This window comes from Exiguobacterium sp. s122 (genome assembly GCF_018618475.1).
Taxonomy (GTDB): domain Bacteria; phylum Bacillota; class Bacilli; order Exiguobacteriales; family Exiguobacteriaceae; genus Exiguobacterium; species Exiguobacterium himgiriensis.
In genome coordinates, this window is the sequence record NZ_JACSMD010000001.1 from 166,524 (window position 1) to 281,254 (window position 114,731).

Genomic DNA, 114,731 nt, shown 5'->3' on the forward strand with positions numbered 1-114,731 from the left:
CGCGCTCGGGGTAAACGTTAACTTTGGACCTGTCCTAGACGTCAATAACAACCCGGCTAACCCGGTCATCGGCGTCCGCTCGTTCTCGAGCGATCCGGAACTCGTCGGTGAGCTCGGCTCGGCAATGACACAAGGGATTCAAGACCAAGGGGTCGCCGCGACGGCGAAGCACTTCCCGGGACACGGCGACACAGCGGTCGATTCACACTATGGTCTCCCGATTGTCGACAAGTCGCTTGAAGACTTACGCGGTTTAGAGTTGCTCCCGTTCAAACGGGCGATCACCGAAGGCATCGACATGATCATGACGGCACACATCGGGATGCCGCAAATCGAGGACGAAGTCGTCGAATCGGCGCGCGGCACGTTCCCGCTCCCGGCGACGCTTTCAGACGATGTCATCACCGGTGTCTTGCGTGACGAGATGGGCTATGACGGCATTGTTATTACGGACGCATTGAACATGCAGGCAATCTCGGACAACTTCACAGAAGCTGAAGCTGTCATCAAGACGTTTGAGGCAGGCGTCGATATCGCGCTCATGCCAACGATTTTGCGGACGAACGCGGACGTCGTGAAATTGGAACGTATCTTTGATGAAGTGAAAGCGGCGGTCGAGAGTGGACGTCTCGACGAAGCGAAAATCGATGCCGCGGTCGAGCGGATTTTAAAGCTTAAAGCGGAACGCGGCATTTGGGAAGAGTCGGTCGACACGACGACGCTTGAGGCGAAGCTCGCCGAGGCGAACGCGGTCGTCGGTAGTGCCGAACATAAAGCGAAAGAACGCGAAATCGCAGAAGCGGCTGTCACGCTCGTGAAAAATGATAACAAGACGCTGCCGTTCAAACCGAAAAAAGGGGACACGGTCCTTGTGATCTCGCCAGCGAAAGATCAGACGGACAGTATGGTAAGAACGATCAAGTCACTTGAGAAAAATGCGGGTAACATGAAAGATGTGGTCGTCACGACAGCGAACTATACGGCGTCGACACCTCGTCTAGCGAACAATCCGAGTTTGAAGCAAAAAGTTGAGGCGGCTGACTACATCATCGTTGGATCGAACGTGAACAACAGCGCGAAGCTCGGACCAAATGCAGCGGACAATTACGTGCCGGCGGAAGTGTTCCGTTACGCGAACGAGACCGGAAAGAAGTCGGTACTCTTAAGCTTACGGAATCCGTATGATGTTGCCGTCCAACCGGACGCACCAGCCCAGCTCCTCATTTATGGTTTCAAAGGGGACCCGAACGGACCGGACTCAGAGGCAGGGAACTTGAAGTCGGCTGGGCCGAACCTCCCGGCTGGAATCCGTGCCATCTTCGGTGAAGTGAAACCAGGCGGTAAGCTTCCGGTCGACGTACCGAAGTTCGAGAATGGGACGTTCCAAAACGAGCTTCACCTTGAATTCGGTGATGGTTTTACGAACTGGAATAAATAAAAAGACAGCGAGTACCCAAATGGGTGCTCGCTGTTTTCAATTGTTCAATGGTTACGCCTCAAAATATGCGACGACGAGTAAGCCGGGACCGGTGTGCGCCCCGATGGCAGAGCCGACGATTGTCTTCGTCACGTGACGTGGTGTGACGTGTTCGCGAAGCATCGCTTCGAATTGGTCCGCTTTAGCCGGGTCGTCCCCGTGGCCAATAAAGACGTCTCCACCTTCGGCGATCGGTTTTGATTCGGTCATCCATTCCGTGATGCGGCGAAGAACTTTCTTATGACCGCGTACCTTCTCGATTGGGACGAGTTTCCCATCTTCGACCGTAAGGAGCGGAAGGATGGTGAGCAAGTCACCGATGAACGCGCTCGCTTTCGAGACTCGGCCACCGCGCATTAAATATTCGAGCGATTCGACCGTGAACAAATGCCGAATCTTTCCGACGAGCGACGCGGCATAGGCGACGGTCTCTTCATATGTATGCTCTTGACCATACTCGGCGACGGTTCTGACGAACAAGCCCTGTCCGACCGAGGCAGCACGAGTATCAAGAATATGGAACGTGCTATCCGGGTATTCTTCTTTTAACGCATTCCCGACCATGACGGCCGTCTGATACGTGCCCGACAGCTCGCCCGAAAAGGCGAGATAGAGGAACGGGACTTCTGATTCGAGCAATTGCCGGAAACAATGCTCGAGACGTGCGGCCTCGATTTGAAACGTCTTCGGCGTCTTCCCGCCACGCATCGCCCCATATACGTCTTTCGGTTGAATCGTCTCGCCGTCTAGAAATTCTTCATTGTCGATGATGACACCGAGTGGTAATAGTTCTAACCCGTATTCAACGATTTGATCTTGAGTCAAATCGGCGCCGGTATCGGTGATGATTTTAAACATGTGCTCACTCCTCTAATAATTGATGTTCGATATCCCGAATCGGTTCATTTCGTTTCCACATCCGGTCAAGTTGTGCGGCAAGCGTATCTTGTTCCACGATGTCGAGCGTTCCAGGTCGAAGTTCGCTAAAACCACCGAGCACGTCATACGCCCGTTGCAACACATCTTCGACGGTCAACGGAATACCGAGAAGGTCCTCGAGCGAGGCCATCGTTTCAGGGATGATGGCCGGATACGTGTGTCGCGTCGCTTCGCCTTGAATCGCGGCTTCGTAAAAGTCGCGGATGAGCGCGGCACGTGCGCTCCCGCTCTTTCGGACGCTCAAATAAATTTGAACGGCGACGCCACCCCGGACACGGCGCTGCGAGATGCCGGCGAACTTCTTGCCGTCAATCGACAAGTCAAAGCTTCCGGGACAATAGGATCCGACAATTTCACCGGCGACGATGACATCGGTCACGTCACGGAACATATGCTGAATGAGCGACGTCATTGCCTCATAACCACTATCGATTTGAATCCCATCGTTCTCGGGTAAAATAAGAGATAAGTTCAATACATCTTCGTCAAGAACGACGGCAAGTCCTCCTGAATTTCGAACGACGGGACGATAGCCACGCTCGTGAAGGAGACGAATCCCGTCTTTCAAGTGGGGGAGGCGCGCGTCTTGGATTCCGAGGACGACCGTGTTCGAATGGACCCAAGCGCGAAGCACCGCACCTTGAACTTTCGTCGAGGCACAAAGCGTATCGTCGGTCGCGAATGACTGCTCGGCTTGGAACATCGGACCGAGCGACGATTGATCGATGACGCGGTAGGTCGGTTGGCGTAAAAGTGGATGGATCATATACATTAATTCCTTTTCAAAAGATAGTTTTCTCTTCATTATAGCATGGAGGGAACGACACGCTGAAAGGCGAAATACATACTATTGAAACGTAGGGGGCAACGTCATGTACACATCACGAGGTCAATTATCTGGGTCGAAAGTGTTTAAAGACCCGGTTCATCGCTATATTTACGTTTATGATCATCTCATCTGGGAGTTAATCAATACGAAAGAGTTTCAACGGTTACGTCGCATCAAGCAGCTCGGCACGTCATTTTTGACCTTCCACGGTGCCGAACACACACGTTTCCACCATTCGCTCGGTGTTTATGAGATTGCGCGTCAGCTCATCGATCAGTTCCACCAGTATCCGGAATGGGACGACCGGAATCGAGAGCTGTTGCTCGCGGCGGCACTCCTGCACGATGTCGGTCACGGCCCGTTCTCGCATGCGTTTGAACACGTCTTCTCCGTCCGACACGAAGTGTGGACCGAGCGCATCATCTTAGGCGATACGGAAGTGAACACGGTGTTATCGGAGATGGGGGTCGGCTTCCCGGAAGAAGTCGCGGCCATCATCAACAAGACGCATCCGAACCGGTTGCTCGTCAACATGCTCAGTTCACAGCTCGATGTCGACCGGATGGACTATTTGCTCCGCGACGCGCACTTTGCCGGGGTCAGTTATGGCAAGTTTGACTTGGAGCGGATGCTTCGTGTCCTTCGTCCGGATGAAGACCAAGTCGTCGTCAAACAGTCGGGGATGCATACGATTGAGGACTATATCATGCGCCGCTATCAGATGTACTGGCAAGTCTATTTGCACCCGGCGACGCGCTCGAGCGACCTACTCTTAAAAGCCGTCCTCGAGCGGGCGCAAGAGTTGTACGAATCGGGCTACACGTTCAATATGGAGCCGCGTCATTTTCTCCCGATCTTCAACCGAGAAGACATGACGCTCGCTCATTATTTGAAGCTCGACGAGACGGTCGTTTATTTCTATTTCCAAGAGTGGATGGAAGAAGACGACGCGATTTTAGCGGATCTCGCGAGCCGGTTCGTCAATCGTCGCCTGTTAAAGTATAAGAACTTCCCGGAAGCGAGCCGGGTCCGCTATATGGACCGTCTTAGACAGACGATGGAAACGATCGGCCTACCGACGCGTTATTATTTGCTCGAAGACCAATTAAGTCGACTGCCATATGATTTATATAAAGGTCATGGCAACTACGAAGGGATTCTTCTGCAGATGAACGATGGGGATCGCCGTGAGATTTCGGAAGTGTCGATGCTCGTCCAATCGATTCTCAACTCGCGTCAGTCGGATGAGAAGATTTATTATCCGGAGGATGTGCTTTTGAACTTAAAAGATCATGCTTCAGAAAAGTCGTGGATGCTGTCAACGTTACGAGGAGACTGATCGCTGAAAAGGAAGTGACACGATGGGGATCGCGACTTTAGTCGGAGGGATTGGGATTTTCCTGCTCGGGATGATGCTCTTGACAGACACGCTGAAAAGTCTCGCCGGGGAGCGGTTGCGACGCCGGCTCAACCAGTTTGCGGAAGGACCGGTGGCCGGTGCCCTACTCGGAGCGACGATGACGACGCTGTTTCAATCCTCGACCGTGACGACGCTCATGACAATCGGGTTCGTCAGTGCCGGGCTGTTGACGTTCGTGCAAGCACTTACCCTCGTCATCGGGGCGAACGCGGGGAGTGCGACGACCGGATGGATTGTGGCACTCCTCGGGTACAATTTGGATATCCGTCAACTGTTTTTACCGCTCATCGGGGTCGGCATGGCGTTACGTTTCATCAATCGCCGGGTACGGCGAATCGGCATGCTGCTCGTTGGGGTTGGACTCATTTTTGTCGGGATTGGCACGCTCCAAGAATCGATGCGTGACGTCGTGACGTTCTCCCTTAACGAGTGGAACGCGGATACACCGCTGCATCAGTTGGCTTTACTTGGAACCGGGCTCTTGATGACAGCGGTTTTGCAATCGTCGACAATCGGTCTCGTCTTGACGATGACGGCGCTCGCGACCGATACAGTGTCACTCACGCAAGCTTGTCTGCTCGTCCTCGGGCAAAGCGCCGGAACGAGCCTGGTCGTCGCCATCGGTTCGATTGGCGGGTGGAAGTCGGCGAGACGAATCGTGCTTGCTCACGTGCTGATTCATGGGTCGATTTTAATCATCGGTTGGCTGACGTTTCCGCTCTTATTCGGAGTCGTCAACGGCGTGGCCGACCGATTGAATTGGAATGAGCTGTTGCGGCTCGCCTTGTTCCATACGTCGTTTCACTTGCTCGGCGTGTTGACGTTTTTGCCGTTTCACGAGCCGTTCAGCCGTCGCTTATTGGCGTGGATCCCAAGTCGGGCTGAGAAACTGACCCGGTTTTTAGATCCGAATATGTCACGCATCCCGGCCGTCGCTCTCGAGGCGGCGAGACGTTCCTTGATTGAGATTGAACGGTATCTCGGAAACGAAACGCGTTTGCTGCTCGAGGAGGGACGAAAGCGCGAGGATGAATTGCAACTCGTCGAAAAGACGCTCGGGGACGTCCGTGTGTTTTTAAGCACGATACAACTTGAAGAATCAAAAGGAAACAACGATTACGGACGACACTTATCACTTCTCCATACGATTGATCATCTCGAGCGCTGGCTGTTCGTCATGCGAGAAGTCGAACCGGACGATGTATTACGGGATACCGATTTTTTGGTCGCACGTCAACTCGTGTTGCATGAGATCGAACTCGTCGACGGGCTGAATCACCATACACCGCCGGAAGAGTCGAGCGAGTGGAAGCGTGCCTCGAAACAACTTGCCGAATATCGAAAAGCGCATCGAGCGGAGTTGCTCGAAGAAGCCGCCACAAACCAACTCGAGATGGAGTCCTCGATTCGAAAAGTACAATCGCTCCTTTGGCTCGACCAAATTGGCTATCACGTCTGGCGCGCTACCCGCCATTTGATTAAACCGACCGTATCGAGTGAGCGTTTCGAAGTGAACTTGGAAGACTAAACAACACCCGGTCGTCATGTGACAACCGGGTGTTTGTATTACTTCTTGTCCGCGTGCATGACGCCGGCATGTCCGTAATGGGTCGCATCCATCTCTTCGATAAAGACGGTGATGTTCTCTTTCGGTGCATTCGTCGTCTCAGAGACGGCATCCGTCACTTTCTCGATTAAGGCACGTTTTTGCTCGACCGAGCGGCCAGGTAGCATTTTCACAGTTACGTAAGGCATGTCGATTCCTCCTTTTTCTCGTACGCTTTTATTTTAGAGAATCCGAGCGCGAGAAGAAAGGATAAATCAGTGAAAGGCCGCCTCGACGATGTGCGACTCGCTCGATTTTGATAGATTCTTGTGTACGACACGTTCCGGTTTCGTCCGGAGCTCGTCTCGGAACGAGTTGGCCAGTTCGGCCTCGCCAATCACAACGAGCCCTTCCCAATCGTGCGCACCTTTCATCTGTTCGACCGTTTGGGCAAGGTCGCGGTAGAAGCGGTTCAAGTTTTCGGCGAGGCGACGATCAAACTTGTCGACTTGCGAGCTACTCGAAGCCAAGCGATCACTCGAAGCCGTTCCTTCGAACCGGACCCACTCTTCAGTCTCTGGGTCGAACGCAAAGGAGAAAGCGGCATCGATATGGCCGAGTGACGTGTCGAGGACGGTCACGTGGTCGAGGTTCGTCAAGATGACACCTGTCGACGGATACTTCGCTTGAAGCGCCTCGAGCGGCTCGAGTACCGGTTTCGTTTCCCAATGGAACGCCGTCTCGACGTCATGTTGCAAGTAGTAAGTTTCGAACAGATTGTTCTCTTCTGAGGCAAAGATGATGAGGCTGCGGGCGAGGTCGTTCCGGTTCTTGCCGAGCTCGTCTTCGACTTGTTTGCGCAGTTTCTTGAAGCTCTTCAGCTGGACTTCATCTCCGGACGCCTCCAAATATTCCCCGATGCGTTTCAATCCGTTCTTCAAGTGGATGTTCCAGTCGCCTTGCTGGTTCGGCCCTGTATTCAAATAAACCGACAAGACACACTTATCCTTGCACTCGACATCACGTAAACGTTTCAAATCACTCGCTAATCCCATAATCATTCCTCCTTGAAGTGTGTTTCTCTTAGTCTGTTACCGACTTGCCCCTCCCGTAAACGCCACACACGATGGGAAATCGTGAAAAATCAGGTGCGAAACGTTCGGAAACGGGGTAATTAAAAAGACAGACTAGACGTAGGAGGAACCGTATATGAAATGGAAGGGTAGACAGGCGAGTCGAAACGTCGAGGACCGACGGGGACAGCGAGTCGGCGGGAAAGGCATCGCCGGGATTGGAGGCGGCTTCGGTCTCATCTTGGTCATCGTGTTCACGCTCTTAAACGGGGGGAACCCGGCTGATATCGTCAATAACATCGGCTTAAATGAACCGCAATCATCTGAAACGTATCAAGGATCGGCCCGTGAAGAAGAGATGGCTGATTTTGTATCTGTCGTGTTACGAGACACGGAAGAAGTATGGACCGACATCTTCGCCGAGAATGGGCTGACGTATCGAGAGCCGACGCTCGTCTTGTTCACCGGGCAAGTCGAGTCAGCCTGTGGAATCGCCGGGTCCGCTGTCGGACCGTTCTATTGTCCGGGTGACCAAAAACTTTATATTGATTTAAGTTTTTATGATGAATTGAGCCAACGTTTTAACGCACCAGGCGATTTTGCGATGGCGTACGTCGTTGCGCATGAGGTCGGTCACCATGTGCAGACGCTTCTTGGGACGACGAATGAAATCATGCCGCTCCGCAATCAGATGAGCGAGACCGAATTCAATAAATATTTAGTCCGATTTGAGCTCCAAGCGGATTATTATGCCGGTGTCTGGGCCCATCATGCTCAAGGGATGGGGTATCTCGAAGCAGGAGATTATGAAGAGGCGATGAACGCGGCCCACCAAATCGGGGACGATACACTCCAAAAGCAAGCGCGGGGCTATGTCACACCAGACTCGTTCACACATGGGACGTCCGAGCAGCGGAAACGTTGGTTTGAAAAAGGATTTCAAAACGGTACAATCCAAGGTGGCGACACGTTCAACACGAACAATCTATAAGCGAGAGGTCGGGCGTATGCTCGGCCTTTTTCTGATTGTTGATGGCTTGTATCGAAAGAATCCGCTATCATTAGAACAAGACACCAGTAGCAGGAAGGGGATGACCGAATGGAATCCTTACTTAAGAAAATCGAACTCGCCTTAAGCGAGATGACGTCTGTCGAGAAGAAAATCGCGGACTATATTTTGACGCACTCCACACTCGTCCCGAACATGACGACGAAAGAACTCGCACAAAAAACCGACGTATCAGAAGCAAGCATCGTCCGTTTCGCGCGTGTCGTCGGCATCGATAGCTTCAAAGCGTTCAAGCTCGCGCTCGTGAAAGATCTCGCCATCACCGAGACGACATTGACCGATTTCAACGTGCTCCAACAGAAAGATACGCCGTACGATTCGTTCCAAAAAGTTATCCACGTCAACAAGATGGCCATCGAGGCATGTGCCGAGGCGATGGATAAACGTGAGCTCGAACATGCGATCGACACGTTTGCCCGTGCGAACCGAGTCGTCTTTTATGGGGTCGGCGGCTCGTCGACAGCGGCATATGACGCGCAGTATAAATTCACGAAACTCGGCTACGCCGCTCAGACGTCGCAAGACTTTCATTACATGTTGTCGCTCATCCCGCATCTTGGACCGAGCGATGTCTTTGTCGCCATCAGTACGTCAGGACGGACGAAAGACGTGCTCGAACTCGTCCGGTTCGCAAAAAAACAAGGCGTCCCTGTCGTCGCCATCACCGATCTCGACAAGTCGCCACTCTACCGCGAAGCGGATGTCCGTCTCTGCACCCCGAACGTCGAACGCGACTTTCGAATCGCGAGCATCGCCTCACGGATGACACAACTGACCATCATCGACACGCTTTATATGGGACTGCTCCATCGAAAGGGAGAAGGACTCATCGATAAATACGCGGAAGCGCGCGACGAGATGGTGAAATTACGACGTTGACCATCATCCCGTATACCGCTGCTGATCGCGATCGTCTCGAGGTGTTTTTACGTCGGCAACGAACGTTCGCTGCGTTGAATAGACAGACGATGGATGCGTTTTGCGAGGAGAACATAGCGGACTTTGAAGCGGACGGGACGGCCAGCTTCCTTGTCGAAGTGGACGGGGAACTTCTTGCCATCGTCGACTTGCTCAGGCGCCACCCACGAGACGGCTCGCTCTGGGTCGGTCTGTTCGTCGTCGATGAACGCCTCCACGGTGACGGGACCGCCCAAACCATCTATGAACAGCTCGAACGTGATGAGATGCGTCCTTATCATTCGATGTTTCGACTTGGCGTTCTCCCGCACAACGAACGAGCATATCGCTTTTGGCAACGGCAAGGCTATACGTACGAGAAAGATGCTGTAACGGCACGAGGCGACCGTGTCCACGTTCTGCTTAAAACCGTGCATCCATGAACCCGACTACTAGAGAGTCGGGTTTTTGAATTTATAAAAAAAGATAATGAAATTTTATTTCCTTATTTTTTTAAATAAGTTTGACTTTAAATTTCAGATTAGTACAATGAAACTATAGAGAAGAAAGGATGGTGGCGATGCTACATCAATTGGCTACTGAAAGACGGAATGAAAAGACGATGCACTTGGATGAGATGACAGTCGAGACCCTATTGGCGGTTATGAATGAGGAAGATCAACGGGTGCCGCACGTCATCAAGGAAGAAGTGGCTGTCATTGCCCAAGTGGCAGAACGGGCCATCGCTTCGTTCAAACAAGGCGGACGTTTGATTTATCTTGGCGCCGGGACGAGCGGTCGACTCGGGATTTTAGATGCGGCCGAATGTGTGCCGACGTTCGGTGTGTCACCGGATATGGTCGTCGGACTGATTGCTGGAGGCGAACGCGCGCTCATCAAGGCGGTCGAAGGGGCAGAGGACAGCAAGGATTTGGCGGTCAATGATTTGAAAGCGCTTCACTTGAGCGAACGCGACACGGTCGTCGGAATTGCTGCGAGCGGACGAACGCCTTACGTTATCGGTGGACTCGATTACGCCCGTGAAGTTGGGGCGACGACAGCGGCGTTGTCTTGTAACAAAGGCTCTAAAATTAGCGAACACGCCGAGTTTAAAATCGAGGTTGAAACGGGTCCGGAAGTGTTGACTGGGTCGACACGATTGAAGGCGGGGACAGCACAGAAGCTTGTTTTAAACATGATTTCGACGGCGTCGATGATTGGCATCGGCAAAGTGTATCAAAACTTGATGGTCGACGTGCAACCGACGAATGAGAAGTTAGAAATTCGGGCCAAACGGATGATTGCGGAAGCGACAGGGGTCGACGAACAGACGGCCGCGCGTTATTTCGAATCGTCCGACGGCCATGTCAAGACGGCCATCGTCATGATTTTAGCCGACGTCCCGCATGCGGAGGCGGTCGAACGACTTGAGCGCGCGAACGGATTCGTCCGCGACGCGCTATAAGGGGGAACACGAGATGAAAAAAGAAGAGGTCTTGGCACACGCCATACTCGAGCACGTCGGAGGGAAAGACAACATCCGCCAGCTCGCCCATTGTATGACACGGGTCCGCTTATCGTTGAAAGACCCGGCAAAAGCAGATTTGGCTGCATTAAAACAAGTAGATGGCGTCATGGGAGTCATTGACGATGAGACGCTTCAAATTGTTGTTGGACCGGGGACGGTCAATCGAGTCGCGGATCACTTGAGCCGTGAGACGGGACTTGCCATCGGAGAAGAGTCGGTCGATGCCAACTTGACGCCCGAAGAGCGAGCCGCGATTGAACGTCAAAAAGTGAAAGAAAAACAGAAGTCGCCGTTCAAGCGTTTCTTGCGTCGCTTAGGAAACATTTTCATCCCGCTCATTCCGGGTCTTGTCGCTTCTGGAATCATTAACGGGACGGCGAACTTCGCGAAAAACGCAGGTGTCGATCCGACCGAGACATGGATGCAAATCTTGCTCCTCCTCGGAAGCACGGTGTTCGCCTACCTCGCTATCCTCGTCGGGTGGAACACGGCGAAAGAATTCGGGGGGACACCAGTACTCGGTGCGATTGCCGGTGGAATTCTCTTTAACCCTATGCTCGCTGACATCACAATTTACGGCGAACCGCTTGTCGTCGGACGGGGTGGATTGTTTGGGGTTATCTTTGCCGCATGGCTCATGACGTATATCGAGAAACACGTCCGTCGCTTCATGCCGACGGCGGTCGATATCATCTTTACACCGTTACTCACGGTCCTCGTTGTTGGCTTCACAGCGCTCTATGCGATCATGCCGGTCGCGGGCGTGTTGTCAGACGGGATCATGCGTGGATTGAACGCCGTACTTGAAATCGGTGGACCGCTCGCTGGAGCCGTTCTCGCTGGTTTCTTCCTCCCGCTCGTCATGGTCGGGTTGCATCACGGTTTGACGCCGATTCACTTGGAACTCCTTAATACAGTCGGAAACACCGCGCTTTTGCCAATCCTTGCGATGGCTGGAGCCGGACAAGTCGGTGCCGCCCTCGCGATTTTCGTGAAGACGCGCAACCAACGTCTTCGTAACATCATTAAAGGGGCGATTCCAGTCGGATTCCTTGGAATCGGCGAGCCGCTTCTTTACGGGGTCACGCTTCCGCTAGGTCGTCCGTTCTTGACGGCATGTATGGGTGCCGCGGTCGGCGGTGCGTTCCAAGCGACGATGAAGACGGCTGCACTCGGGATTGGCGTATCGGGTCTCTCGCTCACGCCGCTCATCGACAACGGCATGTACTTGACGTATATTGGAGGTCTCGTCATCTCGTATACGGCAGGCTTCATCTTCACGTATCTCTTCGGCTTCAAAGAAGAGATGGCAGACGGGATTTGACAATCGAGGTGGCTCTTTCGAGTCACCTTTTTGCATAGGAGGAAGACACATGAGAGGACTATCGGTTTACTTGAGTCAGCCATTGACGGCCACGTTCGAGATGTGGCTCGCCGAGATGCGACGAAGTGGGTTCACGTCACTGTTCACGTCGCTGCACATTCCGGAAGACGACGCGTCCGTTTATACGGATCGACTTCGACATCTCGGACAACTCGCTAAAACGCTCGACATGGAATTGTTCGCGGACATCGCACCGACATCGCTCGTAGCACTCGGCAAGACATGGGACGATGCGCATACGCTCGTCGATTGGGGGGTGACGGGACTTCGCGTCGATTATGGCGTGACGCCGAAGCAAGTCGCCGACTTGTCACAACGGATGACGGTAGCGCTGAACGCGAGCACATTGGCTGAAGCAGAACTCGCCGAAATGATGCGTCACGGTCTCGATGTGAATCGAGTCGAGGCGTGGCACAACTTTTATCCAAGACCGGAGACGGGGCTTGAGCGGTCGTGGTTCGAAGCGAAAAACGTATGGCTGAAACGACAAGGCATCCGTGTCCAAGCCTTCATCCCAGGAGATGGGACGCTCCGGGGACCCCTGTTTGAACGGCTTCCGACGCTCGAGGAGCACCGAGCGGTATCGTCGTTCGCTTGTTTTCTCGACCTCGAACGAGACGTCGACCGGATTTTAATTGGGGATCCAGCCGTGTCCGATGCGACACGAGAACAGTTCATGGCGTATGACGACGGGATCGTCTTGTTGCGGGCAGAAAAGGTACAAGTGCTCGAACCGATGCTCTATGACGTGCATACGAACCGGATGGACCCGGCCCGTGACGTCGTGCGCTCGGTCGAGTCACGCGCCTACGGCCGTCTCGGGCATCGTCTCATCGAGCCGATCGACGCCGCGCCGCGTCCGTTCGGGACGATCACAATCGACAACACGAACTACGGTCGATATGCCGGCGAGATGCAAGTGACGAGACGCGATTTGGACGCAGACGACCGCGTGAACGTCATCGGCCGCGTCGTCGCTGAAGACCGTCCACTCATTCGTTTCATCGGACCGGGCACCCGGTTTCGCCTCAGTTGGGACTAAGGTTCGGGATTGCCACATTCCTGCTTCTTTGTGTAAAGTAAAGAGGGAGGGACGCAACTTATGAAAGACATCAACTTCAACATCATCGCTGACGATTCGACGGACGGCCATGGCGGTTTTGGCGTCGGCTCGCTCAGTTTAAACAATATGTCGCCGGTCATCATCGACGTCGAGGCGGGTACGGCTGTCATCGATATGGGTGCGATGCATGCCAAATCAGCCATCGAGAAGCGCATCAAGTTTTTAACCGACCGGGAAGCCGTACCGAACGGCAAACCGTTTTGGATTGTCTGGGTGACCGTCGGCCGGAAGCCGGACGGGTTCTACTATGGTGGTGTCGCCGCGTGTGATATGACGGTTGACCTCGAGGCGCGACGCGGCTACAAGCTATTGCCGTATCACGTCAACCAGATGGACAAGTCGCTCAAAGGCCGCATCTTAATCGACATGATGGATGCCCCGTCCCGGGACGTGTTAGCCCGCTTCTTAAAACAGCACCGTCCTGAAATTTGGGAACAGTCGACAGAGCTTCAAGATGAATTGACTCGCTTAGCTGCCGAGTGAAAAGATTGGACCGCGTGCGGTCTCCAATCTTTTTTGTTTGGCATAACGCGAAGTCGGGAATATACGCCTGTTATGACATTGTGATATGGGCGTAATTGTATGAAAATTCAGTATTATGCTATACTATACACACTGTGTGAAAAAGAAAGGGTGACACGATGAGTGAAACGAAGAAAATTCTAATTGGTCTTGTACTGGGGGTCGTCGTCGGACTTGGGCTCGCTAGCCTGTCTGGCAACGTCTATGATGTCGTCAATACGTACATACTCTCTCCGGTCGGGACAGTGTTTTTGAACTTGATTAAAATGTTGGTCGTGCCGATTGTCTTCTTCTCGATCATTCTCGGCGTCATGGGTCTTGGGGACCCGAAAGAGCTCGGGCGTGTCGGATCGAAAGCACTCCTCTTCTTCTTGACGACGACGGCGCTCGCGATCATGCTCGCAATGGGCGTCGCATCAATCATCCAACCGGGTGAGCGTGGCGAATTCGCGACGGCGAACTTGGAATTTGAGACGGCGGCGACAGAGGAGTCGTCGAATATCGTCCAGACGTTCGTCAACATGATTCCGACGAACCCGATTCAATCGCTCGCCGAAGGCAACATGCTTCAAATTATCGTCTTCGCAGCCTTGATTGGTTTCGCGATGATCGCTCTCGGGGACCGTGCTAAATCGTGGCGCCGGTTCGTCAAGCAAGGCGATCGCATCATGATGCATCTCATTCATTTAGTTATGAAGCTCGCGCCGTACGGGGCCTTCGCTTTGATTGCTTCGGCAATCGGGGGAATCGGCTTTGATGCCGTTCGCGCGATGGCGTGGTATATGTTCGCCGTCGTCTTAACGCTCTTCTTGCATGCGACAATCGTCTATGGTGGTGCGCTCCTCTTCCTCGGGAAGATGAGTCCGGTGTTCTTCTTCAAGAACTTCTATGAAGCGATCACACTCGCCTTCTCGACGTCGTCGTCGAACGCGACACTCCCGGTATCGATGGAGCTCGCTCAGACGAAACTTGGCGTGCCGCGTTCCATCTCGTCATTCGTGCAACCGCTCGGTGCGACAGTGAACATGGACGGGACGGCCATCATGCAAGGGGTCGCGACAATCTTCATCGCACAAGTATTCGCGGCTGATTTGACGCTGGCTCAATTGTTGACCGTCGTCATCACGGCAGTTCTCGCCTCAATTGGGACGGCTGGGGTTCCGGGTGTCGGGCTCATCATGCTCGCGCTCGTCTTGCAATCGGTCAACTTGCCAGTTGAAGGGATTGCCCTCATCATCGGGGTCGACCGGATTCTCGATATGCTCCGTACATCGGTCAACATCACAGGTGACGCGACATGTGCGGTCGTCGTATCGAAACTTGAAGAAAAACACCTCCCGCCTGTCGACGAAGACGCGTGGGACGAAGTCGAAGCGAAGTAACAGGAAAGGCTGCCCCGCGAGGACGGGACAGCCTTTTCGTTTGAAAGGAAGTGTGTGCGATGGAATGGGCGCTTCTCCCACTCCCGCTGTTTGTCATCATCAGCATTGCGTTAAATATATTGATTGCAGTCGCCGGCGTTTTGCCGAGCGCGTTTTTGACGGCGTTGAACGTCCAGTTACTCGGATTCGGTCCGGGCGTTGTCGTCTCAATCATCGGCGAGGCCGTCGGTGCCGTCGCCAGTTTCATCCTGTACAGAAAAGCACTCCAAACGTATACATCACCGACAGGCACACGGTTCAAACGGTTAAGGGAAGCGGATGGAAGCGAGGCATGGTTCCTCGTGCTCAGCATGCGACTCATGCCGTTCGTGCCGTCAGGACTCGTCACGTTATCGGCTGCGTTTAGTCGAATGACGCTACCATCGTTTGTCGTCGCGAGTACACTCGGCAAAGTGCCGGCCCTCTTCATTGAAGCGCTCGCCGTGACGGCGATCTTATACGTCGCGACCGGGTGGCAACTCGCCTTGATTGCCGTCATCGCCATCATCTACTTCGTCTGGCGGCGTTACAGTAACGGTGAGAAGATGTGACAGAACGCTTCGACGAACCGTTTCCCGTTCGTCTTCTTCCTGAGAATCGACCAGTCGATGAGGATTGATTCTTTAAAGTCTTGGATGAATGCGTCATGTAATTCTTGGACGGATGACGTCTCGAACTGGGCAATCGTCATCTCGTGATTCAAATACATGCTCCGAAAATCTAAGTTAGCCGTCCCGACGAGTGCGATTTTGCCATCGATGAGGACGGTTTTTGCATGGATGAAATGACGATTGTATTTATAAATGCGGACGTTTCGTTTCAGCAATTGTTCGAAGTAATATTCGGTCGCGTGAAAACTGAACCACTCATCGCCTTTCCCCGGGACGACGATTCGGACATCGATGCCGCTCTTACTTGTCACTTCAAGCAGAGCGAGTAGTTCAGGCGGTGGAATCAAATACGGGGTCGTGATCCATATCGATTCCTTCGCCTGCATCATGAATTGCATGAGACCGTCGCGAATCGTGACGTCTTTTCCGGGCGAGGTGACGAGTAGTTGCGTCGCGCCGTTCGTCTCTTTCGGTTCATCGATGAAATACTGGGGCAGGTGTTCGTCATTGGCGAACAAATCCCACGTTTCTTGGTCTTCTTCGACACCTGCATAGAGCCAGTTCTCGACGAAGAGCCGTTGTAGTTCTCGAACGAGCGGACCTTCCACACGAAGATGCGTGTCACGCCAAAATCCAAGCTTTTCTTCCTTCCCGAGATATTCATCACCGACGTTTAGCCCGCCTGTGTACGCAATTTTTCCGTCAATCACAATCAGCTTTTGATGGTTGCGGAAGTTCGCGTTAAAGACGAGTAGCGGATGCACGACTGGGTCGAACGCTTGAACAAACACGCGGGACTCGCGTAGCGGTTCGACGAATTCCTCGTTAATCTCTTGACTCCCTAGCCCGTCATATAGGAAGCGAACCGTCACATTCTCGTTGGCCCGCTTAATCAAAGCGTCACGAATCTTCATTGAAATCTCATCGGTTCGGAAGAGGTAATACTGGATGTGAATATGGTGCGTCGCTTGTTCGATGTCGCGGATCACGGCTTCGTACTTCGCATCGCCGTTGACGAGCAACTTCGTCGATGTCTGCCCGTCGGCACCGGTCGCCCCGAGCTTCTCGAGTGTACGCGTCAGTGGAAAACGGTCAGAGATGGCGTTTGTCGTCTCAATTCGCTCGTTCTCGATCGCTTGGCGGAACATGCGAATTTCAGATGACGTCCGTTTAACGCGGCGGTGCCGACGTGGCGTTCGCCCAAACATGACCCAGGCGAGGGCGCCGAGGAACGGGATGAACAAGACGGCGAGTAGCCAGGACAGCTTCGCTTGCGGTTGGACTTGGTCAAATAAGATTTGCCAGCCGACGATGAGCGGGGCGGCGATGGCGAGGATGAACAAGAAAGGAATCAATCCATCAATCGAGTACAGCAAGGCAAGAAGGAGAATACCGAACAAGATCATGGTGATGAATTGCAGGACACGTCGTTTCAACAGGTACACCTTCTTTCGATTCGGTTGTTATCACTGAATTCATTCCACCGTTTACACATTGTTAATCTAAAATCACGTTTTGTGATGTAGACGACGGGAATGAACCATACTGTACGACTAAAACGCTAAAGGGGTGTTTGATGATGAAACGTAAAGGAACATTAGCCGCTTCATTACTCGCGACAGGGATTATCCTCGGAGCTTGTGGGGGAGCCGAGGAACCGATGGACAATAACGATACGGAAATGCAGAACGACATGGAAAATGATGATATGGAAGAAAACGACGACTAAAAAAATGGCCTCGAGCAACTTGCTCGGGGCCGTTCCTCTTATAAGGCGTATGGGGCTGGTTTTCCGAAATAATACCCTTGTGCCAAATCGAACCCGAGCTCTCGACAGACGTCGACTTCTTCGGCACGTTCGATTCCTTCGGCGAGTAGCGTGATTCCCATCGTCCGTGTCATGTGACGGACATTTTTCAAAAATGCTCGCTTTTCAGCATCTTGGTCGCAAAACGAGATGTATGACCGATCGATTTTGACGTAATCCGGCTCGAGCCGCTTCAACATATCGAGTGTCGAAAAACCGGCACCAACATCGTCAAGGGCGACTTTCATCCCGCGTTTCTTATATGTAGAGAACACGTGTTGAAGGTGGGCCACATCTGTTACTTTTTCCGTCTCGACGACTTCGAAAATAAACCGATCGGGACTGAGTTCGTAGCGGTCGATCACTTCGAACGTGTGCTGCAGACAGTAGTCTGGGTTATAGATTGTCGACGGCAAGAAGTTGATGAACGTCTTCTCATGAGGCAAGACGGCGTGATACGTCGCTTTGATGGCCTCAGCGCGCGCCCGTTGATCGAGCTTTGAGTGTAGTCCGAATCGGTTAGCAGCCTGAAACAGTTGTCCTGGAGAAATATCGTTTCGACTGCGAAGAAGCGCCTCGTAGCCAAAACGTTCTCCGGTGTCGAGGTGTACGATTGGTTGCAAGTGACTCTCGAATTCACCGTATTGAATGAGCTCGATCGTATCACGGTTGGCGATTTGATCTAATAAACTTCCGGCGGTGACGAGCGCCGTTTGACGATTCGTCACGGGATCGATGCAATAAACATCGGTTTGGACGTCCGCGAGCTGACTCGTCAACTCATCGAGTGAGCCATACGGACGCGGCTGTTCATTGACAACAACGAGTCCGCGTTCAAAAAATGGGATGGTCGTGGCGCATGCCACGCAAGGTGACCACATAACGATTCCTCCTTTCGGTTGTAAAAAACTCCTATATATAATGTATCGGTCATAACTCACGGAAAACTCACACATCGCGAGTCATTTATAAAAAAATCGTGCAAAATGGGTACAGGTTTTGTATACTTCCTATCGTATGAATAAGAAGCGCCTCAAAACGCCACTCGCATACGAACAACTTTTTAATCAGAAAGGGGTTCTATCGATGGACCAAAAATTAAAATTATGGTTTACGGAGCACCAAACAGAAGATTACGGAATCACGTTCCGTGTAAACCACGTTTATGAGAGCGAACAAACGGAGTTTCAACGACTAGAGATGGTCGAAACGGACGAGTTCGGAACAATGTTGTTGCTTGACGGTATGGTCATGACGACGGATAAGGACGAATTCGTCTATCACGAAATGGTGGCGCACGTCCCACTTTTCACACACCCGAATCCGAAGCATGTGCTTGTGGTCGGTGGCGGAGACGGCGGCGTCATCCGCGAGATTATGAAACACCCAACAGTCGAAAAAGCAGTTCTCGTCGACATCGATGGGAAAGTCATTGAATATTCGAAGAAGTACTTGCCAAACATCGCCGGTGAGCTCGACAACCCACGTGTCGAAGTCATCGTCGGCGACGGTTTCATGCATATCGCTGAGTCAGAGAACAAGTACGATGTCATCATGGTCGACTCGACAGAGCCGGTCGGTCCAGCGGCAAACTTGTTCACGAAAGGATTCTATGCCGGAATCTCGAAAGCGCTCAAGGAAGATGGCATTTTCGTCGCGCAGACGGACAACCCATGGTTCACACCAGAGCTTATCCAAACGGTCCAACGCGACGTGAAAGAGATTTTCCCAATCACGAAGCTGTACACGGCGAACGTACCGACGTACCCGAGCGGTATGTGGACATTCACAATCGGTTCGAAGCAATACGACCCGGAAGCCGTATCGGCGGATCGTTTCCACGACATTGAGACGAAATACTATACGCCGAAGCTTCACAACGCGGCGTTCGTCTTGCCAAAATTCGTGGAGGACTTGACGAAATGATTAAACGTTTTGACGAAGCCTATTCAGGCAAAGTGTTCATCGCGAGCCTTCCGGAAGTAGCGGACGCGAAGACGGTGTTGTATGGGATGCCGATGGACTGGACGGTCAGTTTCCGCCCAGGCTCACGTTTCGGACCGAACCGTATTCGTGAAGTGTCAATCGGTCTTGAAGAATATAGCCCGTATCTCGATGGCGATTTAACAGAAGCGGCGGTCTATGACGCCGGCGACATCCCGCTCCCATTCGGAAACGCACAGAAGTCGCTCGACATGATTGAGTCGTTCGTCAAAGACGTCATCGACGCAGGTAAGTTCCCGCTCGGCATGGGCGGCGAGCATCTCGTCACGTGGCCGGTCATCAAGGCGATGCATGACAAATATGGCGACGATTTCGTCATCTTGCACTTCGATGCGCACACGGACCTTCGTGACGAATACGAAGGCGAGCCACTCTCGCACTCGACACCGCTCAAAAAAGCAGCCAACCTGATTGGCCCATCGAACTGTTACTCGTTCGGCATTCGTTCTGGGATGAAAGAAGAGTTTGAGTGGGTGAAAGAAGTCGGCTACAACATGTACAAGTATGAAGTCATCGAGCCGCTCAAACGCGTCTTGCCGACGCTCGCCGGGAAGAAAGTGTACGTCACCATCGACATCGACGTCCTCGACCCATCAGCAGCACCAGGCACAGGTACCCAAGAGATTGGTGGCATCACGACGAAAGAGTTGCTCGAAGCCGTGCACGCGATTGCGAACGCCGACCTCGACATCATTGGCGCTGACCTCGTCGAAGTGTCACCGGCATACGACCAGTCGGACATGACGGCGATTGCCGCCGCGAAGATCCTTCGCGAGATGATGATTGGATTTGTGAAGTAATCATGCCGAAAAAAGGTCAGCTGGAGATGGAACTGAGCGCCCGCATCACCCAATGGGAGAAAGAGTATCTCGGACGCGGTTCGTTGACGTGTAAGGCAGACCTGCTCCGCGACTTGGCCATCGTGACGCTCCAAGGCGTCTTGACCCCGGCTGAGTATGACCTCGCTACGAAATCGGCGGGACGCGAGCAATTGAAGAAGTACCGCAACAATCTCGTCGAGTCGGGTCGTCCGCAACTCGAGACGATTGTAGCAGACGTTCTCGGACGACGCATCACCTCACTTCATACGGATATCAGCACGAAGACGGGGGAACGCCTCATCGTCTTTCGGCTCGATGCCGCGTGGGACAGTGGGATTGACAACGCGTGACGACGTTTATACACTAGAAAGCAGATACGTGTCAGGATTGGTGAAGCGAGCTTCGGAGCGCTTTATCGTCGTCTTGACCCGGAGCTGAACAAATAAAAAACCGACAGTTGTCGGCTAGACGGAGCGAACACGTTCGAGCCGTCGGCACGCAGCGCACACCGTTTTTTTCGGTGTGCGCTTTTTGTCGCCTAGGAGGAGAAACATGGAACTATTGACGTTTTTATTGACGAGCGCACCGGTATTAATGTTTGTGACCGGCGTTGTGGCCGCGCTCGGGAAGTCGAACTTAAAAATCCCAGAGTCGCTCGGCATCACGCTCAACTTGTATTTATTGCTCGCAATCGGCCTAAAAGGCGGAATGGGGCTTGCCTCGGTCTCATTTGACGATTTGGCGCTCCCGCTCGCGGTGACGCTCGTACTCGGGATGGTGTTACCGCTCGTCGCGTTCGGACTCGGTGGCCTGTTCAAATTTAGTTTTCATGAACGTATCGCGATGGCGGCGACGTTTGGCTCGGTCTCGCTCGTGACGTATGTCGCCGCAGCGTCTCAACTCGAACGGCTCGGCATTGGCTTTGAACCGTTCATGACGACGCTCGTCGTCGTCTTAGAAATTCCAGGTCTCGTCGTCGCGCTCTTGTTGTACAATCAGACACGCGTCTTTGGGATTACGGCGCCACCAAGCCAATCGTTCACGGTCATTCGAGACAGTATGCTATCAAAAAGCATCCTACTTCTCATCGCCGGGCTCATCGTCGGACTCGTGACGCCAGACACGTCGGCGCTCACACCGTTCTTTATCGATTTATTCCCGGGGGTGCTTCTCTTATTCTTGCTCAGCCTTGGCGTCAAAGTCGGGCAACAGTTGAAGACTGTCCCGTCTTATGGGATCAAGTTTTTAGTCATCGGGATGACGTTCCCACTGATTGGCGCGGCGATTGGTTATGCCGGTGCTATGTTTGCCGGGTTGTCAGACGGTGGAACGATTCTTCTTATGACGCTCGCAGCGAGCGGGTCGTACATCGCCGCCCCGGCGATGCTTCAGGCGTCCGTACCTGAAGCGGAACTGTCCTTTTATTTGACGCTCGCCCTCGCCGTCACGTTCCCGTTCAACTTGCTCGTCGGAATTCCGCTCTTCATCACAATTGTCACATAAATAAACGCCGTCTCGGCTTCGAGACGGCGTTTATTTATTGTGTCACGGCTTGTTCTTGCATGCATTTCAATGCAGCAGTCCAACTACCGAATAAGGCATTGATTGTCGACGTGCTCGGCACGTTTCGCCCCTCTGCCCATTTCCGGTAATGGAGAATGCTGAAATGATTCAATTCATTTTTAGCAAGTCGAAGCGCCTCGATGACGTCTTCTTCGTCCCATTTCCGTTTTGGTGGAGCGATGTCCAGTACAAACAAGGCATAGCTCCAAGAACCATACTTCCGGGCAATTGTCGCCACGGTCGGATAACCTTTTTCTTGTGCCCAGACGGCATAATGTTGCGACGTGAGCCGTTCAAGCTCGGTTGACGCCTCGATGAGGGCCTGAATAATTCGCTCTTCATTGTTTTTAGAGGCTGTCGTTTGTAATTTCGCTTCACGTAATGCGTTGGACCAAGAGCCGAAACGACTACTGATGAGTGTAAGCGAAGGAGAACGTGTCACTTTGGACCATTGGCGATATGTTTGGCTCGTAAATAATGGTAGCTCTTCAGCGGCTTGATTGAGTGCGCGCAGGATGTCTTCATCCGAATAATAATGGAATGACATTTGAATTTGAGCTGCAACAAGTGCCTCGCGCCAAGATCCAAATTGATGAATGACAGTCGACAGAGAAGGTACGTTTTTATGTTGTGACCAAAGACTGTAGCGTTTTGAATCAAGTTCTGGATAGTCCTGGGCAGCTAACTGCAAAGATTGCACGATTTGTGGGCGTGTCCATTTTTTCATCTTGGTGTCTCTCCTTTTGTGAAGACGTCATGAGCGTCTCAGAAGAATTCGTGGTGTGAATGAACGTGTGTGAGTGGTTTTACCAAATAAGTTCAAGTAATAGACACTACTTAGGTTCACGTGCCTCCTTTCATCCGTTAAATCCCTTTACAGAAGTAAATGTAAGCAATAACCAATTAGTGATTATGTACATAGTGTTTCCCTTTTGCCAAACAAATATTCATCATGTGAAGGAAATGACGAGAATTATTTTGTTAACTCCTTTATCCCGGCTATTTCGTTGATTAGAAAAAGCTCGTGTTCTCCTTAAGTTTGTTAGATTGAGTCGGGTAGTTTACTACCATCACCATGCATTATGCTCCGACCTCAACACACCACGACACGACAACTTAGACTTTGGAGGTGCACATCATAATGGCTACATTGGTCAGCGTATATCAGAAAAACCAGAAAAACTTACGTTTTCTTTTGCTTGACGTGTTCATTGTCACATTCGTTCTTTACGCGACGATGCGCTTTTTAATTCCTAATCCAACAATTGACACGAATGGATTATGGGCAAGCATTGCCGTCAAAGTTGGAAGCTTTGGCGCGCTCGGTTTTATTCTGAAAATCCATAAAATTGATTGGCGTTATGCCTCGGTTCGTGAAGTGGAGCGGTTGATGATCGCTTTACTCGGGAGTGACATCGTGCTATACGCCTACAGTTACTTTCAATTCGGAAATGGGGTAGGACTCGGGATTACGATTCAAGGTCTGCTCGCTCTTAACGTCATCGTAGCAACGCGAATCATGGCGCGAACTCATGTGTTACATCCATTCAAATCATCGAATGACCATCCAGGCCGAAAAGCAGTGATTATCGGCGCCGGGCATTCTGGACAAATGATTGTCCGTGAGTTGAAAGAGTATCGGACGAATGTCTTAAACGTTGTCGGATTGCTCGATGACGACTCCAAAATACAATCCCTTTATGTTCATGGCGTTCCAATCATTGGGACGACCGATGAGTTAGAACGAGTAGTGAACGAACAGTGCATTGAAGTAGTCATTTTAGCAATTCCTAGTTTGTCCTATACACGTCGGCTTGCTCTATTAAAACGAATTGAAAAGACAGGTGCTGAATCCCATGCGTTGCCGATTCTTTCAGAGCTTGCGACCGGAAACGTATCGATTAGCGAAATTCGTGAAGTGAAAATTGAAGAGCTGTTAGGTCGAGAGCCGGTCCAACTCGATATCTCAGGTATTTCTCGACATGTTGAAGGCGCGAAAGTGTTAATCACGGGGGCAGGAGGATCGATTGGCTCTGAGATTTGTCGCCAATTGATTAAATTCGAACCCGCCGAAATGATTTTACTTGGACACGGGGAGAACAGCATCTATTTGATTGAACGGGAGCTGAAGGGACTCTGTACGCATACGGTGATTCACGCTGTGATTGGTGATGTGCAGGATGAACGTCGGATGGAAGAAATTTTTGCGACCTATCAGCCTGAGATGGTATATCATGCGGCTGCTCATAAACATGTTCCTTTAATGGAAGACAATCCACTCGAGGCGGTAAAAAACAACATTCACGGCACAAAAAATATGGTGGATGTCGCTGCAAGACATCAGGTTAATCGATTTGTCATGATTTCCACAGATAAAGCTGTCAATCCAACAAACGTGATGGGGGCGACAAAACGGATCGCCGAAATGATCGTTCAAGAAAAAGCTAGATCGACGGATACGATTTTCTCGGTCGTCCGATTCGGAAACGTTCTAGGAAGTCGAGGATCCGTTGTCCCTCTCTTTAAAGAGCAAATTAAACGAGGGGGACCGGTCACGGTCACAGACGCGGAGATGACCCGATACTTCATGACTATCCCTGAAGCAAGTCGATTGGTCATTCAAGCGAGCGTCTTAGCAAGAGGGGGAGAAGTATTCGTCCTCGACATGGGTGAACCGGTCAAAATCATCGATTTAGCGAAGAAAATGATTGAGTTAAGTGGTTTTAGTCTCGACCATATCGACATTGAAGTTACGGGTATTCGGCCAGGTGAAAAGCTTTATGAAGAATTGCTTGCCACGAATGAACTCGGACCCGACGCCAACGTCTTTGACAAAATTTTTGTCGGACGGACACGACCGTTCACGTCAGTCACCCCGATTCTTATCCTTCTCGAGAAGCTTCAGTACCAACGCGAGGCATTGATTTACACGCTGCTTTATATCGCCAACAGTGAAGACATCGATCGGGATGTGGAGCGCTTGTATCAAGGTGAGTTTAAGTGGGCAGCTTCGCCATCGAAAAAAATGCGACTTGTGGATGGGAACTGAGCCGGAATGGAATCGACAGGAGGAGTTTTTGTGAAAGAGCGAGTCGTCATAGTTGGTGTGTCTGGTTTCGAGGGATTTCATCTGGCACGTCATTTTTTGAAGGAAGGTCATGAAGTGATCGGGCTTGATGAACAAGGAGCTGGTCACACATCGCTAGCGAAACATCGTCTTTATGTTTTGTCCCATCCGAAGTTTCGTCTCGTGCAAACAAAAAGGTTAAATGGCCAATTGCTAAAACGAGTCGCAAGTACGTACGCCTTTCAATGCGTGATTTTATGTCCGTCCGATGATCACGGAAGTGAATTTCGCTACCATCTAGTTCAAAAGTGGCTCCGTACTGACACAACCCTTCGAGACGTTACGTTTATCACACTAAACGTTCATGGAGACGATGATTCACAAGTCGTTCAAGTGAAAACGAACGAATTGTCAGGTCCTTGGGAAGATGAAACGGGGCTATTCACTCGCTTAATCAAAGTGATCGTGTTAGGGCGACCGCCTGTCGGAATGTATGCAAATACCCATATTCAATTTTTATACGTAGATGACGTCGTAAAGACAATGTATGAAATCATGCAAATGGCACAGTTTGAAAATGTCTATGGGCGCTATGACATTGAGCCAACTGAAATGCTCACTTCTCAAACTGCCATCTTAGACGTTGCGCGCTTATTAAAGCGACCACCACTTGTCTTACCCGATGGGGAAATGAAGACCTCGCTGGTTATGCCGTCCATTGAAACGGCAATCGCGCCCCCCGCGTCTACCACCTCATTTTATGAAGGACTTGAAGTCTATTTGGACTGGTACACAACGTATCAAAAAGTGTTGGAGGAGGGGATTCGATGAAAATTTTATTATCCCGACCGCATATGTCTGGTCATGAGATGAAATATGTAGAAGAAGCGTTTGCTTCAAACTGGGTGGCACCTCTCGGTCCTAACGTCGACGCATTTGAAAAAGAAGTAGGGACGTATGTTGATCATGACTTCCAATTAGCGACGAGTTCCGGTACGGCAGCGCTCCATCTCGCTCTTTTACTATTAGGAATCGAGCGGGATGACACGGTGTTTTGTCAATCACTCACGTTTGTGGCCTCTGTCAATCCGATTCGTTATGTAGGGGCCGTCCCTGTCTTTATTGACTCGGAAGAAGAGACATGGAACATGTCACCTAGCGCGCTTCGAAAAGCGATGGTTCAAGCTGCAACAAAGGGAAAACTGCCGAAGGCTGTCATCGTCGTTCATCTATATGGTGTCGTCGCAAAAATAGGTGAGATTCGACAAATTTGTCAAGAGTACGGGGTTCCGCTCGTTGAAGATGCAGCGGAGTCGCTTGGCGCCACGTGGAAAGGACAAATGACCGGCACGATTGGAGATTTAGGATTTTATTCATTTAATGGCAATAAAATCATCACTACTTCGGGAGGGGGGATGTTACTTGTTCGCTCTTCAAAAGAGCGACAACACGGATTGAAGTTAGCGACTCAGGCGAGAGAAAACGCGCTCCATTACGAGCACGAGGAGGTTGGTTACAACTATCGTTTGAGTAACGTGTCAGCTGGAATTGGTAGAGGACAACTTGAAGTGATTGAAAGTCGTGTCCAAGCGAGGAGGCGAGTATTTGCTCGGTACGAGCGATTATTACGTCCCTTAGGAGTCACTTATCAACAAGAAATTCCTTATTCTCGAGCGAATCGATGGTTGACGGCTCTACAATTAAATCGTTCTGAATTTGTAACGTCACGCGAAGATCTCATTACTCGTCTTGCCATGAACGGAATCGAATCACGTCCCGTTTGGAAGCCAATGCACTTACAACCCGTGTATCGTGATGCGGAATATGTAATGGTAGACGGCGATGACGTGAGTCGGCGTTTGTTCGAGAACGGGATTTGCTTACCGTCTGGTTCTGACTTAACCATTGGTGAGCAACATCAAGTCATCCGGGCAGTGTTAAACGCGCAAGGTATTGTGACAGAAATAACTGTTTGAGGAGGACCTGTCATGAATCAGGAAGCAGAGATTATACAAGCGCTTCAAGCAGCTTCATCTCTGACTCCGACCCTCACAGTCAAACAATATCAACTATGGAGTCAAGACAAAATCGTTCCCTCGGTGCTCGAGATTCTAGATGTTTATGAATCTTGGCCAGAAGCGCTTGTCGCAGCTGGGATTCTAGGAAGCCGAAGAAATTATACACAACATGAGTTGCTCGTCTCCTTGCGAAACGCCTCGCAAGAAGATGGACGACTCACGAGCACGAGTTATCGACAATGGGCGACGTACAATAAAGCCCCTTCGTTAGGCGATATTATTTCATATTTCGGGTCATGGAGTCTCGCCGTCAAAATAGCGGAACGAGCAGTCGATCCACATTCTACAATCCATGCTGAACGGGAAAAAGCAGAGATTGTTCAGGCCTTATTAGAGGCGGCCAGGATATTGCATCCTTTTAATGCAGAGACGTATCAAAAATGGGCGAAACAACAAAAACGTCCGAGTGTTGCTAAAATCTCGAGACGATACGGGTCATGGGGAAATGCGTTGAGTGATCTTGAATTAGATGAGGAATCCTTTCAAGTTCAATAAATGAAACTATCCTACAAAGAAGGTGTAGCCATGAATCGTCCGATTGTCCTTTGTGTCGGGGAGCATTGGAGTTCAGCTTATGTCTATCACGCGATTCGTAATCTTGGCGTGACACACGTCATTATGGAAAAAGGACCGTCACCATTTGAGGCCGAATCGTCTCATGACCTTTTATTAGATGTCTTGATGAAACGAATTTCGCCCGTCATGAAATGGATGAGTCGCCGCCGGATTGCAGAATTAAAGGAGCGATATCCGTTAAAAGATGAACCGATCCCGATGCATCACATCTTGAAAGTCACTTCGCTAAACGATGCAAGGACGAAGATGTGGCTCGATCGCCTCATGCCGGAGCTTCTCATTTTTCATGAAACGGGGCCCATCGACCCGGACGTGCTCAATCGGATGGACTGTCCAGTCTTGACGATCCGACCATCGATGGCAGCTGGACAACTCGAAGCATATTGGGCACTTCGGGCCAATCCGGACATCTGTGAAGTCCGAATCGAGCAATGGACGGAGCAGGGATGGGATATCCGGGATCGATCGCTTCTTTATTTAGGGGGTACTGATAATTTTGTGACTTATCCGTATCTTCAACTCTCAGTCGCCCTGCCGCTCTTACGTTGTCAGATTGAGCAGATGCTGCAACCGGCCAAGCAGGAACGAAGAAGAATCGAATAAAAACGGCCAAAGCGATTCGCTTTGGCCGTTTAACTGTGGGTGATGCAATAGTGCTGGATGGCATCGTTGTAATAGCGGGCAAGGCCTGGGGCGTACTTGTCATAGAACGCCGTGAACCGCTCGTCCGCCACATACATCTGACCGAGGCTACTGAACATGTCGAGCGAACAGTCGTAAAAGTGGTCGTTGATGAATGCATGGTTCATCTCGACCGCCATTTGGACACGTTCATCTTCGACTGGGACACCGGCAGTGAACAAGTCGACGAGCGGTTTGACGAGGTCGACTTGCTGTTGGCTGAGCGTCTCCCAGTCTTCTTTTGACCGACCGTGGGCCCGCTTTTGAGCCGTCATATAGGCGTCGCTGTCGCCCCAACGCGACTTCACTTCCGCCTCGTGTTTCGTCTCGTGTGCTTTCAACTCGTCGAATGACAAGCCTTTGAATAATGATTCGTCTTCCATTTGAACGCCTCCTTCAAGTGAGACGAGTGTCGCTTCGGCCGTCTCAGCGAGTGTCGCGAAATAGGCGGCCTTCTCACGCAGCGCGTTCACTTGTGTCTTGAGGATGTGAGCCCGATCCGTGCCCGCTTCGAACAACGTATGAATCGTCTCGAGCGGAATGTCGAGTGCGCGATAGAGTAAAATCAGTTGCAACCGTTCGATGTCTTGTTTCGAGTAACGTCGATACCCGTTCGCGTCACGCGAAGGAACGAGGAGACCGATCGCGTCGTAATGGCGAAGCGTCCGGGTCGTCGTGCCGGCGAGTGTTGCGAGTTGTTGAATCGAAACCATCTGCTCACCTCCTTATGGAAAGCGTACACCTTGACGTCGCGTCAACGTCAACCTTCTTTTGTGAACAAAGAGAAGCCGTCACGTTCGCCGACGTACGTGAAACCGAACTGCGGATAATATCGGTTTAAAAATAGATTCGTGGCGACACAATCGAGGCGGATCGTCCCGTCTGTCTCCTTCAGCGCGTGACGCATCAACTGTTCGCCGACGCCTCTGCCTTTCATGGTGGCGTCGACGACGAGTCGATGCAAATAGACAGCCGCATCCGCGTCATCCCATAAATTGTGATCCCACGACGTCGGCGGAATCAAGCTGACCGACCCGAAGATGGTCCCGTTTTCTTCATATACATATACCGTACCGTTCGTGACATCGTGACGGACAAATTCGGTCCGACTCGGCTCTAAATATTTTCCCCATTGTGTTTTCCCGGCTGCGCGAAATGACTTCGCCTTGTTTAAAATCAAGGAATCAATCGCACGAAAATCGGCTGGTGTGGCCAAACGAATCATGTAAGTCGCCTCACTTTCATTTCATTTCAAAATCGTGTAGGGTACACGGTGAGTAAGCTGTTGAAAAGCTCATTGTAGCGCTTTCTCTTTTTTGATAAAATAAACGTAACGCGTCGTGCAAACGATTGCGCTTTGAAAAGAGAACACGTCAACAGCACTGATATTAGTATATAGGATGAACAGTGAGTTTAGGGATAAGGGAGTATCATTGACACATGCAACTTTTACAACGTGACCAACACACTAAAGGATTTCAACAGACACAAACAAAAACGCTAAAACGCAATTGGTGGAAAGAAGCGGTCGCTTATCAGATCTACCCGCGCAGCTTTTATGACGCGAACGGAGACGGGATTGGCGACATTCAAGGAATCATCGATAAGCTGGATTATTTGAAAGAACTCGGCGTCGACGTCATCTGGATTTGCCCGATGTACAAGTCGCCGAACGACGATAACGGTTATGACATTAGCGATTATCAAGACATCATGGACGAGTTCGGCAACATGGAGGACTTCGACCGCCTGTTGACAGAAGTCCATGCGCGCGGGATGAAGCTCCTCCTCGACCTCGTCGTCAACCACACGTCGGACGAGCACCCGTGGTTCATCGAATCGAAGAGCTCGAAAGACAACCCGAAACGGGACTGGTACATTTGGCGCGACGGGAAACCGGACGGCTCGAAACCGAACAACTGGGAATCGATTTTCGGCGGCTCGGCGTGGGAGTTCGACGAGACGACAGAAGAATACTTCTTACACGTCTTCTCGAAGCGTCAACCGGACCTCAACTGGGAGAACGCGGACATGCGCCAAGCGGTATATGACATGATTAACTGGTGGCTCGACAAAGGCATTGATGGGTTCCGTGTCGACGCGATCAGCCACATTCGCAAGAATCCGACGTTTGGCGACTTACCGAACCCGGAAGGTCTTGATTTCGTGCCATCGTTTGAGATGCACATGAACGTCGACGGCATTCATGACTATTTAGAAGAACTTCGAGACGAGACGTTCAATAAACACGACATCATGACGGTCGGTGAAGCGAACGGTGTCTCGCCTGACGACGCTCATCTTTGGGTTGGCGAGCAAGATGGCAAGATGAACATGGTCTTCCAATTCGAGCACATGGGTCTCTGGCGCGAAGACGCGGAGTCAAAACTCGACGTCGTTCACTTGAAGAACGTATTGTCGAAGTGGCAAAAAGGGCTCGAGGAAGATGGATGGAACGCCCTCTACGTCGAGAACCATGACCAGACACGTACAGTGTCGGCGTGGGGAGACGATGCGCGCTATTGGAAAGAGAGCGCGAAGTCGATTGGAATGATGTACTTCCTCATGCAAGGGACGCCGTTCATCTATCAAGGCCAAGAGATTGGTATGACGAACGTCAAGTTCGACTCGATTGACCAATACGATGATATCGCGACACGCAACCGCTATTATATCGGTCTCGAACATGGGAAGACCCATGAAGAGATGATGGACATCACGTGGAACTCGTCACGTGACAACTCGCGGACGCCGATGCAGTGGAGCAGTGCGCCGAACGCCGGCTTCACGTTCTCGGACACGCCGTGGTTCGGCATCAACCCGAACTACACAGATATTAACGTCGAGGAACAACTTGAAGACGAGGACTCGATCCTTAACTTCTATAAAGAGATGATTCGCCTCCGGAAAGAAGACGAGACGTTCGTGTACGGCACGTATGATGTCGTCTTGCCAGAACACCCAGAGATTTATGCGTATACGCGCACGCTCGGTGACAGCCAATATCTCGTCATGACAAACTTGACGGGTGGCGAGGCGATCTTCGCATCAGACATTGCACTCCGCTCGGAAGACGTCGTTTTGAAAAACATGCCGCTCGATGCGCATGACGAGACGACACTTCTTCACTTGAAACCGTTCGAAGGACGCGTCTATAAGTTGAGCTGACCGTTAAGACAGGGGCGACCCTGTCTTTTTTGTAGTGTGAAGCACACTTGAACCGGGAAAGAAAAAGTTAGCGATTCCGGACCGTTTGTGAGGTATGGTACGATGGGACGGCGGAAAGGGGAATCATCATGGCAATTGAACCGAAACGAGTCCGTGTCCGTCAGACGACGAAGATGAGCGAGCTCGATGAACCGATCGTGCTCGTCGCGGACGGGCTCTATTATGAACTGAAGACGGGCTTCGTCTTGACGTTTGATCAAGAGCGTGAGGACGGCATCGTGCCGACGACGTTAAAATATACGACGGGATGGCTCGCCCTCATCTGTAAAGGACCGATCGAGATGAACCATTCGTTCATCGAGGGACGGTTGACACAGAGTGTATACAAAAACCCTTATATGGCGATGACGATGGCGACGACGACAGAACGTCTTGACGTTTCAGACGGCCGTTGCCGATTCGACTATGCACTATCGATGAACGACGATGTGGCCGGCACGTACGCAGTCGACGTCACATGGACGTTTGAAGGAGGAGACGAAGCATGAACTTTCAAGATCGAGTAAAAAAGATTGAAGAGATGTTGAACGAAGACTGGTTCGAGATGCTTGAGACGAACGAGGACGACTATGAGGAGTGGCGCGGCCGTCTCGAAGACCATGCAGAGCACGTCATGGGACATTATGATAACGAGACAGGTGTCGACATGGATTCGGTCGACAAACTGCTCCAATTGAACGATGAGTTCCCGCTCCTTTATGGGGAAGACACGGTCCGGCTGTACCTCGCCTTAATCGAGGCCCGTCCGGAAGACAAGGCGGTGTACGAGCGCTATGTCGACTATTTGGCTGCGATTGGCGACGCAACGCATGAGGAGTTTTTACGTTTCCATACGCTTGTCGATGCCGGTAGGCTCGAGGATGCACGAAAGATTGCACCGGAAATGCCAGCACGATTAGGACTCGAAGAATAAGGCCGCACTGCGGTCTTTTTTATACATACACATAAGGGGGAAGGGCGATGTTACGTCTTGTGAAGACATCGATGGACCAAGAAGAGCACGTGCATGCATTTTTGAAGGAGTGGCGCGAACGGGATGAACGGATCGTCCCGAATGCGGTCGATGGAGATGCGTCGGACTTCGAGACGTATGTCAAAGAAATCCGTGCGCGTGAAGTACGCGCGGAAAACGTCGGCTGGGTACCGAGCACGACGTATTGGTTGACCGACGGGGAAGAATTGCTCGGGGCGGCCAACATTCGGCACGAACTGAACGAACAGTTACTCAATTTTGGTGGCCATATCGGCTACGGCATTAAACCGAGTGCACGGGGTCGGGGACTTGCGACAAAACAGCTCGCGCTCGCCCTCGAGAAGGCGAAGTCGCTCGGCATCGAGCGTGCATTAATCACGTGCAATCGAACAAACGTTGCCTCGAAACAAGTCATCTTGCGTAACGGCGGGGTACCGGACACGCCGTTCACAGAAAAGGATGGGACGATTGTCGAGCGGTTTTGGATTGAGCTGAAAGGGTGACGACACATGGGCGACTGGATTGTGGTGTATTTGGCGGCCATCAACTTCTTCGGGATTTATTTGTTCCCGCGGGACCGAATCCCGTCGAAGAAGTGGTTCTCGTTTTCGAGCGGGATTGCCATCACGTATTTCTTCATGTACTTGCTTCCATCGCTCAATAAGCGCCAAGACACGCTTCGTGTCGATTGGCTCGATCTTGCCTTACCTTCAGAGATTTATGTTGTCAGCCTGATCGGGTTCACCGTCTTTTATGGGACGATGCGATTTGTGCGGACGCCTCACTTTCAAGATGAAACACTTGATCGAAACGTCTCGTATTGGCTTCAAGTGACGCTCCTCACGGCGTATATGTCGTTCTCGGCATACGTCGTGACGGAGACGTCGGTGACGAACGTCGCCCAAATGTTTTATGCGACCGCACTTGGCGTCCATTTCCTCGCTGTCGGTCACGATTTGTATCGCCATTATGGTGAAATCTATTTGACGCAAGGACGCTACTTTTTCACAATCGGCATTCTCGTCACAGGCTACATCGCTCGCTACGTCGACTTGGCGTCGCACGTCGAGACGATTGTGTTTGCGTTTGTCGCAGGGGCGATGATTCTGAACATCGTCAAATTTGAGTTGCCGGCCGACCGGAATCTTCACTTCCGCACGTTCGTGCTCGCCGTGACCATCTACGGAGGACTTCTCCTCATCTTGAAGCACGTACTCTATTTTTAAGTTCGTTCAAGAAAATGAATGACTGTTCATTCATTGTTTGGTATACTGATTCCAAGAATGAATCCGTTTTCATTAAGGGGGATGTTGGGGATGTCTACATTTTTAATCGTCAACTGGATTCTCTTCCTGCTCGTTCTCGGTTACGGCTTGTACTTGTTCGCGTCGCTCGTTTATCAGCGTTACACGTTCATCAAGCTCGGGAAGAAGGCAGAATGGAGCCAGACGAACAAAGAACGGCTTGAACAGGTGATGATCAACGTGTTCGGGCAAAAGAAATTGCTGAAAGATAAGAAGAGCGGCATCATTCACGTCATGATGTTCTATGGGTTCATCCTCGTGCAGTTCGGGGCGATCGACTTCATTTGGAAAGGGCTCGCCGTCGGGACACGCTTCCCGCACGTGCCGCTCGGTCCGCTCTATCCGATTTTCACATTTATGCAAGAAATCGTCATGCTGATGATTCTCGTCGCGGTCGTTTGGGGATTCTACCGCCGTTATATTGAGAAACTTGTACGCTTGAAACGAAACTTCTTAGCTGGACTCGCGCTCATTTTTATCGGCGGGCTCATGGTTTCCGTCTTATTCGGGAACGGCTTTTACCTCGTTTATAAAGAAGAGCTCCCGATGTGGGGGGAGCCGGTCGCGACCATCATCGGCTCGGCGTTCGCTTGGGTACCGGGCGGCGTCGCATTCGCGCTCTTCATCGTCTTCTGGTGGCTACACCTGTTGTTCTTACTCAGCTTTATGGTGTATATTCCGCAAGGCAAGCACGCCCATTTGATTGCCGGGACGCTCAACGTTTGGCTTGGCCGGACACATAAAGTCGGTCGTCTCGCACCCGTTGATTTCTCGGCGATGGAAGAAGCTGAAGAGTCGGATGAAGAGATCGTCTTTGGGGTCAACAAGATTGAAGACTTTAACCAAAAACAGCTCGTCGACTTGTACGCTTGTGTCGAGTGCGGCCGCTGTACGAACGTCTGCCCAGCGACCGGTACCGGGAAGATGCTGTCACCGATGGACCTCATCGTCAAGCTGCGCGACCATATGAACATGAAAGGGGCCGCCATCACACGGAAATCACCGTGGGCGCCGGCGCTCTTGTTCCAGAACACGCAAGGCGCGGAGATTGCCGCGGCCGCGATGGACGGGAACATGCTCGTCGCCGACGAGTTGATCGGCAACGTCATCACGGAAGAAGAGATTTGGGCGTGTACGACGTGCCGGAACTGTGAAGACCAGTGCCCGGTCATGAACGAGCACGTCGACAAGATTATCGACCTTCGTCGCTATCTCGTCATGATGGAAGGGAAGATGGACCCGGAAGCACAGCGAACGGTCGCCAACATCGAGCGCCAAGGCAACCCGTGGGGGATGAACCGGAAAGAGCGCGAGAACTGGCGTAAAGACATCGACCACGTCATCCCGACGGCAAAAGAGAAGAAGAAGGCCGGCGAAGAATTCGAATTCCTCTTCTGGGTCGGGGCAATGGGCTCGTACGACAGCCGTAGCCAAAAAGTCGCACAAAGTTTCGCGAGCGTCTTGAACAAAGCCGGCGTCTCGTTCGCCATCCTCGGAAACGAAGAGAAAAACTCAGGCGACACGCCACGCCGCATCGGGAACGAGTTGTTGTTCCAAGAACTCGCCGAGGCCAACATCAAACTGTTCGAGAAGTACGGTGTCACGAAAATTGTGACGGTGGACCCGCACGCGTATAACACGTTTAAAAACGAATACCCGGACTTTGGTCTCACCGGTGTGAAAGTGTATCACCATACCGAGCTCCTCGCCGAGTTGCTCGATACGGGACGTGTCAAACCGGACTTCACTGTGAACGAACGGGTCGTCTATCACGATTCGTGCTACCTCGGACGCTATAACGGTATTTACGACGCACCGCGTTTCGTCTTAGAACGCATACCAGGTGTCGAACTCGTCGAAGCGGCGCGGAACCGTGAGAACGGCATGTGCTGTGGGGCCGGCGGCGGTCTCATGTGGCAAGAGGAAAAAGTCGGTACGCGTGTCAACGTCGCGCGGACGGAGCAGTTGCTCGAGACAAAACCGACCGTCATCGGATCGGCCTGCCCGTATTGCTTGACGATGCTCTCGGACGGGACGAAAGCGAAAGAAGTCGATGACAGCGTCGGGACGTTCGACGTCGTCGAACTGCTCGACCGTTCGCTCGCTCCGCTTGATGTACCAGAACCGCTCGTTCAATAAGCTAATGACCCGTTTCCGTATGCTGGAGCGGGTCTTTTTAGTTTCAACACGGGTAAATATCGGAATAAGAAAGAAGAGACAATTCGTAGAGGACGTGATCGCATGGTCGAAATGATGACGGACAATGAGATTGCCTTGGCCATTATCCAATCGTTGAAAGAAGGGCGACGGACCGAATTCCAAGACATCGTCGATGAGCTCCAGCCGTATGACGTCGCCCAGCAGTACAAGCTGTTGCCGGGCAAGCACCAAAACAAGTTTTTACTCTATTTGACGCTTGAACAGATGACCGACATGATTCAAGAGCTTGATCAAACGACACGGCTTCAAGTGTTGCATCGCCTCGGGTTCGAACGGACGTCCGAAGTGCTCGACTTGATGGAAAATGACGAAGTTACGTCGTTCATGTCCGAACTCGACCCAGAGCGTGTCGAGGAACTGTTGTCGGAGATGAGACAGGAAGAGTCGAGCGTCGTTCAAAACATGATGACGTACCCGGAAGAGACAGCCGGAAGGCTCATGAACAACCGGTTCGTCTGGATTCCAGAGCATTATACGATTCGGCAAGCCGTGGATAAATTGAAAGACTTCGCGGCACTCGCCGAGTATTTGAACTATTTATACGTCGTCGACGCCGATAAACGCCTCGTCGGTGTTATCTCGTACAAAGATTTGATTTTAGCGGAGATCGATGACGCGGTCGCAGACGTCATGTATAAACGCGTCGTCAAAGTCGATGTCATGACCGATCAAGAGGAAGTCGCTAAACTGATTAACCGTTATGACTTTATCTCGATTCCGGTCGTCGAGGACGGAGACCGGCTCGTCGGCATCATCACGGTCGATGACGTGCTCGATATCGTTATTCAAGAAGCGAACGAAGACATCGAGAAGCTCTCGGCTTCCGGTAAGGCGATTGATTTTGATACGAAACCGCTCGTTGCCGCCTATCGTCGCTTGCCGTGGCTCATCTTGCTCTTATTCATCGGTTTAATTTCAGGCAGTATTATCGATGGGTTCTCCGGCACGCTCGAACAAGTCGTCGCACTCGCGTTCTTCATGCCGATGATTGCCGGCATGACGGGGAATACGGGGACACAATCGCTCGCCGTTGTCGTAAGGGGGCTCGCGACACGCGATTTGACGTTCCGCCAAGTCGTGGCTCTCATCTTCCGCGAACTGTGGGTCGGCGTCATCATCGGCGTCACGTGTGCTGCTTTGATCGCCGTTATCGCGTTCGTGTGGCAAGGGAGTTGGACGCTTGGATTCGTCGTCGGAAGTTCACTCCTGGCGACACTCATTATTGGAACACTCGCCGGGACGATTATCCCGCTCATCCTATACAAGTTGAACGTCGACCCGGCCGTCGCGTCCGGTCCGCTTATCACGACAATCAACGACATTCTGTCACTCCTCATCTACTTCGGGGTGGCGACCGCCTTTTTGGCGCGACTCATGTGAAAACACCCGGACGGGCAGCGTCCGGGTGTTCGTTTAATGTTCTGCTTTCGTTAAAAGTGATGACGTAAGGTGAGACAATCCTTGTGTCGTCTCATTGATCGCCGAGATTGTGTCGACCATTTGACCGAGATCTTGTTTATTGCGTTCGAATGAGAGGACGTAATTGCCCATCTCGTCCTTTACAGTTGAAAATCCTTGTTTAACGGCGTGCAATTGCTGCATCGCTTCATCATTTGTATGATGCATCTGTCTCATTTGTTCAAGTAAAGCAGCGATATTCGCCTCATTTTCATCGATGAGACCATTGATTTGACTACTCAATTGTTTGGCGTGTTCGGCAAGTGTGCGCACCTCGGTCGCGACGACGGCGAATCCTTTGCCATGTTCTCCGGCACGAGCCGCTTCGATGGATGCGTTTAAAGCGAGCAAGTTTGTCTGGTTGGCGATTTGCTCGATGCTTTGTGTCATTTTAACGATTTCTTGCGATCCGTCCTTTAAAGCCGTAATACGGTCGAACGAAGCATCGACGTACGTTGTGGAGCGGGTGAACGCCGATTCCATTTGGCCGATTTGATGATGATTCGTTTCCGTGAGGGACATCAAATGTTGGCTCATTTGTTCCGTTTGTTCGGTTTCCCGTAACACTTGATGGGCCCGTTCGCTCGTCTCGGACATCGCATGACCGGTCCGTTCCATCGTCGTTGCGACTTCTGAACTGACATGACTAATATCGCTGAGAAGGGCATCTCGGGCCGTGCTCGCTGCTTCGATTTCATCGAGCCGAGCATCGACATATTGCTCGGTCACGATTTGCGCGTCTAAGTTCATCGCATGAGATAAGGCGAGGAGCGCCTCGGTCATCATGGCCGGATCGTGTTGATAATGCTCGACGACTTTTGGCACGAGGAGTGTATTGAATGCGGCATAGGTCGCGAGAAACCATGTGACTGGTACTGCATAATGATGATGCGTCTGGCCCATGCGTTTTCGCATCGCGAGGAACTTCTCGTCCATTTTTCCTGTCAATAGGCTACGGAAGTAGTCGGCGAACACGTTCTTGAGTCGCTCTCGGGTCGAAGCAGCGTTGGCGATTTGAACCATCTCAGGTTGAAGCATCAGATGATCGAGGACGTTCTCGAGTACGTCGTCAAGCACGGATTCAATAAGCGGGGCCATCGTGCGCAGATGCTCGACTTGCCGTGTCGTATAGCCCATATAGTGGGTGCGTCCATGTAAAGCCGAGTCACTCGGTGTAGCAATTGTCGTGCCGTCCGGAAACCCGATGGATGCGACATAAACAGGGGATGATTTTTTAAAAAATACCATGTCAGTTCTCCTTTGTCTGTTCAAGCTAAAGTGTGTTCCCCTCTATATCGGCATATTTGTGAAAAAACGAAGAAATCGATGTGCAAACCGAAGGAATCGGGAATGAAAAAGATAAAATTCTATAACTGGATGAGAAAAGGAGCGCCGTTCATGAAAAACAGTTTCATTTTGTTAACGATTGTCAGTGCCCTCAGCAGTCAAATCTTACCTCAGATTCTATTTCTCGCGGTCATGGGTTTTGGTGAGGGAGCGAGTCGAGTAATTCCGTTCATGATCTTTTATGTCGCCAGTATGTCTGGCCTTCTCGTCTGGATTTATGTCATCGGTCGAATGGGTTCAAAACGAGCATTTCTAATGGCACTTTTCGTTTTAGCCATCGGACTCGTGTGTTGGTTTGTGCCGTTCGCCTGGGGCATCGAAATGAGTGCGTTTCTCGTCGGCGTCGGGTCGATTGGAGTCGGTACGATGATGACGACGATTTTGTCTCAACTGAAAGAGTTCTCTCCGAAAAACCAAGGAGGAAGTGCTCTTCCGCTCGTCGTCTTGCTCGTCTCCTGGATTGCTTTGTTCTTATATACGTTTAGCCGCTCCTATGATTTGGCGGTCCTGTTATTTTTAATCAGCCTCGTCTTGCCTTGGTTGTTCGTTCGAAAGCTCCCACTGACGCGTGAAGCGACATGGACGTTCTCGACGACGCTGTTCCTTCGGGCGTTTCTCGTCGTCACCGTTTTCACACTTCTCAGCCGACTCGTCAGTCTACTAGAAGGGACGCGTGGGTATCTCGAGATTTTCTTCTTGACGCTACTCCTCGTCAGCTATATGGTCTGGCTCCTGCTTCAGCGGAAGACACGGAATTATGTGACGACGAAATCGACGCGCCAAGTCCAGTTCTTGGCGTATGCCGTCGGACTGTTCGGAGGGTGGACGTTGATTGGGGCCGTCTTCACGAGCCTCGCCCTCTATTCCTTCAACGTATTGCTCTTTTATGTCTTCGTTCCGTTTTTATTTGGGGTCATCGGCTGGATATTATTCGGTCAGGTCGTACCAGGTGTCAAACGTCCGTATTCGTTTCTACTCGTCTCATCGGCCGCGTTCTTCCTCGGCTTTTGGCATCCGATTGCCTTCCTCCCGGTTTTGTTCGTCAATGGCTATATTCAAACGATGTATTCGAGCATCGGACACATGCAGTTGTATACGGCCTATCGAGAGAATAAAGAGTTCGCGGCGCTCGTCATGCAATTATGGAAGAAGTTCGGTATGGTCGTCGCCCAAGTTTCGCTCATGCTCGGCATCCTCGCATACGGGCTGACCGTTGACCAAACGGTCAATACCGACTTGTCCTTCGCCCTCCCGAAAAGTTGGATGGTCGGTGTGCTCGCCGTGACTTGGACAGTGAACGTCGCCGTCATCACCGTCTATTGGCGTCAAATCGTCCGGCATTAAGTCGAAACAATTTTCTCTAGCTTTTTCATATCGCTTTTGTTTATAATGAGGAGTGATGTTTAACAAGTGACGGAAAAGGAGTGTCCTTTAATGAATAAATCGTTGATCGATTTCGTTTACGAGATTCTTCAAGAGACTGGCGAGCAACCAGTATCCTTTGATGAAATCCGTGAGCAAATCAGACAAAACTATACGTTCGCCAGTGAAGAGGAAGAGCTCGAGAAAATCGCGCAACTCTACACGGACATGAACATCGACGGACTATTCGTCAACTTGGGAGCGAACCGTTGGGCGCTTCGTGTTTGGTATCCGTTCGATAAGTCGGACGAAGATCTCGTTATCGAAGCACGTCAGCGCGGTGAGCTTGACGAGTTCGAAGAAGATCTCGATGAGACGGACGAAGGCATCGTCGACATCGAAGACGACCTCGACGTCTTTGCAAAAGGTGAAGATTTTGATGCATCTGAGTTTGAGACAGACGACGACGCCGAAAAAGTTCCAGACCTCGATGATTTCGAGGACGAAGACTTAGACGACGACCTCGATGTCGAAGACGAGGATGATTTATAAGAGACCGCAAAAAGCCGGGCATTTGTCCCGGCTAGGCGTGTCTCTTTTTCTTTTTTGCAGCTCGTGAAAAAGAAAAAAATAATGACTTGACGACTGCATCGTCTCTGGCGTAAATTAGTCATGGGCTCGTTTAGCACATGCCGATGCAGCAAAAGTGTCCTCCATTTCAGTGGGGGCACTTTTGCTTTTTTTGTTTTTTTGTTTCCCGTAGTGGGCAATCATGAGAGGAGAATGGATGATGACAAAGTATATTTTCGTAACAGGTGGGGTTGTATCTTCACTGGGTAAAGGAATCACAGCTGCTTCACTCGCACGTCTACTCAAAAACCGAGGATTGAACGTGACGATTCAAAAGTTTGACCCGTACATCAACATCGACCCGGGCACGATGAGCCCGTACCAACACGGGGAAGTGTTCGTCACAGACGACGGCGCCGAGACAGACCTCGACCTCGGGCACTATGAGCGCTTCATCGATATCAACTTGTCGCAAAATGCGAACGTGACGTCGGGCCGTATTTATTCGACGGTCTTGAAAAAAGAACGCCGTGGGGATTACAACGGGGGGACCGTCCAAGTCATCCCGCACATCACGAACGAGATTAAAGATCGTGTCTTCCGGGCCGGCCGCGAGACGAACGCGGACGTCGTCATTACAGAGATTGGTGGAACAGTCGGTGACATCGAGTCGCTTCCGTTCATCGAAGCCATTCGCCAAGTGAAAAACGACATCGGGAAAGAAAACGTCATGTACGTGCATTGTACGCTCGTCCCATATCTCCGTGCAGCCGGTGAGATGAAGACGAAGCCGACACAACATAGCGTCAAAGAACTTCGCAGTTACGGGATCCAACCGGACATCATCGTCCTCCGTACGGAGCACGATATCCCGGAAGACATGCGTGAGAAGATTGCGCTCTTCTGTGATACACGGAAAGAAGCGGTCATCGAGGCGCAAGACGCATCGACGCTTTATGAAGTGCCGCTCAATCTTCAAAAACAAGGGATGGACCAACTCGTCAACGACTACTTCGGTTTCAACACACCGGCAGCGGACATGACGGCTTGGAAAGAACTCGTCCACACGGTCACGCACCTCGAGAAGAAAGTGAAAATCGCCCTCGTCGGGAAGTATGTTGAGCTTCGCGACGCATACATCTCGGTCGCGGAATCGCTCAAACATGCTGGTTACGCGTTCAATGCCGACATCGACATCGACTGGGTCAACGCTGAAGACGTGACATCAGAAAACGTCGCGACGCTTCTCGGTGACGCGGACGGGATCCTCGTCCCAGGTGGATTCGGGGAGCGCGGGATTGAAGGGAAAATTGAAGCGACGCGTTTCGCTCGTGAGAACAACGTGCCGTTCTTCGGGATTTGCCTCGGGATGCAACTCGCGACGGTCGAATTCGCTCGGAACGTCTTGAAACTTGAAGGTGCCCATTCGGCAGAAATCGATCCATCGACGAACTATCCGATCATCGATTTACTTCCGGAACAAAAAGACATCGAAGACCTCGGCGGCACGCTCCGCCTCGGCCTATACCCATGTAAACTCGAACAAGGGACGAAAGCGCACGCCGCTTACAACCAAGAGCTCGTCTACGAGCGCCATCGTCACCGTTACGAGTTCAACAACGAGTACCGTGAAGCGTTCGAGGCAGAAGGGTTCAAGTTCTCAGGAACGAGCCCGGACGGTCGTCTCGTCGAGATTATCGAGATTCCAGAACACAAGTGGTTCGTCGCGTCGCAGTTCCACCCAGAACTCATCTCGCGTCCTGAGCGCCCACAGCGCTTGTTCCACGACTTCATCCAAGCTTCACTTGGCGAATAATCAGCAAGCCGCAGTCGTCGACTGCGGCTTTTTTTATCGGACAAAAGGCTGAGGAGTGTGACTGCTTCAGATGGATACATGTACGGCTAAATCCGGGTACACTACTAGTAGAACAGGGAGAGGGCGATGCGATATGCGGGAACGATGGATGATTTATGGGGGGTACGGAGTAGCCCTACTTTTGCTCGGCCTGTTGCCGTTTGTCGTCCTGCCGACGCTTTTATTGCCGTATCAGCTTGGCTGGAGCGGGATTGTGCTCCTCATACTCACGATTGGGCTCTTACGGACGATTCGGGAAGGGTCGAGTACGTATTTGAAGCAGATGTTGAAAGTGACGTTCAGCCTGTTTTTGTTGTTCGTCTTCATTTATTACGTTTCATTTGGACTCGTCTTATATGACACATACGGCCTTGACCGCTTGCTCGACCGCTATGAGGACCAGGCCGCCTTCGTGTTCGCGGCGTTCAGTTTCTTGCAACCGATCGCGTTGCCAATCCCTGAGGCGGTCAGCGTACCGATTGGAAGTGTCGCGCTCGGTCCGCTTCGCGCCGCGCTCATCGGGAGTGTGGCGACGACGCTCGGCATCGTCGTCATGTACGGGTTAGCCCGTTTTGGACGTGAGCGGGTCATGCGGTGGCTCGATCCGGATAAGCTCTCGACGTATGACCGATATGTCAGTAAATACGGGCTTGGCGTCTTGCTCGTCCTGTTCATCATTCCCATCTTGCCGGATGAAGTCATCTGCTTGGCTGCCGGCTTCAGCCGGGTCCCGTTCGTCCGTTTCGTCCTGATTGCGGCCTCCGCCAAACTCGTGACATCGTTTGGTCTCGCTTATTCGGTGACGTTCGGCGAGCTGTTTCTCACCGGGGCGAGTCCGTTTGCGATCGGCTCCGTGACGGCTAGCCTCGTTCTCGTCATCCTCGCCCTCGTCTGGCGTAGAAGAAAAAAAGGAAATTCGAATTGAGAACACGAAATGGTAAGGGATGAACAGATAGAGAGGAAGAGGGTATGAACCAACTGACAGAACCGATCATTCGACCGATTGAAGCACGTGACTTGGAACGAGTTTGGGCCTTGTTGTATAAAGATACACAGCCAGAATGGAAACAATGGGACGCTCCCTATTTCGAATACAAGCCGATGTCAAAAGAGGTCTTTATGGCGTCAGCGGACACGTTCATCGATCGAGATGACATGTGGGTGATTGACGTCGAGGGCACCGTATATGGAACGGTTTCCTTCTATTATGAAGATGCCGGGAAAGAGTGGCTCGAAGTCGGCATCATTTTGCATCAAGCCGATCGTTGGAACCGAGGGATCGGCACGAAGGCGCTCTCGCTTTGGGTCGACCATTTGTTCACGACGCTGTCGACAGTCCGGGTCGGTTTGACGACATGGTCGGGTAATGAACGCATGATACGCGTCGCTGAAAAAGTCGGCATGCAGCTTGAAGGTAGAATCCGTCAAGTTCGTGTCGTCCGTGGAAACCGGTACGATTCGATTCGCATGGGCATGCTCAGAGAAGAATGGCAAGCAAACGAAAAGCGCAACGTCTCCAGTTGAGACGTCGCGCTTTTTCAGATAACCGGTGATTTTATTTGACTGCTTGGTCTTTAATCGGGAACCAGCCGGCACGTGTCGTGATGGCGTTCCAAAGTGGGGCAGGAACGGCGAGTTCGGCTTGCTTGTTCAAATCGAGCTCCGTCTCAATCTCGTCTTCACGTCCGTCTTTTACTTTCTCGAACCAATCCGGATCAATGATCAGCTCGCGACCGAGTGCAGCGAGGTCGATGACGTCAAGTGCATCTTCGACTTGGCCAGGACGCTGAAGCTGTCCGACCCCGATGAGCGGGACGGCACCGTTGATGCGTTTGGCGATTCGGTCGATGGAACGCTCTGTCACGTTCTCGTTACGCATCGAAGCGACGTTGAAGTTCCATAACGAAGCATGGATGTAATCGAGTCCTTCCTCGAGCAACATGTCGAGTAACACGTCCGTATCGTCGAGTGTGATGCCCGGCTCTTCGATTTCTTCCGGAGAGAATCGATAGCCGACAAGGAAATTATCCGCATCTTTGGCTGCATCTTTGACGGCCTGGATGACTTCACGTGGGAACGTGAGACGTTCGTGTACGTCACCGCCGAATCGATCGTCTCGTCGGTTTGAATGAGGTGAGAAGAACTGTTGAATCAAATATGTGTTCGCGCCGTGAATCTCAACACCGTCAAATCCGGCTTCGATGGCGCGACGTGTCGCCTCACCGAACGCCTGAATAATTGCTTCGACTTCCTCGGTCTCGAGGGCACGAGGTGTGACGGCGCCTTCACGGACCGGTGCGACCGCACTTGCGCTCACCGGTTGTTCGTTCGGGACGAGTTCGGGTGGAGACATGCGTCCGGCATGGAAAATTTGCAGAATTGCTTTTGCGCCTTCTGCTTGAAGGCTTTCGGCGAGTTGGCGTAAGCCGGGAATGAATTTGTCATCGTTGACGCCGAACGCGTTCGGGAAGCCTTTCCCGTCTTCCGTCACATAGGCGCACGCCGTAATGGCGAGCCCGACGTTTTTCGCGCGCTTGCGGTAATAAGCGAGTTCGTGTTCCGACACCTCGCCTGTCGGCTGAGACGAATAATGTGTCATCGGTGCCAAGACGAGCCGGTTATGGACCTCGACACCGTTTTTAAATTGGAAAGGTTGAATCATGCGTTGCATAGAAAACTCCTCCTTCGTCGTGATACTTTGAAGTCTAGTCAACTGATTTCAAAATTGCGAGCAGGATGCTCTCCGATTTGCACGTCACGTGTCCGCTGAGCGGTTTGATGGTTGAAGTGGGGAGAATAGGGTATAATACAGAAGAAAAGTTGATAACCGGTTGGAGACTACAGAGAGACCACGACATGGGAGGGCGAAGCCTTGTTTTGTTGTGGTCTCTTTTTGTATACCTTGAACCGGATTTATTATAGGAGGGAACAAGATGGAAATCAGAAACTTCTCAGCAAAAGAACGTGCCGCGCGATATGAACAATTGACAGGTGAGCGTTACGACGTGCTTGTCGTCGGTGGGGGGATCACAGGCGCGGGGATTGCCCTTGACGCTGCTTCACGGGGGATGAAGACGGCTGTACTCGAGATGCAGGATTTTGCTGCCGGGACATCGAGCCGTTCGACGAAACTCGTCCATGGCGGCCTGCGATATTTGAAACAGTTTGAGATCGCGCTCGTCGCTGAAGTCGGGAAAGAACGTGCCATCGTTTATGAGAACGGGCCACACGTGACGACGCCTGAACAAATGTTGCTCCCAATGCATAAGGGTGGCACGTTCGGACCGCTCTCGACGTCGCTCGGCTTGATGGTGTATGACTTCTTAGCAGGAGTAAAGCGAGTCGAACGTCGTGTCATGTTGAAACCGGAAGAAGTCATTAAAAAAGCACCGCTCGTCAAAAAAGACGGTCTCGTCGGCGGCGGCTATTACGTCGAGTATCGGACGGACGACGCGCGGATGACGATTGAAGTCGCAAAAGAAGCGGCGAACCATGGGGCAATCCTCATGAACTATTCGAAAGTGACCGGGTTGATTTATGAGCACGGGAAAGTCGTCGGCGTAAACGTCGAAGATCAAATTGACGGCAAGACGTATGAAGTGTACGCGAAAAAAGTCATCAACGCGACAGGGCCGTGGGTTGACGTGCTTCGGGAGCAAGATGGGTCGAACAAGGGTAAAATGCTCCGCTTGACGAAAGGGATTCACCTCGTCATCGACCAATCGAAGTTCCCGCTCAAACAAGCGATTTACTTCGATACACCGGACGGACGGATGGTCTTTGCGATTCCGCGTGAAGGCAAAGCGTACGTGGGCACGACGGATACGTTCTTTGATAAAGACAAGGCCCATCCACGCATGACGACGGAAGACCGGGACTATATTTTAGATGCGATTCACTACATGTTCCCAGACGTTCACGTGACGGCTGACGACGTAGAATCGAGTTGGGCCGGAATCCGTCCGCTCATTTATGAGGAAGGAAAAGACCCGTCTGAGATTTCACGAAAAGACGAGATTTGGCAATCCGAGAGCGGTCTGATCACGATTGCGGGTGGAAAGTTGACCGGTTATCGGAAAATGTCGGAACTCGTCGTTGACCTTGTCGCGAAACTGCTCAAACAAGAAGAAGGCATCGTCTTCCTCGCATCACGGACGAAGCATATGCCGATGTCGGGTGGTCATGTCGGGGGCTCGAAAGGGTTCGAAGACTTCTTGACGAAGAAAAAAGCGGAATTGAAAAATCTTGGCATCGAGGACGACAAAGCCGAACAGCTCGTCCGTCTTTACGGGTCGAACATTGACCGGGTCACGGAGCGGATGGATTCGAACGCCTATCATCTCCCAGAGATCGTCTATGCTCAGCTCCTATATGGCATCGAAGAAGAGTCTGTTGTCCGGGCGATTGACTTCCTCGTCCGTCGGACAGGTGCGATGTTCTTCGATATCGATTTCGTTCAACAGCATAAAGACGGCGTCTTGCGCGCGATGGCCGACGTCTTCAAATGGTCAGATGCACGTCTTGAAGAAGAACGGGCCGAAGTCGAGAAAGAGATCGAGCTCGCGGTCGTGCCCGTAACAGTCGAATAAAAAAACTTCGCCGTAGCGAAGTGTGAATCTTGGCGGACCGAGTCGAAACAAGCGACTCGGTCCGTCTTTTTCATATGCCGAGCTCCTCATAATACGCGTTGATGCGATCATCAAGTGCGAGCACGACGTCCTCATCTCCTTTGAAGTAAAAGATCACATAGACGCCGTCTTCGCGATCCACTTCCGCCTCGACGGTAAGTGTCGTCATCCGTCCCTCGAACATGACGTCAAGGTCGACGATGTGATGGAGGATGCGCTCATCTAAGGACGGGTCGGATACGTCCATATAGATTTGTTTCACACTTCTTGTTGAAATCGGTTCATCGAACACTTCCGATAACAAGGCGAACGTCTCAGGGATGTCGCTGAGGTCTAAATCGATGGACGTAGCGAGCGGTACGTTTTCGTCCTCTGCATACATGATTTGCTCTAAGGCGATGGTGCGCTTGTCGTCACCGAAAACCGCCACGGTCGCGGCGACACCGCCGGCCATGACGAGTAAAAATAGTAAAAAGCTAAGCAACTGTTTCATCGATTGCGTCTCCTGTCTTATCGAGTAGCTTCAGTATAGCAAGGCACATCTTGTTTAGGAATGCCAGAATTATGGTATGGAAGCATAATGATTAAAAAAGGAGGGATCTTGATGAGACGAAGTCGCCTCTTCCTGATTCTCCTCGTGATCGTGGCGATGATCGGGTGGTTCGCCATCGACTCGAATCGATTATTTGCGGACGTCTATTATGTGCGCGTGCCGAATGCCGACACGGTTAGCCGGGAAGTGACAGCTTACGTCTATACGGCGATCGGGTACGGGGATAGAAATAAAAAGCGGTCGTTCACGTTCGATTCGGACGAGCGTCTCGCGCCAGGGGATGTGGTAAAGTTATATGTGAAAGATGAGACGGACGTCACGTCGCTCGAACGGATTGAAGAGCAGGATGTGCCGATCGAGATTCAGTTAGAACCGGCTGAGGAAGCAGCACGTTAAGCTGTTTCCTTCTTTTACAAATTGACGCGTCGTCAAACGAAATCGGATTTGGTATGGTTAAAAGTAGAGGATTCATCACATATAACGGAAAGAAGGGTAACGGATGTCACGCATGTTAATCGCAGACGACCAGGACGGGATTCGCTTGATGCTCGCCCAAGTGTTCCAGAACCTCGGCATCGAGGTCGATACGGCGAACGACGGGCTATCGGCCTGGGAAAAACTCGAACAGAACGGATACGACTTAGTATTGCTCGATATGAACATGCCACGAATGTTTGGTCATGAAGTGCTCCGAAACATGCGCGACCAAGACATCGATACCCCGGTCATGATCATGACGGCGTTCGGGGAAAAGACGACGCTTGAAGAAGTGCAACGGCTTGGCATTACAGCACAATTTGAGAAGCCGTTCGATATTTATGGGATGATTGCGAAAGTAAAAGATGTCTTGAAAATCTAACGTTTCGTCACCAAGATGACATATGTAAACGCTTGCGCAGAGCCATTTCTATGCCCGAATAGCATAGGCACACGTTTATCGGTGTGTTATAATGGGAACGAATTGCACGGGGGCATTTTTCCCAAAGTGCACAATAGCGAACAGACAGGAGGATGTCATTATGCCATTAGTATCAATGACAGAAATGCTTAACAAAGCATTCGAAGGCAAGTATGCAGTAGGCCAATTCAACATCAACAACCTCGAGTGGACGCAAGCGATTCTTCGCGCTGCGGAAGACGAGAAATCACCAGTTATCCTCGGTGTATCAGAAGGTGCGGCGAAGTACATGGGTGGCTTCACAACTGTTGTGAAGATGGTTGAAGGTCTCATGCACGACTACAACATCACTGTTCCAGTTGCAATCCATCTCGACCACGGTTCTTCATTCGACAAGTGTAAAGCAGCGATCGACGCTGGCTTCACGTCAGTCATGATCGACGGTTCACACCACCCGATCGACGAAAACATCGAAATGACGAAACAAGTCGTTGAATATGCACACGCTAAAGGCGCTTCAGTTGAAGCGGAAGTCGGCACAGTCGGCGGCGAAGAAGACGGCGTTGTTGGCGGCGTACAATATGCTGACCTCGACGAGTGCGTTCGTGTCGTAACAGAAGCGAAAGTCGATGCTCTTGCAGCAGCACTTGGTTCTGTACACGGTGAATACCAAGGCGAGCCAAAACTCGGCTTCAAAGAGATGGAAGAAATCGCAGAAGCGACGAAAACTCCACTCGTCCTCCACGGCGGATCAGGTATTCCTGAGCACCAAATCAAAAAAGCAATCGAGCTCGGCCACAGCAAAATCAACGTCAACACAGAGTGCCAACAAGAGTGGACTCGTGCGGTACGTGAGAAAGTCGCTGCTGACTCGAAAGTATATGACCCACGTAAAATCATCGGACCTGGTATCGAAGCGATCTACAACGTCGTTACTGGCAAGATGCGTGAGTTCGGTTCAAGCAACCAAGCGTAATCCTGTCTATACAAGTCGACCCTCCTCGGAGGGTCGACTTTTTTGTTGAAACTTCTCTCCTTTTTGTTCGTAAAACAACCAAGGAGGGATTTGATGAAATATACAGAACCGCAGACCGAACTGTTTTGGCGAATCTTTTATGTGTTGGCGGCCTTCATGCTCACCGGCCTCGCCTGCATGATCACGATTGCACCGCTCATCTTTATTTGGTTGAACCCGGCACCCTACATGATTCCGCTCTTGTCCATCGTCGCACTAGGGGGATTCGGAGTATATTGGTTCGTCAATATGTTCCGGCAACTGTTTTGGAAGGAACGACATCGCTCGCGCTATGAAATGACGGCGACCCATTTGAACGGGGTGACGTGGCGCGTCGAGCCAGGGGAGTCAGTCGAACAGTCGGTGCGGCTCGAAGCGATTGAGCAGGTCGTCTTCTTTCCAGCCATCGTCCGAAAGACGCAACCGTCCCCGACCGTACCAATCGGGCGGCCGACGATTGACTTTTGTCCGATGCTCGCCATCATGACGGCGGACGAATCCGTCGAAATCTTGTTCGACCCACGTGACCTCGATCAATTCGAACGATGGATTGCTTATTTCCATGACCAGGGCACACCGCTCTATTACACGCCGAAGTGGCTCTATTGGATCGGGGCGAACATCGCGACACGGGAAGAGCGTTTTCTGTTGTTTCAACAACCGGATGAATTGATTCCGTTCTTCTACACGGGGGACATTCCAGCGGACGAGTCGACGGCCGCGACGGCCTGGATTGAGGCGTATGGGATAGAACGGCAACGTGAAGGCCCGCACGAGGCGCATTACGTGAAGCAGGCAAAAATTATGAAGTGGACAGCGATTGGGACCGTCCTCGGCATCGTGTTGCTCGCGGCGTCGATGATTGGAATCGCGGCATTCTCGTAAATGGTGTGGCAATTCGGAGTCGGTTTCCTCATAATAAGGAGTGTAAGCGATCACATTTCGAGGAGGAATACACATGCGTTTTTTCATTGACACGGCTAACGTGGAAGACATTAAGAAAGCCCACCGGATGGGCGTCATCGGGGGTGTGACGACCAATCCATCGCTCGTCGCGAAAGAAGGCGTCGACTTCCATACACGACTTCGTGAGATTTGTGAGATCGTCGGGGATCTCTCAGTCAGTGCAGAAGTTATTGCACTCGATGCAGCGGGTATGGTGGAAGAAGGAAAGGAACTTGCGGCCATCGCGCCGAATATTACAGTTAAGGTACCGATGACACCAGACGGGATGGAATCGGTCCATGAGTTCGCGAAGCTCGGGATTAAGACGAACGTAACGCTCATCTTCAACGCCAACCAAGCGCTACTTGCGGCACGTGCGGGCGCATCCTACGTATCACCGTTCATCGGACGCCTTGATGATATCGGTCAAGATGGACTCGACCTCATCGAGACGATTGCCGACATCTTTGCCATTCATGCCATTGAGACGGAAATTATTGCCGCATCGGTTCGTCACCCTGTACACGCGACGAAAGCAGCCCTTCTCGGCGCTGACATCGCCACTGTACCGTATAAAGTCATCGAACAGATGATGAAACATCCGCTCACTGACAAAGGAATCGAGCAGTTCCTCGCGGATTGGAACAACGCTCAATCCAAATAAGCTCGTCGCAGAAAGGTTTTGATCATCGTGGAAATTCTCCATATCGTTGGACAGCAAAAACTAGAAGGCAGCGTCGACATTAGCGGTGCCAAACAAAGCGCCTTGCCGTGTCTCGTCGCAGCGCTCCTAACGGAGGAACCGGTCACGATTGAAAACGTACCGGTCATCGAGGACGTCGAAGTGATGCTACATCTATTACAAGAACTCGGTGTCACCGTCGAGCGAGACGGGGAGCGGATGACGCTCCACGCGAAAGATGCTTTCCCGATGCCGCTCCTCGGCTCCGAAACACGGAAAGTTCGGGCTGCTGTCTACTTGCTTGGGGTGTTCGCGGCTCGCTTTAAAAAAGGGGCTGTCGGCTTACCCGGAGGATATGCGATTGGTCCACGACCGATCGATTTGCATTTGAAAGCGTTAGAACGGCTCGGCATCCATGTCGAGAACGAGTCAGGTTTGTATCACGTCCAAGTTGACAAGCTCGTCGGCGATCGCATCTATCTCGATCTTCGTTCATTCGGGGCGACGGTGAGCGCGATGCTCGCCGCAGTCCTCGCCGAAGGGACGACCGTCATCGAGAACGCCGCGATTGACCCAGAAGTCGTCGATGTCGCCACGATGCTCACGTCGATGGGGGCACATGTCGTCGGCGCCGGGACGGATGAGATTCGAATCAAAGGGGTCGAGCGCTTGCACGGTTGTACGCACACGCTCATCCCGGACCGGCTCGAAGCTGGGACGTTCATGATTTACGGGGCGGTATCCGGAGAGGTGACCGTACAAAACGTCATCCCGCATCACCTTGAAGGGGTCATTCAAAAGTTGCGCGACTATGGGGCCGAAGTCGAAGTCGGGGAAGAAGCGATCACGGTGCGGGCGAAGACGTTTCTGCCGACCGATATTCGTGTCTTCCATTACTCGGGTTATCCGACCGACCTTCAACCGATTATGTCAGCCGCACTTTTAAAAGCGGATGGGACGAGTATCGTCACAGACAAACTCTATGCCCAACGCTTCCGTCACATCGCTGAGATGCGACGGATGAATGCCCAAATCACTCTCGAGGATGCCTCCGCCGTCATTCGCGGCGGCAACCCGCTCGCGAACGCCGAGATGGAGTGTGCTGATGCACGGAGCGGCGCAGCCCTCATCTTGTCGGGACTCCAAGCGAGCGGTGAATCGACATTGATTCATGCGGAACGGTTACACGACTCATACGTCGACTTTGTCGGCAAACTAAAACGACTCGGCGCACTCGTCTGGGTAGATGAGGCCGAGTAACAAAGGGGAGAATTCGGGTGGAACGTAGTTTATCAATGGAATTGGTCCGGGTCACGGAAGCGGCAGCGCTCGCTTCGGCCCGTTGGATGGGGAAAGGTTTAAAAGTTGAGGCAGATGATGCGGCGACGACCGCGATGCGTGACGTCTTTGACACGATTCCGATGAAAGGCATCGTCGTCATCGGGGAAGGCGAGATGGATGAGGCGCCGATGCTCTATATTGGCGAGAAAGTCGGGAACGGCTATGGCTCTCGTCTCGATGTCGCCGTCGATCCGCTCGAAGGGACGAGCATCGTCGCAACGGGGACATGGGGGGCACTTGCTGTCCTTGCCGTTGCAGATGCAGGTGATTTGCTCCATGCACCAGACATGTACATGGATAAGATTGCAGTTGGACCGGAAGCAGCCGGTTTGATTAGCCTCGATTATACGATTGAAGAAAATATCGCAATCGTCGCTAAGGCGAAAGGCAAGAACGTAGAAGATGTCGTTGTCACGATTTTACATCGCGAGCGACATGAAGAAATCATCCAACGCGTCCGCGCGACGGGAGCTCGAATCAAGTTAATTCCGGACGGAGATGTTGCTGCAGCAATCAACACCGCGTTCCCGAAAACAGGTGTCGATCTATTGCTCGGATCTGGCGGGGCACCAGAAGGCGTCATCGCCGCCGTCGCCATGAAGTGTCTCGGCGGCGACTTCCAAGGACGTCTTCTTCCAGAAGATGAGGCGCAAGAAAAACGTTGCCAAGACATGGGTATCGCCGACACAGGGCGTATCCTCCTCCTTGATGACCTCGTCAAAGGCGAGGATTGCATCTTCGCCGCGACCGGGGTCACGGACGGTGAATTGCTCCGGGGCGTCCAGTTCACGGGACAAGGTGGACAGACGCACTCGGTCGTCATGCGTGCCAAGTCTGGGACAGTCCGCTTCGTCGAAGGCATCCATTCGTTGAAGAAAAAACCGAAGATGGTCATGAAACCTTAATTCTCTCAAGCTGCAGACGAAACGTCTGCAGCTTTTTTGATGTGTTTCTTCATATTTAATTGGGATTAGAACGGGAATAGACAAGCAGGAGGTGAACGTCATGATTGAAGCAGAGTCGCTCGTCAAAACGTATGAGAATGTGCCGGCGGTCGATGGGGTCTCGTTTACTGTCAAAGAAGGAGAAGTGTTCGCGTTTCTTGGGCCGAACGGGGCCGGAAAGTCGACGACAGTCCAGATGTTGACGACACTCGTTCGACCGACGGCAGGTGGGGCGCGGGTAAACAATTTTGATGTTGTGAAACAGGAGAAGGACGTGCGACTCTCGATTGGCGTCGCACTACAAGAGACAGGGATCGACAAAGATTTGACCGGACGTGAATTACTTGTCCTTCAAGGACGCCTGTTTAAAATGACGAAACAAGAAGCAGAGGCGCGGGCCGAAGAGTTGCTTCGGGTCGTCTCCTTGACCGATGCAGCCGACCGACGCAGTGGCACGTATTCCGGCGGGATGCGCCGGCGCCTTGATTTGGCGCTTACGCTTGTCCATCGGCCGACGGTCTTGTTTTTAGATGAGCCGACGACAGGGCTCGACCCGGCCAGCCGAATCGAGATTTGGAACGAAGTGCGACGGTTGAACGAGCAGTTTGGAACGACCATCTTTTTGACGACCCAATACTTAGAGGAAGCAGATGAGCTGGCCGATAGGATTGCGATTATCAATCACGGCAAAATTGTCAGTGAAGGGACGGCCGAAGAGTTGAAACGGCTCGTCGGCGGAGAAACGATCGCGATGACATTCCATACCGAGCAGGAAGCGTCCGATGCGGCGATGGCCTTCGGAAAAACGGCGTCAGGGCTTCACGTCTCGTTCGAGCTGGATGCGCTCACGTTGACGGACGTCGTGCGCCGGTTGGATGAACGCATGCTCCAACCGGAACGGCTGACGGTCAAACAACCGTCACTCGACGACGTCTTTTTGAAAGTGACGGGTGAATCGTACGAAGGAGGTATGCCGAATGTGGACTGAGACGTGGTTATTTACGAAACGAAGTATGTTGACGACGATTCGCAATCCGTTCTCGTTCATCCCGAACTTGATTATCTCGGTCTTTTTCTTGCTCGTTTACACGAGTGGACTGTCGAGCGTTGCTTCACTTCCTCAATTTGAAGGGAGCGCCTATCTAAACTTCATCTTACCGGTGTCAATCGTCTCGGGTGCGGTCGGGGGTGCTGGGGGGACAGGACAGGCACTCGTCCGTGACATCGAGAGCGGATACTTCGCACGACTCCTCTTGACGCCGGCGACGCGGACAGCGATTGTGCTCGGACCGATGATTGCCGGGATGCTCCAATTGCTCGTTCAAACGTTACTCATCTTCGCCGTGGCGTTCTTGCTCGGCTTGAGTATTCCGGTCGGGTTGCCTGGCTTCTTGTTCACCGTGCTACTCGCCATCGGATTTGGGCTCGGATTCGCCGGTTATTCGGTTGGCGTCGCACTGAAAACCCGAAACGCCCAAGCCGCTCAAGCGGGGACACTTCTCTTTTTCCCGCTCATCTTCTTGTCGACGACGTTCGTCCCGAAAGAACTGATTGAAGCAGAGTGGCTCAAAGTGGCGGCAACATTTAATCCGACAACGTATATCTTTGAAGGGATGCGTGCGGTCTTGACGCAACCGACAATCGATTGGGGAGCATTGTCAGCGGGGCTCGCTGTCGCCGGAGCGCTCAGCGTCGTGATGATTGTTTTTGCTGCGACGAACGCTCGGGGTGCGCTGAAACAAAAATGACGAGCTGGCTTATGCCTGCTCGTCATCGATCATGAATGTCACGACTAAAAACAAAATGAAACTGATGAGTGAGAACGTTCCCCCGATGATGAAATAGACCATCGTGAACGTCTCGCTCCACCCGAACGGATTCATTGTATGCAGCCACATCCCGCTCGTTAATCCGATTGAGCCGATGACGGCTGTCCAACCGTGGATACTGACGAGCAAAGGGCGCTTGATGCGATACAGGCGATAGAACACGCCCCAAGCAAACACGGATAACCAACCGGCGAGTAAGATGTGCGCATGGATGGGACGAAAAGCGTAACTGCCCGCCCCTGACATATGGGATCCGATGGCTGTCCCGATAACGCCAAAGAGGGCGGCTAGACGAATGAGGCGTAACCCCCATTTTTTCTCTAACATATCTATCACTTCCTTCTACAATCTTTTTGTCCAGTATGAAATATGTTTATGAACAGAACATGAACAAATGTTTCCTGAATGATTGAAGTGGAACATGGATTAGAGAGGAGGGAATAAAATGGAGCAACTCAATGCAATGACGCGAATAATGTTGACTGGAGTTGGCGCATACGTGTCAATTATCTTTATCTTACGAATCTCGGGCAAACGCACACTAGCTAAAATGAACGCATTTGACTTCATTGTGACTGTCGCGCTTGGCTCTATTTTAGCGACAACCCTTACAAGTCAACAGACTCCATTATTAAATGGATTAACTGCCTTCGCGACACTTGTTCTTTTGCAGTATGTGGTAGCAAAGCTTGCGCAACGGTCGGAACGGGTTAATCAGATGATTAAATCGACACCGACACTTCTGATGTATCAAGGGAGTTACATGCGGACACAAATGCAGAAAGAACGTGTCCTTGAGGTCGAGGTACTGCAAGCCATTCGATCAAGTGGTACTGAATTCAACCAGGTGGAAGCGGTCGTCTTAGAGACGGACGGCACATTTTCCGTGCTGACGAGTAGAGAGACGCTGCTTCAAAATGTGGACACAAAAAAACGACTCGGTTCCGATGAACCGAGTCGTTGATGTTGTTGAATTAAAGGTATGATCCAGCACCGACATAACGTGGTGCCCAGTAACCTGATGTGAAGCTCGCGTATTTAACGCCACCTGTTTCAGAGTTGATCATCTGTGTCTTACTGAGTGCCATTCCAACGTGTTGGATCGTGCTTCCGTTGTGTGAGAAGAACACGAGGTCGCCTGCTTGAATCGCTGACTTCGAAACTTTTTTCGAGTTTGCGTATTGTGAGCGTGAGTCACGCGGAATCGACTTGTTGATTGCTTTCTTGTAGACGTGGCCCGTATATCCAGAGCAGTCAAATCCAGCTGTTGTCGTGCCACCGAAGCGGTAAGGAACGCCGAGATACTTTTTCGACTCAGCGACGAGTTTCGAACGTGCGCTTGAAGCTGTTGACGTCGATGACGTTGTTACCGTCGAAGTAGTCGCTGCTTTCAAGTACGTGTACGTTGATGAAGCGGAGATGTAACGGTGCGTCCCTTTATAGTTGATTTTGTAGAAAGAACCGACCTTGCCAAGGTATGTATAACGTTGGCCTTTATCCATCTTAGCTACGACTGATGAGTTGAGTGACGCAGATGTACGGATATTCAATCCGTTCACTTTTGAATAAGCGAATGTTCCAGTAGAAGCTTCGGCTTGTTCGCTCGTTGTGAAGGCGAGACCCGAGAACGCGAGAGTGGCAGCGACGATGATAGATGCGAAACGCTTTAACATAATATAGTTCCCTCCGTTTTTTAAAATAAAACCCTGTGATTGTATATGATCGATGTGTAGTTACGATAGTAGAGCACAAGTTGCGAGTATTACCCGGTTTCCTGTGCAAATAAACTATATCATGCGCGAGACCGATGGCATTTTTCAATCACAAGACAAAAACCGTTTTCTTGTAACATGTTTGAAACAATATGCGGCAATAAAGACTTATTTGTTACATAGAAACAAAAATATCTGTTTTCTTTTGAACATGAGGGGAATAGACTGACATGAAGCCGTTTTTAACAAGTGACGTCAATGAAAATTTATGATTAGATGAATGAGGACTTTACAAAAATTTTTCAAATATAGAAACATGAAAGACAGGTGACTTGCATGAGTCCGCAAACTGAACCAGCCAAAAATTATACGCTTCGCGAACTAGAAACGAAGACGTTAAAAGAATTATATGAAATCGCGAAAGAAGTGAACGTGCCACAATATCGAGAGGCGCGAAAGCGTGAGCTCATGTTCCGCATTTTGAAGTCGCAAGCTGAATCGAAGGACCTTTATTTCCTCGAAGGCATTCTCGAAATCATTCCACCGAATCCGCAGTCACAAAATGATGGAGGATTCGGCTTCCTCCGCCCAATCAATTATTCCCAATCCTCCGAAGACATTTATATCGCCGCTTCACAAATTCGCCGCTTTAATCTCCGGAACGGAGACCTTGTCACGGGGAAAGTCCGGAAACCAAAAGAGAATGAGCGTTTCCAGGGGCTTCTGAGTGTAGAGGCCGTCAACGGCGAGACGACGGAGTCGACACGGAACCGAGACTATTTCCCCGCGCTGACGCCGATTTATCCAGAGAAACAGATGGTACTCGAGACAGAACCGAACCATCTGTCGGTCCGCGTCATGGACATGATCGCGCCGGTCGGTTTCGGACAACGTGGTTTGATTGTTGCGCCGCCAAAGGCCGGGAAGACATCGCTGTTGAAAGAGATCGCGAACTCCATCACGACGAGCCATCCAGACGTTGAACTGATTATCCTATTGATTGACGAGCGACCGGAAGAAGTAACAGACATTCAACGCTCCGTTCCTGGGGCCGACGTCGCCTACTCGACGTTTGATGAGACACCGGAGAATCACGCCCGCATCTCGGAACTCGTTCTCGAACGGGCGATGCGTCTTGTCGAACATAAGAAAGACGTCGTCATCTTGCTCGATTCCATTACGCGCCTTACACGGGCGTATAACTTGTCTGTGCCGCCGAGCGGTCGGACGCTCTCGGGCGGGATTGACCCGGCGGCGTTTCATAAGCCGAAAAAGTTTTTCGGGGCAGCCCGGAATATCGAGGATGGGGGCAGCTTGACGATTCTCGGGACGGCGCTCGTCGATACGGGATCACGCATGGACGATGTCATCTATGAAGAGTTTAAAGGGACGGGCAATATGGAGCTCCACCTCGACCGGAAACTCTCCGAACGCCGTATCTTCCCGGCGATCGACATTCGCCGTTCCGGAACACGTAAGGAAGAACTCCTGCTCGGTAAGGATGAGCTCGACATGCTTTGGACGATTCGCCGCACGATGAACGAGTCGCCTGACTTCCTCGAACAGTTCTTACGCCGTGTCCGTGAGACGAAGACGAACGTCGACTTTTTCGCCGCGCTCGAAGCCGATAAGAAAAAGAGTCGTCGCCCGGTGAAAAAAACAAAAACTGACTTGTAAAACGGTGAACCGGATGCTATTATATTCTAGTGAACTTTCTCTAGGTTGAAAGAATACTTAGGGCCGAAGGAGTTGAAAAGCAATGAAACAAGGAATCCACCCAGAATACCGTAAAGTCGTATTCATGGACTCGACGACTGAGTTCAAATTCATCTCTGGTTCGACTCGTTACTCTAACGAGACAATCACGATGGAAGATGGTAACGAATACCCACTCATCCGTGTCGATGTATCTTCTGACTCGCACCCGTTCTACACAGGTCGCCAGAAATTCGCATCTGCGGACGGTCGTATCGAGCGCTTCAACAAGAAATACCAACGTTAATCGTCAACTTGTATGCACACCGCCTAGGGATTGCCCTTGGCGGTTTTTATTTTTTCATATAGAGAAGTCAACCCTTTTTCTTGATGAAAAAGATGGGTATAATCGTGAAGCGATTATCGATGGAGAGGGCGAAGAAAAATGATGCATGTGACGAACCGATACGGTTGGATTGAAGTGATTTGTGGGAGTATGTTTTCTGGAAAATCGGAGGAACTCATTCGTCGTGTCCGCCGGGCCCATTACGGCAAAGTCCCGGTACAAGTGTTCAAACCTGGCATCGACGACCGGTATCATGAAGAGAACGTCGTCTCACATAGCGGCAACTCGGTCGTGGCTGTCCCGGTCCATTCGAGCCAAGATTTATACGATGCGGTAAGGGAAGAGACGCAAGTGATCGCCATCGACGAAGTCCAGTTCTTCGACGAGGGCATCGTCGACGTGATTGAACAGTTGGCGTCAGAAGACAAACGTGTCATCTGCGCTGGTCTCGACATGGATTTCCGTGGCGAGCCGTTTACAATGATGCCGGAACTGCTCGCGCGTGCCGAGTTCGTGACGAAGCTTCAAGCGATTTGCCTGTCGTGTGGGGCTCCGGCATCCCGTACGCAGCGCTTGATTGACGAAAAACCGGCCCGTTACGAGGACCCGGTCATCTTAGTCGGAGCCGCCGAGTCGTACGAACCACGTTGCCGTCATTGTCATGATGTTCCGAATAAACCACGCCCGGTCCGCCACACGGTGGCCGATTGATGACCAAAGCGGACCGCCTCGGCGGTTCGTTTTTTGCTATAATGAAGAGAGTTTGATTTGACGGAGAAAGGACGGATCATCATGTTTGACCGTTTGAGTGTATTAGAAGAACGTTACATGCAGTTGAATGAGATGCTCGCTGACCCAGAAGTGCTCAGCGACTCGAACAAATTACGCCAATATTCAAAAGAGCAAAGCCAGCTCGAGGAGACGGTGCAGGCGTATCGTCACTATAAAGAAACGAGTGCGGCTTATAAAGAAGCGAAGCAGATGCTTGAAGACCGGACGCTCGAGAGCGAGATGCGCGAACTCGCGAAAGAAGAGATGACGCTCCTCGAACCGGAAGTGAAAGCGCTCGAAGCAAAACTTCGTGTGTTGCTTCTGCCAAAAGACCCGAACGACGACAAGAACGTCATCGTCGAGATTCGCGGGGCGGCTGGTGGTGACGAGGCGGCGCTCTTTGCGGGTGATCTATACAAGATGTACACGCGCTTCGCCGAACGCCAGAACTGGAAAGTCGAGTTAATCGATGCCAACTATACGGAGCTCGGTGGCTTCAAAGAAGTGACGTTCCTCATCAACGGGAACGGCGCCTATTCCAAGCTGAAATTCGAGAACGGAGCTCATCGCGTCCAACGTGTCCCGTCGACCGAGTCCGGGGGACGGATTCATACGTCGACGGCGACCGTGGCGGTCCTTCCAGAAGCTGAGGACGTCGAGGTCCATATCGATATGAAAGATGTACGCGTCGATACGTTCACCTCGTCTGGTCCGGGCGGCCAATCGGTCAACACGACCCAGTCGGCCGTGCGCTTGACGCACATCCCGTCGGGGCTCGTCGTCTCGTGCCAAGACGAGAAGTCACAACATAAAAATAAAGACAAGGCGCTCAAGGTGCTGCGGGCCCGTCTTTATGACAAGATGCAGAGCGAACACATGGAAGAGCTGTCGGCACAGCGGAAGTCGGCCGTCGGGACGGGAGACCGTTCGGAACGCATTCGGACGTACAATTTCCCGCAAAGCCGTGTGACCGACCACCGCATCGGGCTAACGCTGCAAAAGCTCGACCGTGTGCTCGCTGGTGAGCTCGACGACATCATCGACGCCCTCGTCATGGACGAACAGGCCCGTCTGATGGAGGATGCGGAATGATGCGCATCGCCGCCGCCTTGAAAACAGCAGAGCGTACACTGGCTGAAGCCGGTCGAGATGCTGCGATGGCGGAATGGTGGCTCATGCACGTCCTCGACGTCGACCGGACTGGCTTGTTGATTCGCTTATCAGATGCGCTCTCGCTTGACGAAACGACAGCGTTTGAAGAAGGAATGAAGCGTCTCCTCGCCGGTGAGCCCGTCCAGCACTTGATTGGACAGGCACCGTTTTACGGACGGATGTTTGAGGTGAATCGTGACGTCTTAATTCCACGCCCGGAGACTGAAGAGTTAATCGAGTGGGTCGTCGAACACATCGGGGCAGTCGAAGATGACGAGACGGTCGACGTTGGGACAGGATCGGGGGCGATTGCGGTCACGCTCAGCCTCGAACTCGGAAAACGTGTCCAGACGGTCGATATTTCCCGGGAAGCCATTGAAGTGGCGAAGCGAAATGCGGAGGCGCTCGGCGCTGATGTCGTTTTCCATGAAGGAGACTGCCTCGCCCCGATCGCCGATGCGTCGATACGGGTGCTCGTGTCGAATCCGCCTTACATCGAAGCGAACGAATTGCTCGACGAGACGGTCGCAGCATTCGAGCCGCACCTTGCTTTGTTCGGCGGAGCGGACGGACTCGCGTTTTATCGGAAGATCATCGCGGACTCAAAGCGGGTTCTGTGTGCCGATTGGCAGTTAATTGCGTTTGAAATCGGGTATAACCAAGGACAAGTTGTGAAAACGTACCTGTCCGAACGTTATCCTGAAGCAGAAACGGGTATTTTAAAAGATATAAACGGTAAAGACCGAATCGTCTACGCCGTGAGGGAAGGGATTGCGCATGGAAACGAAATGGATCAAGCCGACTGAAGTGAAGATTGGAGTGGACCTCTTGAAAGCGGGTGAGGTGATCGCCATGCCGACGGAGACGGTGTACGGTCTTGCCGGAGATGCGACAAATGATGTCGCGATTCGTAAAATCTTTGAGGCGAAAGGCAGACCGGCAGACAATCCGCTCATCGTTCACGTCGCTTCAATCGAGCAGGCCGAACATTTCGCGCAAGCCACCCCGCCGGTCGCGAAACGCCTGATGGAAGCGTTTTGGCCCGGTGCCTTAACGATTATCTTACCGTCAAACGGTCGGGCGTCTTCGCTCGTGACAGCGGGGCTTGATTCAATCGGGCTTCGGATGCCGGACCATGACGCCGCGCTCGACTTAATTCGCTTGTCTGGCTTAGGCTTGGCGGCACCGAGCGCGAACCGGTCTGGACGACCGTCTCCGACTTCTGCGAAACACGTGGCCGATGATTTATCCGGTCGAATCGCGGGTATTATGGATGGGGGACCGACAGGCATCGGCGTCGAGTCGACCGTAATCGACTGCACGACGGAACCGGCGACGATTTTACGTCCCGGCGGCGTGACGAAAGAGGCGATTGAGGTCGTCATTGGCCCGGTCAACCTTGACGCGAATTTGAACGACGAGACGGCCGCGCCGCGCTCGCCGGGGATGAAGTACACGCATTACGCCCCGAGCGCACCGCTCTATCTCGTCGATGGGGGACGCGAAGAACTCGTCCGAATCATTACGGAACGAAAAGATGCCGGCAAACAAGTCGGCGCGCTCGTGTTCGATGAGGAGCCGACCCCGGCCGACGTCACGCTCTCGCTTGGTCGCTCGATGGAGACAGCGGCGCAGCGGCTATACGAGGCGTTACGAACATTTGATGAGACCGATGTGGAAGAGATTTACGTGAACCGGATTGAGCCGACGGGAGTTGCGCTTGCCGTATACAACCGCCTATATAAAGCGGCGGGCGGGAAAGTCATTCGGTCACAAGAAGAGGCCTAAGGACATAGAGGAGGATCACGCGATGTCGATGAAACGCGTATTATTCATATGTAGCGGAAATACTTGCCGCAGCCCGATGGCGATGGCATTGCTACGCTCGAAAGTGACAGGTGACGAATTTGATATCCGCTCGGCCGGGCTTCGGACGATGCAAGGGTTTGATGCCTCGGAGAACGCCCTTCAAGTGCTGCGGGAACGTGGGATTGAACTCGACCATGTGACGCAGACGTTTGACGATGTGCTCGGCCGTTGGGCCGATGTCATCTTGACGATGACACGCGCGCACCGCGAACAGATTCGAGACATGCACCCGGAGCTCGCCGATCGCACGTACACGCTCTACGAATTCGTGACCGGACTCGAACGTGACATCAACGACCCGTTCGGGGGATCGATGAACGTCTATCGCCAAGTCCGAAACGAACTCGAACCACTCGTCAACCGACTTGTGCTAAAATTGACGAATGACGGGTCAAAGGTGACGAAACCACCAAGACGCTTACCAAAAAAGACGGGGGAATGAACGAATGAAAATCGCAATCGGCGCCGATCACGGCGGATTTAACTTAAAGAAAGACATCGTCGGATTACTCGAAGAATTGGGACACGAGTATAAAGATTTCGGGACACACTCAGCCGAGTCAATCGACTATCCAGACGTCGCCATCCCGGTCGCGGAAGCGGTCGCGGCAGGCGAGTTCGACCGCGGAATTTTAATTTGCGGAACCGGGATTGGCATCGGCATTGCAGCCAATAAAGTGAAAGGCATCCGTGCGGCGCTCGTGCATGACTCGTTCAGCGCGAAAGCGACACGCCAACATAACGACTCGAATATCATGACGATGGGAGAGCGCGTCGTTGGACCAGGCCTTGCTTTAGATTTAGTTGAGACGTGGCTCGACACAAGTTTCGAGGGCGGACGCCATTCGAACCGTGTCGACAAGATGAGCGCCTACGAATCGAAGTGACGACGATGAAGACGGAGCTTTTAAACTTATTGACGGAGTTACACGAACGGTTTCCGTTAGATGAGGAAAAGATTCTCGTCATCGGTTGTTCGACGAGTGAAGTGCTCGGCAAGACGATTGGGAAAGCGGGATCAATCGATGTCGCCGCTGAATTCATTGAAGCGTTCCTTGCGTTTCGGGACAAGACCGGTGTCCACCTCGCGTTCCAAGGGTGTGAGCACATTAACCGTGCCTTGACCGTTGAACGCCGGACGCTCAAGCAGTTCGGATTGACGGAAGTGACGGTCGTTCCGATTCGAGCAGCTGGCGGCGCGATGGCCGAGAAGGCGTACGAACGATTGGAGACGTCATGTGTCGTCGAAGCGATTCAGGCGGATGCCGGGATTGACATCGGCTCGACGTTAATCGGTATGCATCTAAAACCGGTCGCGATTCCTGTCCGTTTGTCGTCGAAACAGCTCGGTGAAGCGTACGTCACGTTCGCCATCACCCGACCAAAACTGATCGGTGGCCCGCGTGCCCATTATCCAGCCAAATAACGAAAGCCGGTCCATGACGGACCGGCTTTCGTTATGTTAGACATCTTCGCTAAAAAGATACGATACGACCATCGGGAAACGTTCGCGCCAAGCGATTTCGTTATGGACGCCTTCCTCGATGACTTCGAAGCGGATCTGGTCGACCTTGTCGCGGAGGAGGGCGTAAATGCGCTCGCTCGACTCGAGATACATCTCATTCGTCGGACCGTCTCCTGTTGGCTGTTCGACTTCTTTGCGTCCGACGTCCATGTAGAGCCGCTCCACACCTTTCAAGTCGCTCGCCTCAATCAATTGCTCGAGCTCGGTCTGGTTGAACCAGAACGCTGAGGACAACGAGGCGACGCGCTTGAAGAGATCCGGATAGACACAAGCCGCGTATATCGAAATCAAGCCACCCATGGAGCTTCCCATCATCGCCGTCTCGTCTGGCTTCGTCCGATAGTTCGCATCGATGAGCGGTTTTAACTCTTGGGCGATGTATTCGATATAAGCCGAGCCTTGACCGCCGAGAGTCACATCTTGACCGAGCAAGCTCTCGCCGATGTACGGGTTCTCCCACGGTCCGTACTCATCGAGCCGCGTCTCGCCGGGAGCCGAATCGATGCCGACGATGATGAGATCGCGTTTCGAGGCGTCTAAATATTCACCGGCACGCCAACTCATCTTATAGCTCGCATCCTCGTCAGCGAACACGTTCTGTCCGTCATGCATATAAAGCACCGGATAGCGCTTGTCCGACATCTCGTAGTCGGCAGGGGTGTAAATCCGAACGGTCCGTTCGCGATCGAACGGGGTAATCGTGATTTGTTTCGTCTCAATCATAAACATCCTCCTCTGATCGTCTTCTTCAGTATAATACCCGACTTATGCCATGATTAGACGATACCCAAAAAAAGAAGCTTATGTTACGATGGGGGTGTTGATTTTTAGACATTCAGAGGGGGTTTCAACATGGTAAACACGACGAAGTTGAAAGTGCAGGATGCGGAATTGTTTGAAGCGATGCAACACGAGCTCGGTCGTCAACGGGAGAATATCGAACTCATTGCCTCGGAGAACTTTGTTTCAGAAGCAGTCATGGAAGCGCAAGGTGGCGTATTGACGAACAAGTACGCGGAAGGCTACCCAGGGCGTCGCTACTATGGTGGATGCGAATTTGTCGACGTGGCCGAAAACTTGGCACGCGATCGCGCGAAAGAGCTGTTCGGTGCAGAACATGCCAACGTCCAGCCACATTCGGGCGCGCAAGCGAACATGGCCGTCTACTTCACAGTGCTTGAAGCAGGCGACACGGTGCTCGGGATGAACTTGTCGCACGGCGGTCATTTGACGCACGGAAGTCCGGTCAACTTCTCAGGCGTCCAGTACAACTTCGTCGAGTACGGTGTCGACAAAGAGACAGAACACATCGACTATGACGTCGTCGAAGCCCTCGCGAAAGAACATCAACCGAAACTCATCGTCGCGGGTGCCTCTGCGTACCCACGAACGATTGATTTCGCTAAGTTCCGTGCAATCGCCGACAGTGTCGGTGCCTACCTCATGGTCGACATGGCCCACATCGCCGGCCTTGTCGCGGCAGGGCTCCATCCGAATCCGGTTGAACATGCGCACTTCGTGACGACGACGACGCATAAGACGCTTCGCGGTCCACGTGGGGGAATGATTCTTTGTAAAGAAGAGTTCGCAAAAGCGATCGACAAATCAATTTTCCCAGGGATTCAAGGGGGGCCGCTCATGCATGTGATCGCGGCGAAAGCCGTCGCCTTCGGTGAGGCGCTCCAACCGGAATTCAAAGACTATCAGGCGCAAGTCATTAAAAACGCGCAAGCGCTCGCAGCAGGATTGGAAGAGGAAGGTCTCCGCATCGTATCGGGCGGAACGGACAACCACCTTCTCCTCGTCGACCTTCGTGGGATCGACATCACAGGGAAAGCAGCCGAGCATGCGCTCGACGCTGCCGGCATCACGGTGAACAAGAACACCATCCCGTTCGACCCGGCATCCCCGTTCGTCACGAGCGGCATCCGTCTCGGGACGGCCGCGATGACAACGCGTGGTTTCAAAGAAGATGATATGCGTGAAGTCGCCCGCTTGATTGGGCGCGTATTGACGAATCATGAAGATGAAGATGTGCTCAAAGCAGCACATGAAGCGGTACGTCATTTGACGGCGAAGTTCCCGCTTTATCCGGAACGAGGCTGACGAATGGACGCACGGACACTCGCAGACCGAGAACTCACGGAACTGCCGCTCATCGACATGACGGAATGGCTCGCCCGAAAAGGGGAGCACGACCCGACGTTTCGGCTTGTGGCCAACGAATTCGGTGTCATCACGACGTTGCTTGACCACGGCTACTTTAGCGAGGCGAGTGAGCGGATCGTACCATTGCTTGGGATGAAAGTGCCGGCTGCGTTCTATCGACTTGGACTCGCGCTCGAAATGAAAGCGAACGGAAAGAAGGCGGCCAAGCGCCGCTTTCGTTCGTTCACACCGGCCGTCATGAACCATGCCGACATGTCGGACTGGCGCAAGGCGTTCAAATGGGAGAAGAAATGGCTCGGGTTGCCGGCCGCCATCGCGCTCGCCCTCGGTGCCCTGGCCTTTTGGCCAGACAATGAACCGCCTGCACCGATCGTGACCGAGCCCGCGGTGGATACAATCACCGAGGATGAAGCGCTCGCGGAACGGCTCGAAGAACTTGAGCAGGAAGTGGCCCGCCTCGAGCAAGAAAATGAGGCGCTTCAAGCTGAAGAACCAACGCCAGAACCAGCCACGGAGCCACCGGCCGTCATCCCGCTCACCGAGGTCGAGTCGCTCGTCTCGGATAAACGCTATGAGGAAGCGGACGCGTTACTCGTCGGGGAGCCGAAAGCCGGACAAGAGCAAGCGGTCGGGTTTTATCGTTTGCTCGTCGACAATAAGTTAGACAAAGCGGAGATTGCCGACTATGCGGCCTACGTCGAACGGTATCCTGAGTCCGGGTACAAGGCGGACGTCCTCTGGATGAAAGGAATCGCCGAACGGAAAGCCGGGGACGCGTCTTATCGGGAGACGCTTGCTGAAGTCGCGGCGATGGAAGACACATATTGGGCACCGATTGCCGAGTCGGTATTGAATGGAGACTGAGGTTGTAGCTTACGCTACAGCCTTTTTTCTCATCAAATTCTAATCGGATTCACCATCTCTTCTCAAACGACTCTCGTATCATAAAGAAAAACGTGAAGGAGCGATTCGATGAGACGAAGTAGAAGCGGTCGGTTTGGCCGAATGATGAAAGGTGTGGTGTGGAGTGTATTGGCCCTCTCACTCATGGCCGCCGGTATTCTCGGTTTTTTATTTTTTACAGTGACGGGCAACGACTGGCTCAGTCAATGGTTGTCTTACGGGAGCGAGCTATCGCTTCGAGCCGATGGACTCGAGTTCCGTATCGAACAATGGACCGACTCGCTTGAGATGCGGGTAGAACAATGGATCCCGGAGACGGTCCGACCGTTTTTCGACTGAACAATCCGGGAACAGAATAACGATGCGTCGGGCGGACTGCTCGGCGTTTTTTGAAGGAAAGGATGAAGACGATGGCAACGATTCTTGTCGTCGAAGACGACGTTAAAATTGCACGACTGTTACAACTCGAACTGATGCATGCAGGGTATACCGTCGAGGTCGAACACGACGGCCGGGCCGGACTCGAGCGAGCGCTGTTGGGCGGGATTGACTTGATGCTCCTTGACGTCATGTTGCCCCAGATGAGCGGGCTCGAAGTCGTACGCCGCGTGAAAGCCGAACAACCGACCTTGCCGGTGCTCATGGTGACGGCGCGGGACGACCGTTATGACAAGGTGAGCGGGCTCGACCTCGGGGCGGACGACTATATCACGAAGCCGTTCGAAATGGAGGAACTGCTTGCCCGAATTCGTGCGTTTTTGCGGATGCGGCAACATCTTCAAACCGATACGAGTGAGCGCACCTTTTCTTATGAAGGGCTCACGGTCGACGTCAATCGCCATGAAGTGACGTGTGACGGTAACGTCGTCGAGTTGACGCGACGCGAATTCGACTTGCTCGCTTATTTGATTGAACATCCGGAACGGGTGTTGACGCGCGATCAATTGCTCGAACACGTCTGGGGCTTTGACTACTACGGTGACACGAACGTCGTCGACGTGTACGTGCGCTATGTCCGGAAGAAGCTCGGGGGCAATTGGATTCAGACCGTTCGCGGTGTCGGATACATGTTGAAACGTGGTGAGTAAGATGAAGCTGCGCACAAAAATCGCCCTCGCGATGACAGGGTTCATGCTGTTTCTTTTAATCACATCGTTTGGGGTCGCATGGCTTGTCTCGCGTCATCAAATCATCGATTCCCGCTATGACGTGTTGCGGCAAGCACTGAGCCTCCTAGAGGAAGATACGCGCAACCGGGACGCCGTCGTCTCGCTCCACGAAGACAGTGTCGTCCTCGAGCGGCAAGCGAACGGGGAATGGGGTATCGTCGGGGGCTCGACCGCGGACGGGCTCAGCTTTCCGGTCAATTACGGAGAACCGGCGCTCGTCGGCGATTGGTTCGTCATCGCGACGTCGAACGGGCTCGCTTACGGATTCGAAGACTCGGCCGTCAGTGAGACGCTCCGGACGCTCGCGACCATCTTCCTCATCATTTTCTTCATCGCCGTCGTCGTGACGTTCATCGGCAGCCTCTGGATTGTCCGCCAAGGGCTTGCGCCGCTTCGAAAGCTAGAGGCGACGATGCAGCGCATCACCACGTCTGGTACGCTTGAAACGATTGACGTCGGTTCGAACGAGGATGAAGTGGCGACGCTCGCAGACGGGTTCAATCAGATGATTGACCGAGTCGAAGGGTCGATGGACCAACAACGTCGGTTCGTCGCTGATGTTTCACATGAACTGAAAACACCGCTCACGGTCATCGAAGGCTATGCGAAATTGCTCAGGCGTTGGGGACAGCGTGACCCGGCCATCCGTGATGAGGCGATTGACCACATTTTGACGGAGTCACGCCAAATGCGGGAAGACTTGATCGAACCGATGCTCGAGTTGAGTCGTTTCCCGACGATTGAAGAAGTTGAATCTGAACCGATTGACTTGACGCAACTAGCCGATCAGCTCGTGGAACGGTTCGAGCGCTCGCACGGTAAGCGGATCGCAATCGAGGCGACGGGACGGTGGGAAGGGCATCGTGATTCGCTTCAACGTCTACTCGTCATCTTCATCGATAACAGTTTGAAGTATGCCGAGGACACGCGCGTCACGATGACGTCGACACGAATCGAAGTCCGTGACCACGGACCGACACTTGACGAAGAGGCACGCGAGCGACTGTTCGACCGGTTTTATCGACTCGATGAAGCGCGCGACCGGAGCGGTAGCGGGCTCGGGCTCGCCATCGCGAAGGAAGTGGCGGACTTGAACGGGTGGACCGTCGGAAGTTATGCCAACGCGCCGAGCGGAAGCGTATTTTACGTCACGAAATGAAAGAAGTTTCGCAACTTCTCATCGTTTTCTAATGGAATCCTCGTGGTGCTCTAAGGTCGACCTTCTATGATAAAGGTGTAGATCAGGAACACCACACGACATGAGGAGGAATTGAACATGAAAGTATTTGGATGGATTTTAGGAGTCGGCTTGGCGGTACTCGCCGTTGCCGGAATCGGATTGTATGTGGCAAACGACAAGACGGACACGGTTATCGTCCCTCGCGCGATTGACAGTGCGAACAGCGGATCGAATGAGACGAACGATGCGAGTGACGACGGGCAAGTAGAGACAACTGAAGAGGCGTCCGAGTCGGCTGCCTCAGGCGACATCCCGATTCGCTCGGTCGATGATGACGACGATTATGAACTGTATGGTACGCTCGTCGCATTGACAGATCGTGACGTCACCATCAGCTTCAGCGGAAAAGAGTCGACATATCCGCTCGCGGCCCGTCACGAGATTGATGACGATACACCAAAAGCAGGCGATCGCGTCAAACTTGAATTCAATCGCAACAACGAAGTGAAAGAAGTCGACCGCGAGAATGACGATTTTGACATTTACGGCACGTTCGTCAACATGTCGGACCGTGACGTGACGATCGAACGGGAAGGCCAGCAGTTGACGTTCCCGCTCGCGGCACGTTATGAACTAGACGACGGGATGCCAAAAGCAGGCGACCGCGTCAAGCTCGAATTGAACACACAAGAACAAGTGAAAGAAATCGAGCGTGAAGACGACGACCGTGACGACAGCGATGACGATGACGATCGTGATGACGACTAAATAATACCGGATAGGAGGGTGCCACGATTCGTGGCGCCTTTTTTTCAAAACGTAACATTTCTGAAAACATAATCGAAACAAGTTATATGATATGATGAATAAGGAATTTTTAGGGGGTCGTATCCAAGGAACGACCAAACGGGAACGGAGGTGCCGAGTGATGCGCGCAGTTTGGACCAGTCTCCTATTATGTACTGTCTTAAGCGGGTGTGGGACGAACGCAATGAATGCGATTGAGATGCGTCCGCTCGCGGCGACGGCACTGAAACAAGTAAGTGGGATGGAATTACCATTGGAAATAAAAGAGCATATTCTTACATATTGCGAGAAACAACCGACGGAGATTTTACCGACGCACCGGGCGAAAGTTTCGGAAACGACCTACGTTCATCCGGTCTATGAAGAACTCGGAAGCAAAACGGTCAGCTATTGGACGAGTGGAGAAGCGCGCTACGTCTCCTGTGCGAACAGCTATGAACAGTTTGAACGGACGTTTGAAGTCGAGCCGATTGACGAGCTTGAGCCGTTCGTCGCTCGCGTTAAAGAGTCCGAGGCGCGGCGTGTGATGACGTTTGAGCCGGAGTCGGACCCGACGTTCGTTAACGAGCGCTTTCATATTGACGCAGAACATGAACGCGTCATTCCGGAATCGGTATTTCATTATGAGACACCGGACACCGGATCACTTTATATCACCTATGATGTGAAACGGAACGGACGAACGCTTGACCGGACGATCGAGTCAGGACTGTTCGTCTTCAAAGGGGAGCGGACGAGGGGGTACACGTTCTTGACCCAACTTACGGATGGGCGTGTCTCGCTTCAAATCGGGACGGAACACGGGTTTGAACGGAAAGTGTTGCCGGATATCTTTGTCGGGAAATATGTACACCTCGATACAACCGAGGCGACGGTCGTGCTCGACGGGTCGCGCCGGCAACTGTTGAAGCGCGTCATCGTCTCGGATGAACCAATTGAACCGATTGGGGACGAATCGTCCCTCGCCTTGTCAAAACGTTACGGCACAGTCATTGAAGTATGGGGAAGCGTCCGTTTGCCGCTTACGACGACCTTGATGGACTTGTCGCCAGCGAGCGAGAAGGTACGATTGGCCACGTATGAAAAAGATGGGATGCTGATTCATCTCGATGGACCGAATACACGCGCCTTATTTGATTTATTGGCTGAAGTGGCACCTTCACATATACCACAGGCTGCCGCATACAAAGGAACGCTTTCGCTTTATGAACGGTTATCCGAACAAAAACTAGACGTTTATGTATACAATCGTCATGCGTATGTTCGGAACGTGGATACGAATGAGACGTATCGGCTCGATAGCGAACGTTTAGAGGAATTACTGATTCGTTCGGGGGTTCGGCTGAGTCTGAATTGAGAAATAGGCTGCCTTTTTTCTTGTTTCGTCTGACCTTTTGAAAAACAGAAGTTGACCCTACCTTTTTGCAGGGGGTTAGGGTACAATGCTCAAGAGAGATTGAGAGAGGAGTGAAGCATGATGGGAAAAGTACACGTTTATGACCACCCATTGATTCAGCACAAGATGACGATTATGCGCAAAGCAGAGACGGGGACGAAGCAGTTCCGCGAGCTCGTCGACGAAGTTTCGTCGCTCATGGCATATGAAATTACACGCGACCTTCCATTGACAGACGTGGAAATCGAGACACCGGTCTCGGTATCGACGCAGAAGATGATTGCCGGCAAGAAATTGGGTATCGTCCCAATTTTACGGGCAGGCCTCGGTATGGTGGATGGCTTCCTCAAAATGATGCCGAACGTCAAAGTCGGTCACATCGGTCTCTACCGTGACCCGGAGACGCTCGAGCCACACGAATACTATCTCAAGTTGCCGACGGACATCACAGAACGTGACTTCATCGTCGTCGATCCGATGCTCGCGACAGGCGGATCGGCTGCTGACGCGATTGCGGCACTTAAAAAGCATGGCGCGAAGTCAATCAAGCTCGCTTGCCTCTGTGCAGCACCGGAAGGCGTCGAACGTGTTCAAAATGAACACCCGGACGTTGAGATTTACCTCGCCGCCCTCGACGAGAAATTGAACGACCACGGCTACATCGTCCCAGGCATGGGCGATGCCGGTGACCGTTTGTTCGGAACGAAGTAAGCAAAAAGACGAACCCAATCGTAAAAGATTGAGTTCGTCTTTTTTATTCGTTGATGAGTCCTTCACGGACCAAGAAGTCACGGGCGACTTTCTCGGGGCGTTGTTTCTCCACGTCCGCGAGGTAGTTCAGCTCTTGCATCACTTCGTCCGTGATTCTGCCGGACAGCAAGTTAAGCACGCCTTCGAGCTCGGGATGCTCGCGTAGCGTCTCACCGTTAATGAGCGGCACGGCGTAATACGGCGGGAAGAACTGTTGGTCGTCCTCGAGGACGACGAGTTCGAACCGTTTCAACAATCCGTCCGTCGAGAAGCCGTCAATCGCTTGGCTCTCACCGTTCATGAGGGCCGTATAGCGCAGGCCGCCATCGACCGGCTTCACATCTTTAAAGCGGAGCGGATACGTCTCTTTCAAGCCGAGATACCCGTCCTCTCGATTCGAGAACTCAATGGTCGGACCGAAGACGAGCTCGTCGCTAACGGCGGCGAGGTCCGAGATGCTCTCTAGCGCATAACGGTCCGCGTCTTCTTGTTTGACGGCAATCGCGTATGTGTTGTTGAATCCGATCGGGTCGAGCGTCTGGACATCGAAACGGTCCTCAATCTGTGGTTTGACGCTCGCGTAGACGGCGTCAGGATCGTTGTCGACCGCTTGGTTCAACACGTCGACCGACAGGGTGCCGGTGTATTCGACGTATGTGTCAATCTCCCCGGTGCGGATGGCGCTGAACGCGACTTGCGTCCCGCCGAGGTTCAGCTGTCGGCGAACGTTCAAGTCGGTCTCTTCTTCAATCAAGTCGGCGACGATGTTTCCGAGAATGAGTTGTTCGGTAAAGTTCTTCGAGCCGACGACGATCGTATCGTCTTCACGCGTGAACGCATAAATCGAACCGCCGAGGAGAAGCGCGAACGCTGTCGCGATGACGAAGGCCGGTTTTACGACTTTCTTCGATCGGCGCGTCTTCTTCTTCATGCGACCGTCTGCGAGAACAATCCCGTTTGGCGCGACTTTATACTCGATACGGCTGACGACGAAGTCGATCAACAAGGCGAGAAGACCAGCTGGGATGGCCCCGGCGAGAATCTGGTTATTGTCTACCGTCTGAATCCCGGCGAAGACGAGATAGCCGAGACCGCCAGCCCCGACGAACGCCGAGATGGTCATCAGTCCGACGGCCGTGACCGCAGAAATGCGAATACCGGCCATGATGATTGGTAAGGCGAGGGGTAACTGAATCTTACTTAAAATCTGGCGATCGGTCAGGCCAATCCCTTTGGCCGATTCGAGCGTATCACCAGGAATGCTCGATAACCCGGTATAAGTGTTCTTCACGATCGGGAGGAGCGAGTAGAGGACAACCATGATGATTGCCGGTGTCGAGCCGATTCCGATGAACGGAATCAGAAAACCGAGGAGTGCGAGACTCGGTACGGCCTGAACCACGCTCGTCAAGCCGAGTACTGGTTTCGCGAGACGTGGTGTCCGTAAAATTAAGATGCCGAGCGGTACGCCGAGCAAGACGGCGAGCGAGACCGCAAAGACGGTCAACTGTAAGTGTTCAAGTAAGAGTGTCCCGATTTGATCGGTGTTGCTCGCAAAGTAACTGAAAAATGATTGAATCGTATTCATTTCGTTTCCTCCTCTTGCATGAATTGCTCACTGAGGACGGAAAGCAAGCTGCTGCGTGTGATGAGCCCGTTTAGGATAGGACCGGTGACGACCGGAAGATACCCTTGGTCGGTCTTATTCATGACGGCCAATATATCGAGGAGCGAGTCCTCGCTTGAGACGTACGCGTAGTCCTTGTTCATGACTTCCTCGAGTCGTTTCGTCTTGTCTTGAATCCCGTGGACATCTTTAAGCTTGATCAAGCCTTCAAGCGTCCGGTCTCGGTCGGTGATGAGCAGGCTGTCGACCTTACGGGAACGCATGATTTCAATCGCTTGGAGCACCGTCCGCTTGTCGCTAATGGACACTGGGTCGGGAATCATAATATCTTTCGCCTTGATGTATTCCGGGCTATTCCAAATTCGGTTCTTCCCAATGAACGACTCGACATACGCGTCTTTTGGATTACGCAGAATCTGTTCAGGCGTATCGAATTGGACGATTTCTCCGTCGCGCATGATACAAATGCGATCAGCCAGCTTGATCGCCTCATCCATATCATGGGTGACGAAAACGATAGTTTTCTTTACTTCTTCTTGTAGGTTGAATAATTCTTCTTGTAAATCGTTTCGTGTCACAGGGTCGAGGGCGCTGAACGGTTCATCCATTAAAATGACCTCAGGGTCGTTCATGAGGGCGCGGGCGAATCCGATTCGCTGTTGTTGACCACCGCTCAGTTCGCTTGGATAACGATCGATGAATTGGTCCGGGTCGAGTCCGACCATGCGGAGAAGGTGCTCGGTGCGGGCGTCCATATCCTGTTCGGCGTGCCCCTCGAGACTCGCAATCAGTTGGATGTTCTCCCGAATCGTCATGTGTGGGAAAAGGCCGGTCTGTTGAATGACATAGCCCATCTGGCGCCGTAAGTCGATTGGGTTCATCTTACGCGTGTCTTGGCCGTTCACAATAATTGTCCCTTCGGTCGGTTCAATCAGTCGGTTAATCATTTTCAGGGATGTCGTTTTTCCACAACCGGAAGGACCGATAAAGACGACGAGTTCGCCTTTATTAATTGTCAGATTCATCTCTTTCAAAACAGTCGTCGTTTTAAATGTTTTTTTCACTTGCTTAAATTCAATCATCGACTCAACTCTTTCTCGAAATTATTTTCACATAACCTTTTTGTTCCCTTGTTATAAAAATGTAAACATCTTTTTTAAGAAATGAGGTTTGAACTCTCGAAAAAACGGGATAAGATAATGTTAATCTGCGTAAAAAGAAGCGACGCCCGGAGGTGTCGCTTCTTTCGTCATTAAGATTGTTTCCGTTTTATCACATTGCGCGAAATCAACTTCTCGAGTTCGATGATAAAGAACACGGCGATACCGAAGACGAACGGGATGATCCAGTCGCTCGCGGCGATTGGCGTCGTTCCGAACGCGGTGTTCATGAACGGCACGTACGTGATGAACAGCTGAAGTACGATGAGCGCACCAGATACGTAAAACGCAATCGGATTCTCGAAGAACGAGCGGTTGAGGGCCGGCTCGGTCTCGACCCGAACGTTAAACAAGTGGAACATCTGGGCGATTACAATCGTGTTCAACGTCATCGTGTGGATATATTCGACACTATAGTCGCCGGCGTTCATATACAGGTTGTAGACGAGCGTCCCGCCACCGATGATGAGCGACACGAGCAAGATTCGGAAGATATAGTACCGGCTCAGAAGCGGTGTCTTCTTCGGTCGTGGTGCCCGTTTCATCGTCGATGGTTCGAGCGGCTCGAACGCAATCGCGAACGAAAGCGTGATGGCGACGACCATATTCACCCACAAGATTTGAAGCGCCGTGAGCGGAAGCTGGGTACCGAGGAAGATACTCATGAGGAGTACGAACCCTTGCGCACCGTTCGTCGGCAAGATGAAGAGGATCGTTTTCTTCAAATTATCGTATACACGTCGGCCTTCTTTAACGGCTTTGAAGATTGTATTGAAGTTATCGTCGACAAGCACCATCTCAGCTGCTTCTTTCGATACTTCCGTCCCTTTGATTCCCATGGCGACACCGATGTCGGCGCGGCGAAGGGCAGGGGCGTCGTTCACCCCGTCACCGGTCATGGCGACGATATGGTCTTGCGTCTGGAGCGCCTTGACGAGACGCGTCTTGTTCTCTGGGCTCGTCCGGGCGAAAATGTTGTACTGCCCGACGACGTCCGCGAGTTCCTCGTCCGTCAAATCATCAATCTCGGTCCCTTGAAGCGCACCGGCCTCTGTCGAGATGCCGAGCTCGTTTCCGATGGCGATGGCCGTCTCTTTATGGTCACCGGTAATCATCTTCACTTGGATACCTGCCGATTGACATTCGTTGACCGCCTCAATCGCTTCAGGGCGCGGTGGGTCCATGATGCCGATGAGCCCGAGGAATTCGATTCCTTCATATAAGTCGTCATGGTCAATCTTCTCTTTTGATGTGTTGAACGTGCGTTTGGCGACACCGATGACACGTTGCCCTTTTTTGGCGAGGTCGGTCATCTTCTCTTCCCACATGTCCGTTTGGAAGTTCGGGTCACTCGCTTCGGCCATCGAGAACAAGCGGTCCGGTGCACCTTTCAAGTACATGACGTGCGCCTCGTCACGCGGCGAGAGTGTCGCCATGTATTTATGCGCCGAGTCGAACGGAATCTTCGAGATGACGCGGAGCGGTCGAATCGACTCTTCCGCCTTTTCTCCGAGTGTGAGCAAGCAACCTTCTGTCGGGTCGCCTGTAATCATCCATTGTTTCGATTCGTCATCGAAGAACAAGTCGGAATCGTTACACGTCACACCGGCAAGGAGAATCTCATTAAGCATCTCGTCTTGTTTGTTCGAGTAGACCTCATTTTTAAACTCGATACGGCCTTCCGGCGCATAACCTGAACCGGTCACACGGAGCGTACGATCAGCGAGTTGAATGTTCTGTGCGGTCATCTCGTTTTTCGTCAACGTACCGGTCTTATCCGAACAGATGACCGATACAGCACCGAGCGTCTCGACGGACGGCAAGTTTTTGACGATCGCCTTGTTGTCAGCCATTTGACGGACACCGAGGGCGAGAATGATTGAAATGATTGCCGGCAATCCTTCCGGGATGACGGCAACGGCGAGACCGATGACCGCGAGCAATAGCTCAGCCGTCTCGTAATCGCGCAAGAAGTAGCCGAAGATGAAGGCGAACACGGCGACACCGGCGATGACGCTCGCGACGGTCTTGCCGAAGCGTTGCGTCTGTTGGATGAGCGGTGTTTGCACTTTCTCGACTTCAGCGATCGACGCGTTGATTTTACCAAGCTCGGTCTTCGAACCGGTCGCGATGACGATTCCGCTTCCGGTACCGGCCGCGACGGATGTCCCGGAGAACGCCAAGTTCGTCCGGTCACCGAGACCGATTTTCTCTTCGAGCGGGTCGAGCGTCTTGTCGACGGTGATCGCTTCACCGGTCAAGGCCGATTCCTCAACTTTCATGTTCTCCGCTGTGATGAGGCGAAGGTCGACCGGGATTTTATCACCCGGCTTCAAGTAAACGATGTCTCCTGGGACGAGGTACTCGGCCTCAATCTCTTTACGCTTGCCGTCACGACGGACAAGGGCGGACGGGGACAGCATGTTCTTAATGCCTTCGAGTGCTTGCTCAGCCTTGTTCTCTTGCAAGTAACCGATAATCCCGATGATGAGGACGACGAGTGCGATCACAATCGTGTCGTACCAGTAACCGAGTACGGCCGTAATGACGGCTGCGGCCAACAGGACGTAAATGAGTACGTCGTTGAATTGGCGCATGAATTTTAGCCACTTCGGATCTTTTTTCGGTTCAGGAAGGACGTTCTTCCCGTGTTGTTCGATTCGTTCGTTCGCCGTCTCTTCACGTAACCCTTGAGCGATATCGGTATCAAGGTGATTCTCTGTCTCGTGAATCGATAGCGTATGCCACTGCCTCTCTTCCATTTGAAAACCCCTTTCTCTCTTTACAATTTTCGACAGACTGGTAGAACCGTCTATATTTTATTCATACCCCATGAAAAAAAGTGTGTAAACTTTAATTCCATGTGAAATCATCGGAATTGTGAAGTATGTGTGAATCCGAGAAGGGGAATGTATGACACGACAAAAAAGGAGAAGAGCGTGCGCTCTTCTCCTTTACGTATGGGGCAGTGCCTCCGCCAATAAATCGGCCAAATGGACGGCCCGCATCGAATCGGTCCCATGTTCTTGAATCCCGAGTTGCATCTGGAGATGACATCCCGGGTTCGATGTGACGATCGTCTGGGCAGCGGTGTCTCGGACATGTCCCATCTTCATCTCTAAAATGTCATTCGCGATGATGGGTTGGAGCAAGTTATACACCCCGGCCGAGCCGCAACAGTTATCGGCATGGCGTTGTTCGACATACGTCGGTCCTTGAATCGCTTGGAGCAACAGCCGCGGGGCGAGGGCTCCTTGTTGCACGTTGCGCAAGTGGCACGAGTCTTGATATGTGATGACTTGCTTCGGCAACGTAAGCGTGACTCGGTCGAGGAAACCGATTTCAATCAAAATCGAGGCGAAGTCTTTAATCTTGTCTTTGAAACGCTCCGCGCGCGCGAGCCAATCTGGGTCTTGTTTCAATAGGTGGTCATAGCCGAGTAGGAACGCTCCGCACCCTCCGGCGTTCGTGATGATGTAATCGACGTCGAGTGCTTCGAACGCCTCGATGTTTTGTTTCGCGAGCTGGACGGCCCCGGCTTGTTCGCCGGCGTGTCCGTGCAGGGCGCCGCAACATTGTTGGGTGTCCGGGATGACGATGTCACAGCCCGCTGCCTGGAGTAACTTGATCGTATTCGCGTTCGTCTCATAGAACATCGTGTCCATCAGGCAGCCAGTGAAGAACGCGATTCGCGCTGTCGGTTGTCCCGTCGCCTTGAGTCGTTCAGAGCGCCGTCTCCGCGCCGCTTTCGGTGGGACCGGCGGCAAAATCGCCTCCATCTTTTGGAGTTGGTCCGGAAACCAGTCGAGGATGCGCAACTTCCGTGTGAGCGTCTGCACGCCGGACTGTTGATAGAAACGAAGGAACCCCGTCGCCGTCTCCATGTTCGCTTTATTCATGAACAAGCCGTCGAAGACGACCTTTCGGATCATCCGCTCCCGGACGTCCATCTGACCGGTCGCGCGTTTATGCTCGGTGATGGCGGCGCGTGCGTCTTCAAGAAGGACGCTATAGCGGACCCCGGCTGGGCAAGCCGGTTCGCAGGCGAGACAACCGAGGCATTCGTTAAGTGTCTTTTCGACGCCCGCATCCGGTTCGATTAGGCCGTCGACAACACCTTTCATGATGGCGATGCGACCACGCGGGGAGGCCGTCTCGTCTTTCGAGCGGATGTACGTCGGACACGTCGGAAGGCAAAAACCGCAACGCATGCAGCCGAGCAGTTCCTCGTAATCGAGTTTCTCGGTCATCCGGGATGTGAGTTGTGCAGGTTGTCTCATACGCCGCCTCCTTGCACGAGCCGTTTTTTCGCTGCCTTCGCGAACATTTTTTGCGGGTTCATGATGCCGTACGGGTCAAAGGCGAGTTTGATGCCTTTCATGACGTCGATGCCAGATGCACCAAGCTTCCATTCGAGATACGGCGCCTTCATCGCCCCGACGCCATGCTCTCCTGTGATTGTCCCGCCAAGTTCGAGCGCGGCAGCGAAGATGTCCGCGAACGCGGCTTCGACACGCTCCATCTCTTCGTGGTCTCGTGCGTCGGTTGCGACCGTCGGATGGAGGTTGCCGTCACCGGCGTGGCCAAACGTGGCGATCTCGATCCGGTACTTCCGGCCAATTGCCTCGATCCGTCGAACCATCTCGGCAATCTCGCTCCGGGGCACGGTCGCATCTTCTAAAATCGTCGTCGGTCGAAGACGGGCGAGCGCGGACAAGGCCGTTCGTCTCGCATAGCGGAGCGTCTCCGCGTGCAGCTCGTCCCGTGCCACCTCGACGAATGAAGCGCCTTCAGCGAGACAGATGGCGTGCATCGCCTCGATGTCACGGTGCACGACTTCACTTGGTCCGTCTTGTTCTAATAGAAGCAGTGCGCCGACGTCGGTTGGTAATCCGATGTTCGCGTATGCCTCGACGACTTCAATCGTTTTCTTGTCCATGAACTCGAGCGTCACCGGGATGATGCGACTTTCGATGATCCGACTCACTGTCCGAGCGGCGCCGTCTAAGTCGCTGAAATGGGCAAGCATCGTCTGCTTTGTCTCCGGGAGCGGAATGAGCTTGAGCGTCGCCTTTGTGATGACGGCGAGCGTCCCTTCAGAGCCGACGAGGAGCCGGGTCAAGTCATAACCGGCGACGTCTTTTGCGAGTTTCCCGCCTGTTTTGAGAATCTCGCCGTTCGGGAGCACTGCTTCGAGGGCGAGTACGTAGTCTGCCGTCACCCCGTACTTCAGGCCACGTAGCCCACCAGAGTTCTCACTAATATTGCCACCGATCGTCGAGATCTTCATCGAGCTCGGATCGGGCGGATAGAACAGTCCTTTTGCCTCCACCGCCTCGATTAAACGACCGGTGATGCAACCTGGTTCGACAGTGACGGTCAAATTCTTCTCATCAATCTCAAGAATCTTGTCCAAATGACGAAAGTCCAAAACGACTCCGCCTGCGAGTGGTGTTGTCCCACCAGCCAAGTTCGTCGCAGAACCGCGTGGGATGACGGGGACGCGATAGGTATGACAAATCCGCATAATGGCTTGAACGTCTTTCGTCGAACGTGGGGCGACGACCGCATCGGGCATCGCTTGATAGTTCGGGGTCGCGTCGAACGAATAGGCGAGACGAGTCGTGGCATCTGTGAAGATAATATCGTCTTCGACTTCGGTCTGTAAGTGGTTGATCCAGTCCATCTAATTTCCTCCTGACACACATCCAAAATAGAAGATGCGGGCGTCGGTTCCGAAAGTCACAAAATCGACACAATTTTAGAGAGCGCTTACACGGTAATCGTAGCGATTTGAATTGGGATTGTCCACCTATTCTACGTTGATGGGAGGGGATTTCCAGCATTTTCACTTCAGGGAAAATGGCTGTGACATTCCTCACGACAAAATCGGCTGAACCCCTCGACATCGTAAAAAGGGTATCGGTATACTAAAACAGGGCGTTGTAAACGATTTCAAAATCAGGTCAACTTCCGTTTCAAAACCTTTTGTGAACGTGCGTCGTTTGCCGTTGTATTTTCCAAAACGTGGAGGTATAACTGAACTATTCTTCATCTTGTTCGTTTTGTGAAATGTTATCAATTTAACATTTTTATTTCACCATTTCTTCATACTTTTTTAAAATTTATGGATTTTAATTTAGTTTGTGAAGTGCGTAAAAGCATTGATACGACTTGATTTAAAGCGCTTTTATAATTGTGAAATTCATTGACTTCTTATGCCATTTCCATTACTCTGAACTTGTGTGACTTTTGATGGTCACGCGAGTGTGAATCGACAAAGATGAAGACGAGCTTCCTAGAGAGAAAGGGGAGAGTAGGATGGCGAAAAAAGAGAATCGTTACCTATCCTATGCCTCGCTCGCCTCACAAATCTCGACCGCGCTTGCAGGACCGATCGTCATCGGTTATCTCGTCGGCCAATACGGCGCGAGACGTGAATTCTGGGGTACGTTTGGTTGGAATGTGTCGGTGCTTCTCGGCATGGCGTTCGGGATCACGGCGCTTGTTCTCACCCTTCGAAGTTTATTGACAGGAGAGGACGAATGAATCTACAACAAGTGCAAGCAGACAGACAAGCACAAAAGCAGTTGATGAAGCGTTACACGAAGTGGTTCATTGGATGGTTCGCCATTCTCCTCCTCGGTGCGTTCATCGTCCCTATGTACAAACCGGTCTTTCTCGGGTTGTTCCTAGGTGGGGTCGCCAGTCTCATCATTCTACATATGCAGAATCGAAGCGTCATTCGCATGTATGACGTCATCGAACATGGACGACGCCCGAAATCGCACGGGACTGTTTCAAGAATGGCAGTCGGTGCGTTAGCCGTGATAGTCGGTCTCTTTTATGAGGATCGAGTATCGCTCATTGCGGTGGTAACTGGTCTAATCGCCGGCCACATCATACAATTTGGCGAGTTCACACTTGCCCAGCTCAGCAGGAAAAGAGGTGAATACTAATGGGTCATGAGTTTCCCACCTATTCTCTACAACTTGGAGATTACACGCTTTATGGGAGCTGGACGAACGTCATCACGGTGCTGATCGCTTCACTGCTCGTCTTCACGTTCGCCGTTTGGGGAACACGACGCTTGGCAATGAAGCCGACTGGCAAACAGAACTTCATGGAGTTCTTTGCAGAATTCGTACGCGGAGTCATCTCGAGTGCGATGGATTGGAAGACGGGCGGACGCTTTATCTCGTTCGGAATGACATTGATTTTGTTCATTCTATTTTCAAACTTGATGGGTCTACCGTTTAACGTCATCTCTGGTCACTACTTATGGTTTAACTCACCGACAGCCGACCCGTATGTCACATTGGCGTTGTCGACACTCGTCGTTGCAATGTCGCACTACTACGGCGTGAAGCTGCACGGGTTAAAGCACTATTCGGCGGAGTACGTCAAGCCGGTCTGGTTCTTATTGCCGATCAAGCTCATCGAGGAGTTCGCGAACACCTTGACACTCGGTCTGCGTCTTTACGGTAACATCTTTGCCGGTGAAATCATGATTACCATCATCTTGGGACTCGCAATTACGGCACAAGGAGCACTAAACCCGCTCGGTGCTGTGTTCGCAATCTTCCCAATGATTTTATGGCAAGGTTTCTCAATCTTTATCGGGGTTATCCAATCCTACATTTTCCTGACGCTTGCAATGGTGTACATCGGGCACAAGGCTTCAGCCGAGCATTGATTCGCCTTCGCCAAAGCGTTGAACACAAAAAACTATTTACTTAACTTTTAGGAGGAATATACACAATGGAACAAATGAATCTTCTTGCAACAGCACTCGTTATCGGTCTTGGAGCACTCGCAGCAGGTATCGGTAACGGTCTCATCGTATACGGTACAGTACAAGGACAAGCACGTCAGCCAGAACTCAAAAACGAACTTCGTCAAACAATGTTCATCGGTATCGGTTTGGTTGAGGCCCTCCCGATCATCGGTGTAGCTGTCGGTTTCCTTCTCCTCAACTCTTGATTCCGAGTTAACGAGAATAATGGAAGAGGGAGCCCGTCTCCCTCACTTATTTAGTCAAGAGGAGGGTATGCATGGATACGATGATGATTGCAGCTGGTGCTGGCGGTGAAGGCCTCCGCATCCTGGATATGATCTTTACACTTTTCACATTCCTCGTACTCTTGGCCCTGTTGAAGAAATTTGCTTGGGGACCACTCCTTGGAATGATGAGACAGCGTGAAGAGTATGTAGCGAACGAAATTGAGCTCGCTGAAAAGAGCCGCAAAGATGCGGAAACTTATGTCGTCGAACAACGTGAAGCGCTCAGCGCGGCACGTACGGAATCGAAAGAAATGCTCGATTCAAGTCGTCGTCAGGCTGAAGCAGAACAAGCACGCTTGGTGGAGCAGGCGCGTTTGGAAGCCGAACAAATTAAAATCGAGGCTGAGAAAGCGATCGAGCGTGAGCGTGAGCTTGCGAAACAATCGCTTCAGACGGAAGTCGTCACACAGGCGCTTTCGGCAGCACGCCACGTCCTTCGTTCTGACCTTAAAGGTGACGAAGCGAAACAACGTGCCCTCGTCACAGACTTCCTGTCAAAAGCGAAAGGTGCTAACTAATGAACGCATCTCTAGCAAAACGCTATGCGAAAGCGCTCTTCGACTTAGCGCGGGAACAAGGCACGCTCGACCAAGTCGAAGCGGAAGTGCGTCTGCTCGATGAAGTGCTCCACGCGACACCTGAATTGATGGATCTCTTAACGAATCCGGCAATCAGCGACAGCGAGCTTGCACAGCTTTTGAAAGATAGCTTTGGTGATATGACGACAATCGTTGTGAACACACTTCTCGTCATGGTCGAAAACGACCGTGCGAGCGAAGTTCGCGCGTTGCCGCGTTACGTTCGCGAATATGTGAACGAGTTCCGCGGTATTGCAGAGGGGTTCGTCACGAGCGCCTACCCATTGTCGGCAACGGACTTAAAAGAAGTCGAACTCGTCTTCGGTCAGAAGGTGGGCAAGACGCTTCAATTACAGAATGTCGTCGACGAAGAAGTCATCGGTGGACTCCGCGTCCAAATCGGTTACACGACGTACGATGACACAATCGAAACCAAACTGACACGCCTCGAGCGTGAACTGTTGAATGCGTAAGAAATAGGGGTGAATTCAATGACGATCAAAGCTGAAGAAATTAGCGCCCTGCTAAAAGAGCGAATCGCTTCGTACGGCTCTGAAATCGAAGTCAGTGAGACAGGTACAGTCATTCAAGTAGGTGACGGGATCGCACGTGCACACGGACTCGATAACGTTATGGCCGGGGAACTCGTTGAGTTCTCAAACGGCGTAATGGGCTTGGCGCAAAACTTAGAAGAAGGTAACGTCGGGATTATCATCCTTGGCGATTACAAAGGCATCAAAGAAGGCGACTCGGTTAAACGTACGGGCCGCATCATGGAAGTACCGGTCGGTGAGGCGCTCCTCGGACGCGTCGTCAACCCACTCGGCCAACCAATCGACGGTCTTGGACCGATCGTGACGGACAACTATAACCCGATCGAGCGTAAAGCTTACGGCGTTATGGCCCGTAAGTCGGTTCACGAACCGCTCCAAACTGGGATTAAGGCGATTGACGCCCTCGTACCAATCGGACGCGGACAGCGTGAGCTCATCATCGGTGACCGTCAGACTGGTAAGACATCGGTCGCAATCGATGCAATCATCAACCAAAAAGAAGAAAACATGATTTGTATTTACGTCGCAATCGGTCAGAAAGAATCGACTGTTCGTGGCGTAGTTGAGACGCTCCGTCAAAACGGCGCCCTCGATTACACAATTGTCGTTTCAGCATCGGCTTCACAGCCGGCTCCACTTCTTTACCTCGCACCATTCGCAGGGGTATCGATGGGTGAGTACTTCATGGACCGCGGACAACACGTTCTCGTCGTTTATGATGATCTTTCGAAACAAGCGGCAGCTTACCGTGAGCTCTCACTTCTTCTCCGTCGTCCTCCAGGCCGCGAAGCCTACCCAGGTGACGTCTTCTACCTCCACTCACGCCTCCTTGAGCGTGCGGCGAAGTTGAACGACGAACTCGGCGGCGGTTCGCTTACAGCCCTTCCGTTCATCGAGACACAAGCGTCGGATATCTCGGCGTACATCCCGACGAACGTAATCTCAATCACAGACGGTCAAATCTTCCTTCAGTCGGACCTCTTCTTCTCTGGGGTACGTCCTGCGATTAACGCCGGTCTCTCGGTATCGCGTGTTGGTGGTTCGGCTCAAGTGAAAGCGATGAAGAAGGTTGCGGGTACGCTCCGTCTAGACCTCGCCTCATACCGTGAGCTTGAAGCGTTCGCGCAGTTCGGTTCTGACCTTGATAAAGCGACACAAGCGAAGCTCAACCGTGGTCAACGTACCGTTGAAGTGTTGAAGCAAGACTTGAACGCACCACTCTCGGTCGACAAACAAGTCATCATCATCTATGCCCTCACGAAAGGTCATCTCGATGACATCCCAGTTGAAGACATCCGTCGTTTCGAAAAAGAAATGAACGCATGGCTCGACCAAAACCGTGCAGACCTCTGCCGCGAAATTCGTCAAACAGGAAACCTTCCTGCTGACGAGGCGATGGTCGATGCAATTGCGGAATTCAAAAAGACGTTCTCGCCATCGGTTTAATCCGGTGACGAGCGTCTATTAAGGTGGTGAATCGAAATGGCATCATTACGTGAGATCCAGATGCGGATCACCTCGACCCAAAGCACAAAGCAAATCACGAAAGCGATGAACATGGTGTCGGCCTCGAAATTGAACCGGGCTCAAGGGAGCAACGCCAACTTCAAGCCGTACATGACCAAGTTGCAGGAAGTCATCTCGTCGATTGCCGGCGGTACTTCAGGTGCAACACACCCGATGCTTCAAGTCCGTCCCGTCAAACGGACCGGCTATATCGTCATCACGTCTGACCGCGGACTAGCTGGTGGATACAACGCCAGCGTCCTTCGTGACGTGTATCGCGAATTGAAAGCAAAACACGATTCAACGGACGACTATCGTCTGTATGTGATTGGGAAGGTCGGCGTTCAGTTCTTCAAGTCGCGTAACATTCCGGTGTACAGTGCGATGACAGGACTAAACGACCAGCCAACATTCGTTGAAGTCGCAGAGATCGTCAAGCAGACGGTCGGCGCGTTCAGCGACGGCGAGATTGATGAGTTGAAGCTTTGCTACAACTCATTCATCTCTGTTATTAGCCAAGAAGTGAAAATCGATCGACTGCTCCCGCTTGGGAATATCGAACAGACCGCATCGAATGTGATGTATGAATACGAACCAGAAGAAGAAACGATCTTAGCAGCGCTCCTCCCGCGTTATGCGGAAGGACTCATCTACGGCGCGCTCCTCGATGCGAAAGTATCGGAGCACGCGGCGCGGATGACGGCGATGTCGAACGCGACAGACAACGCGGATGAACTCATTCGTGGACTCAAGCTCAAGTTCAACCGCGCGCGTCAAGCGGCGATCACACAAGAAATCACAGAGATTGTCGGAGGTGCGGCAGCGCTTGAATAAGCGCCCGCCCTCTAGATTGTAGGAGGCTAACACGATGAACGAATACGGCATGAAAGGCCGCGTAGTCGCAGTCATGGGCCCAGTTATCGACGTTAAGTTCGACAACCACTTACCAAACATCTACAACGCCCTTAAAGTCACGCACGTGGCGACATCGGCGGAAGATGTAAGTGTTGACTTGACGCTCGAGGTGGCGATTCACCTTGGGGATGACACGGTCCGTACGATTGCGATGGACTCGACGGACGGCGTTCGCCGCGGCATGGAAGTACTTGACTTAGGTACACCGATTTCGGTACCGGTAGGGGAAGAGACGCTCGGTCGTGTCTTCAACGTCCTCGGTAACCCGATTGACGATAAAGAAGTATCCCCGACAGTGCGTCGTTCACCGATTCACCGTCAAGCACCGACGTTCGACGAGTTGTCGACGAAGGTTGAAATTCTCGAGACAGGTATCAAAGTCGTCGACCTTCTTGCCCCTTATATCAAAGGTGGTAAGATCGGTCTCTTCGGTGGTGCCGGTGTAGGGAAAACCGTCCTCATCCAGGAACTCATTAACAACATCGCGCAAGAGCACAGCGGAATTTCTGTATTCGCAGGAGTCGGTGAGCGTACGCGTGAAGGAAATGACTTGTTCCACGAGATGACGGACTCAGGCGTTATCAAACAAACAGCGATGGTATTCGGTCAGATGAACGAACCACCTGGCGCACGTCTCCGTGTTGCCTTGACAGGTCTCACGATGGCAGAATACTTCCGTGACGAGCAAGGGCAAGACGTTCTTCTCTTCGTTGATAACATCTTCCGCTTCACGCAGGCAGGTTCGGAAGTATCGGCCCTTCTCGGTCGTATGCCATCTGCCGTAGGTTACCAGCCAACACTCGCAACGGAAATGGGTATGCTTCAAGAGCGAATCACGTCGACAGCAAAAGGATCGGTTACATCGATTCAAGCGGTCTACGTACCAGCCGATGACTATACGGACCCGGCTCCAGCGACGACGTTCGCTCACCTTGATGCAACGACAAACCTTGAGCGTCGTCTCTCGGAGATGGGGATTTACCCGGCCGTTGACCCGCTCGCTTCGACTTCACGTGCCCTTTCACCTGACATCGTCGGACAAGAGCACTACGAAATCGCGCGTGACGTGCAGCAGACGCTTCAACGTTACAAAGAACTCCAAGACATCATCGCCATTCTCGGGATGGACGAGTTGTCTGAAGACGACAAGCTCACGGTTCACCGTGCACGTCGCATTCAGTTCTTCTTGTCACAAAACTTCCACGTGGCTGAGCAGTTCACAGGCCAAAAAGGTTCGTACGTACCGGTTAAAGAGACTGTGCGCGGCTTCAAAGAGATTCTCGATGGAAAACACGACGATCTCCCAGAAGATGCATTCCGTCTTGTCGGTCCAATCGAAGACGTCATCGAAAAAGCGAAGACGTTGGTCTAAGACCTACGCGGAAGGGGGAAACTAGACGATGAATACTCTTCACGTCAACGTCGTCACCCCGGATGGTGCAGCCTATGAGGGCGAGGCGCGGATGGTAATCGCCAAATCGGTGACCGGTGAAATCGGTGTCTTACCGAAACACATCCCGATGGTGACACCGCTCGACATCTCAATTCTCAAGTTGCGCCACGAAGATGGTGGACGCACGCTGATCGCACTCAGCGGCGGTTTCATGGAAGTTCGTCCCGACACGGTGACGATCTTAGCTGAAACAGCCGAAATGGCGGACAAAATCGACTATGACCGTGCTTCAGCGGCAAAAGTTCGAGCCGAACGTCGTCTTCAAGACACAAAGATTTCGGAAATCGAATTTCGTCGCGCGGAGCTCGCGCTCAAAAAAGCGATCAACCGCTTGAGCATTCGCGACATGAAAGACTGAATCTTAACCTTCTCACTTCGGTGGGAAGGTTTTTTTGTCGTGTTCCTTCATTATAATAGGTCTAAAGTCTCGACCGGAGTTGGGAAAAGCAGTAAACAAGCGCATCACTTATGCCGATAATAAAGGTGGGACTAAACAAAAGGAGAACAAGGGATGAAAGTATACGTTGCGCGACAACCGATATTCGACCAAAAATTACGCGTTTGCGGCTATGAATTGTTGTACCGCCGCAGCGAAAAAAATATATTCGAACATGTCGACGACGCGTTAGCGACCGCCGACGTGATTCACAACGCCTACCTCGTCTTCAACTTTCGGGAGTTGACCGAAGGAACGCGGGCGTTCATTAACTTTCCCCAAAATTTGATTGAAGGGGAAGTACCGGCCTTATTGCCTCGGCAATCACTCGTCGTCGAAGTACTCGAACACGTCGAACCGACGGAGAAAGTACTCGCTGCCTTAAGGTCGCTCCGTCGTAAAGGCTATACAATCGCCCTCGATGATTTCGTGTTCGAAGAGAAGTATCGACCGTTCATCGGTCTTGCGGATATTATCAAAATTGATTATCAGGCGACGCCTGTTGATCAGCAGAAACGCTTGATTGATGCGCTCGGCCATCGCGTCGAATTTTTAGCCGAGAAAATCGAGACGCCGTTCGAATACGAGACGGCGAAGAAGCTTGGCTATAAGATGTTCCAAGGCTACTTTTTCAGTAGACCGACTGTCATCCACGGTGCTGAAGTGCATCCGCTCCGCCACACACTCATAGAAGTGTTAAAAGAACTGGACCGTCCCGAACCGAACTTCCGTCGGATTGCCGGTTTGATTGAACGGAGCGTTGATTTGTCGTATAAGATGCTTCGATCGGTCAACACGGTGTATCAAAAAGGGCGCCGTACAATTCAGTCGATTGAACAAGCCGTCGCCCGCATCGGCCTCGATGAACTGCGGCGCTGGTCGTATTTGATGCTTCTTCGGGAGATGCAGACGTCTGAATCAAAAGAGCTAATCAAGCAAAGCGTCATCCGTGGGAAGATGATGGAATTGATTGCGGCCGATTCGACGCCAGAAGTCAAACCGTTCGATGCGTTCATCACGGGCATCTTCTCGTCGCTCGACGTCATCTTAGACGAAACAATGACTTCGCTCGTCTCTGAACTCCCAGTCGAGCCGGTCGTCAAAGAAGCGTTACTCGGGAAACAGAACGCACTCCGGGCGCTCTTAGAAGCGGTAAAGGCTTATGAACACTTGACAGTGCCGGTCGATGAGTCCGCGCCGGACTGGTCGCCTTATTACATTCAAGCGATTCGATGGGCTCAGACGTTTGACGAAAAAAGTGAATAATGTTTGAAATTTTGAAGGGACGTCAATTACTGTAGTAAGGCTACACGCTGATGACGTTCCTTTTTGTATGCGGTTAAATGAGAAAGCGAGCTGATGGAATGAAATGAAACGAACCTTCCTAATCACGCTAAGTCTTTTTTTCTCTGTCGCGACATGCTATGATTAAAAATGGTACGAATTTTTGAAAAGAGGGGAATCATCGATGATTAACACCGTATTATCGCTCGTCATTTATATCGTAGCGATTTACGTCGCTTGGTGGGCGCTCATGCCAGTCAAATGGGACAAAGTGCTCAATCAAGTGAAGAGTCCGCAAGCAGCCGTCTTGCGCGTTCTCGTGGCTGTCGTCTTTGGTTCACTCATCGCTCAGTTCTTTTTGGAGTACATCCGATTGGCACAGGCGCTCGCACCATTACAGTGATGTTTAAAACCATTAACAAACTGTAATCCTGTTGTAACGATTCCTATATGTTTATCGTGTAGGATAAACTCGTCTGACATGCCGTTTTTATCAGTATTTTATCGCAATTATCTTTCGTTTTTCACTGATAACGACGTCACGTTTCACAAACCATCATAGTAATCGACACAACCACATCCGGAAGTTGCGGATATCGACGTATAGAACACAAAATCAACGAAGTTGGAGGACAAAGAGAGATATGAAGGATTTGATTGTAGTCCGTGGAGGACGTAAATTGTCAGGTACTGTGCGTGTAGAAGGAGCAAAAAACGCAGTACTCAAAACATTGGTTGCCACTTTATTAGCTAGCGAAGGAAAATCAGTACTTCAGAACGTACCGCGTCTCGCTGACGTATACACGATTAACAAAGTACTCCGTCACCTCGGTGCCGAGGTCGCATTTGATGAAACGAACAACGAAGTCACTGTCGACGCCTCGGGCACAATCAAAGACGAGGCACCGCTCGAGTACGTTCGCAAAATGCGTGCCTCGATCCTCGTCATGGGTCCTCTTCTCGCTCGTCTCGGTCATGCGCGCGTCGCAATGCCAGGCGGTTGCTCAATCGGTTCACGTCCGATTGACCTCCACTTGAAAGGCTTCGAAGCAATGGGTGCGAAGACAGTCATCGGCAACGGCTTCGTTGAAGCGTCAGTCGACGGTCGCTTAAAAGGCGCGAAGATTTACCTCGACTTCCCATCTGTCGGCGCGACAGAAAACATCATGATGGCAGCGGTCCTTGCTGAAGGCACGACGGTCATCGAGAACGTCGCCAAAGAACCGGAAATCGTCGACCTCGCGAACTTCTTGAACGGTATGGGCGCACATGTCCGCGGTGCCGGTACAGAAACGATTCGCATCGAAGGCGTGGAAAAACTCCACGGTGCCGAGCACTCGATTATTCCGGACCGCATCGAAGCGGGTACGTTCCTCGTCGCAGGTGCCATCACAGGCGGCGACATCGAAGTCATCGGGGCAGAGCGCGAGCACCTTCGCCCGCTCATCTCGAAAATGGAAGAAATGGGTGTTCAGTTCGAAGACACAGCAGAAGGCATGCGCGTCATCGCACCGGATGAGTTGAAGCCGGTCGACGTGAAGACGATGCCACACCCTGGTTTCCCAACAGACATCCAAGCTCAAATGATGGCGCTCGTCTTAAAAGCAGGCGGCACATCGGTCATCACTGAAACGGTGTTTGAAAACCGCTTCATGCACGTGGAAGAATTCCGCCGCATGAACGCAGACATCAAAATCGAAGGACGTTCAGCAATCATCAAAGGCGGCGTTCGCCTCCAAGGTGCCGAAGTTGTCTCGACAGACCTTCGCGCCGGTGCAGCACTCGTGCTTGCAGGACTCATTGCCGACGAAGAGACACGTGTCGGCGACTTATATCATATCGACCGTGGCTACGTCGACTTCCACAAGAAACTTCAAGCGCTCGGGGCAGACATCGAGCGAATCGAAGGAAATGTCGAAGTTGCTGAAGAAATGGTCAACAACTAATTAATAGACTCATAGGAGCGAGGAGATTCTTCTCGCTCTTTTCAATGAAGTAATGAACGGAGGAACCTATACATCATGTTTTCAAAAGATATCGGGATTGATTTAGGAACAGCAAACGTCGTCATCCACGTTAAAGGACGCGGAATCGTCCTTGACGAGCCATCGGTCGTCGCCATCAAACGTTCGACGGGGAAAGTCCTCGCCGTCGGCACGGAAGCGTACGAGATGGTCGGTCGTACACCAGGTGACATCGTCGCCATCCGTCCACTCCGTGACGGCGTCATCGCCGACTTTGCGACAACGGAAGAGATGCTTCGCCACTTCGTCGAGAAGATTCAAGTGCGCGGCTTCTTCGGTGGGATTCGCATGCTTATCTGTACGCCGGCGAACGTGACACCGGTCGAAGCGAAAGCGATTCGTGAGGCAGCTGAAAAAGCTGGCGCTAAAGAAGTGTTCCTTGCTGATGAACCGAGAGCGGCAGCCGTCGGTTCAGGAATGGACATTTGGAAGCCGGTCGGTCACATGATCGTTGACATCGGTGGCGGAACGACAGACGTTGCGATTCTCTCGATGGGCGACATCGTTTGCGGTGAGACAATTAAAATCGCCGGTGATCGTTTTGATACAGACATCCTCCGTGCTATTAAAGACAAGCATAAGCTCATCATCGGGGAACGGACGGCCGAGCAAATCAAGAAAGAGATTGCGACTGTGTTCCCAGGTGGACGGAACGAGACGATGGACATCCGCGGACGTGACATGGTACGTGGATTGCCACGTACGGTGACGATCACGTCAGAAGAACTCCGTGAGGCGATGGCCGAATCAGCAAATGAAATCGTCGAAGCGACGAAGCGCGTCCTCGAACAGACGCCGCCAGAACTCGCGGCCGACATCATCGACCGTGGCATCATCATGACAGGGGGCGGTTCGCTCCTTCACGGCATCGACCAGCTCGTCGCCGAGCGTGTCGGATTGCCGGTCATGATTGCCGAAGAGCCGACGCTCAGCGTCGCACACGGTACGGGCATCATGCTCGAACATTTGGATCGATTGAAATGAGCTCGACCTGATTCACGCGTGTAAGCGTGAATCAGGTTTTTTTATTTCCTCGGAAAATGTCTGATACACTAGACTTATCGAAATGAGAGAGGGGAATCGCCATGGCACCGATTTTTGAATGAACTAGGTAAATATAAAATTCAGAACGAATCGGAGGAACATGATGCGACCACTCACCTTGATTACCGGTGTCAGCCGTCATAAAGGCATCGGCGCGGCAATCGCCAGAAAGCTTGCCAAAGAGGGACACGACCTCTATCTCACACACTGGACCCCGTTTGACGAGACGGACGGGGTCGGGGCCGAGCCAGACTTCATAAATTGGTTCGTCGACGAATTACAGGCTTTAGGCGCACGTGTCGCGCATGAGGCGTTCGATTTGGCGTCCGGAGACGCGGAAGGACTGCTCGACCGTGTCGAGGCTACACTCGGTGTTCCGAGTCGGCTTATCAACAATGCGACGTACGAGCGACATGTGAACGTCGACTCGTTCACGACCGAAACGCTTCGTTCGCATTACCTCGTCAATAACGAAGGAACGCTCGGGCTCACGTTCGCCTTCCTGGAGCGGTTTAAACGAGCGGGGCTAACAGATGGACGAGTCTTGTTCATGGTGTCGGGTGGACCGGACGCGAACAATCTCGCCTACATCGCGACGAAAGGGGCGCTCATCGCCATTACGCCGGCGCTCGCGAACGGGACCGGGCGCTACGGGATTTCCGTCAACGCCCTCGACCCAGGACCGACCGATTCCGGTTGGATTGACGAGACACTACATGACTATCTCGTTCCATTTTTTCCAAAGGGCCGCGTCGGTACCCCAGAAGATACGGCACGCTTTGTCGCGTTCTTAATGGGACCGGACGGGGCGTGGGTAAACGGTCAGCATCTTCACGTCGATGGAGGGTTTACCGGACGATGAAAAACGCTTCTCCGAAGGGATCGGAGAAGCGTTTTTTAGTGCCATGTATAATCTTTGTCGACAAAGAGGCGACTTTCTACTTCTTCTTTTGGTATCGGTTTTGGGTTCGCATCGAGCCACGTATGATAATCGCATGCGCACGCTTCGTCGAGACGGAGCGAGTAGCCATTATTAATGGTCTGAATCGAGATATTTAAATTGTAGTCAGCAAGTGTCTTTTTCAAGCGATAGACGAGATTGTAGACGTTATGAAGCGCACGTTGTGGTTCGTCGATATCAGGGTATAGCGTCTCAGCAATCAGCCATTTGTTGACGATTTTATCGCGATGATATACCAAGTAGGCAAACAGTTCTTCCGTCTTTTGTGTCGGCCATTTAACAAGGTCGCCGTCTTGCGTATTGACGGAGAAATGATCCAGGCATTGAATCGTACACGTGCGATGACGTTTCGATTGCAAGATTGATTCATAGCGTTTCGTCACACGGGGAATTAAAGCATGTATTTTTTCTTCTGTAATGGGTTTAAGCAAATAATGCGTCGCTTGTAAGTCGAACGCTTCGACCGCGTAGTGGCTATGTGCCGTCGTAAAGACGACTTGTGTCGTTTCCGGCAACTGTTTGGCGACTTCGATGCCCGATATGCTAGGCATCTCGATATCGAGAAAGACGAGGTCGACATCTTGATTTTGTAAAAACGTCAAGGCTTCTTTCGGGTCATGGAACGAGCCCATCCACTTCAAGTTCGGTTCGGTTTGGACGATGCGTTCCATCATCCGTAGCAAGTGTTGTTCATCTTCAATCAAAATCGTGCGCATTCGGGACGTTCATCCTTTCGTGTTTCGGAAGACGGATTTGCACGTGCGTGCCGACGCCGATTTCCGACTGTATTTTAAACGTAGCGTTTGACAAGTAGGCGATGCGGTTCCGGACGTTCGGGATCCCGATTCCAGACGACGGCATCGTCGTATGTTTCGGATCAAATCCTAACCCGTTGTCAGCGATTCGAATCTCGATTGCCGAACCGAGGTCTTGCACCGCTAACATGAGCCGCTTTTTGCCGTTCTTCTTCATCAACCCGTGCCGAATTGCGTTCTCGACGAGTGGCTGGATGAGGAGTGGGGGGACTTCGAAGTTCGTCAGGCTCTCATCAATGTCTTTAATAACGGTGAACGCGTCGTTGAATCGCGTCTGTTCAATCGATAGATACGAGTCGATCATCTCGAGTTCTTGTCCGAGAGTAATGGTCGTTTCTGTTCGGCCGTTCTCAAAGATGAAGCGGACGTATGTGCTCAAATGCCCAAGTAGTCGAGCGGCTTCATGGGGTGCCGTGTAACAAAGGGCGATGACGTTCCCGAACGTGTTATAGAGAAAGTGTGGCTTGATTTGAGCGTTGAAGAACGAAATCTCGCTTTGGTCAGCGAACGTCTGGACTTCTTGTTTTTGTCGCTTATCCGTCGATAAATGGACCGGCAGCAACATGAACATGAGCACGAAGAACGTGAGCGACAAGACGCTCGTATAGACGGACTGATTCGGGTGAGGGATTAACACGTTAATGGTTTGGCCGATATACCCGAGAATCATCGCCAGTGTGAAGATGAAGAACTCGAGCGGATAGCCGGTCGTCTTTCGCTCAAAGAGCCAATTGACGTTGAGCCCGCTCCAAAAGAACGTGATGAACAAGATGTAAATCCATGCGCCGTAGTCAAATCCGCTATGCGCATTGTAAGGGAGGATAACGGCAACCGCGCTTAACAAATAAAGCGGATACGTCGCAATCTGTAAGAAACGTTCGAACGGGACGCGTTCGAGCCGTATCGCAAATTCGATGAGCATACAGACACTAAGCATTACGGCAATCAGACTCACTTTATGGGCGACGATATACGCCACGGACGGGATGAGTTCAAAGACGATTTGATCGCGCATCAAGAGCGACAAGGCGACAAGGAAGAAAAAAGCAGCCCCATATAAATAAATCGATTCTTTCCGATGAAAGATGGAAACGATGAGATAAAAAAGAAAGATTAGACACGCGATCAATACGTTCACGAAGTCGTAACTGAACAGTTCATTTTGCAACGTCAGCATACTACTGATCGGGCCGATAAACAGACTTTCTTCAAGCCCGGTCGGTCGGTCATTGGACGTGTTGATTTGCATCGTCAAGCGAAACGATGACATCTCCGGCTCAAGCAATACCAAATAAGCCTGGCGATCACTCTGTTTAGCAGAAGAGTAGATGCGCTCGACAGGCGCCCCATCGATGAACAAACGAACGTGAGGATGATTTTCTGGGACACGGATTGCATAATGTCCAGATGGAAGCGCAACATCGACCTCATACGTCGCAGTTGCATGAGGCGTGATATGGGGGACGTGTCGATAGGATTGTCGGTCGACTTGGTCGAGTAGACTGGATTGGAAGCGCCATGTTCCATCGAGTCGAAGAATTTGCTGTGTCACGTTTGACTCGGTCAAATCGGCCGAACCGCGAGTAACAGTGGCTGTACTGTCAATCGTTTGTCCGCGGGTGAGCAACAAGCCGCTCGTAATGGCGACAACGATAATGACAAGCATCAGCCCGATATGTTTACGGGTCATGAGCACATTCCTTTCGGACTTGTGAGTTTCTTGTGAGAAGACAAGTTTATACTGAAGTTATCCAAATTTTTGACAAACTACTTACAATTAAAAAGTGATTAATCTTTTATTATATTACAAGAAATCGCCTTATTTGAATAGAGAAATGAGCTGAGTCCAAGCAGGAATAAACGAAGGAAGAAGGCTACAAATGAAACGTTGGATTGAAGCAAGAATCAGCCGTCAAGTGCTGACAGTGTTTTACGTACTCGTCGCATTGATTACGCTGACGTCGCTCGGAACTTACTTTTATACACAACAAGCAATTAAAGAGACGACTGTCGAGCTTGAACGTATTAGTGAGCAACGATCGCAGGCGACCAATTTGTTTGAAACTTGGCAGTCCATGCAGTACGAAATGCGCGGGCATGTCTTACTCGGAGAAGAGGCACTTTTAAATGAAGTGCGCAAAGCTCAGACAAAAATTGATGAACAGACGACATGGTTTGAAGAGCGGGCTGTCAGTAAAGAAGAGAAGACGTTTGCCAAAGACGCGCGTCTTTTATTCACAATTTATACGAGCAGGGTGATGCCTGGACTTGAACGATACGTCATTGCCAAAGAGAATGGCGAGATTGACGAACCGTTCCTACAGATGGCGACGGTCGGTCAGCTCATGCCGAAAAATGCGACATCGAACCAAACTCGTTTCAAACTGAACTCAAAAAGTGCAGCCGATATGAGTGCAAGTATCGTTGATATGGAATCGGTCTTCACCGACTATCGTGCCGATCTCGATTTTCAAGAGACCGCGCTTCGTGAGTCGCTATCTGAACAACTTGCGCGCGCCCAGTGGATGTGGCTTATGATTTTACTCGGTGCCGTCTTTATCTTGTTCGTGAGCCTTCAGCCGTATATTGTCCGATTGACGAAGCAACTTCAGGCGCTCATTACGAATAGTGAACGACTTGCGGTCGACCCGCATGCCACGCTCATCCCGGTCGAGCCACTCAAAAATGAAGTCGGGCAACTCTCGAAATCATTCAATGAGATGTCGAGTTCGTTGATTGGGCAACACGACGCGTTAGAGCGCGAACGTGAAAAGACCGCTCGTATTCTGCACACGATGCGCGATTCCATTGTGTTTGAAGAATTGAGCACGGGAAAGATGTATGGGAATCAGGCGTTGTTTGATTTGTATGATCAACCGGTCCCCTATGACAATCGCCAAAGTCTTTACCCGATTGAGACGTTTTATGAACCGTTCATGAGTCAAATCGATGATCGGGAAGGGTTGCTTCGCTTTACGAATCGAGCTCGTCGGGAGGGAATCTTCGATGAGACGTTTACGTACTCGATGCAACAGGGTAGACGTATCATACGGATGTACGCCGAACCGATTGAACTGCAAGACGAACGGTTCGGTTTAATGTTTGTGTCACGTGACGTCACGAAAGAGATTGAAATCGATCGCTTGAAGACGGAGCTTGTCGCGACTGTCTCGCACGAACTCCGTACTCCCCTCACCTCGATTCTCGGGTTCACCGAGCTATTGGCGCATCGTCATGTCGACGAGGAGAAGCGGAAGCGCTACTTGAGTATGATCAATAGTGAGACGAAGCGCCTTGAGCGACTCGTCAGCGATTTGCTCGACGTGCAGAAGATGGAAGCAGGCGCCGACCAGCAAGACTTCAGAGTCGAGAACCTTTATGAAATGTTGTCAGATGTACTTGAGATTCAAGCAGGCTCAACGGATCTCCATATGTTCCACTTTGATTGTGACGAGTCGCTCCAGATTTCCGGAAATCCGGCTCGGCTTCGTCAAGTGTTCTCGAACATTTTGAACAATGCGATTAAATACTCACCAGACGGTGGCAATATCACTGTTAACGTCGATTGCGATGACGACGTCATCCGGGTCGCCATTGAAGACGAAGGAATCGGTGTATCAGAAGAAGACGCGAAACGATTGTTTGAGAAGTTTTACCGTGTACAGAGCGACGCGAGCCGCAACATTGGAGGCACCGGCCTCGGGCTTGCCATCTGTAAAGAGATTGTCGAATCTCATGGTGGGACGATTTACGTTCGCTCGGACGCTGGGAAAGGGACGACAATGGTTGTCGAACTGCCGATTGTCGAATCATAAAAACGAGTTCGTCTCTGAAAGCAGAGATGAACTCGTTTTTATTATATTTTTTCAAAAAACGGTGAATGATTCCTTCGTTTGGTACGATAAAGAAAGTAGAACACGTTTAAGGACGAAAGGAAGACGATCATGTTACGCGGACTATATACGGCGGCCGGTGCGATGAACGCGCTGCAACGCCAACAAGAGATTTTAAGCAATAACCTCGGCAACGTACGGACACCGGGTTTCAAGGCATCGAACGGTGTCGTTCGGTCGTTCCCGGAGATGTTGCTCGCCCAAGTGAGTAACCCTGGCAACAACCGTTCACGGGTGCAAGGTCAGGTCGGGACGCTCTCGACAGGTGTGTATCTTCAAGAGACGATGCCACGTTTCTCAACCGGTAGCATCTCGGAGACGGGAAATCCGACGGACGTCTATTTGAAGGCGCCAGCCGGTTTCACGGGTGCCCCGATGTTCGCGGTCGAACAAAACGGTGAGACGCTCTATACGACGAACGGACGCTTCGCCGTCGATGAGGAGCGCTTCCTCCGTTCATCTGACGGCGGATACGTCTTATCAGACGCCGGCGCCCGCATTCAGTTACCGTCGAGCGAGTTCACATTGTCTACCGAGGGACAAATCACGTCACTCGGCGAGAACGTGGCGACACTCGGCGCCTATCAAGTCGATGACTTGGCGACGCTCGAACAAGTCGGGAACGATTACCGTGTGAACGGTGACGCGCCGGCGCTCGCACCGGTCACGTTCCAGCAAGGGTACATCGAGGAAGCGAACGTTAACCTCGACCAAACGATGGCCGACCTGATGATGACGTATCGTCAGTTCGAGGCGAACCAAAAAGTCGTCCAAGCGTATGACAAGAGTGCCGAGCGGGCAATTGAAATCGCTCGGGTTCGATAAGGAGGAAACGTATGCAGTCCATTTATAATTCGGTCAACTCGCTCACGCAGTTGCAGCGTCAACTCGATGTGACCGGACACAATATCGCAAACGTCGATACGGTCGGATTCAAGCGCCAACAAGGGCACTTCGCATCGCTCCTATCACAGGCGTACAACAACCAACCTCGTCCCGAGTTCGAAGTCGGGCGCGAGACGCCGAACGGGATTCGGATCGGGGTCGGGGGACACGTCGCCGACATCTCGCAACAGTTTAGCATCGGACAGATTCGGGCGACAGAGCGCGGACTCGACGTCTTCTTGAAGGCGAGCCGGCAATTCTTCGTCGTTGAGACACCGAATGGTCCTGGCGTAACACGAGACGGCAATCTTCAACTGTCGGTCGGTGCCGAGACGACGCTCGTCGATGTGAACGGAAACGCGCTGCTCGGCGCGGACGGTAACCGCATCACGATGCCGAACGAAGCGACGAATCACCGCATCCGTCAAGACGGGGTCGTCGTCGCGAGCGTGAATGGGGTCGAGCAACAGTTCGGACGACTCGATATCGTGGAAGTGCGGAACACGTCAGAACTCCGTCCGATGGGAAACAATGTCTACTCGGCCGATTTTCAGACCGAGGTCGACCGTCCGTTCGGAAACCTCTTGATTGAAGGGACACTCGAGTCGTCGAACATCGATTTGACGAGAGAGATGACCGATATGACGATCACCCAACGAGCTTATCAGATGAACTCACGGGCACTCTCGATGAGTGACCAGATGATGGGGCTTGTCACGTCACTTCGCCCATAACGTAGGCCGCTTCTCCTCGGGGGGGCGGTTTTTGCGTTACACTTATGAGGAGGAGGGATGGCATGAAGATTGTCGTGGCAATGGATGCATTCAAAGGATCACTCACGAGCGTCGAGGCAAATGCGGCCGTGGCGCGAGCACTCGAAGAACATGACGTCGTGACCGTACCGATGTCGGACGGGGGTGAAGGGTTTCTCGATGCCTGGCTCGCGACGCATCCAGATGGAGACGTGATGACGCATGACGTCACGGCGCTCGACGGTAGGATGCGACGGGCACGCTTTGGCTGGTCCGAGTCATCACGAGACGCAGTCATCGAACTCGCCGAGGCGTCCGGGCTCACGCTCGTCGAGATGCGCGATCCATGGCGTTACAGTACGTACGGAACCGGACTGCAAATACGGGCGGCGCTCGAACTTGGGGCGAAGCACATCACGGTCGGGCTTGGCGGGAGTGCGACCATCGACGGGGGCAAAGGTCTGCTTGAGGCGCTCGGAGTCCGATTTTACGATCACGTTGGAAACGAACTCGGTACTTTCCCTCATCAACTCGAGCGTGTCGCATCCATCGATTGGTCGAACCTTATGCCGGAAGCGCGAGAAGTGGAATGGCGCATCGCCTCGGACGTAACGAATCCGCTACTTGGTGACGATGGGGCAGCCGTCGTGTTTGGCCCGCAAAAAGGGTTGACTAGACGAGACATCGGACGCTATGAGGCATATCTTGTCGAGTATGCCCGCTGTTTCACGCACGATATGACGACACGACCGGGTGCGGGTGCGGCAGGTGGAGTTGGGTTTGCCCTCTATCAGCTTGGGGCGACGTATAGGAGCGGAATCGAGGAAGTCGTAAGTTGGTCGAACTTTGAGATGCACGTACACGACGCCGACTGGCTTATCACGGGAGAAGGGACGTTTGATCAGCAGTCGCTGTATGGGAAAGCCCCGTATGGACTCGCCCAAATCGCCCACGCACACGGCGTTCCGACGCTCGTATTCACCGGACAGACGGAAGTGGTCGCCGTCCCGGACGTCGGCATCGAAGCGGTGTTCCCTATCGTTTCCCGGGTGATGACGCTCGAGGAGGCGATGTGTGAGGCGCCAACGCTGTTGACGAACGCCGTCGGTCGGGTCGTGCGGTTGCTCGACAAAAAAGCCTGACCCGTCATGGGTTCAGGCTTTTCGTCATGAGCGTTCTTTCAACAAATCACGAATCTCAGAGAGGAGTTGTTCCTCACGTGACAGTTCTGGTTCCGGCGTCTCTTCGACGGCTTTTTCTCGCTTCAAACGGTTGATTACTTTCACCATCATGAACAAGGCGAAGGCGATCAGTAAGAACGTGACGATCTCTTGAATGAAGTTGCCGTAAGCGACCTCGACGTCGAGCACGCTCATCGATAAGTCTGAGAAGTTGATGCCGCCAATCAAGATGCCGAGAAGTGGCATGAAGATGTCGTTGACGAGCGAGTTGACGATGGCCGTGAAGGCGGCCCCGAGAATGAAGGCGACGGCAAGGTCAACGATGTTGCCACGCATGGCGAACTCTTTAAACTCTTTCCACATAGAATAATACCTCCTCATAAATGAATACTCTCACGGTAGCATATCCTTCTATGAAAGCAACATCCTTTTTTCATTTCCCGTCTTTAGGACGGGGCGCTTGTTCGGGTTTTCTAGATACGTTACACTAAAAGAGAACTCATACAACGGTTTTATTACCTGGTACTAATATGTTATAATCAGATGAGCTGAAAGGATGAATGGACGTGGCGAACGAAGAACAAAAGGGCTCGGAAGAAAAAGAGTCGAAACAGCGGACAGAGCGGAAGCGTCTGTCGAACAACCGCCGTTTCCCAATCTTGCTGCGTGTCATCGTTGTCCTCATATTGGCTGTCGCGATGCTCGCGATTGGTGCCATTATCGGGTACAGCGTCATTGGCGGCGGCGAGTGGAGGGACGTGTTCAACATCGACACGTGGCGCCATATCACCGATTTTTGGCTAACCTCATAAGGGTGGTGGAACCATGTATACGATTGAACAGATTAAAGAAGTAATCCCACATCGGTATCCGTTCTTGCTCATCGACCGTATTCTTGAGGTCGAAGAAGGCAAGCGGGCCGTTGGACTAAAAAACGTGACGGCGAACGAAGAGTTCTTCAACGGACATTTTCCAGACTATAACGTCATGCCAGGCGTCTTGATTGTCGAGGCGCTCGCACAAGTCGGTGCATTCGCGATGCTCAAACAAGAAGCGAACCGTGGTAAGCTCGCTTTCTTCGCTGGAATCGACGGATGTCGCTTTAAACGTCAAGTCGTTCCAGGCGATCAATTGCGCCTTGAAGTCGAGATTTTGAAAGTGCGTGGCCCAATCGGCAAAGGTCGGGCCGTGGCGACTGTCGATGGAGAAGTCGCTTGTGAAGCGGAACTAACTTTCGCCCTGAAGTAAGGGGGGAGTAACATGCGCGTGTTGGCCATCGCTTTTGTGCTCGGCTTGATGATTGTCGTAGGTTGTCAGCAGATGCAAAGCGAACAAGCGACCGAGGAGAACATCGTCTACGAACAAAATGTCGATGAACAATTGATTGATAAGCGAGCCGGGCAGTCCGAGGCGATCGCCGTCTCTCTAGAACGCGCGAACAGTTCGACGATGCTGTTCACGATTCGCATGCTTGAAGACCGGCGTCTCGAACCGACAACGGTTATCAGTTACGAAGTGGAAGGAAACCGAGTCCCCATCCCATTTGGCGAACTGACAGCCGAGCGTGAAGGGGATGTGCGAACGTATGTCTATCAAGTCGATTTAAATCCAGACTTGTTCGTACCGGAAACACTTCCACTCTTCCATGTCGCGGAAGAAGGGGAAACGGAAGTCTCGATTCCGCTTGAAGTTGTGAACGCGACAAATGAATGAAACAGAACGGATGATTCTTTGAAATTCATCCGTTTTTGTATGCAGTTTTTTCTTCTTGAATCCGATACTAAAAGTAAGGATAGAGGAGGGGAAACGGATGAAACGAAAGAAAACCCAGTCACTGCAAACCCGGATTTTATTGGCGATGCTCGCGTTCGTGACGCTACTCGTCATCATATTCGGTGTAGTTCAAGTGATCAGTACGAAACAAACCGTGCTCAGCTCGATGCAAGCCATCTTACTTGAGGACGGGAAGCGCATAAGTGAAGCGATAGATGCAGACGCCTATGCATCGTTTATGCAGAATCCGACGCCAGGAGAGACGTTCGAGCAGTTTCGGGAACAGCTCGACACGTACCGTAAGCAAATCGGAGCGATGTACGTCTATACACTCGCCGTGGACGGCAACGAGCTTCAAATCATCGTCGATGGCATGAGCGCGGAAGACGCGGTCGCAATCGGCACGCCGACGACGGCGACAACAGTGGAAGATGCGCGCCCGGCTTTTACTGGTGGACAGGTGACGACCCCGATCGTGGAAGATCCGGAGTATGGGGATTACATGACCGTCCTCGTTCCAATAAAACGAGGAAATGAGGTCATTGGCGTCCTTGGGATTGACAAAGGTGCACAAGACGTCGCGTCGGTGACGAACGACGTGTTGCGTAATAGTTTGCCGCCAGTGTTGATTGGGCTCGTCATCCTGCTCGTGTTGGCGTCTGTTGTCATCTGGCGTTATCTCGGGTGGAAATTGCGTCCGCTACGCGACCTCGAACACGTCGCGACACTCGTGGCCGCTGGCGACTTGGCATCAGCGAACGAGGCGATGGCGCGAATTCAGCTCCGGTCAAACGATGAGATCAAGCGGCTTACTGCATCGATGGACCAGATGACGAAGATGCTCCGCGATTTGATTGCGGGGTTACAGGCGTCTGCTCAAACGGTTCGTGAGGAGAGCGGGAACGTGACGTCCATCTCGGAAGAAGTGAACGATGCGTCACGACAAATTGCGCATACGATGGAAGCCATTGCAGGTGGTGTCGAGCAGCAAAGCGTGCTGACGATGAGGTTGTATGACCATATGAACGAGTTCTCAGATCTTGTCGAGCGAACGACGGAAGACGGGGCCGAAGTGCGTGCACAGGCAAAAGACGTCAATCATGCCACGACGAAAGGTCTTCACCTTATGGAGGACGCCGTCCATCAGATGACGGCTATCCATGGCCACGTCCAGACGTCGCAACATCAAGTGAAAGACTTTGAACGTCAAGCCGACGACGTGACGACGCTCGTCACCGTCATTCGACAAATCTCGGAACAGACGAACTTGCTCGCCTTGAACGCGGCCATCGAGGCGGCGCGGGCTGGGGAACACGGGAAAGGATTTGCCGTCGTCGCCTCCGAGATACGGAACTTATCGACGAGCGTTGCAAAATCAGTCAGCGAAATCTCGGAGATCGTCGGAAGCGTTAAACAAAATTCGATTGCGCTCGGGGAGACATTTACGGTCAGTCTGCGCGCCGCGGAAGATGGGAAGCGGACGCTCGAGTCAACGAAACAGGCATTTCATGAGATTGAACGGAGTGTCCTAGAGATGCAACGGTTGACAGACTCCATGCAAGCCCAGCTCGTCCAGGTGAAGACAAATCAGATCGACATCAAACAAGGTCTCTCGGACATCGCTTCAATCTCGGAAGAAAGCACAGCCGGCAACGAAGAAGTCGCGGCATCGACGGAACAAATGGCGGCGACGAGCGAGACGATGAATCGCCTCGTCAAAGGGTTGGCACATACGGCTTCAGACATGCAGCAGATGAGCCGTCAGTTCAAGTTGTAAACAGGTTCATCTCAGACAGACCTCCCACGTGTCCGCTATAATGGGCGCAAGGGAGGTTTTTGCATGCAACACGTCTCAAGTGAACTGACACAATTTCGCGGCAGTCACTATGACTTTGGCCGCTTTCAAGGGAATTATATTAAACGAAGCAAACTGCTCGAGAATCGCACCGACCAATGGAAACTGCGGGTCCCGCGCTTTGAGATTGACGAGCGTGAGGCGAAACAGGCGTTCGACCGGTTCGCGCCGAAAATTTGGGAAGAACTGCTCGGGCTCCAAGACGAGCTCGAACTGTCGCTCGCCGATACGCTTTTACATTTTGGTCACTTCCGGGTGAATAACCCGGTCAGCGGCTGTTCCATCCTAACGGGGGACAATTTCCTCGTCCGCAATTACGATTACCATCCGATGACGTATGATGGACGATACAACGTGTTTCAACCGGATGAAGGATATGCGGTCATCGGTCCTGTCTCGCGTGTCACGGGCCGGATGGACGGGATGAACGAAAAAGGGCTCGCGATGGGCTATAACTTCATCAATCGTCGACGCCCCGGGGACGGCTTTGTCTGTCAGATGATTGGGCGGATGATTCTTGAGACGTGCGCGACGGTCGAAGAGGCGGTCGACTTATTAAAAGAGATTCCACATCGTGGCTCGTTCACGTACGTTGTCCATGATAAGTCATCGAAGACGCGCGTCGTCGAGGCGACGCCACGTGACATCCAAGTCCGTGAGTCGAACATCTGCACGAACCATTTTGAACTGTTGCAACACGAGAATCGCTACCATCTCGATGATTCGACGCGCCGCATGATGGAAATCAAGATGTATCAACATATCGTCCAAGACGCGGAGAGTGCGTTCCGACTCATGAACGATTCCGACAAAGGCGTGTTCTCGGAACTGTATAAGAGCTGGGCCGGTACGATCCATACGGCTGCTTATTTCCCGGAGACGCTTGAGACGTGGTTCGCCCTAGGTGGTGACCGTGACCCTGTCGTCTTCGATTTCCAAGCGTGGCTCGATGGTGAGGACTTCGACCTTCACGCCCTCGACGGCGAGATTGCGACCGATATCGAGTTCGCCAACACGGTCCAATTGTGGCGCTGACTTCGGTCAGTGCCTTTTTAATCAAAATAGGGAATAAAGAGGACAGGAGGGATTTTGCATGAAACGAATTGGAGTAGTGGCCATCATCTTAACTATGAGTATCGTGCTCGGCGGGTGCGTGCCGGGTGACGGGACGTACACGACCGACCCGGCTGGTTTCTTTTGGGGGATTTGGCACGGCTGGATTGCACCCATTTCCTTGATTCTCGGGCTGTTCAATGATACGTATCGCGTCTACGAGGTGAACAACACGGGTTGGTTTTATGACTTAGGTTTTTATATCGCCATCATTAGCGGGTTTGGCGGTGTGGCAGTGACGCGGAAGAGTCGGGGCTGACGTTAGACGGCCTTTCGTCCGGACACCGCAACCGTATGATAATCGCGCGAATCGGGCCCTCGCGTTTCGATGACGTCAATCAGACCGAGCGAGGAAGCGGCCGGGATGAACTGTTCTCGAACGATAGACACGATACCGTCCCACGTGATGTCACCTTTCCCGTCACAATACGTAATAACGAACGAGCCACCCGGTACAAGGACGCGCTCGATTTCGGCAAGCACGGCGTTCACGTCTTCCCAAAAATAGAGCGTGTGGATGCTAAAGACACGGTCGAACTGTGCGTCCGGGAACGGGAGCCTCCTAAGGTCGGCTTCGACGATTTCAGCGCGACCGGTTTGCACCGCTGCCCGATTCCGTTTCAATGCCGAGCGGACGACGGTCTTAGAGCGATCGAGCCCGGTCACGTGGACGGAATCAACGCGATGAAGCATCTGCGCAATGGCGTCACCGGCCCCGCAACCGAGGTCGAGGACGCGGGCATTGGATTGAATCCAAAGTTGGTCAATCGTCCAATCGACTTCGACTCGATGTTGGCGGACCATTTTCTCGCCGATATACGTGCCGACGATGCCGCGTGGGTTCTCGTAGTGACTGTCAATCCAGTTTTTCAGGCGTGCGAAGCGCATCGAACCATTCCTTTCCGAATCGAGTAGATGTAGATTGAGTGTAGCATAACCATTTGAATAGAGGAGTTGAATCGATGCGTTCCTTTTGGATATTCGGTAACCAGCTATCCCACGAGCTCGAGATGCTCGACCATGTGGCAGATGACGATGTCATCGTCATGATTGAGGCGACATCACGAGCGATGTGGCGGACGTACCATAAACAAAAGCTCGTCCTCGTTTTCTCGGCGATGCGTCACTTCGCTGACGAGTTACGCGATAAAGGCTTCACCGTCGACTATCATGAGGCCGACTCGTTCCAGGACGCATGGGATGACCACTTCAAACGATACGAACCGGAAGAAATCCATCACACTGCCGTCACCGACGTCGCCATGGAGAAGAAGTTAAAGCAGTTTGGGAAGAAACATACACTCGTCGAGCATACGGACGTTCCGCTCTTCTATTTGACGAAAGAGGAATCCACTGACACGCTCGGAAGCGAGCCGTGGCGGATGGACCGTTTTTACCGCCAGATGCGCAAGCGCTTTGACGTGTTGCTTGAAGATGGAAAGCCGCGCGGTGGCAAATGGTCGTTTGACGCCGATAACCGGAAGCCGCCGAAAGCCGGGCTGACGTTCCCCGCTCCGGTTCACTTCCGCCCGGACGCCGTCACGAAAGACGTGATCAAAAAAGTCGAGCGCGATTTTCAAGACAATCCGGGGGACATCACGCCATTCGTCTGGCCGGTGACGCGCAGTGAGGCGCGACGTGCGTTAAAGCGTTTCATCGAGGAACGTCTCGAGACGTTCGGTCCGTATCAGGACGCGATGCTGTCAGACAATCAAGAGATGTCGCATAGTCTGTTATCGGCGGCAATCAATATCGGACTCCTAACACCGCAGGAAGTCGTCGATGCGGCGTGCGCGACCGATGCGCCGCTCGCTTCAATTGAAGGGTTCGTCCGACAAATTCTTGGCTGGCGGGAATACATGCGTGCCGTATACGTGGCCTCGATGCCCGGCTACGAGTCGGTGAACACATTCAAACACGAGCGCGACTTGCCCGACTATTTTTGGGATGCGAAGACAGACATGCACTGCGTTCATCAAAGTGTGAAACCGGTCATTGAGCGGGCACATAACCACCATATCCAGCGCCTCATGGTACTCGGTAACTTTGCAACGCTGTTCGAGGTTTCACCGCAACAGACGAGTGATTGGTTCAACGAATTGTATATCGACGCTTATGATTGGGTCGTCTTGCCGAACGTGCTCGGGATGGCGCTCCATGCGGACGGCGGTAAGCTTGCGACGAAACCGTATATCGCCTCCGGCAAGTATATCGACCGGATGAGTGACTACTGTAAAGGCTGCAAGTACAACCCGAAACATACGACCGAGGAAGACGCGTGCCCGTTCAACGCTCTCTATTGGTACTTCATCGACAAGCATCAAGAAAGATTCAAAGACAATCAGCGGATGAAGATGATGCTCCGGAACTGGCAAGGCCGTGATGACGACGTCAAAGCGGACATCTTGGCGAAGGCGAGACAGACGCTCGACGGAATCGACTCCTTGTGAGTCGATTTTTTACGTACACTTCATAAACTTTTGCACATGCTTCACAGGAGATTTACATTCGTCCGTTACGATAGGACTTGTGAGACCCCTCATGCCAAGTGAATAGCAATCGGTAGAACATTCGAGAGACCAACAGAAGCCCGTACGTCATTGACGTCTAGTTTCTGTTGGTCCTTTTTTCTAGGAAAGGGTGAGTCAAGTGAATGAAACACTTCGCACAATCGGCCAGGAGAAGATGATCGCCTCCATCAAGTCGCCGAAACAATTCGAGACGTTCCTTCAGTCGGACGTCACGACGACGTTCCTCATGATGGGCACACTCAGCACACTCGACCGGTACGTGTCACACCTGAAACGGGAGAACAAGATCGTCTTCTTGCACGCCGAGCGCATCAACGGCATCAGCCTTGACCGGGATGGTATCGACTATTTGGCAAAGCGAGTTGGCGCGGACGGTGTCGTCACGACGAAGGCATCGGTCATCCAGCACGCAAAACGCGCGGGACTCATGACCGTGCAACGCCTCTTTCTTGTCGATTCGGACGCGATCACGTCCGGCATCAAGATGGCGAACACTCACGAACCGGACGCTCTCGAACTCATGCCAGGCCTCATCCCAAACGTCATCGAACATGTCGCCGGAAACGTGCCATTCCCGATTGTCACGGGTGGTATGATTCGAAAACCGAGTGAGGTGCATCAGGCACTCTCGCACGGTGCGTTCGCCGTGTCGACGGGAGACGAACGGCTCTGGGCGCCGCAAGGAATGAAGGAGGACATCGTATGAAGTCGATTCAATTGCAACACATCCAAAAGTCGTACGGGGACACCGAAGTCATCCGTGGCATCGACGTGACAATCGAAGCAGGGGAGTTTTTCGCGCTTGTCGGACCGTCTGGCTGCGGCAAGAGCACGATGCTCCGGATGATTGCGGGGCTCGAGTCGATCACGGCGGGGACGCTTCGGATTGACGGTGTCGCCGCGAACGAACTTAAGCCGAGTGAGCGCCAACTGTCGATGGTGTTCCAAAACTATGCGCTCTATCCGCATATGTCAGTCGAGAAGAACATCACGTTCGGCCTACATACGAAAGGGCTGACGAAGCTCGAGCAACGCGAACGGTGCCATGAGGCCGCCGAGACGCTAGGCCTCACCGACTATTTGAAGCGAAAGCCACGAGAACTATCAGGCGGACAACGGCAACGGGTCGCACTAGCCCGTGCAATCGTCACCGAAGCGCCGATTTGTCTTATGGACGAGCCGCTCTCGAACCTTGACGCCAAGCTCCGGGCCAAGATGCGCTCGGAGATTCGACAGCTGCAACGCAAATTGAACTTGACGATGATTTATGTCACGCACGACCAAGTCGAGGCGATGACGATGGCTGACCGGATGATGCTGTTGAACGAAGGGGAAGTCCAACAAATCGGTAAGCCGCTCGACTTATACAACAAACCGGCGAACACGTTCGTCGCGTCGTTCATCGGTTCGCCACCGATGAACTTGGTGCCTGTGAAGCGAAGCGAGAAAGGCTTTGTCGCCTCGGACGGACGGCAGTTTCAGCCGAACGTGATGACGACAGTAGAGACGGCGACGCTCGGCGTCCGTCCGGAACAGATTTTGCCGGCGAACGAGGACGTCACGTTTTACGCCGAACTGAAAAACATCGAGGTGCTTGGCACGGAGACGATTCTCGCTTTTGACGTCGGCGGGGTCGAATGGCTTGCTAAATGGCCGGGCCAGTGGCCGCTCTCGATTGGAGAGAAAGTCGCCTGTTACATCGACCCGAAACAGATGTCGCTCTTTGACGCGGACGGGGAACGAATCGAACCGCGTCATCCGAAACTGTTCGAGGCGTTGGAGGTGTTCCAATGACGGTCACATTGCCGAGACAACGGGTAAAGGCTCGGCTTTCGGACGCGGTGAGCGGACTGTTGTATTTGTCGCCGTCAATCGCGCTATTCGGGATTTTCCTCGTCTATCCGCTCCTCCGGACGATTTACTTGAGCTTCTTCCGGACGGACACGCAAGGAACACCGCTCGAATTCGTCGGCCTCGGTCATTACGCTAGCCTCTTCATGAGTGCGACGTTTTGGCAAAGCGTTCAGGCGACGGTCGGGTTCGTCGCTTTGACCGTGCCGCTCACAATCCTGGTCGCGCTCGGTCTCGCCTTGCTTGCGAATGAGAAACTGCGTGGCATCGGCATCTTTCGGACGGCGTTCTCGGCGACGATGGGGATGAGTGTCGCCGCCTCGTCGGTCATTTGGATGTTCATGTATAACCCGTCGATCGGCATCTTCAACCGCTTTTTAGAAGCAATCGGGGCGAGCGGGGTGCAGTGGCTCCTCGACCCGCAATATGCGCTCCTGTCCGTGTCGCTCGCGACCGTCTGGATGAATATCGGGTTCACGTTCCTCATTCTCCTCGGGGGACTGCAAAACATCGACCGGGCGCTCTATGAGAGTGCCGACATCGCCGGGACGGGGTACTGGACCCAACTTCGGGCCATCACGATCCCGATGCTGTCGCCAACGCTCTTCTTCGTCGGCATCATCTCGCTCATCAACGCCTTTCAGACGTTCGGGCAAATCGACTTGCTGACGAAAGGCGGCCCGATGAATTCAACGAACGTCATCGTCTACGCCATCTATAAGGACGCGTTCATCAACTATAACGTCGGTGGGGCGAGCGCCCAGGCCGTGCTCTTGTTTGTGACGGTGCTCCTCTTGACGTGGCTCCAGTTCAAGCTCGTCGAAAGGAAGGTGCATTACCAATGACGATGCGAAACGCACTCGTATACACGCTTCTCGTTTTGAGCGCTGCGGTCATGCTGTTCCCGATTGGCTACGCGTTCTCCATCAGCCTCATGGATGGGGGTGAGGTACTGAAGGGGAACCTCATCCCAGAAGAACCGTCACTCGCAAACTACGTCGCCGCGTTCGACCGGATTCCGTTGTTGACGTATCTCGTCAACAGTCTCGTCGTCGCACTCCTCGTCATGGTCGGGCAAGTTGTCTTATCGAGTCTCGCCGCGTTCGCGTTCGTTTTCATCGACTTTAAAGGGAAAGCACTCATCTTCATGTTGTTCCTTGCGACGATGATGGTGCCATGGGAAGCGACGATGGTACCGAACTTCTTGACCGTACAGTCGCTCGGCTGGCTCAACTCGGTGTGGGGGTTGTCGGTTCCGTTCTTCGCGCTTGCATTCGGGACGTTCCTACTTCGGCAACAGTTCAAGACGATTCCCCACGAGATGTACGAGGCGTCCCAAATCGCCGGCATCAGCCGGTTCCGTTTCTTTTGGAACGTCGTCTTACCGGTGTCGAAGACGCCGCTCGTCACGTTGTCAGTGTACAGCTTCTTGACGACATGGAATATGTACTTATGGCCGCTCCTCGTGACGAATACGGAGCAGGCGCGGACGGTCCAAATCGGGATTAAACAAATGCAATCGAACGAGATTGCCTCAGACTGGGGCGTCGTCATGGCGGCCGTCGTCATGATCATCATCCCGACACTACTCTTACTCTTTGCAGGACAAAAGCAATTGCAAGAAGGCTTGACGCAAGGTGCTATCAAATAAAAGGAGGAAGTTTACATGAAGAAAAAATGGGGATTATTCGCAGGGTTGGCCAGTTCGGTGTTATTACTCGGGGCGTGTGGCAGTGAAGAGGCGGCCCCGGAAGCAGCGGCGACCGAGGATGGGAAAACGGAAGTCGTGTTTTGGCACGCGATGAGCGGGGACTTAGAGACCGCGCTCAACAATCAAGTCGACGACTTCAACAAGTCGCAGGATGACTATGAAGTGACGCCGATTTTCCAAGGGACGTATGAAGAGGCGCTCACGAAGTTTAACGCTGTCGCTGGTTCGGCGGACGCACCAGCCATCATGCAGACGTTCGAGGTCGGGACAAAATATATGATTGACACGAACAAGATTACGCCGGTCCAAACATTCATCGACAAGGAAAACTTCGACACGAGCGTCTGGGAAGAGAATATCTTGAGCTATTATCAAGTCGACGGAAAGCAATACTCGATGCCGTTCAACTCGTCGACACCGGTTCTCATCTATAACAAAGACGCGTTTAAAGAAGCTGGGCTTGACCCGGAGAAGGCACCGCGCACGTATGACGAATTAAAAGAAGCAGCGAAAGCGCTAACCGGGGATGGGCAAACCGGCTTCACAATCCTCAACTACGGTTGGTTCTTCGAACAACTCGTCGCCGCGCAAGGTGGGCTTTACGTCGACAACGACAACGGGCGTAGCGGTGCCCCGACGAAAGCGGTGTTTGACGGAGAGGAAGGGCAGAACGCCTTCAACTTGATTAAAGACATGTACGACGAGAAGACGTTCTTGAACGTCGGTCAAAACTGGGACGACATGCGTGCCGCATTCCAATCAGGCAACGTCGCGATGTACCTTGATTCGTCGGCTGGTGTGCGTACAGTTGTCGACAACGCACCGTTTGACGTCGGTGTCTCATACTTGCCGGTACCGAACGAAGCCGACCGTGAAGGCGTCGTCATCGGCGGTGCCTCACTTTGGATGGGTGACGGCATCGCAGACGAGACGAAACAAGGGGCTTGGGAATTCATGAAATATGTGGCGTCGAAAGAAGCACAAGCGAAGTGGCATGTCGAGACCGGATATTTCGCCATTAACCCGGACGCTTACAATGAACCGATTGTAGAAGAAGTGTGGGCCGAATACCCGCAGCTGAAAGTGACAGTCGATCAGTTGAGCGAGACGAAGACGTCACCGGCAACGCAAGGCGCCCTCATCTCGTCGTTCCCGCAGTCACGTCAAAGCGTCGTCAACGCGATGGAGAGCCTGTATCAAGGCGTGTCGGTCGAGGACGCGTTGAAGCGCGCAGCCGACGAGACGACTTCCACCTTGGGGCAATAAGATGCACCTTTACGCCCACCGCGGGTATAGTGCCAAGTACCCGGAGAATACGCTCCGCGCGTTCGAGGCAGCTCTCCCGCACGTCGACGGCATCGAGCTCGACGTGCAGCGGACAAAAGACGGGCGCCTCGTTGTCATCCATGACGAGACGGTCGACCGGACGACGGACGGGAGCGGCTATGTGAAAGACATGACGCTCAAACAAATTCGCCAACTCAAGGCCGATGGGGAACGTATCCCGACACTCGAGGAAGTGTACGCCCTTGTCGCAACACATGACGTCACGGTGAACGTCGAGTTGAAGACGGACGAGTTCGACTATGCTGGTATCGAACCGCTCGCGTGGCTCGCAACGGAAGAGTTCGGACTCGAAGACCGTGTCGTCTTCTCGTCATTCAATCCGTACACGCTCGTCCGACTGCGTGACGTCGCGCCTGAAGCGAGAATCGCCGTCTTGACGCAGGACG

General features: G+C 52.3%; 118 protein-coding genes (2 of these 118 cut by a window edge). 94 read left to right on the forward strand and 24 right to left on the reverse strand.

Translation table 11 applies throughout. The features are described 5' to 3' along the window. Window positions 1–1,438 carry the 3' portion of a glycoside hydrolase family 3 protein gene (locus tag KNP92_RS00950; protein WP_214835569.1) on the forward strand. 512 nt of this gene lie to the left of the window's left edge, so 1,438 of the gene's 1,950 nt are visible here — the last part of the coding sequence; its start codon lies off the left edge, out of view; the stop codon is at window positions 1,436–1,438. Window positions 1,439–1,489: 51 nt separating this feature from the next. On the opposite strand, the gene KNP92_RS00955 is transcribed toward KNP92_RS00950, so the two are convergent. Then, window positions 1,490–2,335: a DegV family protein gene (locus KNP92_RS00955; protein ID WP_214835571.1), complete on the reverse strand. Its 846-nt coding sequence runs from the start codon at window positions 2,333–2,335 to the stop codon at window positions 1,490–1,492. 4 nt (window positions 2,336–2,339) lie between these two features. Continuing rightward, window positions 2,340–3,182 carry a lipoate--protein ligase family protein gene (locus KNP92_RS00960; protein WP_214835573.1) on the reverse strand — a complete coding sequence of 281 codons (843 nt, stop codon included), beginning with the start codon at window positions 3,180–3,182 and terminating at the stop codon, window positions 2,340–2,342. A 106-nt stretch (window positions 3,183–3,288) separates the two neighbouring features. Here KNP92_RS00960 and KNP92_RS00965 point away from each other — a divergent pair, with 106 nt between their 5' ends. Together KNP92_RS00965 and KNP92_RS00970 are read left to right on the forward strand one after the other, a co-directional pair. Beyond that, window positions 3,289–4,584: an HD domain-containing protein gene (locus KNP92_RS00965; protein WP_214835575.1), complete on the forward strand. Its 1,296-nt coding sequence runs from the start codon at window positions 3,289–3,291 to the stop codon at window positions 4,582–4,584. A 22-nt stretch (window positions 4,585–4,606) separates the two neighbouring features. Next, on the forward strand, window positions 4,607–6,193 hold the full coding sequence (locus KNP92_RS00970) for a Na/Pi cotransporter family protein (protein WP_214835582.1): 1,587 nt from the start codon (window positions 4,607–4,609) through the stop codon (window positions 6,191–6,193). 38 nt (window positions 6,194–6,231) lie between these two features. Here the strand turns inward: KNP92_RS00970 and KNP92_RS00975 are convergent, their stop codons facing one another. Beyond that, complete coding sequence (locus tag KNP92_RS00975) at window positions 6,232–6,420, reverse strand: 2-hydroxymuconate tautomerase (RefSeq protein ID WP_214835584.1); 189 nt, start codon at window positions 6,418–6,420, stop codon at window positions 6,232–6,234. Window positions 6,421–6,486: 66 nt separating this feature from the next. Next, window positions 6,487–7,266: a VLRF1 family aeRF1-type release factor gene (locus KNP92_RS00980; protein WP_214835586.1), complete on the reverse strand. Its 780-nt coding sequence runs from the start codon at window positions 7,264–7,266 to the stop codon at window positions 6,487–6,489. Window positions 7,267–7,420: 154 nt separating this feature from the next. On the opposite strand from KNP92_RS00980, the gene ypfJ reads away from it, so the two are divergent. The 9 genes from ypfJ to KNP92_RS01025 all read left to right on the forward strand — a co-directional run bounded on the left by ypfJ (window position 7,421) and on the right by KNP92_RS01025 (window position 15,779). Then, a complete protein-coding gene (ypfJ, locus tag KNP92_RS00985) occupies window positions 7,421–8,275 on the forward strand; it encodes a KPN_02809 family neutral zinc metallopeptidase (protein WP_214835588.1) in 855 nt (284 codons plus the stop codon). 108 nt (window positions 8,276–8,383) lie between these two features. Further along, the gene (locus tag KNP92_RS00990) at window positions 8,384–9,232 is read left to right on the forward strand and encodes a MurR/RpiR family transcriptional regulator (protein WP_214835590.1); all 849 of its coding nucleotides are present in this window, start codon (window positions 8,384–8,386) and stop codon (window positions 9,230–9,232) included. Beyond that, entirely contained in the window at window positions 9,229–9,693 is a 465-nt protein-coding gene (locus KNP92_RS00995; RefSeq protein ID WP_251136345.1) for a GNAT family N-acetyltransferase, read from the forward strand. Before KNP92_RS00990 ends, KNP92_RS00995 begins: the two co-directional genes overlap by 4 nt. A 128-nt stretch (window positions 9,694–9,821) precedes the next feature. Further along, window positions 9,822–10,715 (forward strand): N-acetylmuramic acid 6-phosphate etherase, encoded by an 894-nt coding sequence (gene murQ / locus KNP92_RS01000; protein ID WP_214835592.1) that lies wholly within the window; start codon window positions 9,822–9,824, stop codon window positions 10,713–10,715. A 13-nt stretch (window positions 10,716–10,728) separates the two neighbouring features. Then, window positions 10,729–12,102 carry a PTS transporter subunit EIIC gene (locus tag KNP92_RS01005; RefSeq protein ID WP_214835594.1) on the forward strand — a complete coding sequence of 458 codons (1,374 nt, stop codon included), beginning with the start codon at window positions 10,729–10,731 and terminating at the stop codon, window positions 12,100–12,102. 49 nt (window positions 12,103–12,151) lie between these two features. Beyond that, complete coding sequence (locus tag KNP92_RS01010; RefSeq protein ID WP_214835596.1) at window positions 12,152–13,204, forward strand: DUF871 domain-containing protein; 1,053 nt, start codon at window positions 12,152–12,154, stop codon at window positions 13,202–13,204. 60 nt (window positions 13,205–13,264) lie between these two features. Next, window positions 13,265–13,768, forward strand: coding sequence for a YwhD family protein (locus tag KNP92_RS01015; RefSeq protein WP_214835598.1), 504 nt, complete (start codon window positions 13,265–13,267; stop codon window positions 13,766–13,768). 158 nt (window positions 13,769–13,926) lie between these two features. Next, on the forward strand, window positions 13,927–15,189 hold the full coding sequence (locus tag KNP92_RS01020) for a dicarboxylate/amino acid:cation symporter (protein WP_214835600.1): 1,263 nt from the start codon (window positions 13,927–13,929) through the stop codon (window positions 15,187–15,189). A gap of 59 nt (window positions 15,190–15,248) precedes the next feature. After that, entirely contained in the window at window positions 15,249–15,779 is a 531-nt protein-coding gene (locus KNP92_RS01025) for a TVP38/TMEM64 family protein (protein WP_214835602.1), read from the forward strand. On the opposite strand, the gene cls is transcribed toward KNP92_RS01025, so the two are convergent. Beyond that, complete coding sequence (gene cls / locus KNP92_RS01030) at window positions 15,755–17,284, reverse strand: cardiolipin synthase (protein ID WP_214835605.1); 1,530 nt, start codon at window positions 17,282–17,284, stop codon at window positions 15,755–15,757. The two genes, KNP92_RS01025 and cls, sit on opposite strands and share 25 nt — an antisense overlap. A gap of 134 nt (window positions 17,285–17,418) precedes the next feature. Here cls and KNP92_RS01035 point away from each other — a divergent pair, with 134 nt between their 5' ends. Beyond that, on the forward strand, window positions 17,419–17,568 hold the full coding sequence (locus tag KNP92_RS01035) for a hypothetical protein (RefSeq protein ID WP_214835607.1): 150 nt from the start codon (window positions 17,419–17,421) through the stop codon (window positions 17,566–17,568). Between the two features lie 38 nt (window positions 17,569–17,606). On the opposite strand, the gene KNP92_RS01040 is transcribed toward KNP92_RS01035, so the two are convergent. Further along, the gene (locus KNP92_RS01040; RefSeq protein ID WP_214835609.1) at window positions 17,607–18,527 is read right to left on the reverse strand and encodes an EAL domain-containing protein; all 921 of its coding nucleotides are present in this window, start codon (window positions 18,525–18,527) and stop codon (window positions 17,607–17,609) included. Window positions 18,528–18,732: 205 nt separating this feature from the next. Between KNP92_RS01040 and speE the strand changes: the two genes are divergently transcribed. The 4 genes from speE (at window position 18,733) to KNP92_RS01060 (ending at window position 21,974) form a co-directional block, all read left to right on the forward strand. Next, complete coding sequence (gene speE / locus KNP92_RS01045) at window positions 18,733–19,572, forward strand: polyamine aminopropyltransferase (RefSeq protein ID WP_214835610.1); 840 nt, start codon at window positions 18,733–18,735, stop codon at window positions 19,570–19,572. Further along, window positions 19,569–20,450: an agmatinase gene (speB, locus tag KNP92_RS01050; RefSeq protein ID WP_214835614.1), complete on the forward strand. Its 882-nt coding sequence runs from the start codon at window positions 19,569–19,571 to the stop codon at window positions 20,448–20,450. The genes speE and speB overlap by 4 nt, the downstream gene beginning before the upstream one ends. A gap of 2 nt (window positions 20,451–20,452) precedes the next feature. Next, a complete protein-coding gene (locus KNP92_RS01055; protein WP_214835616.1) occupies window positions 20,453–20,821 on the forward strand; it encodes a Na-translocating system protein MpsC family protein in 369 nt (122 codons plus the stop codon). Between the two features lie 202 nt (window positions 20,822–21,023). Continuing rightward, window positions 21,024–21,974 carry a sodium-dependent bicarbonate transport family permease gene (locus KNP92_RS01060; RefSeq protein WP_214835619.1) on the forward strand — a complete coding sequence of 317 codons (951 nt, stop codon included), beginning with the start codon at window positions 21,024–21,026 and terminating at the stop codon, window positions 21,972–21,974. 34 nt (window positions 21,975–22,008) lie between these two features. On the opposite strand, the gene KNP92_RS01065 is transcribed toward KNP92_RS01060, so the two are convergent. Continuing rightward, the gene (locus KNP92_RS01065) at window positions 22,009–22,761 is read right to left on the reverse strand and encodes a homing endonuclease associated repeat-containing protein (RefSeq protein WP_214835622.1); all 753 of its coding nucleotides are present in this window, start codon (window positions 22,759–22,761) and stop codon (window positions 22,009–22,011) included. A gap of 414 nt (window positions 22,762–23,175) precedes the next feature. Between KNP92_RS01065 and KNP92_RS01070 the strand changes: the two genes are divergently transcribed. From KNP92_RS01070 to KNP92_RS01090, 5 genes are read left to right on the forward strand one after another with little or no spacing between them, the layout of a single operon-like run. Continuing rightward, window positions 23,176–25,083, forward strand: coding sequence for a polysaccharide biosynthesis protein (locus tag KNP92_RS01070; RefSeq protein WP_214835625.1), 1,908 nt, complete (start codon window positions 23,176–23,178; stop codon window positions 25,081–25,083). 30 nt (window positions 25,084–25,113) lie between these two features. Then, entirely contained in the window at window positions 25,114–25,932 is an 819-nt protein-coding gene (locus tag KNP92_RS01075; RefSeq protein ID WP_214835628.1) for an NAD-dependent epimerase/dehydratase family protein, read from the forward strand. Beyond that, window positions 25,929–27,077: an aminotransferase class I/II-fold pyridoxal phosphate-dependent enzyme gene (locus tag KNP92_RS01080; RefSeq protein ID WP_214835631.1), complete on the forward strand. Its 1,149-nt coding sequence runs from the start codon at window positions 25,929–25,931 to the stop codon at window positions 27,075–27,077. Before KNP92_RS01075 ends, KNP92_RS01080 begins: the two co-directional genes overlap by 4 nt. Before the next feature lie 12 nt (window positions 27,078–27,089). Further along, window positions 27,090–27,674 (forward strand): hypothetical protein, encoded by a 585-nt coding sequence (locus tag KNP92_RS01085; protein WP_214835634.1) that lies wholly within the window; start codon window positions 27,090–27,092, stop codon window positions 27,672–27,674. A gap of 30 nt (window positions 27,675–27,704) precedes the next feature. Beyond that, window positions 27,705–28,358: a hypothetical protein gene (locus KNP92_RS01090; protein WP_214835637.1), complete on the forward strand. Its 654-nt coding sequence runs from the start codon at window positions 27,705–27,707 to the stop codon at window positions 28,356–28,358. A gap of 29 nt (window positions 28,359–28,387) precedes the next feature. On the opposite strand, the gene KNP92_RS01095 is transcribed toward KNP92_RS01090, so the two are convergent. Together KNP92_RS01095 and KNP92_RS01100 are read right to left on the reverse strand one after the other, a co-directional pair. Further along, window positions 28,388–29,149, reverse strand: a complete 762-nt coding sequence (locus KNP92_RS01095; protein ID WP_214835651.1) for a MerR family transcriptional regulator — start codon at window positions 29,147–29,149, stop codon at window positions 28,388–28,390. 47 nt (window positions 29,150–29,196) lie between these two features. Beyond that, entirely contained in the window at window positions 29,197–29,661 is a 465-nt protein-coding gene (locus KNP92_RS01100) for a GNAT family N-acetyltransferase (RefSeq protein ID WP_214835654.1), read from the reverse strand. 215 nt (window positions 29,662–29,876) lie between these two features. On the opposite strand from KNP92_RS01100, the gene KNP92_RS01105 reads away from it, so the two are divergent. From KNP92_RS01105 to mgtE, 7 genes are all read left to right on the forward strand, one after another. Next, on the forward strand, window positions 29,877–31,604 hold the full coding sequence (locus tag KNP92_RS01105) for a glycoside hydrolase family 13 protein (protein ID WP_214835658.1): 1,728 nt from the start codon (window positions 29,877–29,879) through the stop codon (window positions 31,602–31,604). A 128-nt stretch (window positions 31,605–31,732) separates the two neighbouring features. Continuing rightward, window positions 31,733–32,152 carry a YwiB family protein gene (locus tag KNP92_RS01110; RefSeq protein WP_214835661.1) on the forward strand — a complete coding sequence of 140 codons (420 nt, stop codon included), beginning with the start codon at window positions 31,733–31,735 and terminating at the stop codon, window positions 32,150–32,152. Then, window positions 32,149–32,577: a hypothetical protein gene (locus KNP92_RS01115; RefSeq protein ID WP_214835664.1), complete on the forward strand. Its 429-nt coding sequence runs from the start codon at window positions 32,149–32,151 to the stop codon at window positions 32,575–32,577. Before KNP92_RS01110 ends, KNP92_RS01115 begins: the two co-directional genes overlap by 4 nt. Window positions 32,578–32,624: 47 nt before the next feature. Next, window positions 32,625–33,140 carry a GNAT family N-acetyltransferase gene (locus KNP92_RS01120; RefSeq protein WP_214835666.1) on the forward strand — a complete coding sequence of 172 codons (516 nt, stop codon included), beginning with the start codon at window positions 32,625–32,627 and terminating at the stop codon, window positions 33,138–33,140. 6 nt (window positions 33,141–33,146) lie between these two features. Beyond that, a complete protein-coding gene (locus KNP92_RS01125; protein WP_214835669.1) occupies window positions 33,147–33,863 on the forward strand; it encodes a hypothetical protein in 717 nt (238 codons plus the stop codon). A gap of 90 nt (window positions 33,864–33,953) precedes the next feature. After that, a complete protein-coding gene (locus KNP92_RS01130; protein WP_214835672.1) occupies window positions 33,954–36,080 on the forward strand; it encodes a (Fe-S)-binding protein in 2,127 nt (708 codons plus the stop codon). 102 nt (window positions 36,081–36,182) lie between these two features. Next, entirely contained in the window at window positions 36,183–37,541 is a 1,359-nt protein-coding gene (gene mgtE, locus KNP92_RS01135) for a magnesium transporter (protein WP_214835675.1), read from the forward strand. Window positions 37,542–37,574: 33 nt separating this feature from the next. Here mgtE and KNP92_RS01140 read toward each other — a convergent pair whose 3' ends face one another. Then, window positions 37,575–38,867, reverse strand: coding sequence for a methyl-accepting chemotaxis protein (locus KNP92_RS01140; RefSeq protein ID WP_214835678.1), 1,293 nt, complete (start codon window positions 38,865–38,867; stop codon window positions 37,575–37,577). 129 nt (window positions 38,868–38,996) lie between these two features. On the opposite strand from KNP92_RS01140, the gene KNP92_RS01145 reads away from it, so the two are divergent. From KNP92_RS01145 to KNP92_RS01165, 5 genes are all read left to right on the forward strand, one after another. Further along, window positions 38,997–40,310: a hypothetical protein gene (locus tag KNP92_RS01145; RefSeq protein WP_251136349.1), complete on the forward strand. Its 1,314-nt coding sequence runs from the start codon at window positions 38,997–38,999 to the stop codon at window positions 40,308–40,310. A gap of 90 nt (window positions 40,311–40,400) precedes the next feature. Then, window positions 40,401–40,880 (forward strand): DNA-directed RNA polymerase subunit delta, encoded by a 480-nt coding sequence (gene rpoE, locus KNP92_RS01150; protein ID WP_051622659.1) that lies wholly within the window; start codon window positions 40,401–40,403, stop codon window positions 40,878–40,880. 238 nt (window positions 40,881–41,118) lie between these two features. After that, a complete protein-coding gene (locus KNP92_RS01155; protein WP_034807595.1) occupies window positions 41,119–42,714 on the forward strand; it encodes a CTP synthase in 1,596 nt (531 codons plus the stop codon). Window positions 42,715–42,847: 133 nt separating this feature from the next. Next, window positions 42,848–43,678: a TVP38/TMEM64 family protein gene (locus KNP92_RS01160; protein ID WP_214835680.1), complete on the forward strand. Its 831-nt coding sequence runs from the start codon at window positions 42,848–42,850 to the stop codon at window positions 43,676–43,678. 44 nt (window positions 43,679–43,722) lie between these two features. Beyond that, window positions 43,723–44,277 (forward strand): GNAT family N-acetyltransferase, encoded by a 555-nt coding sequence (locus KNP92_RS01165; protein ID WP_214835697.1) that lies wholly within the window; start codon window positions 43,723–43,725, stop codon window positions 44,275–44,277. A 31-nt stretch (window positions 44,278–44,308) separates the two neighbouring features. Here the strand turns inward: KNP92_RS01165 and KNP92_RS01170 are convergent, their stop codons facing one another. Continuing rightward, on the reverse strand, window positions 44,309–45,424 hold the full coding sequence (locus KNP92_RS01170) for an NADH-dependent flavin oxidoreductase (RefSeq protein WP_214835699.1): 1,116 nt from the start codon (window positions 45,422–45,424) through the stop codon (window positions 44,309–44,311). Between the two features lie 262 nt (window positions 45,425–45,686). On the opposite strand from KNP92_RS01170, the gene KNP92_RS01175 reads away from it, so the two are divergent. After that, window positions 45,687–47,342, forward strand: coding sequence for a glycerol-3-phosphate dehydrogenase/oxidase (locus KNP92_RS01175; protein ID WP_251136350.1), 1,656 nt, complete (start codon window positions 45,687–45,689; stop codon window positions 47,340–47,342). A gap of 70 nt (window positions 47,343–47,412) precedes the next feature. On the opposite strand, the gene KNP92_RS01180 is transcribed toward KNP92_RS01175, so the two are convergent. Further along, window positions 47,413–47,874, reverse strand: coding sequence for a hypothetical protein (locus KNP92_RS01180; protein WP_214835702.1), 462 nt, complete (start codon window positions 47,872–47,874; stop codon window positions 47,413–47,415). A gap of 111 nt (window positions 47,875–47,985) precedes the next feature. On the opposite strand from KNP92_RS01180, the gene KNP92_RS01185 reads away from it, so the two are divergent. The 9 genes from KNP92_RS01185 to KNP92_RS01225 all read left to right on the forward strand — a co-directional run bounded on the left by KNP92_RS01185 (window position 47,986) and on the right by KNP92_RS01225 (window position 55,507). After that, the gene (locus KNP92_RS01185; protein WP_214835704.1) at window positions 47,986–48,330 is read left to right on the forward strand and encodes a YxeA family protein; all 345 of its coding nucleotides are present in this window, start codon (window positions 47,986–47,988) and stop codon (window positions 48,328–48,330) included. Between the two features lie 103 nt (window positions 48,331–48,433). Beyond that, a complete protein-coding gene (locus KNP92_RS01190) occupies window positions 48,434–48,793 on the forward strand; it encodes a response regulator (RefSeq protein ID WP_251136351.1) in 360 nt (119 codons plus the stop codon). Window positions 48,794–48,953: 160 nt separating this feature from the next. Beyond that, window positions 48,954–49,808 carry a class II fructose-1,6-bisphosphate aldolase gene (fba, locus tag KNP92_RS01195; protein WP_214835707.1) on the forward strand — a complete coding sequence of 285 codons (855 nt, stop codon included), beginning with the start codon at window positions 48,954–48,956 and terminating at the stop codon, window positions 49,806–49,808. A 93-nt stretch (window positions 49,809–49,901) separates the two neighbouring features. Further along, window positions 49,902–50,732 carry a hypothetical protein gene (locus tag KNP92_RS01200; RefSeq protein WP_034807574.1) on the forward strand — a complete coding sequence of 277 codons (831 nt, stop codon included), beginning with the start codon at window positions 49,902–49,904 and terminating at the stop codon, window positions 50,730–50,732. A 73-nt stretch (window positions 50,733–50,805) separates the two neighbouring features. Continuing rightward, window positions 50,806–51,456 carry a fructose-6-phosphate aldolase gene (gene fsa / locus KNP92_RS01205; RefSeq protein ID WP_214835710.1) on the forward strand — a complete coding sequence of 217 codons (651 nt, stop codon included), beginning with the start codon at window positions 50,806–50,808 and terminating at the stop codon, window positions 51,454–51,456. A 27-nt stretch (window positions 51,457–51,483) separates the two neighbouring features. Further along, window positions 51,484–52,734, forward strand: a complete 1,251-nt coding sequence (gene murA, locus KNP92_RS01210) for a UDP-N-acetylglucosamine 1-carboxyvinyltransferase (protein WP_214835727.1) — start codon at window positions 51,484–51,486, stop codon at window positions 52,732–52,734. Between the two features lie 17 nt (window positions 52,735–52,751). After that, the gene (glpX, locus tag KNP92_RS01215) at window positions 52,752–53,720 is read left to right on the forward strand and encodes a class II fructose-bisphosphatase (RefSeq protein ID WP_214835730.1); all 969 of its coding nucleotides are present in this window, start codon (window positions 52,752–52,754) and stop codon (window positions 53,718–53,720) included. Window positions 53,721–53,820: 100 nt separating this feature from the next. Further along, window positions 53,821–54,747 carry an ATP-binding cassette domain-containing protein gene (locus KNP92_RS01220; protein ID WP_214835733.1) on the forward strand — a complete coding sequence of 309 codons (927 nt, stop codon included), beginning with the start codon at window positions 53,821–53,823 and terminating at the stop codon, window positions 54,745–54,747. Beyond that, entirely contained in the window at window positions 54,737–55,507 is a 771-nt protein-coding gene (locus KNP92_RS01225; RefSeq protein ID WP_214835736.1) for an ABC transporter permease, read from the forward strand. Before KNP92_RS01220 ends, KNP92_RS01225 begins: the two co-directional genes overlap by 11 nt. 9 nt (window positions 55,508–55,516) lie before the next feature. Here the strand turns inward: KNP92_RS01225 and KNP92_RS01230 are convergent, their stop codons facing one another. Continuing rightward, complete coding sequence (locus tag KNP92_RS01230) at window positions 55,517–55,915, reverse strand: hypothetical protein (RefSeq protein WP_214835739.1); 399 nt, start codon at window positions 55,913–55,915, stop codon at window positions 55,517–55,519. 136 nt (window positions 55,916–56,051) lie between these two features. Between KNP92_RS01230 and KNP92_RS01235 the strand changes: the two genes are divergently transcribed. After that, window positions 56,052–56,552 (forward strand): DUF421 domain-containing protein, encoded by a 501-nt coding sequence (locus KNP92_RS01235; protein ID WP_251136353.1) that lies wholly within the window; start codon window positions 56,052–56,054, stop codon window positions 56,550–56,552. A gap of 10 nt (window positions 56,553–56,562) precedes the next feature. Here the strand turns inward: KNP92_RS01235 and KNP92_RS01240 are convergent, their stop codons facing one another. Continuing rightward, a complete protein-coding gene (locus tag KNP92_RS01240) occupies window positions 56,563–57,261 on the reverse strand; it encodes a C40 family peptidase (protein ID WP_214835742.1) in 699 nt (232 codons plus the stop codon). A gap of 375 nt (window positions 57,262–57,636) precedes the next feature. On the opposite strand from KNP92_RS01240, the gene rho reads away from it, so the two are divergent. The 9 genes from rho to KNP92_RS01285 all read left to right on the forward strand — a co-directional run bounded on the left by rho (window position 57,637) and on the right by KNP92_RS01285 (window position 64,559). Then, window positions 57,637–58,977, forward strand: a complete 1,341-nt coding sequence (gene rho / locus KNP92_RS01245; RefSeq protein ID WP_214835745.1) for a transcription termination factor Rho — start codon at window positions 57,637–57,639, stop codon at window positions 58,975–58,977. 82 nt (window positions 58,978–59,059) lie between these two features. Then, window positions 59,060–59,302 carry a type B 50S ribosomal protein L31 gene (locus KNP92_RS01250; RefSeq protein ID WP_021066109.1) on the forward strand — a complete coding sequence of 81 codons (243 nt, stop codon included), beginning with the start codon at window positions 59,060–59,062 and terminating at the stop codon, window positions 59,300–59,302. A gap of 138 nt (window positions 59,303–59,440) precedes the next feature. Continuing rightward, window positions 59,441–60,052: a thymidine kinase gene (locus KNP92_RS01255; protein WP_214835749.1), complete on the forward strand. Its 612-nt coding sequence runs from the start codon at window positions 59,441–59,443 to the stop codon at window positions 60,050–60,052. An 81-nt stretch (window positions 60,053–60,133) separates the two neighbouring features. After that, the gene (prfA, locus tag KNP92_RS01260) at window positions 60,134–61,204 is read left to right on the forward strand and encodes a peptide chain release factor 1 (protein ID WP_214835751.1); all 1,071 of its coding nucleotides are present in this window, start codon (window positions 60,134–60,136) and stop codon (window positions 61,202–61,204) included. Continuing rightward, on the forward strand, window positions 61,204–62,070 hold the full coding sequence (gene prmC / locus KNP92_RS01265) for a peptide chain release factor N(5)-glutamine methyltransferase (protein WP_214840152.1): 867 nt from the start codon (window positions 61,204–61,206) through the stop codon (window positions 62,068–62,070). Before prfA ends, prmC begins: the two co-directional genes overlap by 1 nt. After that, window positions 62,042–63,052: an L-threonylcarbamoyladenylate synthase gene (locus tag KNP92_RS01270; protein ID WP_214835754.1), complete on the forward strand. Its 1,011-nt coding sequence runs from the start codon at window positions 62,042–62,044 to the stop codon at window positions 63,050–63,052. The genes prmC and KNP92_RS01270 overlap by 29 nt, the downstream gene beginning before the upstream one ends. Window positions 63,053–63,080: 28 nt before the next feature. Next, window positions 63,081–63,575, forward strand: a complete 495-nt coding sequence (locus KNP92_RS01275) for a low molecular weight protein arginine phosphatase (protein WP_245175440.1) — start codon at window positions 63,081–63,083, stop codon at window positions 63,573–63,575. Between the two features lie 4 nt (window positions 63,576–63,579). Continuing rightward, a complete protein-coding gene (gene rpiB / locus KNP92_RS01280; protein ID WP_214835757.1) occupies window positions 63,580–64,020 on the forward strand; it encodes a ribose 5-phosphate isomerase B in 441 nt (146 codons plus the stop codon). Continuing rightward, window positions 64,017–64,559, forward strand: coding sequence for a TIGR01440 family protein (locus tag KNP92_RS01285; RefSeq protein ID WP_214840154.1), 543 nt, complete (start codon window positions 64,017–64,019; stop codon window positions 64,557–64,559). Before rpiB ends, KNP92_RS01285 begins: the two co-directional genes overlap by 4 nt. A gap of 36 nt (window positions 64,560–64,595) precedes the next feature. Here the strand turns inward: KNP92_RS01285 and KNP92_RS01290 are convergent, their stop codons facing one another. Beyond that, the gene (locus KNP92_RS01290) at window positions 64,596–65,381 is read right to left on the reverse strand and encodes an alpha/beta hydrolase (protein ID WP_214835759.1); all 786 of its coding nucleotides are present in this window, start codon (window positions 65,379–65,381) and stop codon (window positions 64,596–64,598) included. Between the two features lie 129 nt (window positions 65,382–65,510). Here KNP92_RS01290 and glyA point away from each other — a divergent pair, with 129 nt between their 5' ends. The 8 genes from glyA (at window position 65,511) to upp (ending at window position 72,993) form a co-directional block, all read left to right on the forward strand. Beyond that, a complete protein-coding gene (gene glyA, locus KNP92_RS01295) occupies window positions 65,511–66,764 on the forward strand; it encodes a serine hydroxymethyltransferase (RefSeq protein ID WP_214835762.1) in 1,254 nt (417 codons plus the stop codon). Window positions 66,765–66,767: 3 nt separating this feature from the next. Beyond that, the gene (locus tag KNP92_RS01300) at window positions 66,768–67,691 is read left to right on the forward strand and encodes a hypothetical protein (protein WP_214835765.1); all 924 of its coding nucleotides are present in this window, start codon (window positions 66,768–66,770) and stop codon (window positions 67,689–67,691) included. Window positions 67,692–67,799: 108 nt separating this feature from the next. Then, window positions 67,800–68,069 carry a hypothetical protein gene (locus KNP92_RS01305; RefSeq protein WP_214835779.1) on the forward strand — a complete coding sequence of 90 codons (270 nt, stop codon included), beginning with the start codon at window positions 67,800–67,802 and terminating at the stop codon, window positions 68,067–68,069. Between the two features lie 71 nt (window positions 68,070–68,140). Next, window positions 68,141–68,818, forward strand: coding sequence for a response regulator transcription factor (locus KNP92_RS01310; RefSeq protein ID WP_214835782.1), 678 nt, complete (start codon window positions 68,141–68,143; stop codon window positions 68,816–68,818). Between the two features lies 1 nt (window position 68,819). After that, entirely contained in the window at window positions 68,820–70,058 is a 1,239-nt protein-coding gene (locus KNP92_RS01315; protein ID WP_214835786.1) for a sensor histidine kinase, read from the forward strand. A 117-nt stretch (window positions 70,059–70,175) separates the two neighbouring features. Beyond that, window positions 70,176–70,847 (forward strand): hypothetical protein, encoded by a 672-nt coding sequence (locus tag KNP92_RS01320; protein ID WP_214835789.1) that lies wholly within the window; start codon window positions 70,176–70,178, stop codon window positions 70,845–70,847. Between the two features lie 160 nt (window positions 70,848–71,007). Then, window positions 71,008–72,243, forward strand: coding sequence for a hypothetical protein (locus KNP92_RS01325; protein ID WP_214835792.1), 1,236 nt, complete (start codon window positions 71,008–71,010; stop codon window positions 72,241–72,243). A gap of 120 nt (window positions 72,244–72,363) precedes the next feature. Then, the gene (upp, locus tag KNP92_RS01330) at window positions 72,364–72,993 is read left to right on the forward strand and encodes a uracil phosphoribosyltransferase (protein ID WP_034807371.1); all 630 of its coding nucleotides are present in this window, start codon (window positions 72,364–72,366) and stop codon (window positions 72,991–72,993) included. Window positions 72,994–73,036: 43 nt separating this feature from the next. Here upp and KNP92_RS01335 read toward each other — a convergent pair whose 3' ends face one another. The 5 genes from KNP92_RS01335 to KNP92_RS01355 form a co-directional block, all read right to left on the reverse strand. After that, the gene (locus tag KNP92_RS01335) at window positions 73,037–74,620 is read right to left on the reverse strand and encodes an ABC transporter permease/substrate-binding protein (protein ID WP_214835796.1); all 1,584 of its coding nucleotides are present in this window, start codon (window positions 74,618–74,620) and stop codon (window positions 73,037–73,039) included. Next, a complete protein-coding gene (locus KNP92_RS01340; protein WP_214835799.1) occupies window positions 74,617–75,741 on the reverse strand; it encodes an ABC transporter ATP-binding protein in 1,125 nt (374 codons plus the stop codon). Before KNP92_RS01340 ends, KNP92_RS01335 begins: the two co-directional genes overlap by 4 nt. Before the next feature lie 170 nt (window positions 75,742–75,911). After that, a complete protein-coding gene (locus tag KNP92_RS01345) occupies window positions 75,912–78,581 on the reverse strand; it encodes a cation-transporting P-type ATPase (protein WP_214835801.1) in 2,670 nt (889 codons plus the stop codon). Window positions 78,582–78,773: 192 nt separating this feature from the next. After that, window positions 78,774–80,099, reverse strand: a complete 1,326-nt coding sequence (locus KNP92_RS01350) for a (Fe-S)-binding protein (RefSeq protein ID WP_251136355.1) — start codon at window positions 80,097–80,099, stop codon at window positions 78,774–78,776. Continuing rightward, window positions 80,096–81,505 carry an FAD-binding oxidoreductase gene (locus tag KNP92_RS01355; protein ID WP_214835804.1) on the reverse strand — a complete coding sequence of 470 codons (1,410 nt, stop codon included), beginning with the start codon at window positions 81,503–81,505 and terminating at the stop codon, window positions 80,096–80,098. The genes KNP92_RS01350 and KNP92_RS01355 overlap by 4 nt, the downstream gene beginning before the upstream one ends. Before the next feature lie 635 nt (window positions 81,506–82,140). Between KNP92_RS01355 and KNP92_RS01360 the strand changes: the two genes are divergently transcribed. The 15 genes from KNP92_RS01360 (at window position 82,141) to KNP92_RS01430 (ending at window position 94,539) form a co-directional block, all read left to right on the forward strand. Then, window positions 82,141–82,368, forward strand: a complete 228-nt coding sequence (locus KNP92_RS01360; protein WP_214835807.1) for a hypothetical protein — start codon at window positions 82,141–82,143, stop codon at window positions 82,366–82,368. Next, window positions 82,365–82,778, forward strand: a complete 414-nt coding sequence (locus tag KNP92_RS01365; protein ID WP_214835810.1) for an ATP synthase subunit I — start codon at window positions 82,365–82,367, stop codon at window positions 82,776–82,778. The genes KNP92_RS01360 and KNP92_RS01365 overlap by 4 nt, the downstream gene beginning before the upstream one ends. After that, complete coding sequence (gene atpB, locus KNP92_RS01370) at window positions 82,778–83,515, forward strand: F0F1 ATP synthase subunit A (RefSeq protein WP_214835812.1); 738 nt, start codon at window positions 82,778–82,780, stop codon at window positions 83,513–83,515. Before KNP92_RS01365 ends, atpB begins: the two co-directional genes overlap by 1 nt. Before the next feature lie 74 nt (window positions 83,516–83,589). Beyond that, complete coding sequence (gene atpE, locus KNP92_RS01375; RefSeq protein WP_024370837.1) at window positions 83,590–83,802, forward strand: F0F1 ATP synthase subunit C; 213 nt, start codon at window positions 83,590–83,592, stop codon at window positions 83,800–83,802. A gap of 71 nt (window positions 83,803–83,873) precedes the next feature. Next, a complete protein-coding gene (gene atpF / locus KNP92_RS01380; protein WP_214835815.1) occupies window positions 83,874–84,401 on the forward strand; it encodes a F0F1 ATP synthase subunit B in 528 nt (175 codons plus the stop codon). Beyond that, the gene (locus KNP92_RS01385) at window positions 84,401–84,934 is read left to right on the forward strand and encodes a F0F1 ATP synthase subunit delta (RefSeq protein ID WP_214835818.1); all 534 of its coding nucleotides are present in this window, start codon (window positions 84,401–84,403) and stop codon (window positions 84,932–84,934) included. The genes atpF and KNP92_RS01385 overlap by 1 nt, the downstream gene beginning before the upstream one ends. An 18-nt stretch (window positions 84,935–84,952) precedes the next feature. Continuing rightward, complete coding sequence (gene atpA / locus KNP92_RS01390) at window positions 84,953–86,461, forward strand: F0F1 ATP synthase subunit alpha (RefSeq protein WP_034814522.1); 1,509 nt, start codon at window positions 84,953–84,955, stop codon at window positions 86,459–86,461. Between the two features lie 36 nt (window positions 86,462–86,497). Further along, a complete protein-coding gene (gene atpG, locus KNP92_RS01395; protein WP_214835820.1) occupies window positions 86,498–87,355 on the forward strand; it encodes an ATP synthase F1 subunit gamma in 858 nt (285 codons plus the stop codon). A gap of 34 nt (window positions 87,356–87,389) precedes the next feature. Then, window positions 87,390–88,808, forward strand: a complete 1,419-nt coding sequence (gene atpD / locus KNP92_RS01400) for a F0F1 ATP synthase subunit beta (RefSeq protein WP_285801056.1) — start codon at window positions 87,390–87,392, stop codon at window positions 88,806–88,808. Between the two features lie 28 nt (window positions 88,809–88,836). Beyond that, window positions 88,837–89,247, forward strand: a complete 411-nt coding sequence (locus KNP92_RS01405; protein ID WP_214835823.1) for a F0F1 ATP synthase subunit epsilon — start codon at window positions 88,837–88,839, stop codon at window positions 89,245–89,247. A gap of 153 nt (window positions 89,248–89,400) precedes the next feature. After that, complete coding sequence (locus KNP92_RS01410) at window positions 89,401–90,591, forward strand: EAL and HDOD domain-containing protein (protein ID WP_214835826.1); 1,191 nt, start codon at window positions 89,401–89,403, stop codon at window positions 90,589–90,591. Between the two features lie 202 nt (window positions 90,592–90,793). Then, complete coding sequence (locus KNP92_RS01415; protein WP_214835829.1) at window positions 90,794–91,012, forward strand: DUF1146 family protein; 219 nt, start codon at window positions 90,794–90,796, stop codon at window positions 91,010–91,012. 241 nt (window positions 91,013–91,253) lie between these two features. Next, a complete protein-coding gene (gene murA / locus KNP92_RS01420; RefSeq protein ID WP_214835831.1) occupies window positions 91,254–92,555 on the forward strand; it encodes a UDP-N-acetylglucosamine 1-carboxyvinyltransferase in 1,302 nt (433 codons plus the stop codon). Between the two features lie 75 nt (window positions 92,556–92,630). Continuing rightward, window positions 92,631–93,617 carry a rod shape-determining protein gene (gene mreB / locus KNP92_RS01425; RefSeq protein ID WP_214835843.1) on the forward strand — a complete coding sequence of 329 codons (987 nt, stop codon included), beginning with the start codon at window positions 92,631–92,633 and terminating at the stop codon, window positions 93,615–93,617. 163 nt (window positions 93,618–93,780) lie between these two features. Next, the gene (locus KNP92_RS01430) at window positions 93,781–94,539 is read left to right on the forward strand and encodes an SDR family oxidoreductase (RefSeq protein ID WP_214835845.1); all 759 of its coding nucleotides are present in this window, start codon (window positions 93,781–93,783) and stop codon (window positions 94,537–94,539) included. A 35-nt stretch (window positions 94,540–94,574) separates the two neighbouring features. Here the strand turns inward: KNP92_RS01430 and KNP92_RS01435 are convergent, their stop codons facing one another. Then, window positions 94,575–95,354: a response regulator gene (locus tag KNP92_RS01435; RefSeq protein ID WP_214835848.1), complete on the reverse strand. Its 780-nt coding sequence runs from the start codon at window positions 95,352–95,354 to the stop codon at window positions 94,575–94,577. Beyond that, window positions 95,335–97,143: a sensor histidine kinase gene (locus KNP92_RS01440; RefSeq protein ID WP_214835851.1), complete on the reverse strand. Its 1,809-nt coding sequence runs from the start codon at window positions 97,141–97,143 to the stop codon at window positions 95,335–95,337. The genes KNP92_RS01435 and KNP92_RS01440 overlap by 20 nt, the downstream gene beginning before the upstream one ends. Before the next feature lie 190 nt (window positions 97,144–97,333). On the opposite strand from KNP92_RS01440, the gene KNP92_RS01445 reads away from it, so the two are divergent. The 4 genes from KNP92_RS01445 to KNP92_RS01460 all read left to right on the forward strand — a co-directional run bounded on the left by KNP92_RS01445 (window position 97,334) and on the right by KNP92_RS01460 (window position 102,125). After that, window positions 97,334–99,268, forward strand: a complete 1,935-nt coding sequence (locus KNP92_RS01445) for a sensor histidine kinase (protein WP_214835854.1) — start codon at window positions 97,334–97,336, stop codon at window positions 99,266–99,268. Window positions 99,269–99,397: 129 nt separating this feature from the next. Next, a complete protein-coding gene (locus KNP92_RS01450; RefSeq protein WP_214835857.1) occupies window positions 99,398–100,171 on the forward strand; it encodes a flagellar hook-basal body protein in 774 nt (257 codons plus the stop codon). Between the two features lie 11 nt (window positions 100,172–100,182). Further along, window positions 100,183–100,965 (forward strand): flagellar hook-basal body protein, encoded by a 783-nt coding sequence (locus KNP92_RS01455; RefSeq protein WP_214835860.1) that lies wholly within the window; start codon window positions 100,183–100,185, stop codon window positions 100,963–100,965. A 62-nt stretch (window positions 100,966–101,027) separates the two neighbouring features. Continuing rightward, window positions 101,028–102,125 carry a glycerate kinase family protein gene (locus tag KNP92_RS01460; protein WP_251136356.1) on the forward strand — a complete coding sequence of 366 codons (1,098 nt, stop codon included), beginning with the start codon at window positions 101,028–101,030 and terminating at the stop codon, window positions 102,123–102,125. A 24-nt stretch (window positions 102,126–102,149) separates the two neighbouring features. Here KNP92_RS01460 and mscL read toward each other — a convergent pair whose 3' ends face one another. After that, entirely contained in the window at window positions 102,150–102,527 is a 378-nt protein-coding gene (gene mscL, locus KNP92_RS01465) for a large conductance mechanosensitive channel protein MscL (protein ID WP_214835863.1), read from the reverse strand. A gap of 197 nt (window positions 102,528–102,724) precedes the next feature. On the opposite strand from mscL, the gene KNP92_RS01470 reads away from it, so the two are divergent. From KNP92_RS01470 to KNP92_RS01495, 6 genes are all read left to right on the forward strand, one after another. Next, window positions 102,725–102,976 carry a DNA-directed RNA polymerase subunit beta gene (locus KNP92_RS01470; RefSeq protein WP_034807313.1) on the forward strand — a complete coding sequence of 84 codons (252 nt, stop codon included), beginning with the start codon at window positions 102,725–102,727 and terminating at the stop codon, window positions 102,974–102,976. A 13-nt stretch (window positions 102,977–102,989) separates the two neighbouring features. Further along, window positions 102,990–103,412 carry a 3-hydroxyacyl-ACP dehydratase FabZ gene (fabZ, locus tag KNP92_RS01475; protein WP_214835866.1) on the forward strand — a complete coding sequence of 141 codons (423 nt, stop codon included), beginning with the start codon at window positions 102,990–102,992 and terminating at the stop codon, window positions 103,410–103,412. 12 nt (window positions 103,413–103,424) lie between these two features. Further along, on the forward strand, window positions 103,425–103,877 hold the full coding sequence (locus KNP92_RS01480) for a hypothetical protein (protein WP_214835869.1): 453 nt from the start codon (window positions 103,425–103,427) through the stop codon (window positions 103,875–103,877). A gap of 97 nt (window positions 103,878–103,974) precedes the next feature. Next, window positions 103,975–105,714 (forward strand): methyl-accepting chemotaxis protein, encoded by a 1,740-nt coding sequence (locus KNP92_RS01485; protein WP_214835871.1) that lies wholly within the window; start codon window positions 103,975–103,977, stop codon window positions 105,712–105,714. A 63-nt stretch (window positions 105,715–105,777) separates the two neighbouring features. Next, on the forward strand, window positions 105,778–106,827 hold the full coding sequence (locus tag KNP92_RS01490) for a C45 family autoproteolytic acyltransferase/hydrolase (RefSeq protein ID WP_214835874.1): 1,050 nt from the start codon (window positions 105,778–105,780) through the stop codon (window positions 106,825–106,827). Between the two features lie 58 nt (window positions 106,828–106,885). After that, window positions 106,886–107,164 carry a hypothetical protein gene (locus KNP92_RS01495; protein WP_214835876.1) on the forward strand — a complete coding sequence of 93 codons (279 nt, stop codon included), beginning with the start codon at window positions 106,886–106,888 and terminating at the stop codon, window positions 107,162–107,164. A gap of 2 nt (window positions 107,165–107,166) precedes the next feature. Here the strand turns inward: KNP92_RS01495 and KNP92_RS01500 are convergent, their stop codons facing one another. Next, the gene (locus KNP92_RS01500) at window positions 107,167–107,793 is read right to left on the reverse strand and encodes a class I SAM-dependent methyltransferase (protein WP_214835880.1); all 627 of its coding nucleotides are present in this window, start codon (window positions 107,791–107,793) and stop codon (window positions 107,167–107,169) included. A gap of 74 nt (window positions 107,794–107,867) precedes the next feature. On the opposite strand from KNP92_RS01500, the gene KNP92_RS01505 reads away from it, so the two are divergent. The 7 genes from KNP92_RS01505 to KNP92_RS01535 form a co-directional block, all read left to right on the forward strand. Continuing rightward, entirely contained in the window at window positions 107,868–109,355 is a 1,488-nt protein-coding gene (locus tag KNP92_RS01505; protein ID WP_214835884.1) for a cryptochrome/photolyase family protein, read from the forward strand. A gap of 199 nt (window positions 109,356–109,554) precedes the next feature. After that, window positions 109,555–110,142: a glycerol-3-phosphate responsive antiterminator gene (locus KNP92_RS01510; protein WP_260564070.1), complete on the forward strand. Its 588-nt coding sequence runs from the start codon at window positions 109,555–109,557 to the stop codon at window positions 110,140–110,142. After that, entirely contained in the window at window positions 110,139–111,230 is a 1,092-nt protein-coding gene (locus KNP92_RS01515) for an ABC transporter ATP-binding protein (RefSeq protein ID WP_214835891.1), read from the forward strand. Before KNP92_RS01510 ends, KNP92_RS01515 begins: the two co-directional genes overlap by 4 nt. Continuing rightward, window positions 111,227–112,132 carry a carbohydrate ABC transporter permease gene (locus KNP92_RS01520; protein ID WP_214835896.1) on the forward strand — a complete coding sequence of 302 codons (906 nt, stop codon included), beginning with the start codon at window positions 111,227–111,229 and terminating at the stop codon, window positions 112,130–112,132. The genes KNP92_RS01515 and KNP92_RS01520 overlap by 4 nt, the downstream gene beginning before the upstream one ends. Continuing rightward, window positions 112,129–112,938: a carbohydrate ABC transporter permease gene (locus KNP92_RS01525; protein ID WP_214835906.1), complete on the forward strand. Its 810-nt coding sequence runs from the start codon at window positions 112,129–112,131 to the stop codon at window positions 112,936–112,938. Before KNP92_RS01520 ends, KNP92_RS01525 begins: the two co-directional genes overlap by 4 nt. A gap of 15 nt (window positions 112,939–112,953) precedes the next feature. Continuing rightward, entirely contained in the window at window positions 112,954–114,264 is a 1,311-nt protein-coding gene (locus KNP92_RS01530; RefSeq protein ID WP_214835908.1) for an ABC transporter substrate-binding protein, read from the forward strand. A gap of 1 nt (window position 114,265) precedes the next feature. Continuing rightward, on the forward strand, window positions 114,266–114,731 hold the 5' portion of the coding sequence (locus KNP92_RS01535) for a glycerophosphodiester phosphodiesterase (RefSeq protein ID WP_214835910.1). The gene runs 209 nt beyond the window's last position; the window shows 466 of its 675 coding nt (coding positions 1–466); the start codon lies at window positions 114,266–114,268; its stop codon lies beyond the right edge, outside the window.

Bases quoted from the DNA above. Each gene is read 5' to 3' on its own strand.
- KNP92_RS01320 (WP_214835789.1), top strand. From the start codon at position 70,176: ATGAAAGTATTTGGATGGATTTTAGGAGTCGGCTTGGCGGTACTCGCC.
- upp (WP_034807371.1), top strand. From the start codon at position 72,364: ATGGGAAAAGTACACGTTTATGACCACCCATTGATTCAGCACAAGATG.
- KNP92_RS01435 (WP_214835848.1), bottom strand. From the start codon at position 95,354: ATGCGCACGATTTTGATTGAAGATGAACAACACTTGCTACGGATGATG.
- KNP92_RS01335 (WP_214835796.1), bottom strand. From the start codon at position 74,620: ATGAATACGATTCAATCATTTTTCAGTTACTTTGCGAGCAACACCGAT.
- KNP92_RS01105 (WP_214835658.1), top strand. From the start codon at position 29,877: ATGCAACTTTTACAACGTGACCAACACACTAAAGGATTTCAACAGACA.
- KNP92_RS01460 (WP_251136356.1), top strand. From the start codon at position 101,028: ATGAAGATTGTCGTGGCAATGGATGCATTCAAAGGATCACTCACGAGC.
- KNP92_RS01485 (WP_214835871.1), top strand. From the start codon at position 103,975: ATGAAACGAAAGAAAACCCAGTCACTGCAAACCCGGATTTTATTGGCG.
- KNP92_RS01110 (WP_214835661.1), top strand. From the start codon at position 31,733: ATGGCAATTGAACCGAAACGAGTCCGTGTCCGTCAGACGACGAAGATG.
- KNP92_RS01255 (WP_214835749.1), top strand. From the start codon at position 59,441: ATGATGCATGTGACGAACCGATACGGTTGGATTGAAGTGATTTGTGGG.
- KNP92_RS00970 (WP_214835582.1), top strand. From the start codon at position 4,607: ATGGGGATCGCGACTTTAGTCGGAGGGATTGGGATTTTCCTGCTCGGG.
- KNP92_RS01315 (WP_214835786.1), top strand. From the start codon at position 68,820: ATGAAGCTGCGCACAAAAATCGCCCTCGCGATGACAGGGTTCATGCTG.
- KNP92_RS01125 (WP_214835669.1), top strand. From the start codon at position 33,147: ATGGGCGACTGGATTGTGGTGTATTTGGCGGCCATCAACTTCTTCGGG.
- KNP92_RS01385 (WP_214835818.1), top strand. From the start codon at position 84,401: ATGAACGCATCTCTAGCAAAACGCTATGCGAAAGCGCTCTTCGACTTA.
- KNP92_RS01120 (WP_214835666.1), top strand. From the start codon at position 32,625: ATGTTACGTCTTGTGAAGACATCGATGGACCAAGAAGAGCACGTGCAT.
- KNP92_RS01365 (WP_214835810.1), top strand. From the start codon at position 82,365: ATGAATCTACAACAAGTGCAAGCAGACAGACAAGCACAAAAGCAGTTG.
- glyA (WP_214835762.1), top strand. From the start codon at position 65,511: ATGGTAAACACGACGAAGTTGAAAGTGCAGGATGCGGAATTGTTTGAA.
- KNP92_RS01200 (WP_034807574.1), top strand. From the start codon at position 49,902: ATGAAATATACAGAACCGCAGACCGAACTGTTTTGGCGAATCTTTTAT.
- KNP92_RS01275 (WP_245175440.1), top strand. From the start codon at position 63,081: ATGAAACGCGTATTATTCATATGTAGCGGAAATACTTGCCGCAGCCCG.
- KNP92_RS01005 (WP_214835594.1), top strand. From the start codon at position 10,729: ATGAAAAAAGAAGAGGTCTTGGCACACGCCATACTCGAGCACGTCGGA.
- fsa (WP_214835710.1), top strand. From the start codon at position 50,806: ATGCGTTTTTTCATTGACACGGCTAACGTGGAAGACATTAAGAAAGCC.
- KNP92_RS01235 (WP_251136353.1), top strand. From the start codon at position 56,052: ATGACGCGAATAATGTTGACTGGAGTTGGCGCATACGTGTCAATTATC.
- prmC (WP_214840152.1), top strand. From the start codon at position 61,204: ATGCGCATCGCCGCCGCCTTGAAAACAGCAGAGCGTACACTGGCTGAA.
- KNP92_RS01130 (WP_214835672.1), top strand. From the start codon at position 33,954: ATGTCTACATTTTTAATCGTCAACTGGATTCTCTTCCTGCTCGTTCTC.
- atpE (WP_024370837.1), top strand. From the start codon at position 83,590: ATGAATCTTCTTGCAACAGCACTCGTTATCGGTCTTGGAGCACTCGCA.
- KNP92_RS01445 (WP_214835854.1), top strand. From the start codon at position 97,334: ATGAAACGTTGGATTGAAGCAAGAATCAGCCGTCAAGTGCTGACAGTG.
- KNP92_RS01230 (WP_214835739.1), bottom strand. From the start codon at position 55,915: ATGTTAGAGAAAAAATGGGGGTTACGCCTCATTCGTCTAGCCGCCCTC.
- KNP92_RS01025 (WP_214835602.1), top strand. From the start codon at position 15,249: ATGGAATGGGCGCTTCTCCCACTCCCGCTGTTTGTCATCATCAGCATT.
- KNP92_RS01140 (WP_214835678.1), bottom strand. From the start codon at position 38,867: ATGGTATTTTTTAAAAAATCATCCCCTGTTTATGTCGCATCCATCGGG.
- KNP92_RS01015 (WP_214835598.1), top strand. From the start codon at position 13,265: ATGAAAGACATCAACTTCAACATCATCGCTGACGATTCGACGGACGGC.
- KNP92_RS00980 (WP_214835586.1), bottom strand. From the start codon at position 7,266: ATGGGATTAGCGAGTGATTTGAAACGTTTACGTGATGTCGAGTGCAAG.
- KNP92_RS01490 (WP_214835874.1), top strand. From the start codon at position 105,778: ATGCAACACGTCTCAAGTGAACTGACACAATTTCGCGGCAGTCACTAT.
- KNP92_RS01455 (WP_214835860.1), top strand. From the start codon at position 100,183: ATGCAGTCCATTTATAATTCGGTCAACTCGCTCACGCAGTTGCAGCGT.
- KNP92_RS01095 (WP_214835651.1), bottom strand. From the start codon at position 29,149: ATGGTTTCGATTCAACAACTCGCAACACTCGCCGGCACGACGACCCGG.
- KNP92_RS01040 (WP_214835609.1), bottom strand. From the start codon at position 18,527: ATGTGGTCACCTTGCGTGGCATGCGCCACGACCATCCCATTTTTTGAA.
- KNP92_RS01190 (WP_251136351.1), top strand. From the start codon at position 48,434: ATGTCACGCATGTTAATCGCAGACGACCAGGACGGGATTCGCTTGATG.
- KNP92_RS01470 (WP_034807313.1), top strand. From the start codon at position 102,725: ATGGACGTGGCGAACGAAGAACAAAAGGGCTCGGAAGAAAAAGAGTCG.
- KNP92_RS01020 (WP_214835600.1), top strand. From the start codon at position 13,927: ATGAGTGAAACGAAGAAAATTCTAATTGGTCTTGTACTGGGGGTCGTC.
- KNP92_RS01440 (WP_214835851.1), bottom strand. From the start codon at position 97,143: ATGACCCGTAAACATATCGGGCTGATGCTTGTCATTATCGTTGTCGCC.
- KNP92_RS01430 (WP_214835845.1), top strand. From the start codon at position 93,781: ATGCGACCACTCACCTTGATTACCGGTGTCAGCCGTCATAAAGGCATC.
- KNP92_RS01100 (WP_214835654.1), bottom strand. From the start codon at position 29,661: ATGATTCGTTTGGCCACACCAGCCGATTTTCGTGCGATTGATTCCTTG.
- KNP92_RS01170 (WP_214835699.1), bottom strand. From the start codon at position 45,424: ATGCAACGCATGATTCAACCTTTCCAATTTAAAAACGGTGTCGAGGTC.
- KNP92_RS01290 (WP_214835759.1), bottom strand. From the start codon at position 65,381: ATGATTGAGACGAAACAAATCACGATTACCCCGTTCGATCGCGAACGG.
- KNP92_RS01525 (WP_214835906.1), top strand. From the start codon at position 112,129: ATGACGATGCGAAACGCACTCGTATACACGCTTCTCGTTTTGAGCGCT.
- KNP92_RS00960 (WP_214835573.1), bottom strand. From the start codon at position 3,182: ATGATCCATCCACTTTTACGCCAACCGACCTACCGCGTCATCGATCAA.
- atpA (WP_034814522.1), top strand. From the start codon at position 84,953: ATGACGATCAAAGCTGAAGAAATTAGCGCCCTGCTAAAAGAGCGAATC.
- KNP92_RS01310 (WP_214835782.1), top strand. From the start codon at position 68,141: ATGGCAACGATTCTTGTCGTCGAAGACGACGTTAAAATTGCACGACTG.
- KNP92_RS01055 (WP_214835616.1), top strand. From the start codon at position 20,453: ATGCCGAAAAAAGGTCAGCTGGAGATGGAACTGAGCGCCCGCATCACC.
- speE (WP_214835610.1), top strand. From the start codon at position 18,733: ATGGACCAAAAATTAAAATTATGGTTTACGGAGCACCAAACAGAAGAT.
- KNP92_RS01515 (WP_214835891.1), top strand. From the start codon at position 110,139: ATGAAGTCGATTCAATTGCAACACATCCAAAAGTCGTACGGGGACACC.
- KNP92_RS01415 (WP_214835829.1), top strand. From the start codon at position 90,794: ATGATTAACACCGTATTATCGCTCGTCATTTATATCGTAGCGATTTAC.
- KNP92_RS01350 (WP_251136355.1), bottom strand. From the start codon at position 80,099: ATGAGACAACCTGCACAACTCACATCCCGGATGACCGAGAAACTCGAT.
- KNP92_RS01240 (WP_214835742.1), bottom strand. From the start codon at position 57,261: ATGTTAAAGCGTTTCGCATCTATCATCGTCGCTGCCACTCTCGCGTTC.
- KNP92_RS01165 (WP_214835697.1), top strand. From the start codon at position 43,723: ATGAACCAACTGACAGAACCGATCATTCGACCGATTGAAGCACGTGAC.
- KNP92_RS01270 (WP_214835754.1), top strand. From the start codon at position 62,042: ATGGAAACGAAATGGATCAAGCCGACTGAAGTGAAGATTGGAGTGGAC.
- KNP92_RS01035 (WP_214835607.1), top strand. From the start codon at position 17,419: ATGAAACGTAAAGGAACATTAGCCGCTTCATTACTCGCGACAGGGATT.
- KNP92_RS01085 (WP_214835634.1), top strand. From the start codon at position 27,090: ATGAATCAGGAAGCAGAGATTATACAAGCGCTTCAAGCAGCTTCATCT.
- KNP92_RS01495 (WP_214835876.1), top strand. From the start codon at position 106,886: ATGAAACGAATTGGAGTAGTGGCCATCATCTTAACTATGAGTATCGTG.
- KNP92_RS01405 (WP_214835823.1), top strand. From the start codon at position 88,837: ATGAATACTCTTCACGTCAACGTCGTCACCCCGGATGGTGCAGCCTAT.
- mscL (WP_214835863.1), bottom strand. From the start codon at position 102,527: ATGTGGAAAGAGTTTAAAGAGTTCGCCATGCGTGGCAACATCGTTGAC.
- KNP92_RS01115 (WP_214835664.1), top strand. From the start codon at position 32,149: ATGAACTTTCAAGATCGAGTAAAAAAGATTGAAGAGATGTTGAACGAA.
- KNP92_RS01360 (WP_214835807.1), top strand. From the start codon at position 82,141: ATGGCGAAAAAAGAGAATCGTTACCTATCCTATGCCTCGCTCGCCTCA.
- KNP92_RS01145 (WP_251136349.1), top strand. From the start codon at position 38,997: ATGAGAAAAGGAGCGCCGTTCATGAAAAACAGTTTCATTTTGTTAACG.
- KNP92_RS01155 (WP_034807595.1), top strand. From the start codon at position 41,119: ATGACAAAGTATATTTTCGTAACAGGTGGGGTTGTATCTTCACTGGGT.
- KNP92_RS01300 (WP_214835765.1), top strand. From the start codon at position 66,768: ATGGACGCACGGACACTCGCAGACCGAGAACTCACGGAACTGCCGCTC.
- KNP92_RS00965 (WP_214835575.1), top strand. From the start codon at position 3,289: ATGTACACATCACGAGGTCAATTATCTGGGTCGAAAGTGTTTAAAGAC.
- KNP92_RS01180 (WP_214835702.1), bottom strand. From the start codon at position 47,874: ATGAAACAGTTGCTTAGCTTTTTACTATTTTTACTCGTCATGGCCGGC.
- KNP92_RS01250 (WP_021066109.1), top strand. From the start codon at position 59,060: ATGAAACAAGGAATCCACCCAGAATACCGTAAAGTCGTATTCATGGAC.
- murA (WP_214835831.1), top strand. From the start codon at position 91,254: ATGAAGGATTTGATTGTAGTCCGTGGAGGACGTAAATTGTCAGGTACT.
- KNP92_RS01530 (WP_214835908.1), top strand. From the start codon at position 112,954: ATGAAGAAAAAATGGGGATTATTCGCAGGGTTGGCCAGTTCGGTGTTA.
- KNP92_RS01505 (WP_214835884.1), top strand. From the start codon at position 107,868: ATGCGTTCCTTTTGGATATTCGGTAACCAGCTATCCCACGAGCTCGAG.
- KNP92_RS01520 (WP_214835896.1), top strand. From the start codon at position 111,227: ATGACGGTCACATTGCCGAGACAACGGGTAAAGGCTCGGCTTTCGGAC.
- KNP92_RS01340 (WP_214835799.1), bottom strand. From the start codon at position 75,741: ATGATTGAATTTAAGCAAGTGAAAAAAACATTTAAAACGACGACTGTT.
- ypfJ (WP_214835588.1), top strand. From the start codon at position 7,421: ATGAAATGGAAGGGTAGACAGGCGAGTCGAAACGTCGAGGACCGACGG.
- rpiB (WP_214835757.1), top strand. From the start codon at position 63,580: ATGAAAATCGCAATCGGCGCCGATCACGGCGGATTTAACTTAAAGAAA.
- speB (WP_214835614.1), top strand. From the start codon at position 19,569: ATGATTAAACGTTTTGACGAAGCCTATTCAGGCAAAGTGTTCATCGCG.
- KNP92_RS00990 (WP_214835590.1), top strand. From the start codon at position 8,384: ATGGAATCCTTACTTAAGAAAATCGAACTCGCCTTAAGCGAGATGACG.
- KNP92_RS01065 (WP_214835622.1), bottom strand. From the start codon at position 22,761: ATGAAAAAATGGACACGCCCACAAATCGTGCAATCTTTGCAGTTAGCT.
- fabZ (WP_214835866.1), top strand. From the start codon at position 102,990: ATGTATACGATTGAACAGATTAAAGAAGTAATCCCACATCGGTATCCG.
- fba (WP_214835707.1), top strand. From the start codon at position 48,954: ATGCCATTAGTATCAATGACAGAAATGCTTAACAAAGCATTCGAAGGC.
- KNP92_RS01225 (WP_214835736.1), top strand. From the start codon at position 54,737: ATGTGGACTGAGACGTGGTTATTTACGAAACGAAGTATGTTGACGACG.
- KNP92_RS01090 (WP_214835637.1), top strand. From the start codon at position 27,705: ATGAATCGTCCGATTGTCCTTTGTGTCGGGGAGCATTGGAGTTCAGCT.
- KNP92_RS01220 (WP_214835733.1), top strand. From the start codon at position 53,821: ATGATTGAAGCAGAGTCGCTCGTCAAAACGTATGAGAATGTGCCGGCG.
- KNP92_RS01175 (WP_251136350.1), top strand. From the start codon at position 45,687: ATGGAAATCAGAAACTTCTCAGCAAAAGAACGTGCCGCGCGATATGAA.
- KNP92_RS01060 (WP_214835619.1), top strand. From the start codon at position 21,024: ATGGAACTATTGACGTTTTTATTGACGAGCGCACCGGTATTAATGTTT.
- KNP92_RS00955 (WP_214835571.1), bottom strand. From the start codon at position 2,335: ATGTTTAAAATCATCACCGATACCGGCGCCGATTTGACTCAAGATCAA.
- atpD (WP_285801056.1), top strand. From the start codon at position 87,390: ATGAACGAATACGGCATGAAAGGCCGCGTAGTCGCAGTCATGGGCCCA.
- KNP92_RS00975 (WP_214835584.1), bottom strand. From the start codon at position 6,420: ATGCCTTACGTAACTGTGAAAATGCTACCTGGCCGCTCGGTCGAGCAA.
- KNP92_RS01450 (WP_214835857.1), top strand. From the start codon at position 99,398: ATGTTACGCGGACTATATACGGCGGCCGGTGCGATGAACGCGCTGCAA.
- murQ (WP_214835592.1), top strand. From the start codon at position 9,822: ATGGTGGCGATGCTACATCAATTGGCTACTGAAAGACGGAATGAAAAG.
- rho (WP_214835745.1), top strand. From the start codon at position 57,637: ATGAGTCCGCAAACTGAACCAGCCAAAAATTATACGCTTCGCGAACTA.
- KNP92_RS01010 (WP_214835596.1), top strand. From the start codon at position 12,152: ATGAGAGGACTATCGGTTTACTTGAGTCAGCCATTGACGGCCACGTTC.
- KNP92_RS01070 (WP_214835625.1), top strand. From the start codon at position 23,176: ATGGCTACATTGGTCAGCGTATATCAGAAAAACCAGAAAAACTTACGT.
- KNP92_RS01500 (WP_214835880.1), bottom strand. From the start codon at position 107,793: ATGCGCTTCGCACGCCTGAAAAACTGGATTGACAGTCACTACGAGAAC.
- KNP92_RS01185 (WP_214835704.1), top strand. From the start codon at position 47,986: ATGAGACGAAGTCGCCTCTTCCTGATTCTCCTCGTGATCGTGGCGATG.
- KNP92_RS01160 (WP_214835680.1), top strand. From the start codon at position 42,848: ATGCGGGAACGATGGATGATTTATGGGGGGTACGGAGTAGCCCTACTT.
- atpF (WP_214835815.1), top strand. From the start codon at position 83,874: ATGGATACGATGATGATTGCAGCTGGTGCTGGCGGTGAAGGCCTCCGC.
- prfA (WP_214835751.1), top strand. From the start codon at position 60,134: ATGTTTGACCGTTTGAGTGTATTAGAAGAACGTTACATGCAGTTGAAT.
- KNP92_RS01080 (WP_214835631.1), top strand. From the start codon at position 25,929: ATGAAAATTTTATTATCCCGACCGCATATGTCTGGTCATGAGATGAAA.
- mreB (WP_214835843.1), top strand. From the start codon at position 92,631: ATGTTTTCAAAAGATATCGGGATTGATTTAGGAACAGCAAACGTCGTC.
- KNP92_RS01325 (WP_214835792.1), top strand. From the start codon at position 71,008: ATGCGCGCAGTTTGGACCAGTCTCCTATTATGTACTGTCTTAAGCGGG.
- KNP92_RS01345 (WP_214835801.1), bottom strand. From the start codon at position 78,581: ATGGAAGAGAGGCAGTGGCATACGCTATCGATTCACGAGACAGAGAAT.
- rpoE (WP_051622659.1), top strand. From the start codon at position 40,401: ATGAATAAATCGTTGATCGATTTCGTTTACGAGATTCTTCAAGAGACT.
- KNP92_RS01410 (WP_214835826.1), top strand. From the start codon at position 89,401: ATGAAAGTATACGTTGCGCGACAACCGATATTCGACCAAAAATTACGC.
- mgtE (WP_214835675.1), top strand. From the start codon at position 36,183: ATGGTCGAAATGATGACGGACAATGAGATTGCCTTGGCCATTATCCAA.
- atpG (WP_214835820.1), top strand. From the start codon at position 86,498: ATGGCATCATTACGTGAGATCCAGATGCGGATCACCTCGACCCAAAGC.
- atpB (WP_214835812.1), top strand. From the start codon at position 82,778: ATGGGTCATGAGTTTCCCACCTATTCTCTACAACTTGGAGATTACACG.
- KNP92_RS01480 (WP_214835869.1), top strand. From the start codon at position 103,425: ATGCGCGTGTTGGCCATCGCTTTTGTGCTCGGCTTGATGATTGTCGTA.
- KNP92_RS01305 (WP_214835779.1), top strand. From the start codon at position 67,800: ATGAGACGAAGTAGAAGCGGTCGGTTTGGCCGAATGATGAAAGGTGTG.
- KNP92_RS01355 (WP_214835804.1), bottom strand. From the start codon at position 81,505: ATGGACTGGATCAACCACTTACAGACCGAAGTCGAAGACGATATTATC.